Source organism: Paenibacillus gyeongsangnamensis (assembly GCF_027533625.1).
Lineage (GTDB): Bacteria > Bacillota > Bacilli > Paenibacillales > NBRC-103111 > Paenibacillus_G > Paenibacillus_G gyeongsangnamensis.
The window spans coordinates 230089-345431 of the sequence record NZ_JAQAGZ010000003.1 but is presented as its reverse complement, the minus strand read 5'-3'; the positions used below and the strand labels follow the sequence as shown (position 1 = coordinate 345431).

At 53.8% G+C, this 115343-nt stretch carries 118 protein-coding genes, 1 other RNA gene, 2 pseudogenes and 1 riboswitch (2 of these 122 only partly in view); of the genes and pseudogenes, 50 read left to right on the top strand and 71 right to left on the bottom strand.

Annotation, left to right across the window (positions count from 1 at the left end; translation table 11 throughout):
* Positions 1-191, bottom strand: the 5' portion of a protein-coding gene (locus O9H85_RS06535; RefSeq protein ID WP_269880474.1) for a LysR family transcriptional regulator. 697 nt of this gene lie to the left of the window's left edge; the window shows 191 of its 888 coding nt (coding positions 1-191); its start codon is at positions 189-191; its stop codon lies beyond the left edge, outside the window.
* A 108-nt stretch (positions 192-299) separates the two neighbouring features.
* Between O9H85_RS06535 and tpx the strand changes: the two genes are divergently transcribed.
* On the top strand, positions 300-818 hold the full coding sequence (tpx, locus tag O9H85_RS06530) for a thiol peroxidase (RefSeq protein WP_269880473.1): 519 nt from the start codon (positions 300-302) through the stop codon (positions 816-818).
* 185 nt (positions 819-1003) lie between these two features.
* On the opposite strand, the gene O9H85_RS06525 is transcribed toward tpx, so the two are convergent.
* Positions 1004-1393 (bottom strand): DUF1499 domain-containing protein, encoded by a 390-nt coding sequence (locus O9H85_RS06525; protein WP_269880472.1) that lies wholly within the window; start codon positions 1391-1393, stop codon positions 1004-1006.
* Positions 1394-1614: 221 nt separating this feature from the next.
* Here O9H85_RS06525 and O9H85_RS06520 point away from each other — a divergent pair, with 221 nt between their 5' ends.
* Positions 1615-2139, top strand: a complete 525-nt coding sequence (locus O9H85_RS06520; RefSeq protein ID WP_269880471.1) for a GNAT family N-acetyltransferase — start codon at positions 1615-1617, stop codon at positions 2137-2139.
* Here O9H85_RS06520 and O9H85_RS06515 read toward each other — a convergent pair.
* The gene (locus O9H85_RS06515; protein WP_269880470.1) at positions 2099-3292 is read right to left on the bottom strand and encodes an ROK family transcriptional regulator; all 1194 of its coding nucleotides are present in this window, start codon (positions 3290-3292) and stop codon (positions 2099-2101) included. The genes O9H85_RS06520 and O9H85_RS06515 overlap by 41 nt on opposite strands.
* 224 nt (positions 3293-3516) lie before the next feature.
* Here O9H85_RS06515 and xylB point away from each other — a divergent pair, with 224 nt between their 5' ends.
* Complete coding sequence (gene xylB / locus O9H85_RS06510; RefSeq protein ID WP_269880469.1) at positions 3517-5049, top strand: xylulokinase; 1533 nt, start codon at positions 3517-3519, stop codon at positions 5047-5049.
* Positions 5050-5389: 340 nt separating this feature from the next.
* Here xylB and fsa read toward each other — a convergent pair whose 3' ends face one another.
* The 4 genes from fsa to O9H85_RS06490 all read right to left on the bottom strand — a co-directional run bounded on the left by fsa (position 5390) and on the right by O9H85_RS06490 (position 9094).
* Complete coding sequence (gene fsa / locus O9H85_RS06505; RefSeq protein WP_269880468.1) at positions 5390-6046, bottom strand: fructose-6-phosphate aldolase; 657 nt, start codon at positions 6044-6046, stop codon at positions 5390-5392.
* Between the two features lie 35 nt (positions 6047-6081).
* Positions 6082-6262: non-coding RNA, 6S RNA (gene ssrS, locus O9H85_RS06500), on the bottom strand.
* Positions 6263-6372: 110 nt separating this feature from the next.
* Positions 6373-7218, bottom strand: coding sequence for a YesL family protein (locus O9H85_RS06495; RefSeq protein WP_269880467.1), 846 nt, complete (start codon positions 7216-7218; stop codon positions 6373-6375).
* A gap of 271 nt (positions 7219-7489) precedes the next feature.
* Positions 7490-9094 carry a DEAD/DEAH box helicase gene (locus O9H85_RS06490; protein ID WP_269880466.1) on the bottom strand — a complete coding sequence of 535 codons (1605 nt, stop codon included), beginning with the start codon at positions 9092-9094 and terminating at the stop codon, positions 7490-7492.
* A 285-nt stretch (positions 9095-9379) separates the two neighbouring features.
* Between O9H85_RS06490 and O9H85_RS06485 the strand changes: the two genes are divergently transcribed.
* From O9H85_RS06485 to tatA, 5 genes are all read left to right on the top strand, one after another.
* Complete coding sequence (locus tag O9H85_RS06485) at positions 9380-9916, top strand: DUF4178 domain-containing protein (protein WP_269880465.1); 537 nt, start codon at positions 9380-9382, stop codon at positions 9914-9916.
* A gap of 57 nt (positions 9917-9973) precedes the next feature.
* Positions 9974-10702 (top strand): DUF4247 domain-containing protein, encoded by a 729-nt coding sequence (locus O9H85_RS06480; RefSeq protein WP_269880463.1) that lies wholly within the window; start codon positions 9974-9976, stop codon positions 10700-10702.
* Positions 10703-10798: 96 nt separating this feature from the next.
* Positions 10799-11626, top strand: a complete 828-nt coding sequence (locus O9H85_RS06475) for a YitT family protein (RefSeq protein ID WP_269880462.1) — start codon at positions 10799-10801, stop codon at positions 11624-11626.
* A gap of 152 nt (positions 11627-11778) precedes the next feature.
* Entirely contained in the window at positions 11779-11973 is a 195-nt protein-coding gene (locus tag O9H85_RS06470) for a hypothetical protein (protein WP_269880542.1), read from the top strand.
* A 214-nt stretch (positions 11974-12187) separates the two neighbouring features.
* Entirely contained in the window at positions 12188-12436 is a 249-nt protein-coding gene (tatA, locus tag O9H85_RS06465; RefSeq protein ID WP_269880461.1) for a twin-arginine translocase TatA/TatE family subunit, read from the top strand.
* Between the two features lie 18 nt (positions 12437-12454).
* Here the strand turns inward: tatA and O9H85_RS06460 are convergent, their stop codons facing one another.
* Entirely contained in the window at positions 12455-13624 is a 1170-nt protein-coding gene (locus O9H85_RS06460; RefSeq protein WP_269880460.1) for an MFS transporter, read from the bottom strand.
* Between the two features lie 201 nt (positions 13625-13825).
* Here O9H85_RS06460 and O9H85_RS06455 point away from each other — a divergent pair, with 201 nt between their 5' ends.
* Positions 13826-14998 carry a putative glycoside hydrolase gene (locus tag O9H85_RS06455; RefSeq protein WP_269880459.1) on the top strand — a complete coding sequence of 391 codons (1173 nt, stop codon included), beginning with the start codon at positions 13826-13828 and terminating at the stop codon, positions 14996-14998.
* A gap of 174 nt (positions 14999-15172) precedes the next feature.
* Here the strand turns inward: O9H85_RS06455 and O9H85_RS06450 are convergent.
* The 3 genes and pseudogenes from O9H85_RS06450 to O9H85_RS06440 all read right to left on the bottom strand — a co-directional run bounded on the left by O9H85_RS06450 (position 15173) and on the right by O9H85_RS06440 (position 16732).
* A pseudogene (locus O9H85_RS06450) lies at positions 15173-15882 on the bottom strand (uracil-DNA glycosylase).
* A gap of 19 nt (positions 15883-15901) precedes the next feature.
* Positions 15902-16444, bottom strand: a complete 543-nt coding sequence (locus O9H85_RS06445) for an NADPH-dependent FMN reductase (RefSeq protein ID WP_269880458.1) — start codon at positions 16442-16444, stop codon at positions 15902-15904.
* 87 nt (positions 16445-16531) lie between these two features.
* Positions 16532-16732 (bottom strand): DUF3906 family protein, encoded by a 201-nt coding sequence (locus O9H85_RS06440; protein ID WP_269880457.1) that lies wholly within the window; start codon positions 16730-16732, stop codon positions 16532-16534.
* A 309-nt stretch (positions 16733-17041) separates the two neighbouring features.
* On the opposite strand from O9H85_RS06440, the gene O9H85_RS06435 reads away from it, so the two are divergent.
* Positions 17042-17491: a peroxiredoxin gene (locus O9H85_RS06435; RefSeq protein ID WP_269880456.1), complete on the top strand. Its 450-nt coding sequence runs from the start codon at positions 17042-17044 to the stop codon at positions 17489-17491.
* Positions 17492-17596: 105 nt separating this feature from the next.
* Here the strand turns inward: O9H85_RS06435 and pfkA are convergent, their stop codons facing one another.
* The 4 genes from pfkA to O9H85_RS06415 form a co-directional block, all read right to left on the bottom strand.
* Positions 17597-18562, bottom strand: a complete 966-nt coding sequence (gene pfkA / locus O9H85_RS06430) for a 6-phosphofructokinase (RefSeq protein WP_269880455.1) — start codon at positions 18560-18562, stop codon at positions 17597-17599.
* A gap of 53 nt (positions 18563-18615) precedes the next feature.
* On the bottom strand, positions 18616-19641 hold the full coding sequence (locus O9H85_RS06425) for a tetraprenyl-beta-curcumene synthase family protein (RefSeq protein ID WP_269880541.1): 1026 nt from the start codon (positions 19639-19641) through the stop codon (positions 18616-18618).
* A 37-nt stretch (positions 19642-19678) separates the two neighbouring features.
* Positions 19679-20284, bottom strand: coding sequence for a hypothetical protein (locus O9H85_RS06420; protein ID WP_269880454.1), 606 nt, complete (start codon positions 20282-20284; stop codon positions 19679-19681).
* A gap of 75 nt (positions 20285-20359) precedes the next feature.
* The gene (locus tag O9H85_RS06415) at positions 20360-20677 is read right to left on the bottom strand and encodes a hypothetical protein (protein WP_269880452.1); all 318 of its coding nucleotides are present in this window, start codon (positions 20675-20677) and stop codon (positions 20360-20362) included.
* 160 nt (positions 20678-20837) lie between these two features.
* On the opposite strand from O9H85_RS06415, the gene O9H85_RS06410 reads away from it, so the two are divergent.
* The 3 genes and pseudogenes from O9H85_RS06410 (at position 20838) to O9H85_RS06400 (ending at position 24183) form a co-directional block, all read left to right on the top strand.
* The gene (locus O9H85_RS06410) at positions 20838-22205 is read left to right on the top strand and encodes a polysaccharide biosynthesis protein (RefSeq protein WP_269880451.1); all 1368 of its coding nucleotides are present in this window, start codon (positions 20838-20840) and stop codon (positions 22203-22205) included.
* A pseudogene (locus tag O9H85_RS06405) lies at positions 22202-23392 on the top strand (MFS transporter). The gene O9H85_RS06410 and the pseudogene O9H85_RS06405 overlap by 4 nt, the downstream one beginning before the upstream one ends.
* A gap of 125 nt (positions 23393-23517) precedes the next feature.
* Complete coding sequence (locus O9H85_RS06400; RefSeq protein WP_269880450.1) at positions 23518-24183, top strand: nitroreductase family protein; 666 nt, start codon at positions 23518-23520, stop codon at positions 24181-24183.
* Positions 24184-24480: 297 nt separating this feature from the next.
* On the opposite strand, the gene O9H85_RS06395 is transcribed toward O9H85_RS06400, so the two are convergent.
* Positions 24481-24678 (bottom strand): cold shock domain-containing protein, encoded by a 198-nt coding sequence (locus O9H85_RS06395; RefSeq protein WP_269880449.1) that lies wholly within the window; start codon positions 24676-24678, stop codon positions 24481-24483.
* Between the two features lie 97 nt (positions 24679-24775).
* The gene (locus O9H85_RS06390) at positions 24776-25483 is read right to left on the bottom strand and encodes a class I SAM-dependent methyltransferase (protein WP_269880448.1); all 708 of its coding nucleotides are present in this window, start codon (positions 25481-25483) and stop codon (positions 24776-24778) included.
* 239 nt (positions 25484-25722) lie between these two features.
* On the opposite strand from O9H85_RS06390, the gene O9H85_RS06385 reads away from it, so the two are divergent.
* The 7 genes from O9H85_RS06385 to O9H85_RS06355 all read left to right on the top strand — a co-directional run bounded on the left by O9H85_RS06385 (position 25723) and on the right by O9H85_RS06355 (position 33920).
* Entirely contained in the window at positions 25723-25956 is a 234-nt protein-coding gene (locus O9H85_RS06385; RefSeq protein ID WP_269880447.1) for a hypothetical protein, read from the top strand.
* A gap of 272 nt (positions 25957-26228) precedes the next feature.
* A complete protein-coding gene (locus tag O9H85_RS06380; protein WP_269880446.1) occupies positions 26229-27026 on the top strand; it encodes a YjbE family putative metal transport protein in 798 nt (265 codons plus the stop codon).
* A gap of 137 nt (positions 27027-27163) precedes the next feature.
* Complete coding sequence (locus tag O9H85_RS06375; protein WP_269880445.1) at positions 27164-27346, top strand: hypothetical protein; 183 nt, start codon at positions 27164-27166, stop codon at positions 27344-27346.
* A gap of 231 nt (positions 27347-27577) precedes the next feature.
* Entirely contained in the window at positions 27578-29368 is a 1791-nt protein-coding gene (gene pepF / locus O9H85_RS06370) for an oligoendopeptidase F (RefSeq protein WP_269880444.1), read from the top strand.
* A 97-nt stretch (positions 29369-29465) separates the two neighbouring features.
* Positions 29466-29798: a LapA family protein gene (locus O9H85_RS06365; protein ID WP_269880443.1), complete on the top strand. Its 333-nt coding sequence runs from the start codon at positions 29466-29468 to the stop codon at positions 29796-29798.
* A gap of 111 nt (positions 29799-29909) precedes the next feature.
* The gene (locus O9H85_RS06360) at positions 29910-31256 is read left to right on the top strand and encodes a sensor domain-containing diguanylate cyclase (protein ID WP_269880442.1); all 1347 of its coding nucleotides are present in this window, start codon (positions 29910-29912) and stop codon (positions 31254-31256) included.
* Positions 31257-31373: 117 nt separating this feature from the next.
* A complete protein-coding gene (locus O9H85_RS06355; protein WP_269880441.1) occupies positions 31374-33920 on the top strand; it encodes a beta-propeller domain-containing protein in 2547 nt (848 codons plus the stop codon).
* A 197-nt stretch (positions 33921-34117) separates the two neighbouring features.
* Here O9H85_RS06355 and O9H85_RS06350 read toward each other — a convergent pair whose 3' ends face one another.
* Positions 34118-34936: a DUF92 domain-containing protein gene (locus O9H85_RS06350; RefSeq protein ID WP_269880440.1), complete on the bottom strand. Its 819-nt coding sequence runs from the start codon at positions 34934-34936 to the stop codon at positions 34118-34120.
* A gap of 126 nt (positions 34937-35062) precedes the next feature.
* Here O9H85_RS06350 and O9H85_RS06345 point away from each other — a divergent pair, with 126 nt between their 5' ends.
* Positions 35063-36253: an HD domain-containing phosphohydrolase gene (locus tag O9H85_RS06345; RefSeq protein WP_269880439.1), complete on the top strand. Its 1191-nt coding sequence runs from the start codon at positions 35063-35065 to the stop codon at positions 36251-36253.
* Positions 36254-36309: 56 nt separating this feature from the next.
* Here O9H85_RS06345 and O9H85_RS06340 read toward each other — a convergent pair whose 3' ends face one another.
* The 3 genes from O9H85_RS06340 to O9H85_RS06330 form a co-directional block, all read right to left on the bottom strand.
* Complete coding sequence (locus O9H85_RS06340; RefSeq protein WP_269880540.1) at positions 36310-36939, bottom strand: fumarylacetoacetate hydrolase family protein; 630 nt, start codon at positions 36937-36939, stop codon at positions 36310-36312.
* 133 nt (positions 36940-37072) lie between these two features.
* The gene (locus tag O9H85_RS06335) at positions 37073-37219 is read right to left on the bottom strand and encodes a hypothetical protein (protein ID WP_269880438.1); all 147 of its coding nucleotides are present in this window, start codon (positions 37217-37219) and stop codon (positions 37073-37075) included.
* A gap of 111 nt (positions 37220-37330) precedes the next feature.
* Positions 37331-38833: a CapA family protein gene (locus O9H85_RS06330; protein ID WP_269880437.1), complete on the bottom strand. Its 1503-nt coding sequence runs from the start codon at positions 38831-38833 to the stop codon at positions 37331-37333.
* A 284-nt stretch (positions 38834-39117) separates the two neighbouring features.
* On the opposite strand from O9H85_RS06330, the gene O9H85_RS06325 reads away from it, so the two are divergent.
* The 3 genes from O9H85_RS06325 (at position 39118) to O9H85_RS06315 (ending at position 41440) form a co-directional block, all read left to right on the top strand.
* Positions 39118-39867 carry a metallophosphoesterase family protein gene (locus tag O9H85_RS06325; protein ID WP_269880436.1) on the top strand — a complete coding sequence of 250 codons (750 nt, stop codon included), beginning with the start codon at positions 39118-39120 and terminating at the stop codon, positions 39865-39867.
* A gap of 132 nt (positions 39868-39999) precedes the next feature.
* Positions 40000-41223 (top strand): MFS transporter, encoded by a 1224-nt coding sequence (locus O9H85_RS06320; protein WP_269880435.1) that lies wholly within the window; start codon positions 40000-40002, stop codon positions 41221-41223.
* Positions 41224-41254: 31 nt separating this feature from the next.
* Positions 41255-41440: a hypothetical protein gene (locus tag O9H85_RS06315; RefSeq protein ID WP_269880434.1), complete on the top strand. Its 186-nt coding sequence runs from the start codon at positions 41255-41257 to the stop codon at positions 41438-41440.
* 287 nt (positions 41441-41727) lie between these two features.
* On the opposite strand, the gene O9H85_RS06310 is transcribed toward O9H85_RS06315, so the two are convergent.
* Positions 41728-42366 (bottom strand): O-methyltransferase, encoded by a 639-nt coding sequence (locus O9H85_RS06310; protein ID WP_269880433.1) that lies wholly within the window; start codon positions 42364-42366, stop codon positions 41728-41730.
* Positions 42367-42536: 170 nt separating this feature from the next.
* Between O9H85_RS06310 and O9H85_RS06305 the strand changes: the two genes are divergently transcribed.
* Positions 42537-43694 carry a THUMP domain-containing class I SAM-dependent RNA methyltransferase gene (locus tag O9H85_RS06305; protein ID WP_269880432.1) on the top strand — a complete coding sequence of 386 codons (1158 nt, stop codon included), beginning with the start codon at positions 42537-42539 and terminating at the stop codon, positions 43692-43694.
* Positions 43695-44068: 374 nt separating this feature from the next.
* On the opposite strand, the gene O9H85_RS06300 is transcribed toward O9H85_RS06305, so the two are convergent.
* Positions 44069-45001 carry a manganese-dependent inorganic pyrophosphatase gene (locus O9H85_RS06300; protein WP_269880431.1) on the bottom strand — a complete coding sequence of 311 codons (933 nt, stop codon included), beginning with the start codon at positions 44999-45001 and terminating at the stop codon, positions 44069-44071.
* Between the two features lie 232 nt (positions 45002-45233).
* Entirely contained in the window at positions 45234-45569 is a 336-nt protein-coding gene (locus tag O9H85_RS06295) for a hypothetical protein (protein WP_269880430.1), read from the bottom strand.
* Between the two features lie 69 nt (positions 45570-45638).
* Between O9H85_RS06295 and O9H85_RS06290 the strand changes: the two genes are divergently transcribed.
* Positions 45639-47165 (top strand): IS1182 family transposase, encoded by a 1527-nt coding sequence (locus tag O9H85_RS06290; RefSeq protein WP_269880429.1) that lies wholly within the window; start codon positions 45639-45641, stop codon positions 47163-47165.
* A 32-nt stretch (positions 47166-47197) separates the two neighbouring features.
* On the opposite strand, the gene O9H85_RS06285 is transcribed toward O9H85_RS06290, so the two are convergent.
* The 5 genes from O9H85_RS06285 to O9H85_RS06265 form a co-directional block, all read right to left on the bottom strand.
* Positions 47198-47569 carry a PhoPQ-activated protein PqaA family protein gene (locus O9H85_RS06285; RefSeq protein ID WP_269880428.1) on the bottom strand — a complete coding sequence of 124 codons (372 nt, stop codon included), beginning with the start codon at positions 47567-47569 and terminating at the stop codon, positions 47198-47200.
* Positions 47570-47581: 12 nt separating this feature from the next.
* Positions 47582-48127 carry an acetylxylan esterase gene (locus O9H85_RS06280; RefSeq protein ID WP_269880427.1) on the bottom strand — a complete coding sequence of 182 codons (546 nt, stop codon included), beginning with the start codon at positions 48125-48127 and terminating at the stop codon, positions 47582-47584.
* A gap of 97 nt (positions 48128-48224) precedes the next feature.
* Positions 48225-49838 (bottom strand): pectate lyase family protein, encoded by a 1614-nt coding sequence (locus tag O9H85_RS06275; protein WP_269880426.1) that lies wholly within the window; start codon positions 49836-49838, stop codon positions 48225-48227.
* Positions 49839-49976: 138 nt separating this feature from the next.
* A complete protein-coding gene (locus O9H85_RS06270; protein ID WP_269880425.1) occupies positions 49977-50318 on the bottom strand; it encodes a hypothetical protein in 342 nt (113 codons plus the stop codon).
* A 374-nt stretch (positions 50319-50692) separates the two neighbouring features.
* Entirely contained in the window at positions 50693-52462 is a 1770-nt protein-coding gene (locus O9H85_RS06265) for a glycoside hydrolase family 35 protein (protein WP_409348112.1), read from the bottom strand.
* 258 nt (positions 52463-52720) lie between these two features.
* Here O9H85_RS06265 and O9H85_RS06260 point away from each other — a divergent pair, with 258 nt between their 5' ends.
* Positions 52721-53476 (top strand): AraC family ligand binding domain-containing protein, encoded by a 756-nt coding sequence (locus tag O9H85_RS06260; protein ID WP_269880424.1) that lies wholly within the window; start codon positions 52721-52723, stop codon positions 53474-53476.
* A complete protein-coding gene (locus O9H85_RS06255) occupies positions 53477-53632 on the top strand; it encodes an AraC family transcriptional regulator (RefSeq protein ID WP_269880538.1) in 156 nt (51 codons plus the stop codon).
* Between the two features lie 76 nt (positions 53633-53708).
* On the opposite strand, the gene O9H85_RS06250 is transcribed toward O9H85_RS06255, so the two are convergent.
* The 7 genes from O9H85_RS06250 to O9H85_RS06220 form a co-directional block, all read right to left on the bottom strand.
* Entirely contained in the window at positions 53709-54521 is an 813-nt protein-coding gene (locus tag O9H85_RS06250; protein ID WP_269880423.1) for a DUF2935 domain-containing protein, read from the bottom strand.
* A 122-nt stretch (positions 54522-54643) separates the two neighbouring features.
* A complete protein-coding gene (locus tag O9H85_RS06245; protein ID WP_269880422.1) occupies positions 54644-54952 on the bottom strand; it encodes a hypothetical protein in 309 nt (102 codons plus the stop codon).
* A gap of 82 nt (positions 54953-55034) precedes the next feature.
* Positions 55035-55122, bottom strand: a riboswitch (cyclic di-GMP riboswitch).
* 82 nt (positions 55123-55204) lie between these two features.
* A complete protein-coding gene (locus O9H85_RS06240; protein WP_269880421.1) occupies positions 55205-56455 on the bottom strand; it encodes an MDR family MFS transporter in 1251 nt (416 codons plus the stop codon).
* A gap of 184 nt (positions 56456-56639) precedes the next feature.
* Positions 56640-56861, bottom strand: coding sequence for a YuzB family protein (locus O9H85_RS06235; RefSeq protein WP_269880420.1), 222 nt, complete (start codon positions 56859-56861; stop codon positions 56640-56642).
* Between the two features lie 37 nt (positions 56862-56898).
* Positions 56899-57201 (bottom strand): HesB/IscA family protein, encoded by a 303-nt coding sequence (locus O9H85_RS06230; protein WP_269880419.1) that lies wholly within the window; start codon positions 57199-57201, stop codon positions 56899-56901.
* 77 nt (positions 57202-57278) lie between these two features.
* Positions 57279-58061 carry a pyridoxal-phosphate dependent enzyme gene (locus O9H85_RS06225; RefSeq protein WP_269880418.1) on the bottom strand — a complete coding sequence of 261 codons (783 nt, stop codon included), beginning with the start codon at positions 58059-58061 and terminating at the stop codon, positions 57279-57281.
* The gene (locus O9H85_RS06220; RefSeq protein WP_269880417.1) at positions 58018-58533 is read right to left on the bottom strand and encodes a threonine synthase; all 516 of its coding nucleotides are present in this window, start codon (positions 58531-58533) and stop codon (positions 58018-58020) included. The genes O9H85_RS06225 and O9H85_RS06220 overlap by 44 nt, the downstream gene beginning before the upstream one ends.
* 139 nt (positions 58534-58672) lie before the next feature.
* On the opposite strand from O9H85_RS06220, the gene O9H85_RS06215 reads away from it, so the two are divergent.
* The 3 genes from O9H85_RS06215 to O9H85_RS06205 all read left to right on the top strand — a co-directional run bounded on the left by O9H85_RS06215 (position 58673) and on the right by O9H85_RS06205 (position 61222).
* On the top strand, positions 58673-59578 hold the full coding sequence (locus O9H85_RS06215) for a LysR family transcriptional regulator (protein ID WP_269880416.1): 906 nt from the start codon (positions 58673-58675) through the stop codon (positions 59576-59578).
* A gap of 145 nt (positions 59579-59723) precedes the next feature.
* A complete protein-coding gene (locus O9H85_RS06210) occupies positions 59724-60089 on the top strand; it encodes a winged helix-turn-helix transcriptional regulator (RefSeq protein ID WP_269880415.1) in 366 nt (121 codons plus the stop codon).
* Between the two features lie 29 nt (positions 60090-60118).
* Positions 60119-61222, top strand: a complete 1104-nt coding sequence (locus tag O9H85_RS06205) for an AI-2E family transporter (protein ID WP_269880414.1) — start codon at positions 60119-60121, stop codon at positions 61220-61222.
* 121 nt (positions 61223-61343) lie between these two features.
* Here the strand turns inward: O9H85_RS06205 and O9H85_RS06200 are convergent, their stop codons facing one another.
* The 6 genes from O9H85_RS06200 to O9H85_RS06175 all read right to left on the bottom strand — a co-directional run bounded on the left by O9H85_RS06200 (position 61344) and on the right by O9H85_RS06175 (position 67150).
* Positions 61344-61577 carry a YkvA family protein gene (locus tag O9H85_RS06200; protein WP_269880413.1) on the bottom strand — a complete coding sequence of 78 codons (234 nt, stop codon included), beginning with the start codon at positions 61575-61577 and terminating at the stop codon, positions 61344-61346.
* A 153-nt stretch (positions 61578-61730) separates the two neighbouring features.
* Positions 61731-62942, bottom strand: a complete 1212-nt coding sequence (locus O9H85_RS06195; protein ID WP_269880412.1) for a M14 family metallopeptidase — start codon at positions 62940-62942, stop codon at positions 61731-61733.
* A 169-nt stretch (positions 62943-63111) separates the two neighbouring features.
* Complete coding sequence (racE, locus tag O9H85_RS06190) at positions 63112-63921, bottom strand: glutamate racemase (RefSeq protein ID WP_269880411.1); 810 nt, start codon at positions 63919-63921, stop codon at positions 63112-63114.
* Between the two features lie 149 nt (positions 63922-64070).
* Positions 64071-65129 carry a delta-lactam-biosynthetic de-N-acetylase gene (locus O9H85_RS06185; protein WP_269880410.1) on the bottom strand — a complete coding sequence of 353 codons (1059 nt, stop codon included), beginning with the start codon at positions 65127-65129 and terminating at the stop codon, positions 64071-64073.
* Between the two features lie 173 nt (positions 65130-65302).
* The gene (gene melA, locus O9H85_RS06180; RefSeq protein ID WP_269880409.1) at positions 65303-66601 is read right to left on the bottom strand and encodes an alpha-glucosidase/alpha-galactosidase; all 1299 of its coding nucleotides are present in this window, start codon (positions 66599-66601) and stop codon (positions 65303-65305) included.
* Between the two features lie 120 nt (positions 66602-66721).
* A complete protein-coding gene (locus O9H85_RS06175) occupies positions 66722-67150 on the bottom strand; it encodes a disulfide oxidoreductase (RefSeq protein WP_269880408.1) in 429 nt (142 codons plus the stop codon).
* Between the two features lie 80 nt (positions 67151-67230).
* Between O9H85_RS06175 and O9H85_RS06170 the strand changes: the two genes are divergently transcribed.
* Entirely contained in the window at positions 67231-68091 is an 861-nt protein-coding gene (locus tag O9H85_RS06170) for an AraC family transcriptional regulator (protein ID WP_269880407.1), read from the top strand.
* Between the two features lie 68 nt (positions 68092-68159).
* Here O9H85_RS06170 and O9H85_RS06165 read toward each other — a convergent pair whose 3' ends face one another.
* The 3 genes from O9H85_RS06165 to O9H85_RS06155 form a co-directional block, all read right to left on the bottom strand.
* Entirely contained in the window at positions 68160-69359 is a 1200-nt protein-coding gene (locus O9H85_RS06165; protein ID WP_269880406.1) for a glucose 1-dehydrogenase, read from the bottom strand.
* Positions 69356-71395, bottom strand: coding sequence for a glycoside hydrolase family 15 protein (locus O9H85_RS06160; protein WP_269880405.1), 2040 nt, complete (start codon positions 71393-71395; stop codon positions 69356-69358). The genes O9H85_RS06165 and O9H85_RS06160 overlap by 4 nt, the downstream gene beginning before the upstream one ends.
* Before the next feature lie 195 nt (positions 71396-71590).
* Positions 71591-72028: a hypothetical protein gene (locus tag O9H85_RS06155; RefSeq protein ID WP_269880404.1), complete on the bottom strand. Its 438-nt coding sequence runs from the start codon at positions 72026-72028 to the stop codon at positions 71591-71593.
* A gap of 162 nt (positions 72029-72190) precedes the next feature.
* Between O9H85_RS06155 and O9H85_RS06150 the strand changes: the two genes are divergently transcribed.
* The 5 genes from O9H85_RS06150 (at position 72191) to O9H85_RS06130 (ending at position 80082) form a co-directional block, all read left to right on the top strand.
* Positions 72191-72859, top strand: a complete 669-nt coding sequence (locus O9H85_RS06150; protein WP_409348111.1) for a helix-turn-helix domain-containing protein — start codon at positions 72191-72193, stop codon at positions 72857-72859.
* A 3427-nt stretch (positions 72860-76286) separates the two neighbouring features.
* The gene (locus tag O9H85_RS06145; protein WP_269880402.1) at positions 76287-76850 is read left to right on the top strand and encodes an accessory gene regulator B family protein; all 564 of its coding nucleotides are present in this window, start codon (positions 76287-76289) and stop codon (positions 76848-76850) included.
* Positions 76840-76962 (top strand): AgrD family cyclic lactone autoinducer peptide, encoded by a 123-nt coding sequence (locus tag O9H85_RS06140; RefSeq protein WP_269880401.1) that lies wholly within the window; start codon positions 76840-76842, stop codon positions 76960-76962. Before O9H85_RS06145 ends, O9H85_RS06140 begins: the two co-directional genes overlap by 11 nt.
* A gap of 75 nt (positions 76963-77037) precedes the next feature.
* A complete protein-coding gene (locus tag O9H85_RS06135) occupies positions 77038-78846 on the top strand; it encodes a putative bifunctional diguanylate cyclase/phosphodiesterase (protein WP_269880400.1) in 1809 nt (602 codons plus the stop codon).
* Between the two features lie 87 nt (positions 78847-78933).
* Complete coding sequence (locus O9H85_RS06130) at positions 78934-80082, top strand: phosphodiester glycosidase family protein (protein WP_269880399.1); 1149 nt, start codon at positions 78934-78936, stop codon at positions 80080-80082.
* Between the two features lie 174 nt (positions 80083-80256).
* On the opposite strand, the gene O9H85_RS06125 is transcribed toward O9H85_RS06130, so the two are convergent.
* Both O9H85_RS06125 and O9H85_RS06120 read right to left on the bottom strand, forming a co-directional pair.
* Positions 80257-80652 carry a YtxH domain-containing protein gene (locus tag O9H85_RS06125; RefSeq protein ID WP_269880398.1) on the bottom strand — a complete coding sequence of 132 codons (396 nt, stop codon included), beginning with the start codon at positions 80650-80652 and terminating at the stop codon, positions 80257-80259.
* 5 nt (positions 80653-80657) lie between these two features.
* Positions 80658-81143, bottom strand: a complete 486-nt coding sequence (locus tag O9H85_RS06120; protein WP_269880397.1) for a DUF948 domain-containing protein — start codon at positions 81141-81143, stop codon at positions 80658-80660.
* A 218-nt stretch (positions 81144-81361) separates the two neighbouring features.
* Between O9H85_RS06120 and O9H85_RS06115 the strand changes: the two genes are divergently transcribed.
* Positions 81362-82009 (top strand): bifunctional 4-hydroxy-2-oxoglutarate aldolase/2-dehydro-3-deoxy-phosphogluconate aldolase, encoded by a 648-nt coding sequence (locus O9H85_RS06115; RefSeq protein ID WP_269880396.1) that lies wholly within the window; start codon positions 81362-81364, stop codon positions 82007-82009.
* A gap of 75 nt (positions 82010-82084) precedes the next feature.
* On the opposite strand, the gene O9H85_RS06110 is transcribed toward O9H85_RS06115, so the two are convergent.
* Entirely contained in the window at positions 82085-82651 is a 567-nt protein-coding gene (locus tag O9H85_RS06110; protein ID WP_269880395.1) for an FAD-dependent oxidoreductase, read from the bottom strand.
* Positions 82652-82844: 193 nt separating this feature from the next.
* Here O9H85_RS06110 and O9H85_RS06105 point away from each other — a divergent pair, with 193 nt between their 5' ends.
* The gene (locus tag O9H85_RS06105; protein ID WP_269880394.1) at positions 82845-84017 is read left to right on the top strand and encodes an LCP family protein; all 1173 of its coding nucleotides are present in this window, start codon (positions 82845-82847) and stop codon (positions 84015-84017) included.
* A gap of 124 nt (positions 84018-84141) precedes the next feature.
* The gene (locus O9H85_RS06100; RefSeq protein ID WP_269880393.1) at positions 84142-85743 is read left to right on the top strand and encodes a DUF2339 domain-containing protein; all 1602 of its coding nucleotides are present in this window, start codon (positions 84142-84144) and stop codon (positions 85741-85743) included.
* A gap of 77 nt (positions 85744-85820) precedes the next feature.
* On the opposite strand, the gene O9H85_RS06095 is transcribed toward O9H85_RS06100, so the two are convergent.
* The 3 genes from O9H85_RS06095 to thiD all read right to left on the bottom strand — a co-directional run bounded on the left by O9H85_RS06095 (position 85821) and on the right by thiD (position 88000).
* On the bottom strand, positions 85821-86453 hold the full coding sequence (locus tag O9H85_RS06095) for a helix-turn-helix transcriptional regulator (protein ID WP_269880392.1): 633 nt from the start codon (positions 86451-86453) through the stop codon (positions 85821-85823).
* A 170-nt stretch (positions 86454-86623) separates the two neighbouring features.
* Positions 86624-87049 carry a DUF86 domain-containing protein gene (locus O9H85_RS06090; protein WP_269880391.1) on the bottom strand — a complete coding sequence of 142 codons (426 nt, stop codon included), beginning with the start codon at positions 87047-87049 and terminating at the stop codon, positions 86624-86626.
* Positions 87050-87178: 129 nt separating this feature from the next.
* Entirely contained in the window at positions 87179-88000 is an 822-nt protein-coding gene (thiD, locus tag O9H85_RS06085; RefSeq protein ID WP_269880390.1) for a bifunctional hydroxymethylpyrimidine kinase/phosphomethylpyrimidine kinase, read from the bottom strand.
* Positions 88001-88226: 226 nt separating this feature from the next.
* On the opposite strand from thiD, the gene O9H85_RS06080 reads away from it, so the two are divergent.
* Both O9H85_RS06080 and thiO read left to right on the top strand, forming a co-directional pair.
* The gene (locus O9H85_RS06080) at positions 88227-88979 is read left to right on the top strand and encodes a thiamine phosphate synthase (protein WP_269880389.1); all 753 of its coding nucleotides are present in this window, start codon (positions 88227-88229) and stop codon (positions 88977-88979) included.
* Positions 88980-88988: 9 nt separating this feature from the next.
* Positions 88989-90146 (top strand): glycine oxidase ThiO, encoded by a 1158-nt coding sequence (thiO, locus tag O9H85_RS06075; RefSeq protein ID WP_269880388.1) that lies wholly within the window; start codon positions 88989-88991, stop codon positions 90144-90146.
* On the opposite strand, the gene O9H85_RS06070 is transcribed toward thiO, so the two are convergent.
* Entirely contained in the window at positions 90139-90801 is a 663-nt protein-coding gene (locus O9H85_RS06070) for a tetratricopeptide repeat protein (protein WP_269880387.1), read from the bottom strand. The genes thiO and O9H85_RS06070 overlap by 8 nt on opposite strands.
* Before the next feature lie 222 nt (positions 90802-91023).
* Here O9H85_RS06070 and O9H85_RS06065 point away from each other — a divergent pair, with 222 nt between their 5' ends.
* Positions 91024-91284 carry a hypothetical protein gene (locus O9H85_RS06065; RefSeq protein WP_269880386.1) on the top strand — a complete coding sequence of 87 codons (261 nt, stop codon included), beginning with the start codon at positions 91024-91026 and terminating at the stop codon, positions 91282-91284.
* Positions 91285-91493: 209 nt separating this feature from the next.
* Here the strand turns inward: O9H85_RS06065 and O9H85_RS06060 are convergent, their stop codons facing one another.
* A complete protein-coding gene (locus O9H85_RS06060) occupies positions 91494-91865 on the bottom strand; it encodes a hypothetical protein (protein ID WP_269880385.1) in 372 nt (123 codons plus the stop codon).
* A gap of 230 nt (positions 91866-92095) precedes the next feature.
* On the opposite strand from O9H85_RS06060, the gene O9H85_RS06055 reads away from it, so the two are divergent.
* Positions 92096-92722 carry an FMN-dependent NADH-azoreductase gene (locus tag O9H85_RS06055; protein WP_269880537.1) on the top strand — a complete coding sequence of 209 codons (627 nt, stop codon included), beginning with the start codon at positions 92096-92098 and terminating at the stop codon, positions 92720-92722.
* Positions 92723-92917: 195 nt separating this feature from the next.
* Here the strand turns inward: O9H85_RS06055 and O9H85_RS06050 are convergent, their stop codons facing one another.
* From O9H85_RS06050 to O9H85_RS06015, 8 genes are all read right to left on the bottom strand, one after another.
* Positions 92918-93247 carry a hypothetical protein gene (locus O9H85_RS06050; protein ID WP_269880384.1) on the bottom strand — a complete coding sequence of 110 codons (330 nt, stop codon included), beginning with the start codon at positions 93245-93247 and terminating at the stop codon, positions 92918-92920.
* A 239-nt stretch (positions 93248-93486) separates the two neighbouring features.
* A complete protein-coding gene (locus tag O9H85_RS06045) occupies positions 93487-95091 on the bottom strand; it encodes a gamma-glutamyltransferase family protein (protein WP_269880383.1) in 1605 nt (534 codons plus the stop codon).
* Positions 95092-95105: 14 nt separating this feature from the next.
* Positions 95106-95648 carry a chromate transporter gene (locus O9H85_RS06040; RefSeq protein ID WP_269880382.1) on the bottom strand — a complete coding sequence of 181 codons (543 nt, stop codon included), beginning with the start codon at positions 95646-95648 and terminating at the stop codon, positions 95106-95108.
* Positions 95645-96235: a chromate transporter gene (locus O9H85_RS06035; protein WP_269880381.1), complete on the bottom strand. Its 591-nt coding sequence runs from the start codon at positions 96233-96235 to the stop codon at positions 95645-95647. The genes O9H85_RS06040 and O9H85_RS06035 overlap by 4 nt, the downstream gene beginning before the upstream one ends.
* A gap of 24 nt (positions 96236-96259) precedes the next feature.
* On the bottom strand, positions 96260-96748 hold the full coding sequence (locus tag O9H85_RS06030; protein WP_269880380.1) for an Lrp/AsnC family transcriptional regulator: 489 nt from the start codon (positions 96746-96748) through the stop codon (positions 96260-96262).
* A gap of 18 nt (positions 96749-96766) precedes the next feature.
* Complete coding sequence (locus O9H85_RS06025) at positions 96767-97690, bottom strand: ABC transporter permease (RefSeq protein WP_269880379.1); 924 nt, start codon at positions 97688-97690, stop codon at positions 96767-96769.
* Entirely contained in the window at positions 97691-98644 is a 954-nt protein-coding gene (locus O9H85_RS06020) for an ABC transporter permease (RefSeq protein WP_269880378.1), read from the bottom strand.
* 11 nt (positions 98645-98655) lie between these two features.
* Positions 98656-100224, bottom strand: coding sequence for an ABC transporter substrate-binding protein (locus O9H85_RS06015; protein WP_269880377.1), 1569 nt, complete (start codon positions 100222-100224; stop codon positions 98656-98658).
* A 230-nt stretch (positions 100225-100454) separates the two neighbouring features.
* Here O9H85_RS06015 and O9H85_RS06010 point away from each other — a divergent pair, with 230 nt between their 5' ends.
* Together O9H85_RS06010 and O9H85_RS06005 are read left to right on the top strand one after the other, a co-directional pair.
* Positions 100455-101447, top strand: coding sequence for an ABC transporter ATP-binding protein (locus O9H85_RS06010; RefSeq protein WP_269880376.1), 993 nt, complete (start codon positions 100455-100457; stop codon positions 101445-101447).
* A complete protein-coding gene (locus tag O9H85_RS06005) occupies positions 101444-102409 on the top strand; it encodes an ABC transporter ATP-binding protein (RefSeq protein WP_269880375.1) in 966 nt (321 codons plus the stop codon). The genes O9H85_RS06010 and O9H85_RS06005 overlap by 4 nt, the downstream gene beginning before the upstream one ends.
* Before the next feature lie 157 nt (positions 102410-102566).
* Here the strand turns inward: O9H85_RS06005 and O9H85_RS06000 are convergent, their stop codons facing one another.
* Positions 102567-102827 (bottom strand): YciI family protein, encoded by a 261-nt coding sequence (locus tag O9H85_RS06000; protein ID WP_269880374.1) that lies wholly within the window; start codon positions 102825-102827, stop codon positions 102567-102569.
* A 222-nt stretch (positions 102828-103049) separates the two neighbouring features.
* Between O9H85_RS06000 and O9H85_RS05995 the strand changes: the two genes are divergently transcribed.
* Complete coding sequence (locus O9H85_RS05995; RefSeq protein ID WP_269880373.1) at positions 103050-103472, top strand: GNAT family N-acetyltransferase; 423 nt, start codon at positions 103050-103052, stop codon at positions 103470-103472.
* A 65-nt stretch (positions 103473-103537) separates the two neighbouring features.
* On the opposite strand, the gene O9H85_RS05990 is transcribed toward O9H85_RS05995, so the two are convergent.
* Genes O9H85_RS05990 through O9H85_RS05970 form a run of 5 tightly spaced genes read right to left on the bottom strand, consistent with a single transcriptional unit; the run spans position 103538 to position 109378 of the window.
* Positions 103538-105271, bottom strand: a complete 1734-nt coding sequence (locus tag O9H85_RS05990; RefSeq protein WP_269880372.1) for a hypothetical protein — start codon at positions 105269-105271, stop codon at positions 103538-103540.
* Between the two features lie 34 nt (positions 105272-105305).
* On the bottom strand, positions 105306-106544 hold the full coding sequence (locus O9H85_RS05985) for an efflux RND transporter periplasmic adaptor subunit (RefSeq protein WP_269880371.1): 1239 nt from the start codon (positions 106542-106544) through the stop codon (positions 105306-105308).
* 38 nt (positions 106545-106582) lie between these two features.
* Entirely contained in the window at positions 106583-108244 is a 1662-nt protein-coding gene (locus tag O9H85_RS05980; protein ID WP_269880370.1) for a DHA2 family efflux MFS transporter permease subunit, read from the bottom strand.
* A 40-nt stretch (positions 108245-108284) separates the two neighbouring features.
* Complete coding sequence (locus O9H85_RS05975; protein WP_269880369.1) at positions 108285-108938, bottom strand: efflux RND transporter periplasmic adaptor subunit; 654 nt, start codon at positions 108936-108938, stop codon at positions 108285-108287.
* Positions 108938-109378: a MarR family winged helix-turn-helix transcriptional regulator gene (locus O9H85_RS05970; protein WP_269880368.1), complete on the bottom strand. Its 441-nt coding sequence runs from the start codon at positions 109376-109378 to the stop codon at positions 108938-108940. The genes O9H85_RS05975 and O9H85_RS05970 overlap by 1 nt, the downstream gene beginning before the upstream one ends.
* Before the next feature lie 223 nt (positions 109379-109601).
* On the opposite strand from O9H85_RS05970, the gene O9H85_RS05965 reads away from it, so the two are divergent.
* The gene (locus O9H85_RS05965; protein WP_269880367.1) at positions 109602-110084 is read left to right on the top strand and encodes a MarR family winged helix-turn-helix transcriptional regulator; all 483 of its coding nucleotides are present in this window, start codon (positions 109602-109604) and stop codon (positions 110082-110084) included.
* Positions 110085-110242: 158 nt separating this feature from the next.
* Positions 110243-110419, top strand: a complete 177-nt coding sequence (locus O9H85_RS05960) for a hypothetical protein (RefSeq protein WP_269880366.1) — start codon at positions 110243-110245, stop codon at positions 110417-110419.
* A gap of 73 nt (positions 110420-110492) precedes the next feature.
* Here O9H85_RS05960 and O9H85_RS05955 read toward each other — a convergent pair whose 3' ends face one another.
* Positions 110493-111677 carry an MFS transporter gene (locus tag O9H85_RS05955; RefSeq protein ID WP_269880365.1) on the bottom strand — a complete coding sequence of 395 codons (1185 nt, stop codon included), beginning with the start codon at positions 111675-111677 and terminating at the stop codon, positions 110493-110495.
* Positions 111678-111843: 166 nt separating this feature from the next.
* Here O9H85_RS05955 and O9H85_RS05950 point away from each other — a divergent pair, with 166 nt between their 5' ends.
* The gene (locus O9H85_RS05950; protein WP_269880364.1) at positions 111844-111969 is read left to right on the top strand and encodes a DUF6254 family protein; all 126 of its coding nucleotides are present in this window, start codon (positions 111844-111846) and stop codon (positions 111967-111969) included.
* Between the two features lie 155 nt (positions 111970-112124).
* Here O9H85_RS05950 and pflA read toward each other — a convergent pair whose 3' ends face one another.
* The 3 genes in view from pflA to adhE are tightly spaced (at most 31 nt apart) and all read right to left on the bottom strand, a layout consistent with a single transcriptional unit that may run on beyond the window.
* The gene (pflA, locus tag O9H85_RS05945) at positions 112125-112871 is read right to left on the bottom strand and encodes a pyruvate formate-lyase-activating protein (protein WP_269880363.1); all 747 of its coding nucleotides are present in this window, start codon (positions 112869-112871) and stop codon (positions 112125-112127) included.
* Between the two features lie 18 nt (positions 112872-112889).
* Positions 112890-115148, bottom strand: a complete 2259-nt coding sequence (gene pflB, locus O9H85_RS05940) for a formate C-acetyltransferase (protein ID WP_269880362.1) — start codon at positions 115146-115148, stop codon at positions 112890-112892.
* Positions 115149-115179: 31 nt separating this feature from the next.
* Positions 115180-115343, bottom strand: partial view of a bifunctional acetaldehyde-CoA/alcohol dehydrogenase gene (gene adhE, locus O9H85_RS05935; protein WP_269880361.1) — the 3' end only. The gene runs 2449 nt beyond the window's last position; 164 of the gene's 2613 nt are visible here — the last part of the coding sequence; the start codon falls outside the window, past its right edge; its stop codon occupies positions 115180-115182.

Below are 115343 nucleotides of genomic sequence, written 5' to 3'. Positions count from 1 at the left end.
AAGAGCTTTCCTACCGATGTCAGCTGCAGATTGCGCCCTTTTTGCACGAACAGCTGCACGCCAAGCTCTTCCTCCAGCTGATGAATTTGCCGGCTGACGGCCGATTGTGCGACATGCAGCTCCTCAGCCGCTTGCGTCACATGTTGTTTGCGGGCTACCTTTACAAAATACTGCAGCTGTCTGAGTTCCACTTAGGTATTCTCCTTTATTGTATGTCCATTGGACAAGCTCCCTGTAGAAAGTTTATAATATTTAACGGTGGATTACCAATCATCTCAATCATTGAGGAGGCCCTAACCATGGCTCAAGAGCGTACTGGCGCAGTAACATTCAAAGGAAATCCGCTTACCCTGATCGGACCCGAGCTGAAAGCGGGCGACAAGGCACCGAACTTCACGGTTAACAAGAATCTGCTCGAAACGGTTTCTCTAGATGACTATGCCGGCAAAGTCAAGCTAATCAGCGTAGTGCCTTCCCTCGATACCGGCGTATGCGACGCGCAAACCCGCCGTTTCAACGAAGAAGCTGCCAAGCTTGGCGACAAGGTCATCGTACTGACGATCAGCGTAGACCTGCCGTTCGCGCAATCCCGCTGGTGCGGCGCCGCCGGCATCGACAAGGTCGTAACCTTGTCCGACTACAAGAATCACTCCTTCGGCATTGCATACGGCGTACTGCAGAAGGAACTGCACCTGCTGCACAGAGCCATCTTCGTCATCGACTCGAACGACACGATCCAATACGTGGAGTACCTGCCTGAGATGACCGAGCATCCGAACTACGAAGCAGCGATCGAAGCAGTGAAGAAGCTCGTTTAAGCGTTACATACCCCCGGGGTTTTCCCTGCCCAGGATAAACGGTTACGCCGTCCTTGTCTTACAAGGACCAGCGCGTTTACCAAGGTTGATGCGAAGCTATAAGCTACGAAAACTTATAAACTCTTATCAACAAATAAAAACAGCGGGATGCGTTGCGACGCTTCCACGCTGTTTTTTTGTACTCGTTACTGGTTTATTTTATGTGCGGCAAGCCGCTTGTCGATATGGCGGTAAATGTCCAGTATCGTCCTGTAATTGGATCCAAGGTCACCAAGCGAGCCCCGGGAAGCGGAATATACGTCGACCGCGGTCTTGAGCGGATTGATCGAGAACAAGGTCAGCGTAATGTCCTGCGTACGTCCTGTAATCGTTCTCTTCTCCACAACGATTTCTCCGACGTTTCTTACTTCATGAAGCAGCTTGTACCCGCTCAGCTTTTTGAACATATTAATGATTTCGTCCCAAGCCTGATCCATGGAAATTTTATAGTATCGGGTCTTTAGAGCCGGATCCTTCGCTTTCTCTCCTGTCGTTTCATGGCTGCGAATGAGTCCGATTAAGGTGCGCTTCAACAAAGCCTTCCCTCCTATTAAGTCTTGCTTTGGGCATTGATCCGCAAGCAAAGTCAATGAAGTACAACGTGTCCGATTAACACTATGTTCAATCATATCATTGATTGGCGGGAAGAGAAAGAGGAAATGGTCAATTCGTTCATATTTTATCCATAAAACCCGCAGCTTGTCTTCCCCGAACCGATTGCGCTATAGTGGGAGAAACAAAATCCCAGGAGGTTGCCATGATCATTCGTCCCGCAGCAAACCAAACCGAAGCCGATCGGGCTTATACCATTGAGGAAGCATCCTATACGCCGGAGGCCGCCGCTTCCAGGGAAGCATTCCGGCTTAGACAGCAAACGTTCGGCAGCTACTTCCTGATCGCCGAGACGGAGAACGGAGATCTTGTCGGCGTTACCAACGGCGTCAGGCTCTCACATGACCGGATCGACGAGGAAGGCACGAAGCAAATGGAAGGCTTCGACGAGCAGGGACGATACTTCGTTGTGCTAACCGTAGCCGTTTCGTCCGCCTACCGGGGCCGGGGCATCGCCAAAGCGTTGATGCAGGCCGTGAAGGAACAAGCCGTCCGGGATCGTCTGGAAGCCGTGCTGCTCATGTGTGAAGCGCCGCTGATTCCATTCTATGAAGCGCTGGGCTGCCGATACGACAAGCCATCAGCCTCCACCCATGGCGGCATCGCCTGGCACGAAATGCGGCTCCAGCTTACGAATTCGCAGGCTGGAGCCGAAGTCTCTCGCGGATAAGAGAGGTTGCCGCTCCGAGCGCACAGCCATCCTCCCCGAGCTGTGAATAATCCACCTGCACACGGAACGAGGACAGGTAAGAAAATCGCGCCTGCAGCGATTGCTGCAGGCTGTCGTGAAGCCAGGAGGCATACCGGCTCATGGAGCCCCCGATGACAATCATCTGCGGATTGAGCGTATGCATCATGTTCCCGATGCCGATCCCGAGATAGGCTCCGGCCTGCTGAAGAGCGGCCAGCACCTCGGCGTCCTTCTCTTTCATGCGCCGGAGCAGCTCCTCCGTGATGCCGGGGGCATAAGACAGCCCCAGCTCGCCCGCCACCGCCTGCTCGGAAGCGTACCGCTCCCAACAGCCCTTGTTGCCGCAGGAGCAGGGACGGCCATTTGTTTCCAGCGTCGTATGCCCGACTTCTCCGGCGAAGCCGCCGCCCCCGCGGAACAGCTCTCCGTTCAGAATGAGTCCTGCCCCGATCCCGCCCGCTACGCTGAGGTAAAGCATGTTCGTGCAGCCGGGATTCGCGCCCGCCCCGTACTCCCACTCTCCGAGCGCGGCAAGATTCGCCTCATTGTCGATCAGAACCGGTACGCCCAGACGCTCCTCGAGCACCGATTTCCACTGCAGATTCTTCCATCCCGTATGAGGCATGAATGCGATACGTCCGGAAGGATATTCCACAAAGCCGTGAATCCCTACTCCGACGCCGATGAGCCCCAGCGGCGACTCGGGAAGTGCGATTACGGCTTCCTCCAGTACTCCAATGATTTGATTCAGCCGCCGATCGGGTCCGGCAGCGCCGCCCGGATCCGAATCATAAGAGATCACCTGCTTCTTCAGAACCACTCCGCGCATATCCGTGACGAGCATCAGCAGATTCGTAACCCTAAGATCGATACCGATCACGCAGCCTGCCGAGGCATTCAGCTCGAGCATGACCGGCTTGCGGCCGCCGCTCGATTCTCCTGTCCCTGTCTCGACGACGAGATGCTCCTCGATCAATTCTTCCACCAAGGCCGAGACCGTAGCCCTCGTCAGCTTCGTGCGTTTGGCCAGCTCCGCGCGCGAAACCGCCCTTTGGGCCCGCACCATATTCAAGAGCGTCGATTTGTTCATATTTTTCAAAAAAGAGCTGTCGCCCGATGCCGGTTTGTTCAAAAAGCTTCACCATCCTATGAAGTCCAATCAAGCGTCTAGCAGATTTCGACACGGTTTCTTGCATGGTATTCATGATACCGGATGCGGAACGTGAAGACAATATTTAGAGCTGCAGCGGAAACGCAAGCAGGAATTTCATTCCCGGCTGCGAATATAGTATAACATCATTTGTTTATTTATTAAACAAAGTTACTGGAATAAGATAAAACCGATGAGGTGATCAGATGACTTATTATTTGGGGATTGATCTTGGGACTTCGGCAGTAAAGTGTATTCTCGTAGATGCCGGCGGCACGGTAAAAGGCAGCCTCAGCCTGGAGTATCCGCTGCTGCAGCCGCAGCCCGGCTGGGCGGAGCAGCATCCGGAGGATTGGTGGAACGGCACCGCGGCCTGTATACGCCAGCTGCTGGAACGCAGCGGCATTTCCGGAGATGAGGTGTCGGGAATCGGCCTGTCGGGCCAAATGCACGGCTCCGTCTTCCTGGATAAGGAACTGAACGTAGTCCGTCCCGCCCTCCTGTGGTGCGATCAACGCACGGCGGCGGAATGCGCATGGATCGAGGAAACGATTGGCGCCGAAGAACTCGGACGGTTGACGGGGAATAAGGCGTTGACCGGCTTCACCGCTCCGAAGGCGGTATGGCTGCGAAACCATGAGCCCGAGCATTTCCGACGGACAGCCCATTTGATGCTGCCCAAAGATTATGTACGCTTGAAGCTGACGGGAGCGTTCGGCATGGACCTCGCAGACGCAAGCGGCACGCTCCTGCTGGATGTGGCGAACCGCCGCTGGTCCACCGAGGTGCTGGAGAGGCTGGGTATTCCCGCCGAATGGCTGCCTCCACTCTACGAGAGCAACGACATCGCGGGCCACGTGCAGCCGGCGGCTGCGGCACTGACCGGCCTCGCAGCGGGCACGCCTGTCGTAGCCGGCGGCGGAGACCAAGCCTGTGGCGCGGTCGGCGTCGGCGTCGTGCGCGAAGGCATCGCTTCCGTGGCGCTCGGTACGTCCGGTGTCGTGTTCGTCCACGACGACACGTATCAAGCGGATGCGGATTGTCGTCTGCACTCCTTCTGCCACGGCGTGCCGGGCAATTGGCATCGGATGGGAGTTATGCTGGCCGCCGGCGGCTCCTTCCAATGGTGGCGCAACCACTTCGCCTTTGAAGAGCTGCAGCAGGCACAGACGGAAGGCCGCGACGTCTACGAATATTTAACGGCCTTGGCGGAGCAAGCCCCCATCGGCAGCGAGGGCCTGCTCTTCCTGCCGTATTTGACCGGCGAGCGCACCCCGCATCCCGACCCGAAGGCCCGCGGCGGATTCATCGGGCTGAACCTGCGGCATACGAAGGCCCATTTGACCCGTTCGGTGCTAGAAGGCATCACGTTCGGGCTGCGCGATTCCATGGAATTGGTGAAAGCTTCGGGCATTGTGATTCAAGAGCTTCGGGTGAGCGGCGGCGGCGCCCGCAGCCGGTTCTGGCGCCAGATGATCGCCGACATCTTCGGACTGCCGGTCGTCACCGTCAACTCCACGGAAGGCCCGGCTTACGGCGCAGCCGTTATGGCAGCCTCCGGCGTACTTGGCCGCGATATTCCTTCCCTTTGCGAGGATTGGATCCGCATCCAGGAGAGCATTGAGCCGAATCCGGCCGCCCGGAAACGATACGAAGCCTACTATGCCATTTACCGCACGCTGTATGGAACGCTGAAGGATACGTTCCATCAATTGACCGATCTCGTAAACGAAAACTAACCAAACGAAAAGAAAGCGGCAGTCCGCTTACAGGCTGTAGAGAAACCCATGAAATAAAGAAATCTGCCTTGGTACCCGGTGGGGTATCCCCTTCCGGCCGCTGTTGTTACCCGTAAAACTTTCAATTAATACGTTATACAGCGGTAATTTTCCGATAACAAAGGCGGACGCTATCGCTCCTACAGGGGATACCCCACCTACACCTTTGGCATTTTTTTCAGCATATTAGGGTTTCTCGTCAATCTGAAATCGGCAGTCCGCTTATATATTTAGCGCCCCATGATAACAAAACAAGCCTGTAAGCTCCGACGGAGCCTACAGGCTTGTTCACTTGAACAATTTAGAACACGCTTTGCTTGGCGCCTTCCCAATCGGCCAGGAATCGTTCGATTCCGGCGTCGGTCAGCGGATGCTTCACCATTTGCTGAATGACTTTATAAGGAACCGTAGCGATGTCCGCCCCGATCACTGCAGCTTCAATGACATGAGCCGTGTGGCGTACCGATGCGGTAATAATCTCCGAGCTGATGTTATGTACCGCAAAGATATTGGAGATTTCCTTAATCAGGTTCATCCCGATTTGGTTAATATCGTCTAATCGGCCGACGAACGGAGATACATAGGTAGCTCCTGCGCGTGCTGCGAGCAGCGCTTGCGTGGAACTGAAAATGAGCGTGACGTTCGTCTTGATGCCCATCTCCGTAAAGCGTTTGGTGGCCTTCAAACCGTCTTCGGTCATCGGTACCTTCACCACGATGTTTTCGCCAAGACCCGCCAGTTTCTTGCCCTGCTCCACCATTTCATCCGCTTTTAAGCTGATGACTTCCGCACTGATCGGAAGGTTGCCTACGATGGATGCAATCTCCTTGACCGTTGCGAAAAAGTCTCTTCCTTCTTTTGCGATAAGCGACGGATTCGTCGTTACGCCGGCAATTACTCCAAGCTCATGCGCTTTCCGGATCTCGTCCACATTCGCGGTGTCAATGAACAGCTTCATCTCCAACATCCCTTCTCTGATCGAAAATCGGCACAAAAAAACCCGCATATGCCGTCCGATTTTGTGTTTCAAACCCGCTCTCGCAGGTGGGTGTCCGCAGAATCGTTTTTGAAGTCCCTTTTCGAGGGCGTGTCAGCCGCGATTCGATGTTGGTCTCCCTAGAAACAGTCATTGGTTCAAAACAACTTAAAACCGAAACGCACATCGCAGGATTTTGTTGTATTTTTATTATATGTTTTTCCGACACGAAAGTAAACCTCATGACCGCTGAATAGGGATGGATTGTCAGGAAAAGTAAGCCCTATTATGAAACGAACGACGATGGGTTACTCCGGCTTGCCCTGTTTGTCCGGCTTGTCCGAGGATTGACCTTCCGTTAACGGATGGCTCCCGGATTCCCCATAAGCCTTAGGCTCTCCTTCCGGCAACTCCGCTTTGGCCGTTTCTTCCGCCTCGAGAGCTTCCTTCTCGGCCATCTCCTGCTGCTTCTCCTGCAGCTTGCCGAAGATCAAATTGAAGTGCCAGAACGATACGACCGCTATCAAGCTTCCCATGAAGAAGGGAATCAAGAAAGTAAACACCGCTAAGCTGACGTAAATGACGGTTCCGTTCAAAATGATCATCGAAATTGAACGTATCGGGTTGCCGATCGTGATCAAGAGCGCGTTCTTGACGATCTGCAGCAGCTTCATGTGCAGATGCGACATGATCGAGAAGAAATGAAAGAACGAGATAAAAAGAAGTACGCTCAAGGATAATACCAGAAACCGCAGGATGCCGAAGGATCCGCCTTGGGTTCCGTAGAACCGGAAATTCGTGTAAAGAATGACGGCCAGCAGCATATAGATGAAGCCACCCAGCATGCTCTGCACGAAGTTCTCTTTATACCCTCGGAAAAACGTTTTGAACAGCGGAGTATCTTCTTCTCCGGTCAGCCATTTGCGCGCCACCACGAACATCGCAGCGGTAGACGGAAATAAAGTGAATGGCGAAACGACCGCCATGAGGATCAGTGTCTGCAGCACCTGATCCGTTGATTGCGCTTGCAGTAGGATCAGCCCCAAAAGAAAGAAGGGAATCCCGCAAATAATCCAAAGCACGTTGATGACGGACAGGCGCATAATCCATTCGGAAATGCGGTAAAATCCGCCCATAATTCCACGAAATTCCAATCCGATGCCCTCCTTCATAGATATGTATTATTATAGCCTATTTTGCTGCGCGTAGGTAGCCGTCAATACCAAAAGACTCAAGCTCATATCCTATACTCCACGCGATAAATATCAACTCACTTCCATATTCCCCCACTTAAGCGTAACGTCCTCCAGGATAAACGGCTACGCCGTCCTTGTCTTACAAGGACCAGCGCGTTTATCAAGGTTGATGCGAAGCTGTACTGAAAAAAAAGCAAGCGCGAATCGGTTCGCGCTTGCTTCAGCTGGATTATACCAACGTTTCTTCGTTGGAACGGTTGGTCGGACGGGAATATCCGCCGCCGCCACGGTTGTCGCGGCCTTCGCTGCGTCCGCGATAGTCGCGGTTCTCACGGTAGCCGCCACCGCCGCCGCCATCCCGACGGGAACCGCCGCGGTCACGGTTGTAGCCGCCGCCGCGGTTGTCGCGATCGCCGTAAGGACGGTCGCCGTTGCGGCGTGCGCCGCCGGCCGTGCTGTAAGCGCCGGACGGTCTGCGTCCGGAGCCGCGTACATCCGGGCGTCTTTTCTTCGCGCGGATCGGATCCTCCGGCGTCAGCTCGATCTCGACGTTCTTCTTGTCGCCGGTCAGAAGTTTGAGGGCAGCAGCGAGCAGGTGAACAGAATCGTGCTGCTCGAGAAGAGAGATCGCCAGACCTCTGTATTCGTTGTGCTCATCGCCTTGAAGCACTTCAAGCACGCGCTCCGCCGTTACCTTTTGCTTGCCTTCGATGGCTTCGGCAAGGCTAGGAATCGGCTTTTTCGTAATGCGATGACGCGTAATTTTCTCGATGAAGTGAAGATGATCGATCTCGCGCGGCGTGACGAAAGTATAAGCTGCACCTTCCTTGCCCGCACGGCCTGTACGGCCGATCCGGTGAACATAGCTTTCCGGATCCTGCGGCAGGTCAAAGTTGATAACATGCGTTACGCCGGATACATCGAGACCGCGGGCAGCCACGTCCGTTGCCACAAGCACGTCTATGCTGCCGTCGCGGAACTTGCGCATCACGTTATCGCGTTGGTTCTGCGACAGGTCGCCGTGCAATCCTTCGGCGGTATAGCCGCGCTTCTGAAGCGCTTCGGCCAGTTCGTCGACGCGACGCTTCGTACGTCCGAAAATAATGGCGAGATCAGGAGCTTCCATGTCGATCAGACGGCACAGCGCTTCGAATTTCTGACGCTCGTGAAGCTCGATGTAAGCCTGGTCGATGGACGGCGCGCTGACCTGCTTCGGAATGACGGATACGTGCTCCGGATTGCGCAGGAATTGTTGAGCCAGCTTCTGGATATTGATCGGCATCGTTGCGGAGAACAGCATGGTGTTGCGTTCTTCAGGCACGAGGGACAGTATGGATTGGATATCGTCCATGAAGCCCATGTCGAGCATTTCGTCCGCTTCGTCGAGAATAACGGTTTGGACGTCGTCGAGCTTGATCGTCTTGCGGTTGATATGGTCAAGCAGACGTCCCGGCGTACCGATGATGATCTGCGGACGTTTGCGCAGCGCGCGGATTTGCTTCACGATGTCTTGGCCGCCGTAGATCGGCAGGGAACGGATGCCTTTGAATCGTCCGAGCTTCTCGATTTCCTCGGCTACCTGAATCGCGAGTTCCCGGGTCGGGCACATGATTAGGGCGACGATGCGTTCTTCCTTCACGTCGATCTTGTTCACGAGCGGAATGCCGAACGCCGCAGTTTTACCGGTACCGGTCTGGGCTTGGCCGATCAGGTCGCGGCCTTCCATGGCGACGGGAATGGCTTTCTCCTGAATCGGAGTCGATTCTTCAAAGCCCATTTCCGTAATGGCGCGCAGTACCTTTGGCTCTAAGCCGAATTCACTAAATGTTTTCAAATGATTTCAGTCTCCTTTATTTAGGGTTTCTCTAATGGTCTATACCCTTAAGTGCGACTCCTATCTTCTTCTATTTAATCCCTTCTTGAAACACTTCGTCCGAGCGTGTCAAAATGATTCGTCAAGGCCGTACTTAAGAATATCTTTAGTATTATACCACACGCTGAGAGCATATTCCAGAAAACTTCAATTTTGAAACCCACAAATCTTTTACTTCGTATATAATAAGTGTAATCCCCATATGTTATTCGGAACTTTTCAGAAGAAGAAGGAGCGATTGTGCCCATGTCCATATGGAAACGCGTTGGAGCCATTATCAAAAGCAACAAGCAGGATACCGAGCCCCCGAAAGCGGAAATTAATCCTTATGAGGAGACTCAGGTCGGCGACATCATCGAGGTCGACCTGGAGGAATACGTCGTTTCCGGCAAGCTTGTTTACTTCGACCGGGGATTCCCGCCGCACCGCTTTGCTTATTATCTGCAAAACGGAAAACAGATATCATGTCTTCTTGTGGAAAAAGGACGGACCTATGAAGCGTTCATATGCGAATTCGTAGAAGGCTCGCTGGACGACCCGAACGACGTGCCGACGCGGCTCGAGGTCGGCGGCGAAGTGAACTACGAATTGGAGCATCACCGCAGCGACATGGTCCGGGCGGACGGCAACACCGACTTCCGCGGGAACGACGAGGTGCTCGTCTGGCGTTATTTCGGCACCGAAAACCGTTACTTCTTCCTTCAGTGGCAGGACGGCAAATATGTGGCGATGGAGGGAACCCGCACACCCGCCGGCCAAATCAAGTTCATGAAGGGCAAGTAAGCCCGGCGGCATCCGGAAGATAGCCCAACTCTCAGCCGGAGGTGACAAAAACGATCCATGAACAAACCGCTCAAATGGATATGTATCGTACTGGTATTGGCCCTCCTGGCAGGATGCGGCGATGCCGGCAATTATATTAAGCAAAATTATTCCTTGGTCGACGTGACCGGGCAAGGCAAGAGCATGGCTAAAGTTTATCAGGTCGAGGGCAAGGATGTGCCTTCCGTAGCCAAGGAACTGGCAGCCCAGGAAAAACCGAAAGAAACGAGCAAGGAATCGACCGACCGGATGTTTTTGGTGTATGATAATAAAGTGATTAACGTGCAGAAGGACCCGAATCACGAGTCCAGCACGCTCGTTGAGATCGATACGATTCAGTATGCGAAGGAAAATTACGACTCCTCGTTCCTGCAAGGCTATATTACCGCCTCCCTGCTGCAGTCGCTCTTCGGCGGGGGCTGGTTTAACAGCCATAGAGGGGGCGGCTACGATTACCGGGGATATACGTCCAGCCCGCGTTACGATGACTACGGCAAATACCAGACGGCGCCCAAGACCCCCGGAGGATCGACGGCCGCACCGCCCTCCCAGCAGGCTCCGAGCACTTCGGACCGGAGCGGAAGCTTCACAAAGCCGGGCACTTCGACGACGCCTCCTTCCTCGGACAGCAGCGGAAGCATCCGGCGGGGCGACGGCTCCACGCCGACTTACAAGCCGCCTTCCACAAGCGGCGGCAGCTCCAAGCCAAGCACGACTCCGCGCTCCGGTTCGTTCAAACGGAAGTAATTTCGGCTCCCTGACGCTAAGTACGGGGAGCTTTCCCATGTCTGAATCGAACCACTCGCTTCAAGACCATACTAAAATCAGAAGGAGGTGTTTTCATTGTATTTCATTCGTTCTTTATTCGGTTCCTTCCTTATCGTCGTTCTCGGCTCCTTGCTGATTGCCGGCAGCTTCAATTTATTTCTTATCCCCCACCAGCTGATCAGCGGCGGTATCTCCGGGGTTTCCATGCTGGTCGGCTATTTCACGAACTGGAACATCTCGCTTCTCTTTCTGGTCTTCAATTTGCCCGTGCTTGTCTGGGGGCTGCTGTCGGTCGGCAGGAAATTCGTCGTGCTCAGTCTCGTATCCGTTATCATGACAACCTGGTTCATGGAGATCATTCCCGTGAAAGCGGTGAGCGGCGACCTCATCATGTCGTCCGTCACCGGAGGCGTACTTATCGGCATCGGCACCGGCCTATCGCTCCGGGCCGGAGGCTCCACCGGAGGGTTCGATATTATCGGGTCGATCCTTACGCGGAAGCGCGATTTTCCGCTCGGAACCTTGCTGTTCGTTCTCAACGGACTGGTTATATTGGCACTCGGGTATTACAAGAACAACTGGGATTTGGCGCTTTATTCGATGCTCGCCATCTTCGTCACCGGTAAAGTGATGGACACGATCCATATCCGTCATTTGAAGGTGACGGTATTCATCGTAACGAAAAAGAAACAAATTTTGCTTCAGAAGATGAAGAAGCTGCAGCGCGGGGTCACCGTCATCGAAACGCAGGGCGCCCATACGGGAGAGCCCCACCATATGCTGATGACCGTCACGACCCGATATGAGCTGAATGAGATTCAGCAGCTGATCAAACAGTGGGATCCACAGGCTTTTGTCAACATCACGGAAACCGTCGGTGTCATGGGTCTGTTCCGCAGATAACGGGAATTTAGCAACATTTAAGCAATCGATACGATACATAAAATTAAAATCTATGGTATAATGAAATGGTAATTTCATTTCGATACACCGGCTTTACCTGTACGACTCGTTCGCTCTTGATCTCGCAACACTAGATGATGACGGGAAGGGTGATGGTTGTGGAAACAGTAAAGTTGTCTGAGATTGTAATGAGATTAACGCCGGAATTGTATCCTTTCTTGAAGCAGAACGAATTGGAATCCGAAATTGTACTCCGTAACGGCATCGACGCCTTGGAAGCCGAAGATGCGATGGAAATAATCCAATACAGCATTTCCGAACATCAGAAACACGCCTATCTTCATTGAAGATAGGCGTTTTTCGTGATACAGCGTATGGACCACCGAGCCAAAGAACCGTCCGGGCAAGGTAGCCGGTTCCTATATTGGGGGCCGCCAACCGCCAAGCTTTGGTTTGGCAGCTTATCTTCCAAAAATGTTAACGTTTCGTAATAAATCCATGTTATACTGTGCATACAGAGTATGGTATGATAGTCTCGTGAGAGAAATGGAGGTGCCACACATGGGTGCTTTAACCCCTATGCATTTTATCTTAATTGCTCTGGTCGCTCTGCTGCTGTTCGGACCGAGCAAGCTGCCCGAACTCGGCCGCGGCTTCGGCAAGATGTTCCGTGAATTCAAGGATGCGACGACAGGCAACAACAGCAATTCAGACGATCGCCGGGAAGAGCCTAAGAAAGAGCTGACGGCTTCCGCTGCGGAAACGACAACGCATGCAACCGAAGCTTCGCAGCCGAACGCACACAAATAACAACAAACCATCCGCGCGTTAAGCCGGATGGTTTTTTTTGCGGTTATAGGCATGGGTCCCCAGAAGCAGCAGAGCGGCGATAAACGTCATGGCGGCGCCCAAATGATACATGGCCGGCCCGCCCCAATGATCCTTGATCCAGCCTCCGGCAAATCCGCCCGTAATTCCGGCCAGCCCCAGGAACACCATCGACAGCATCGACTGGCCCGTCGACTGAAGCGAGTCCGGCACGAGTCTGACGACAACCTGCACCGATACGATCCAGAACACGGCAAACGTTATGATATGCATCGCTTGCAGCAGCATCAACACGACGGGATCGGTAATCCAGCCGTACAATAACCAGCGAATCGTATAAAGTAGCGCCACAATCCCCAGCAGCGATATCTCATGGAAACGGTGCATGTAGCGGCCGAACAGCGCAAAGGTCGGAATTTCGCTTGCCGCTGCGAATGCCCAGGCGAGACCGACCATCGTATCGGTGCCCCCGGCATCCTTTAAATACAGCACAAATAAAGTATCGTTCATCCTATGCGGCACGATCAGCAGAAAAACAAGGAAGAGAAACCACATGAACGGCTTGTTGCGGAACATGCTTCCGAATGCGCCGAGGGTGACACGGGGCCCCGAGCCTTTCACGTCCTTCAGGAAGATCAGCAGCAGCAGCGGCGGCACCCAGGCCGTCCAGTACAGATAAGGGATATTGTTCATCCCGCCGAGCGCCGTCAGCAGCGTCCCCGACAGCATCGCGAGCAGCGTGAAACCCATCGATCCGAACATCCGAAGCGAGCCGTAGCCGACCCCAGCCTGCTGCGCGGCCTTGAGCGAAATCGTATCGAGCAGCGGTATGGAAGACAGCATGAAGAAATAAAGCAGCAGCATGAAGAGAAAAGCAAGCGGAAATCCCGAGGTGAGGAAAATGCCGATGCTTGACAGCAGCGTCATCATCCACAAACCGAAGATGATGAGCTTGAGCGTATGATAGCGGTCGCTCAGATAGCCCCACAGCGGCTGGGCGAAGATGGTCACGAACGGACCGATCATCATAAGCAGCCCGATCTGGGATGACGAATACCCCTTGCCGGCAAAGTAAATCGGCAAAAAAGGATTCAAAATTCCCGTTGTGGCGTAATAAAATAGATTGAGTCCGCGAAGCGTCCAGACTTGTCGGTTCCCGTTCGTAGGCATTGGAAGGCAATCCTCACATTCTATTGTTGAAACATTCCTAGAATACTATACTAGCCGCATCCGCTTAAATCAATGAATTTATTATCATATCGTTCGTCATGCCTTTCGTTCGTTCGGCAAAATGCTACAATCTTCTCTATCGGACGCCCGACTCTTCCCTTATAATGATAGATATCATACCTCAAGGAGAGACAAACCCAAATGGAATACCTCTTAGCCGCATTCCTGATGGCCTGGGGCGGCGCAGGCGCAGACCATCCCGACATGACGTTCGAGCAGCTCGTACAGGCCTCTCTCGATTCCAAGAACGCCGTAGTGCAGCAAGCGCCTAGCACAAATCCGGAAGACCGGCTGAAGCCGGCCAGCAAGATCGACCCGCAGAAAGACGCACCCAAGGTGAAGGGGGTATACGTGACCGCTCACAGTGCCGGAGGCTCCCGGCTGAACTCCCTGCTGAAGCTTATGGACGAAACGGAACTGAACTCCATGGTCATCGATATTAAAGACGATTGGGGCTATATTACATACGATACCGGCAACCCGGAGCTTACGGCCATGGATACGACCCAGAAGATCATCCCGGACATCGGCAAGCTGATGACCACGCTTCAAGAACATAAGATATATCCGATCGCCCGAATCGTCGTGTTTAAAGATACAGTGCTGGCCAAAAAGCATCCCGAGCTCTCCTACAAGAACCCGGACGGGACGCTGTGGGGCAACAGCAAGAATCCTCCGGACAGCTTTGTCAACCCGTACAAGAAGGAAGTGTGGGATTATAACGTCGCGGTCGCCAAGGAAGCGGCGAAGGCCGGCTTCAAGGAAATTCAATTCGACTACGTGCGCTTCCCCGAAGGGTTCGAGACCCGCGCCGACAAGCTAATTTACGACAAGGACGACCGGACACGCATCGACGCCGTCGCCGAGTTCGTCAAGTATGCGCACGAGCAGCTGTCCCCGCTGGGCGTTCGCGTCTCCGTGGATATCTTCGGCTATGCCGCCTCCGTCCCGGCCGCCGAAGGGATCGGGCAGGATTTTCAGAAAATATCGCAGAACGTTGACGTCATCTCTCCCATGATTTATCCGAGCCACTACTCGACCGGCTGGTTCGGCGCCAAAGTGCCGGATGCGGAGCCTTACGTGACGATCGACGGGGCCAGCAAGGATACACATAAGAAGCTCGATCCGCTCGGGCAGCTGAAGCCGGTCGTCCGGCCTTGGATTCAGGACTTTACGGCCTCCTGGGTACCCGGGCATATCAAATACAGCAAGCAGGAAATCGAGGAGCAGATACGCGCCCTCAAGGATAACGGAGTAGACGAATTTCTGCTGTGGAATGCGGTGAACACCTACACGCCCAATGTCAATTATTAACGCGTTTGGACACCAAGATAAACGGCTACGCCGTCCTTTTCTTACAAAGACCAGCGCGTTTATCAAGGTTGATGCGAAGCTATAAGCCCGCGAAAAACTTATAAATTCTTATCAACCAAAGAAGCCCGAACCCCTGAATACAGGAGTTCGGGCTCTTCTTCGTGCCGTAGGGCTTCAAGCCAAGGCGCTGCCGGTTACGGCCAGCCTTCCCGAATTCGGAAGCTGCCAATCGATCGGCTCCAAGCCGTGCCGCACGAGCAGTTCATTCGCTTTCGAAAAGGGCTTGCTGCCGAAGAAACCGCGGTGAGCCGACAGCGGACTCGGATGAACGGATCGAATGATGCCATGGTGCTTGCCGGTAATCAGCTGCGCCTTCTGCTGGGCGTGACTGCCCCATAGAATGAACACTACCGGCTGCTCCCGCTCATTGAGCAAGGCGATAACGCGGTCCGTGAACGTTTCCCAGCCCTTGCCTTTGTGCGAATGAGCTTGCCCCGCCCTTACGGTCAGCACGGTGTTCAGCAGCAGCACCCCCTGCTCGGCCCAAGGCGCCAGACAGCCGTTGTCCGGTAATCTGCAGCCCATATCGTTATGCAGCTCCTTGAACATGTTCTGGAGCGAAGGCGGCGCGGGAACCCCCGGCTTGACCGAGAAACTGAGCCCGTGCGCCTGGCTGGGACCGTGATAAGGTCCTGTCCCAGGATAACGACCTTCGTATCTGCGAAAGACGTATAATGCAGCGCATTGAATATATCATGCATCTGCGGATAAATCGTTTCGTGCGCATATTCCTGCTTCAGAAACTGGCGGAGCTGCAAGTAATAAGGCTTCAAAAATTCGTCCTTGAGCTGCCCCTCCCAGTCGTTCTTTAGTACGGATGCCATGACCGGCGTCTCCTCCCTGTTAGGATGCGTTACCGCGGAAGGCTGCGATCATGCTCGTAAAATAGTTCAGCGTCCGGAGCACCCGCTCCTTCGTCTTCCCGTCCTTCGGTTCGCCCTCCGGCGTAAATTCGCGCTGGGCGCCGCCGATGGAAATCCACTCCGGGCAATTGATCCCGTGCACGTTGCGGACAATGGTCTGCAGATGCTGCAGCGAGCTGACGCCGACGGCGCCTCCGGCGGAGCTTACCGAGAGCACGATCTTGCCGTCGAATTGATCGAAGCCGGCAAAGTCGAGCGCATTCTTCAATACGCCGGTAATGCTCCCGTGATACTCGGATGTAGCAAGGATGATGCCGTCCGCTTCGGCGAGCGTGCGCAGCAGTGCTCTTACGTTCTCGTCCGCCTGCTCTTCGTCAGGGCAGTAGAAGGGCAGAGGCTTTGCGTACAAATCGAACAGCTTCGTCTGACAGCCCTTCTCTTCCAATTGCTTCACAATATAACGGCACAGCTGCGTGCTGGTGGCGTTTTTTCGGTTGCTTCCCGCAATCACCGCGATGTTCATAGGCCAAGTCTCCTCTGGTATGATTTTACATACATTTTAGTATGAAAAGTATGTAAAGGTCAAGATGCAAAATGACCTCCGCCTCCATTATCCTTCAATAACGTATCCTGCGCCCTTCACAGCCCGTTTTTTCTCGATGATGGAAGCGGAGATCACCTCCGGGTTGTTCACGAAATGCTTGACAAGCTGCTCCTCCAAAAAATCGAAGGCCTGCTCGTCGTTCTCGGCTATCACGATCAGATGGACCTCCTGGTCCTTCAGCTCGACTTCCATTTTATAGATGTACATAAACCCCGTCCTCCCTTGGAAGTCCGGTGAATAAAAGGCAGCTGCGCAAGTGGTTCATCTTCCGAACAAAGTTGTCCCCGGACTCCTGAACTGGATAGCCCCTTGAACGGGTAGAATTTGAAGTCAAAGGCTTGCCCGCTCCTCTGCTTATTCACCGGACGATTAACTTGCGGCTTGTCCGCGCTGTCTCCCATCGTACCGGAAACCTCCGGAAGAAGCAAGACGTCTGACGCCTTGCCTGTGCAGGCTTGACTTGACTATAATGAAGATATTGTGCAGCGCCGGATATGTATTCAAGGAGGGATAAGGATGCTCGCCCCAGGAACGACCGCCCCCGCCTTTCGTGCCGAAAGCACGATGGGCCCGATTGATCTTTCGAACGAGCTTGGCAAACGACCCGTTGTGCTCATCTTCTACCCGAAGGACGAGACGCCGGTTTGCACGAAACAGCTGTGTGCCGTCCGGGATTCAAGGAAGCATTATGAAGCGCATGGGGCCATCGTGCTAGGAATCAATCCCGGTACGCTCGAGGAGCACCGGCGGTTCGCCGCGAAGAACAAGTATGATTTCCCGATTGTCACGGACTCGGATGAAGCCATTCGCAAGCAGTATGAAGTAGGCAAAATCCTTGGACTGTTCGGACAACAGCGCGTCGTATACGTCATCGGCACGAACGGCCGGATCGTGTATGCCGAGAAGGGCAATCGCCCGACCGATGAAATCATGCAGGCGCTGGAGAAAGCGCAGCCGACCGATTAAGCGCCAACCGGACCTCGCTCGATATACGCAAACAAACTCCGCCTTCTTCGCCGGATACCGGCAAGGGAGACGGAGTTTGTCATTCAGGCCATCATCGCCGCGCCTTTACTGGGACAGACGTTTAGCCAGCTCATACAGCTCAAGATTGAATTCCTTCTTCGTGTTGACAACCTTGTCGATATCGGTCAACACCAGCTCGCCCTTGATAATGCCGCAGGACTTGCCGGATTCGCCCTCGATCAGCTTCCGTACCGCAAAGTCCCCGAGCTGCCCGGCCAGAATCCGGTCGTTATGCGTCGGCGTACCGCCGCGCTGGATATGGCCCAGTACCGTGACACGCGGCTCAATGCCGTTGCGGCGGGTAATCTCCTGCGCGATATCCTCGCCCTTGCCGACGCCTTCCGCTACGATGATGATACTGTGGCGCTTGCCCTGCGCGAAGTTGTCGCTCATCCGCTGGGCGATCTCATCGAGATCGTAAGGCACTTCAGGCACGAGAATCGTTTCGGCGCCGCTCGCAAGTCCCGCGTACAGCGCGATATCTCCGCAGTGACGGCCCATAACCTCAACGACCGAGGAGCGCTCATGCGAGCTCATCGTATCGCGCAGCTTGTTGATGGCGTCCACGACGATGCTGACCGCCGTATCGAACCCGATCGTCAGATCGGTGAACGGAATGTCGTTGTCGATCGTTCCCGGCAATCCCATCGTTTTGATCCCGAGCTTGCTGAGCTTGTTTGCGCCTTGATACGACCCGTCTCCGCCGATCACGACCAATCCGTCGATTCCCCGCTTGCGCAAATTGTCGGCGCCGAGCTGTTGGCCTTCCGGCGTCATAAATTCCTTGCAGCGGGCCGTTTGCAGAATCGTTCCGCCGCGCTGGATGATATCGCCGACGCTCCGCAGATCCATCTCCCGGATGTCGTCATTGATCAATCCCGCATAGCCTCGCTGAACCGCAAAAACCTCCAGCCCATGGAACAAACCGCTTCGTACGACGGCGCGTACCGCGGCGTTCATTCCTTGCGAATCGCCTCCACTTGTTAAGACAGCAATCTTTTTTACTGACATGATGGTTTCCTCCTATGGTAGCAGCACTCTGTTTATATATATGAAAAGAAGGGTTACGACGTTTTCCGGATCCAGACGCTGTTAATGAAAAAGAACATGCGCATCAGCGGGCTGTCCTTCATCAGCTGTCTGGAGATTTGCTTGACCTGCCGCTGCTTGCTTACCTTCGGATCGGATAAGTACAGCGCCAGCAGTCCTTCGATGATCATACGGTGAAACTCCGGATGGGCCAGCTGCTCCGAACGGGTCCGCGCTTCCTTCACCACGAACGCGATGCGGGCAACCGTCTCATCGAGGTCGGCATAATAGCTGCAGAAGTTCAGGTCGCCCCCTGCGATGTCTTCCTCCTGGTCGATCAAATAATCGAGCAGGATATGCAGACCGCATAGATAGGGAAAGTATGCTTCCCGAATCGCCTTCACTGTCTCCCCATCTAGCGACGGGTCGGATGCGGACAGGAACAGCATGAAGATGCCGAGCGTGGAGCCCGTGGCGGCGGCGAACTCATTCCAGCCGATCTGCGGGAACGGGTCGCGATGCTTGTCCCACCAATCCAACAAGGCCTTCTCCCGCAGATCCTTCCGGATGTGCTTATACACCTGAAGATCGCAGTAGAGTCCGGTTAGCTCCCGTACAGCGTCCGCTACAGCAGAATAAGAAGGCAGCATGCGCAGGCTTGCCTGGCACGTCTTGACGAGCTCGTTCAAGTATCCGCCGTCATCCTTCTCTACCCGAAATTCGTAATAATCGTGCAGCGGCTCCCCCGGATCCACCGCATCCAGCATCGATTGATGAAGACGGCGGAAATCCTCGGGATCGAGCGAGGTGCTTCGGTCGCACAGGTTATCCAGGTAATCGCTGATCGTTTGAAAAGCTACGATGAGCGGAATCAGCACATGACGCATCGGCAAATTAGCCACGGCATAGACGGAGCCGCCTATGCAGTGGAATTCCTTGGAGGTCATGCTGGCGATGGCTTGAACCCGAAGCTCGGGGTCCGGTATCGCTTCGGCTTTCGTTCGCCAGTTGCGAAGCTGCTCCCGGACGCCGGGCAGCACATATCGGTAAACTCGAAGCATCAATGTCAACGGATGGCGCGGGACGTTCGCGCTGCTTCTACCGCGGTTCAACGAGCAGGCCTCCACCGCCGCTTCGGGCGTAAGCGTATTTCAGCAGCAGCCGCATCTCCAGCCACTGGATATGCAGCAGCAGCTGTTCCGCCGTTTCATCTCTGGCTACCGTCACCTGCTGCTCCACGGCATCGACGAAGGCGAACGCGTCCCACGCTCCTCCGTCTGCAATCTTCTCGAACGTCCGCCTCAGCACACTGTTCCCCACGTTTGCGTGAGTGGACTCTTCCACGAAGGCGGCCGCCTCCCGAGCCAGCTCCTCATAGACCGGATGCCGGCTCACCCGGTGGAACCAATATTTGGCGTTGGAGTAATCCCCCTCCATCCGGTGCATGATCCCGTGCCAATAGCTGCCGGTGGCGTTCTCGATCATCTGGGACAGCTCGTGCGAGGCGTCCAGGCTTTCGTTAAACAAATGCAGACCGGCCTTGACGGCATGCGCATACGGAAGCTGCTCTCCGGTAAATCCGCCGACGGGGAGCTTGCCGATACGGATATCGACCAAATCATCCAGCTCTTCCGTAGGATACAGCGAAGGTTTATGGGTCGTCAGCTGCGATGCCAGTCTGCCCAAGCTTTCCGTCCAACTCAAAACGATACGACCTCCTGTAGGTAACAATGGTTAGCCTTGATCGGCGCAGCGTTCTTACTTCCCGGCTCCACGGCCTTAATGATGGGCCGGTCCGGGAGTGATGTCCTGATTGACGCGGAACCACAAATGCAGTTCGTTGATCGTTCCGGCCAGCTCCGCGATTTCGCTGTTCAGGAGGCACGATCTGACGAAATTGTCCTCCACGTTGAGCTGCTCTTGTTTGGCTATAATGATCCGCTCCAACTGCTTGATCCGATCCGGTATCGTTCCCCGGATCTCTTCCCAACACAGCAGCATCTCGGATTGTTCATGCTCCGTAAATTCGTCGAAGTCTTTGGACAGCCGCGGCAGCGGTATGCCCAGCCGATCGTCCAGCTCGAAAGCGTAATTCATACGGACTCCACCTTTCTAAACCAAATTAAAAGGCGAACGAAGATTATCTATACTAATGTATCACGAACGAACAACGGGTTCCAGTGAAAAAAATGTTTTTTTCATCCGCCGTGCGGATTCCATGGTATAATGTGTGACATGCAAAGCGGGGGAAACCATCATGACGAATATAGAACAAGTCCGGATCACCTATAGACAGCTGCTGAGCTTCTTCATCCCGCTGGGCATCTCGGCGGCCTTAGTTACCATTTCCCATGTCATCATTAACAGCACCTTGGCCCGTTCGGCCCATCCGGAGTTCATCATTGCCAGCTACGCCCTGCCCATGAGCATACTGGGCATTACCGAGAGACCGGCCGTGCTGCTAAGGCAAACCTGCTCGGCCCTGGTCAGAGACCGGGTTTCCTTCCGCGCCATGTCGCTCGTCAGTATGTATGTGCTGGGAGCGATCTTTGTGCTGGGCGGGCTCATCAGCTACACGCCTCTAGGGAGCTGGGTCTTTACCCATTTGTTCGGGGCGTCGCCGGAGATGGTTGCGCCGATGGTTCAAGTATACCGTGTGCTGATGTTCGTAAGTATCTTCTCGGGGATCCGGTGCGTATACCATGGAATCATCATCTTCAATATGCGCACCAAATGGCTTACGATCGGGATGCTTATCCGGCTGATCGGAATGTATGCGCTGTCCGTTTATTTTATCCGTACGGGGGTAACGAGCGGGGCGGTCGGTGCGATCATCTTCTTAAGCGGCATGATCATCGAAGCGGCGGTAAGCTTATGGGAGGGCGGGGGCCTGGTAAGGAAGACGATGCCGGAGAAAAAGCCGGACCATCCGATCGAGCGGCCGGGACAAATCTTTTCGTTTTACAAGCCCTTGCTCTATTCTTCCGTTATCGCCGTCATTGCCGGCCCTTCAATCAATGCCTTTCTCGGAAAAACGGCGGACATTTCCCTCTCGATCGCTTCCTTCGCCATCGCGGCAAGCTTGGCGCAGCTGGTCCAGAGCTTCTTCTCTTATATTCACCAGATCGTGCTCAACTTCTACCGGAAAGATGCGCAGAGGGTCGTCCGGTTCACGATGATGATGTCGCTCGTTCCGAGCTTGCTGATCGCCGTGCTAGCCTACACGCCGGCCGGCCCCTTCTTCATGCAGCACGTGATGGGCGTGAATGACCGCCTGCTCCATGCGAGCTTGCTTACGCTTAGAGTATTCATGCTGATGAATTTCATTTTCCCTTGGCTTGATTTCGGCAACGGACTGCTCATGCTGAGGGGACAGACGAAGGTGATGGTCTGGTCGCAAGCCGGCAACGTTTCCGTAACGCTTGTCACCTTGTCGGTTTGCATTATGCTTGCTCCCGGCTGGAACGCCATGATCGGCGCCTTGGCCCAGTCGCTTGGAATGGGCGCGGAATTGGCCGTCGTCCTGTACACGCTGCGTCAGACCGCCAATGCGGAGGGCCGCCTGTCGACCTTCTCCCCATTCCGCAATTCAAGAAAATCTAACGAATCGAGTGAGTCTTTATGAACAGCCCGGCGACCAGGGCCTCGCAGGAAACGATTCTGCGGGGCTTTACCTTTTCTTTCTTTATGACGGTAGCCGTCATTACGTCCTATTTCCCTTTATACTTCGGCTGGCGCGGATATTCAACGATCCAGATCGGGTTATTGTATTCCGTCGGTCCGATGATCAGCATCATCTCCAATTTATTCTGGGGGTACATGAGCGACCGCTTCCGCACTGTGAAGAAGATTCTAATCCTCATCCTGGCCTGTCAGCTGGCGATGGCGCTGCTCGTCTTCCGTACCGAATCGTTCGGTCTCCTCATGGTGCTGATGGCCATCTTCTTCTTCTTCCAGTCCCCTACCACATCGCTTAACGACAGTCTGACCCTGCTGACGGCTTCCCGCAGCGGCAAGAGCTACGCCACTTATCGGGTTTGGGGCTCCATCGGCTTCGCGGTAGCGGCGCTCATCTTCGGTCAGCTGATGAGGGGGTACGGAACAGGGCTTACTCCCCTGCTCGGCATCCTTACGATCGCCCTGTCGCTGGCGCTCTCACTCATCTTGACGGATGCCAGGGAAGCGAATTACAAGAAGCCGGATTTCTCCGGACTCCTGCCGATTATCGGTTCGCGGTCGTTCCTTGCCTTTCTGTTCATCCTGCTTACGACGTCGATCGCGCACCGGATGAACGACGGCTTCCTCGCGTTGTTCAAGCAGCGGCTGGGAGCTGACCCTTCGCTCGTCGCCCTGTCCTAGATGGTATCGGCGGTAAGCGAGATCCCGGTCTTTTTCCTGCTCAGCAAATACGGCCATCGGTTCAAGGAGCTGCCGCTTCTCGCCATATGCTGCCTTGTCTATACGCTGAGGTTTTTTCTCATGAGCCTTGTACAGAACCCGATGTGGGGCGTAGCCATTCAGCTCTTGCATTCGGTCTCGTTCGGCATTTTCTTGTTCACCGCCATCCGGTACATTCAGAGAGTTGTGCCGGACCAGTTCCGCGCAACGGGGCAAGCGGTGTTCGCCGTAACGTGGTCGGGTCTCGCGGGCCTGCTCAGCGGCCTGCTCGGCGGCTGGATCTTTAACCGCTGGGGCCCCCATGCCGTCTACCGCGTAGGCTCTGCACTCGCTTTCGTCTCCGCCTTCGGCTTCCTGGTGCTCCACACGCGGCTGAAGTCGGAGATCGGCGGCGAACTGGAAGGCCGTTCCTGAGAGACCGCCATCCTTCAATAGGTTGTTATTCCTCCGAAAGCCCGTTATAATGAAGGAATGATTTTTAGTACCAAGTACTAAACCAAACCATGAAAACTAACGAAAAGCTCTGGAGGATGAAATACATGACTCAGCCATTGACCCTCGCCTACGACGAATTCAAGACGATCCTGCTGGACCGGCGCAGCATTCGCAAATATACCGAGCAGCCGGTATCCGTGGAAGATATCCGCGAAATTATCGACTGCGCGCGTTATGCGCCGAGCGATACGAACTCGCAGACGTGGGAATTTATCGCGGTCATGAACCGGGATAAGATCAAGGACATCGAAGCCATCACCTGGGAGCAGCTGCACCGCCGGGCCGCCGAAGCGGAGCAGCGCGGGCTGTCCAAGGAAGCCCGGCTCCTGACCAAATCGTTCGGACCTTATGCGACGGCCTTCTCCGACGCGCCGGTGCTGATCGTCTGTCTCGCCACGCCTTACAACTCTAAGTTCCGCGAACGTATCTTCGATCCGGTGGAGCTGGTGGACGACGCCGTCTGGGCCGAGGAAGGCATCAAGAGCTCCTGCCTCGCTTCGCAAAACCTGATGCTGGCCGCTCACGCCCGCGGACTGGCCACCTGCCCGATGACGGGACCGGTGCTGCTGGCGCAGGACCGGCTGCGCGAATATTTGAATATTTGTCCGGATTGCCAGATCAACATGGTGATCGCCTTGGGCCACCCGGCGGAACGTCCGGCGCGTCTTGCCCGCAAGGAAATCGACGACATCCTGACGATCGTCGACTAATCCGTTTCCGACGCAAAAAAGAATAGAAGGATGCTCTCCGGCGCACGCGCCTCGGGGGCATCCCTCTTTCGTTAGATTCGCAAGCCTAATCTTCGTCCATCTCGAAGTTCGAGTACACGTCCTGCACATCATCCAGATACGTCTATCCTCCGCCGACGAATACATGCCTAAACGTAAAAAGACGGCTCCCGGAACGATAAACGCTCCAAAAACCGCCCTGCCTGCTAGGACACTAATGTATAAGAAAACCCTTTATCGATGTAAACCCGATGGCCGGGCATCGTAGTTAGTTTAAACTTATAACTTAATGACGTTAGCTGCTTGTGGTCCACGGTTACCTTGAACGATGTCAAATTCAACCGCTTGACCTTCTTCCAAAGTTTTGAAGCCATCGCCTTGAATTGCGGAGAAGTGAACGAATACGTCGTCGCCGCCTTCTACTTGAAGGAATCCGTAGCCTTTTTCTGCGTTAAACCATTTAACTGTACCTTTCAATGAAAACAACCTCCTAGATGTATCGCCATCTTGGGCGAATGTTACAATTATATCACCACTATAAGGATAAATCAACAGAACGCATTTTATACATAGCCTATTTTCGGAGGCATAAAAACTCTGTCGAGCCGGGAATAAACGGCAGCTCGGACGCCTCTAGCCGCGCTTCGATCCCCTGCCGGGACAAGTCCTCCAGAAGCCTCTCCAGCATCGGATACCGCTCCCAGCGAAACGTAAACAACGGATAAATCCGAACCTGTCCCCCGGGTCTGCAAACCCTCGTCAGCTCCAGCACGCTGCGAAGATGAAAGTCGTAATCGAACTGCTCGTGATATAAAAACAGGAAATGTGAAATCAGCACGTCGCCAAACGTCCCTTCGTCAAAAGGCAGCTCCGGCAGCCGGGCCGGCACGTATCTTCCTTGCTTCGCATGGCTGCGGAAATCTTCAACGAACGCCTGAAGCGACTTTTCACGCCGCTCCCGATGCTCCTCCGGGCTTCCATAGAAGCTCCAGTCGTATACATGGCGTATCTTGCCCAGCTTTTCGGTGGACACCGCAATCTCACGGGTGCCATGAGCGCCGATCTCTTCAGGGGATAGCCCATACATCGGGTCCGCCGCGTAAACGGGAATGCCCCGACGTCCGGCCTCCGCCGTGAAAGAAGAAGCTCCTGCCGCCACGTCCAGAACCGGACCTCCCGACAAGGGAATCCGGTCAAACGCAAACATCCGCTCGTACTCCGCGTACGAACGGCAAGTCATTGCTACACCGATTTGTTCATAACATGGCAATGTTCCGCTCATTGTACTCATCTCTCCTCATCTCGTCTAAGCTCTTGATCTTTCCTTAACGCCTCCACCCGCCCTCCGGCAAATGCTGAAACGTTTACGAAATTGTAGCACGAGTGGAATGATTTGGCAAGCAGGTCAGATCCGGCATCCTGTCTTTACACGACCGACAATCTCCTGCCGAGCTTGATTTTCATCCCGGGTTGCGGTATGATGTCGCGCATAGACCAACGAATGAAACGGGGCAAGCCGCCATGATCAAAAAACATACGATTTATAAGAAGGACAAATGGAATATGCTCACCGTCGAGGTGAACGGCAAGCAGCTGATCCTGCGCGAAATATCCGATCAATGGGGAGAAGAATGCCACACGTTCCTGAGCCGTCCCGAGATGATGCACTGGGTTAGCGAACGCTTCAAGAAGGAAACGTTCGACGGCAGCGAGGACGAGTACGAAGCGATGCTCGAGGCCTTCCGCCAAGTATAAGCCGGGCGGATAAATCTTGACAATCCGCTTGTCCTTTCGTTATAATCAGGACAATTACATAAGGATGTCCTCCAAAGGGGAGTAGCTGTCACAGTAAAGTCGTCAGTTCGGGTGCTTCGATCAGACCCCGGCTTTATTGGCAACGGAAATCGTTGTTAGCAAGACCTTTGCCTATTACGGTAAAGGTCTTTTTTGCTTCTCAAACGACCTTTACCCGAGCGGTAGAGGTCGTTTTTGTGTAAGTAAACAATCCCGGAAAAGGAGTGACGGACATGGAATGGTTTTCACCGGAATTTTTCACCGCCCTGCTCAGCATCATCATCATCGATTTGGTACTGGCAGGAGACAATGCGATCGTCATCGGACTCGCGGCCCGCAATCTCGCCAAGGAGCATCAGAAGAAAGCGATTCTTTGGGGAACGGCTGGGGCCGTCGCGATTCGTGCCGTCGCTACCCTGCTGGTCGTATGGCTGCTGAAGATTCCTGCGCTGCTGATCGTCGGCGGGATCGTGCTCATTTGGATCGCCTACAAGCTGCTCACGGACAAGAAAGAGCATGACATCAAGGCCCAGAGCAAGCTGTTGCCTGCGATTCAAACCATCATCGTCGCGGATGCCGTCATGGGCTTCGACAACGTGATGGCGGTAGCCGGGGCTTCACACGGCAGCTTCGGGCTCGTCCTTGCCGGACTGCTCATCAGCGTGCCGATTGTGGTCTGGGGCAGCACCGTATTCATCCGCTGGGTTGAACGGTTCCCGCGGATCATCTACCTCGGGGCCGGCGTACTCGCCTACACGGCGGGCAAAATGCTGACCGGCGATTTGCTCGTCAAATCGTGGTTTGCAGCCCACGGAGCGGCCAAATGGGCGCTCATCCTCGCGGTGGTGGCCGGCGTGCTCGCGGCGGGCTTGTGGAAGAAGGCGTTCGGCTTTCTCGTCTCGGTCAACGACCGCGGACAGCTTACCATCCCGAAGGAGCTGATGCAGGAAGCGAACATTCAGCCGGACGACAGCTTCCGGGTCAGCAAGGACGAGAAAGGCCGGTTCGTGCTCGTCAAGCTCGAAGGCTGAGAGCATTTCAACAAGGAGACGGACTTCGCGGACGCCCGCTGAGCGGACGCGGAGTCTTTTTTTTGAGCGAAGCTCCTGCCGGTTACAGGATTTTGCCCCCGCCTTGGCGAAATGGTAGCTCGGGAGGTGATCCACTGTTGAGCAATGCCGCTTCCATCGTTACATTCATCATTCTGTCGTTCTCGCTTTCCCTTATCCTGATTATGAAACGCGACTCGCTGCCCCCAGGGGTGAAGAGGCCGCTGGCCATCCTGGCGCTGGTCATGATCTCGTTCTCCTTCGGGCTGATCGTCTACAGCTTTTTGGCCAATCCGAAGTAGCGCCCCGCGATAGACTTATTTCCATGAATTTCATATACTAATATTTAAGCTGCGCTCCGGTCATACTATGTATTGCTTTTCTGACCAATAGATTCCAGGCATGGAGCGTGAGCGCAAATGCGTTTGATTCCCGTTTTATTGACCGGTGTGCTGCTGACCGGCGCCGTAACCTCATCGTCCGTGCAGGCGGACGGTATGAGGAAACCATCCCAACCCACTAGGAGGGCTCCCATGAACCAAGTATTGAAACGAAGCGACGTTCCGGCCGAGCACCGTTGGAAGCTGGAAGACCTGTTTGCCAATCAGCAGGCTTGGGAACAAGAGTATCAAACCGTCAAGAAGCAGCTGGCCGAGATCGGCCGGTTCGAGGGCAAGCTGAAGGACGCCAAGGCGATCAAAGAGTGCTTCGAGCTCGAAGACCAAATCTCCTTACATACCGAACGGCTCTACGTATACGCCAACATGAAGAACCACGAGGACATGGCGGACCCTACATACCAGGCCTTATCCGATAAATCGAAAAAGCTGAGCGTCGATACGAGCGAGGCGATGTCGTTCATCTCCCCTGAAATCCTCAGCCTTACGGACGAGCAGCTGCACAAGCTGGTGAACGATCCGGCGCTCGCCTTTTACAAGCGTACGCTGGAAGAGATGATCCGCGAGAAGCAGCATGTGCTGAGCCGATCCGAGGAAGCGCTGATGGCGCAGGTAGGCAACCTGTCGCAGGCGCCAAGCACCATCTTCGGCATGCTTAACAACGCGGACTTGAAGTTTCCGAAGATCAAGAACGAGAAAGGCGAAGAAGTCGAGCTTACTCACGGACGATACATTCAATTCCTCGAGAGCCGCGACCGGGACGTCCGGAAGCGCGCCTTCGAAGCCGTCTACGAGACGTATGCGAAGCAAAAGAATACAATCGCCGCGACGCTGGCCGCCAACGTGAACAAAAATTTATTTTATGCGAAGGTCCGCAAGTATCCTTCCGCTCTGGAGATGTCCCTGTTCGGCGACAACATCAAGAAGGAAGTGTACACGAACCTGATCGACGCCGTACACGAGGCGCTTCCGCTGATGCACCGCTACATGGCGCTTCGCAAGAAGCTGATGAAGCTGGATGAGCTTCACATGTACGATCTGTTCGCGCCGCTCGTCGAGGAATATAAAATGGACATCACCTACGAGGAAGCGCAGAAAACCGTGCTCGAGAGCCTGAAGCCTCTGGGGCCGGATTACCTCAAAGTGCTGGAGGCGGGCTTTGACGGCAGCTGGATCGACATTTACGAGAACGAAGGCAAACGCAACGGCGCGTACAGCTGGGGCGCTTACGGCACGCATCCTTACGTGCTGCTCAACCATAAGGACAACCTGAACAGCATGTTTACGCTGACGCACGAGATGGGTCACGCGCTCCATTCTTACCTGTCGGATGCGAACCAGCCGTACCGCTACGCGCAGTATACGATCTTCCTGGCGGAGGTCGCCTCAACCCTGAACGAAGCGTTGCTGATGGACTACATGCTGAAGAAATCGACCGATCCGAAGGAAAAAATGTACCTGCTCACCTACTACATGGATCAGTTCCGCACGACGGTGTTCCGCCAGACGATGTTCGCCGAATTCGAGAAAATCATCCACGAGAAGGCCGAAGCGGGCGAATCGTTGACGCCTCAGCTGCTGAGCGAAGTATATTACGACTTAAACAAGCAGTATTACGGCAACGATATGGCCGTCGACAAGGATATCGAGATGGAGTGGGCCCGCATCCCTCATTTCTACAACAGCTTCTACGTATATAAATATGCTACCGGTTTTTCCGCGGCGACGAGCTTCTCGAAGCAAATTCTCGAGGAAGGCCAGCCGGCTGTGGAACGCTACCTGGGCTTCCTGAAGAGCGGCGGCAGCGACTATTCCATCAACATCCTGCAGAAGGCAGGCGTGGATATGTCGACGCCGGAGCCGATCAAGCAGGCGATGAGCGTATTCAAAGGCTTGCTGGAGCAAATGGAAGCACTGGCCAAATAAGCAAGCTATGCCGGAAGGCTGAGGTGCGGGGCGATAGCTCCCTCCTCGGCCTTTTGGACTAATCGGGTAACTAGAACGGTCGGGAGGCGTCTGATCCTTGAGAGCACAATGGATCTTTATTTTCTCGCTCGTATTCGCTTTGATGACTGCGGTATTCGCCGTAATCAACGTCGAGCCGGTACGGGTGAACTTCTTGTTTACGGAAACGCAAATTCCGCTCATCCTCGTCATTCTGGGCTCCACGCTGCTCGGAGGACTTAGCGTCGGGTTATTCGGCATGTTTAGGCAATTCCAATTGACCCGCAAACTGAAGCAGCTGGAGAAAGCGCTTGGCGAGCGGCAGGGTGAAGCCCAAGCGGAGCATCAAGTGCAAGCTTCGCCTTCCTCCTCCCCCGCCGAACCAACCGAGCGGAGAGCGAATGAAATCTAAAATTGTTTTTATAATTGATAATTTCGTTGTACATCCACCTTTCAACCTATAGAATAAATAGGTATATTCACCTAGATGTTTGACATGGGTTCGGGAAGGAAGCCGATGCGAATGATCAACCTATCGACCATTGACGCTGAGAACGAATTGTTCAAACATGTATTTCACTATTCCGATACCGGGATGGCTTTGTTGACTGCAGAAGGCGCTCTTGTCAAAGCGAATCCCGTGCTGTGCAAATGGCTCGGCTGCGCGGAAAGCTCCCTTGCCGGCGAATTCATCACCAAATGGGTGCCCCACGATGACTGGAGCACGGTTTATTCTGTATTCAAGAAAGTCGTTCGGGAGCGGAAACCGGCGGCCCCGGTTGAATTCCGGTATGTGAAGCCCAGCGGTGAACCGGCTTGGCTCGAGGTCCGGCTGTCCTGGGTAGGCCTTCCTCTTCCCCATCCCGGGCTCATATTCGCTCAAGTGCAGGACATGACCGATATGCAGGACTACCGCAAAATCAAGAATGAGTTTCTTAATCATAAGCAAGACTTGTACCGGCTCATCGCAGATGAAAGCAACGATATGATTTCCAAAATCGACTCAAGCGGAAGGTACACCTATGTGTCGCCGGCTTGTCTGACGCTGCTCGGGTATAAGCCCGAGGAACTGCTCGGAAGGTTCGCCTCCGAGCTCGTGCACGAGGACGATCGGGACGGACTGCTGCAGCAGTATGAAGCCGTACGAATGGCAGACGGGCAGCATCTGCACAGCTACCGGGTAAGACGGCGGGACGATACGGTCATTTGGTTTGAAACCGCCTTCCGTCCGCTGTCCAGGCGGAAGAACAGCGTACAGGAAACACTTTGCATCTCTCGCGATATTACCGCCCGCAAGGCAGCGGAGCAGCAATTGCTTCAGACGAATGAGCTGCTTCAGCGCATTTCTTCGATCGACGCACTGACCGGCGTGTCCAACCGGCGGGCGTTCGAAGAGAAGTATGCCAAGGAGTGGAAGCACTGCAGCAAGCTCCAGTCCCCGCTCTCCGTCATCCTTCTGGACATCGACTTTTTCAAGCGGTACAACGATACGTACGGGCATACCGAAGGCGACATTTGCCTTCAGCGCGTATCCGCCGCGATCAATCGGGCGGTCAAACGTCCAGGGGATTTCGTCGCGCGCTACGGAGGAGAGGAATTCGTGATCGTACTGCCGATGACCGAAGCGTACGGCTCGTCCGTGGTAGCCGAGCAGCTGCGTTCGGAGGTGGAGTCCCTCCTTATTCCTCATGGGTATTCGGACGTGTCCCCTTACGTCACCTTAAGCATGGGAGCCGCAACGATGGTGCCTTCCAGGGATATACTTCCCCGAGAGCTGCTGATCCGGGCGGACCAGGCCCTTTACCGGGCCAAGCAATTGGGGCGAAACCGGGTTGAATTGTATGATTCATCGTACGGAAAAGAGCGGTAATTCGTGGTTTTACCACGCGTTGCCGCTTTTTTTCTTCAGGCGAAACATATCCGCCGCTCCGAGCGTCTGAAGGAATGAAAGAAGGTTTGGTAAACTTTACCCAAGGGGGGAATTCAAGTGAACAAAAGGACGCTTCTTACCGGGGTTCTGGCGCTGACGCTTATTGTCGCCGTCTCGCCCGCTCTGATCACGCAAGCGGATTCGTCGTCCGGGATAGCCGTTCAATTGAACGGGAGCCCGATCCGTCTGTCCGTCTCGCCTCAGCTTATCGGCAGCACCCTGATGGTGCCGTTCCGCGAGCTTTCAGAGGCGCTCGGGGCCGAGGTTGAATGGAATGAAGGGGAGCAATCGGTTACGGCAACCAAGGGGGACCGTACGCTGCATCTCGCCGTAGGCAGCAAGGATGCGGACAAGAACGGGCAGTCCGTCCGCCTGGACGAGGCTCCGCTGAAGACCGAAGGACGAGTGCTTGTGCCGCTTCGTTTCTTCTCGGAGGCGTTCGATTTCAACGTCTACTGGGACGGCCTGAATCAGACCGTATCCATCGCCGATGCCGACAAGAGCCTGCCGACCGTCGGCTCCCGGGAACATCTCGAGTCCTTGCTGAAGGACTCGGCGGAGATGAACGCCGGGTACGGCGGAGACATGCGCGTAATGCTCATGGCGGACGCCGTGAAGGAAGCCGCTCCTGCAGCCGGGGCAGCTGGTGCAGCCGGGGCGGCCAAGTCCATGTCCATGTCCGCTGCTACCGCGCCGGCCTCCACAGCTGTGCCGCAAGCCTCCGGGATCAATGCCGACCACTCCGCCACGAACGTACAGGTGCAGGGCGTCGATGAAGCCGACGTCATCAAGACCGACGGCAGCTACATCTACCAGGTCAACCGGAACCGGGTCCTCGTAATCAAGGCGCAGCCCGCAGAGCAAATGAGCGTGATCGGCACCGTCTATTTCGAGGACAAAAACTTCAATCCCCGCGAAATCTACGTGGACGACAAGCATTTGATCGTGATAGGCGGCACATATGCTACCGAGCCCGGTTCCCTTCCGAAGCCGGTCCCGCTGAATTCAGGGCCGGCGGGAACGCCGGACGCTGCGGCCGGCAGCTCCGCGGCTGTGCAAGCCATACCGCAGGCCGAGCTTCAGGCCCGCTCCATCGCCATTTGGCACGGACCGGTCCGGAGCTCGACCAAGACCCTCGTCTATGATCTTACGGACCGCAGCCATCTGAAGCTGATCCGCGATACGGAGCTCGAGGGCAATTATGTCTCTTCCCGTAAGGTGGATTCCTCGCTCTATGTGGTGACGAACAAGAACATGAACCGTTTCCCTCTGCTGCGCGGCAACGCCTCGCCGGAAGTGAAGCAAACGGCAGACGACCTGCCTGCCTATCGCGATTCGGCTGCCGGGGACGGCTTCATTCAGATCGGCTACGAGGATATCCGCTACTTCCCGAAATCCGTTGTACCGCAGTATTTGCTGATCGGCGCACTGCCGCTCGATCAGCCGGAGAAGAAGATGCAGGTGACCAGCTACCTCGGATCGGGCAATCAAGTGTACGCCTCCGTACAAAATCTTTACGTGACTGCGAATGAACTGGAGCCGGCGGCGCCGAAGACGGAAACCGCCGCTCCGGGGGGAGACGCAGCCGCGCCTGCCGCGAAGCCCGTACGTCCAGTTCCCAGAGAAATGAGCAGCGTCATCTACAAATTCGGCATGGAGGATGGAACGGTCAGTTATAAAGGCCGCGGCAAAGTGCCGGGAACCGCACTAAACCAATACGCCATGGACGAACAGGACGGGTATTTCCGCATCGCCACGACCAAGGGCGACACCTGGCGCAACGACGAATACACGTCCAAGAACAATGTATACGTATTGAACGAGTCCATGGCCACCGTCGGCAAAATCGAGGATATTGCGCCAGGCGAGCGGATTTACTCCGTCCGCTTCATGGGCTCGCGCGCTTATATGGTGACTTTCAAACAGACGGATCCGCTGTTCGTGCTGGATCTGAAGGATCCGGCAGCGCCGAAAATATTGGGACAGCTCAAAATTCCGGGATACAGCGACTATTTGCACCCTTATGATGAGAACCACCTGATCGGTTTCGGGAAGGATGCCGTAGAGGTGCCCGCCAAGAACGGATCGGGCGGAGCCGATCGGACGGTCGCCTATCATCAAGGCATGAAGCTCGCCCTCTTCGACGTCACGGATGTGGAGCATCCGGTAGAGATGTTCAAGCAAACGATCGGCGACCGCGGCACCGACTCCGAGCTGCTGCACAACCCGAAGGCCCTCCTCTTCTCGAAGGAGAAGAATGTGCTTGCGTTCCCTATCTCGGTTGCCGAGGTAAAAAATAAAGCCGCTTCCGGTCCGGAAGCCGCCGCAGCCTATGGCAATTTTGTATTCCAGGGGGCCTATGTGTACTCGCTCGATCTGACGCAAGGCTTCCGGCTTCGCGGAACGGTGACACACTTAACGGCCGACGATGTACAGAAAGCCGGCCGCGCATGGTACGGCAGCGAACGCAATATCAACCGGCTGCTCTACATCGGCGATACGCTTTATTCCGCCTCCATGAGCGAAGTGAAAGCGAACGACTTGGCTACGCTGAAGGAAACCGGTTCGGTGCAGCTTCCGCCTTGGAAGCCGAATAAGCCGTAATCCGAAGCTTGAGCCCCGAACAACTGCTGCAGGGGCTTGGCTTTTGCTTTGACATCGGCTACAATGGCTTCAAGATAGAAAAACTTGGAGGCATCTTGTATGGTTACTACAATTATCGTGCTTGCCGTCATCGTTGCATTGGCTATCTCATGGGCGACCATTTATGTTACGAACAAAGCCTATAAGCGCAAGGATGATTAAGCAAAGGCCAGCGCGAGGAGCAGACTGACCGCTCCTCCGGCAGCCGAGCTGATCAGATTGACCGCATCGTTGGTCATCCAGGCAACCCCCCGATTCCGAACCGCCGCTGCCCCGCAGTGGCGGTTTTTTTCGATTTCTTTGCCGCAGACAGGGCAGCGGTACATCACCTGGCATACCGCGCCGAGCCAAGAATCCGCCAGCGATCCGGCGACTCCCCCTGCCAGTCCCAGCAGGACGAGGACAGTGAAGCTCATTCCGGCCGGCCGGAATTCAGCCGATAAAGCGGACAATCCCCAGATCACCATTCCAATGAACAACCCGCCGGCCGCCGTAGCGGCAAGCCCCAGCACCGTCACGCCGCCCGACGTCCCCGGTTCAACCCTTTGTCCCGTAACAATGGAGCGCGGGGCGGCCGGGCTCAGGCCCCCGACTTCGGTAGCCCAGGTATCGGCCGTTACCGTCGCCATGACGCCGATATAGGCCGCCCACCAGAGCGGATGCGGCGCTAGCGCATTACCGATGCACAGCAGCAGACCGAGCCCTCCGTTCGCGAGCACCTGACCGGCATCGCGCCGGCCCGATTTGGCGTAGCCGCTCTCCGCGGCCTCCTTCCTGCCCCTCTTCCATTTGGAAAGCGCCGATGAGGTAATGAAGAAGGCGATCAGCGTGCCGAACCAGGCCAGGCTTCCTAGCACATACATCAGTGTTCCCAGTACAACGGCCGCGGCGAAGCCCGATGCCGAGAGCGACCTTTTCCAATAGGCCGCGCCTGCAATAAGCAAACTTCCGCCTAGTCCGATAATCCCATCCGTCACGGAAGAACCCCCTTCTCTATGACTACATTTTCAGGAAAAATTCGACAAAACTTTATTTACAGACTACTGCCATTATAATATGATTTCAATAGAGTTTGAAACGGATGATTCCGGGGGAGGAATATCGTGTACGAATCCCATGAAATCCAAGAGGTAAAGGTGAAGCAGGACCTCGACCCGCAGGAGATGCTGCGCGTCATCTTCGACTATGCGGCCAAGATCGCCAACGAACGCCGGCTGGATAATCTGCTGATGCTTATGGCCGACATGGGCCGCGAGATGATCGTCTCGGACCGCTGTACGGTATGGCTGCTCGACCGGCATAAGAAGGAGCTGTATTCCACCGTAGCTCATGGCGTTCCGCCGCTTCGCCTGCCCAGCACGGCCGGACTCGTGGGACATGCCGTAATGACGGGCGAGCCGATTTTCATCGATGATGCCTACACGAATGTGCCGTTCAGAGATGTGCTTCAGAGCGGCGCCATCGCCACCGACCGGAAGACAGGATACCGGACGAAGTCCTTGATGGTCATCCCGTTCCGCAACAACGAAGGCGAGATCATGGGAGCGTACCAAGCGATCAATAAGCTGACGGAGACCGGACAGTTCTCGCAGAAGGACCTCGATCATTTGACGCTTGCCGCCTCCTACGCGGGCAAATCGCTGGAATCCGCGCTCTTGACGAGCGAGATTGAAGAGACGCAGAAGGAAATTATTTTTACCATGGGCGAAATCGGCGAGAGCCGTTCCAAGGAAACCGGCAACCACGTGAAGCGGGTGGCCGAATACTCCTACATCCTAGCCCTTGGACTCGGAATGAGCAAGGAGGAGGCGGAGCTGCTGAAGATCGCCTCTCCGATGCACGATATCGGCAAGGTCGCGATTCCCGACGACGTGCTGAAGAAGCCGGGCAAGCTGACTGACGAAGAGTTCGATATCATGAAGTCCCACACGATGATCGGGTACAATCTGCTGAAAAATTCTAAGCGCCGCATTCTCCAAACGGCCGCTATCGTAGCCTACGAGCATCATGAGAAATGGAACGGACGAGGCTATCCGAGAGGCTTGCAGGGGGAAGAGATCCATATCTACGGCAGAATCACGGCCATTGCAGACGTATTCGACGCGCTCGGCAGCGAACGGGTCTACAAGCCGGCGTGGGACCTGGAGCGAATTCTTAACCTGTTCAAGGAAGAACGAGGCCAGCATTTTGATCCTAACGTCGTGGATGCGTTTATGGAGCAGCTGACTGCGATATTCAAAGTAAGAGACGAATACTCCGACCTTGCGCTTGAGGAAGCGAAAGCGGATAAGTAACTTCAAGAGGCGTGCATCGGATTCTTCCGGTACACGCCTCTCCTGTTCCTCATCGTTTATACGAGCTTCGCGGTGAAAGCGCCGAACGCCTCTTCGCCCCACAGCAGCTCGTAACGGTCGCCGTCCTTCACGGCCGCTACGCCGGCAGGAGTTCCGGTATAGATGATATCGCCTTCCCCCAAGCCGTAGCGGTCCGCAATATAATCGACGATTACCTGAAGATTGAAGATCATATCGTTCAGGTTGCCCCGCTGCACTTCTTCCCCGTTCTTCACCAGCGTGTACTCCACCTGCTTCAGCCGATCGAAGCCCGGAAACGCATGCCAAGGTCCGAGCGCAGCCGAGTTCTTGAAGCCTTTGGCCGGCAGCCAAGGGGTTCCCTTCTTCTTAATGGCGGACTGAACGTCGCGAAGGGTAAAATCAATACCGAGCGCCATCCGGTCCACCAGTTCGTCCACCGACAAGCCTTGCTTATAGTCACGCCCGATGTGAATCACTAGCTCCGCTTCGTAATGAAGCTCCCCGCTTCCTCCCGGCAGCGCGATCTCGCCTCCGTCCGCCTTCGTGAGCGCATGGGTCGGCTTCGTGAAAATCATCGGCTCCTCCGGCACTTCGTTGCCAAGCTCCGCCGCATGAAGACCATAGTTCCGGCCTACGCAGTAAATATTGCGAATCATCGTATCGATCATAGCGCATTTCGTTCCTTTACGTTGAACTCGGCCGTACGTCTGCCTGAGCCTCATTATACGCCGGGACCAGCGTATACTCAACACGAAAAACCGGCTGGGAACGATTCGTCCCAGCCGGGAAAATTAACGGTTATTGCTCGTTTGATTCGTCTGGTTCCTGCTCCACCGAATATTTCATTCCGCCGCTATGTCCGTCATGATCGAGGACCAGCGTCACTTCCTTCGTTTCCCCGGTTTCCGGATCGACCGAGGACACCTTTTCCTTTTGCTCATCCATGACTCGAATCACCTCCGCCTATATCCTGCGCGATTTCATGAAAATCCATCCGCGCCGAATCGGCGGCAGTTCATTTCATGAAACCTTGCCGGGCACCGGGCAGAGGCTGCATTAAGGCGCTTCTCCGTTCTTCTTCGCCGGATCTGCGGTCTTCTCGTGCGTCTTGGAGCCCGCCGAAGTCTCGCTCTTCTTCGCGCCATCGGCAGGAGGCTTGGCCGACCCGTTCCCGCTCGCCGGAGTCTTCTCCTTGCCGGACGCTTCGCCGGTTTTCTTATCCTTCGCCGCGTCTGTACCGTTCTTATCTTTTGCCGGGCTCGTCCCCGTCCCTTTGCCGCCGGGGGAAGCTGTGATGCCGCTGGCCGGTTTCTTATCCGTCACCGGAGGGACCGCCTTCAGCGGTTCCTGGGCGTCCTGCTGGAACGGCCGCTCCGGACCGACCGTCACCTTGCCGTCTTTGTCCACATCGGCGTTGTAAGAGATGCGGCTCAGCTTTGAGAACAGCTTCGGCGCGTCCTCATCCGGCATCCGCACAGGCTGCGCGCCCTTGGTCACGATCGGAACGACGCTCAGATCGCACGCTTTTTGCTTCGTACAGGAAGCCTGCAAGATCATGCTCTCCCACGTAGCCGGAATATCGTTCGTCGTAAAGATGAAATTGCCGAGGCTGTATGCAATCCATTTGCCCTTATACTGCTCGAACCCTTGCAGCACGTGCGGATGGCTGGCAACGACCAAATCCGCGCCCTCGTCGATATAGAGGTGCGCGAGCCGCGTCTGCTCCCGGCCCGGCACATCCTTGCGCTCTTCCCCCCAATGGGCAATGACGACCACCATATCAGCATCCGCTTTCGCTTTGTCGATCGCCTCAAGCGGCAGCTTCGTGCTGTACGTCTCTGCGAGTCCCGGTTTGGATTTGCCCGAATACCAGCTCGTATCCGGAATCACACGGGAGAAGCCGAGGAACGCGATCTTGAAGCCGTTCTTCTCCACAAGGGCATATTTATAAGCTTCTTCCGTATTGCGGCCGGCGCCGACGCGGAGAATCCCTTGGGCATCCAGGTTGTCCATCGTATCCAGCAGCCCTTCTTCCCCAAAGTCCATGCTGTGATTGTTCGCCAAATTGACGAGGCCCACGCCCGCCTTCTTCAGCTTGGGGAGCGCCGCTGGGGAAGATCGGTAGGTGTACTCCTTCACTTGTGCCGTGCCGCGGGCCGTAATGGGGGTCTCGAGATTGGCAACGGCGAAATCCGCCTTTTCCAGATAGGGCTTTACGAATTTATAAGGGTAATCATAGCCGTTCTGCTTCAGGATGCCTTCAACGTTATCCGAAAACATGACATCGCCGACAAAAGCCAGATTGACACGGTCGGCGTTCGCTGCTGCGGCATTCGGGACCGCATTCGGGGATGCCGGCTCCTTCTGCTTGTCTGCGCCGTCCGTAGACAGCAGCTCGACTCCTTTGACCGGCGCCTTGCCGGCCTGTTGATTATTCTCTCCCGCGCTCCCGGCGTTCGAAGGCTCGAGCGATTGAAGCAAATAGGCAAACGAGCCTACCGTAACGAGCGTGAGCACGCCGATTTTGACCCATAGCGTCTTTTGGAACTTGTTTTCCATTTGTTCTTTATGTTTGTCGGACCGCGATTGAATCGTAACCTACTCCTTTACGCTTATTGGCCTATATTATACCAAAAGCTTCCGTTCCGGTCATGAGTCCGTCCGTACCCGTCACAAATCCGAAATAATTCGGCCATCCGCGCTCTTACCGTTCCTTCCTTCTTCCCCATTCCTTCCTTAAAGATCCGTTTAGATAAGAGCCGGACCGCCCGGTTGTGCTATAATATGTCGTACATTGAACGCTGAAGCGCAAGCTGAAGGTACGAACAGGAGGCCGTTACGCCATGGGAGACCAAATCGCAGTCATATCAGATATTCACGGCAACCTGCCCGCTCTGGAAGCGGTGCTTAGAGACATCCGCAGTCGCCGCATCAGGCGCATCGTATGTCTGGGAGATATCGTCGGCAAAGGCCCGCAGCCCGGTGAGGCGGTCGATCGGATCCGTGAGACGTGCGAGGTGACGGTACAAGGAAATTGGGATCACGGGATTGCCCTGCCGCAAGTCAAGGAGGCCGGGCTCTGGCAGCAGGAACGGATCGGAAGCGAAAGAATGGACTACCTGCAGAAGCTTCCCTTCTCCTTCGACATCACGATGAGCGGCAGGCGCATCCGGCTCGTCCATGCTTCCCCCGAGAGCGTTTATACCCGGGTGCTGTTCAAGGCGGACAAGCGGGCCAAGCTATCGATGTTTGCCAACACGCCGGCCACCGGCACGTTTCCGGACGGCGGAGAGCCGGATGTCGTAGGTTATGGAGATATCCACGCAGCCTATCTCCAGACGCTGAAATCGAAGAAACGCAGCGGACTCACCCTGTTCAATACCGGCAGCGTGGGAGCACCCTATGACGGCATTCCCGAAGCCAACTATGCGATTCTTGAAGGGAAGGCGGACAGCCCGAAGCCGGCGCCTCTGGCGATCCAGCTCGTTCGGGTACCGTACGATACGGAGGCGGCCGTACGCATCGCCGAAGCCGTCGGGCTTCCCAATCTGGAACGTTACCGGTATGAGATCCTGACCGGTCTTGAGCAATAATTGCCTGCTCCGCCGCAGAAAAGAAGTGTAGTCTCGGGTAAATTATGGTACGATTAGGCGTGATACACGGTGGCGGCAAATATTCAGAAACGAAACATCGGCTATGCTGCCGTTGGAAAGAAGGAACCCTTATTGGCACGCTGGAGAATTAATTTAATTGTTTTATGGTTTGGAAATTTCCTCGTCATGGGCGGCATGACCATGATCGTCCCCTTCCTGCCGCTGTACATCCAAGAGATGGGGATTCACGACCCGAAGCAGGTAGCTACCTGGGCAGGCGTCATTTTTGCCGGGAATTTCGTGACCTCCTTCTTGTTCCAACCGATATGGGGAGGTCTCGCCGACCGGTACGGCCGGAAAGTGATGCTGCTTCGCTCGGGCTTCGGCATGGCGATCGTCATGACCTTGATGGGACTCGCGTTTACGCCATGGCATTTGTTTCTGCTCCGGATGCTGAACGGGGTCATTTCGGGCTTCGTGCCTGCAGCCGTGGCGCTCATGTCGGCCAGCACGCCGAAGGACAGGATGGGTGTCGCCATGGGTACGCTGCAATCCGGCGGCGTTGCAGGCTCTATCCTGGGACCGCTCTTCGGCGGGGTGCTGGCGGAATGGATCGGCTTCCGCCCGATCTTCTATATTACAGGCGGGCTGCTGTTCGTCGCTTCCCTGCTTGCCGCTTTTCTGGTGAAAGATACATTCGATGCGGCACGGGCCCAGAAGCAGCCATCCAAGTCGATCCTCAGCAGCTTCAAGGAGCTTAGCCAAATTAAGCAACTGCCTTCCCTGTACTCGGTAACTTTCGTCATCCAGTTCGCCATTCTGAGCTCCATGCCGCTGATTCCTCTGTTTGTGCAGGAGCTGCACGGCAGCGGGGAGCTGCTCGCCTTTTATGCCGGCTTGGTCGGATCGGTCACCGGGTTCTCGAACATGATCGCCTCACCGCTACTCGGACGGCTGGGCGATAAACTGGGCTCGCAGCGGGTGCTGGCCATCTCGCTCATCGGCGCCGCGCTTGCGTTCATCCCCCAGGCGATGGTTCACAACATATGGCAGCTGTTCGCATCCCGCTTCCTGCTGGGGGTATTCATGGGAGGACTTCTGCCTTCCGTTCAGACACTCATTCGCAAATTTACACCGGACGGCATGGAGAGCCGCTCTTACAGCTTCAACTCCAGCGCGCTAAGCTTGGGCAATATGATGGGACCGGTCATCGGCGGAGCGGTATCCGGGTGGATCGGCATCCGCGGCATCTTTATCGTCGCTTCCGTCCTGCTGATCTTGAACGCGCTGTGGGTGAGAAGATCACTCTACGGCGGACAACGCAGCTCCCCGGGAGACCGGAAAGCCTTATCCTGACACGACTCCTCGTGTGTGGAGGTGCAGTTTGTTGATCAAAATCAACATACGCAAAGTGCTGTTCATTCTGGTGTGCGCCGAGCTCCTGATCGTTTACTACGGCCAGCTTGAGGTCCGGGAATCCCGGCGGCAAGTGGTGTATCAGGACCATTCGCGGCAGCAGCAATCCGACACAACTCCTTCAGGCTCCAAGAAAGAATGGAAGAAGGCTTCTTGACCAGGATAAACGGCTACGCCGTCCTTGTCTTACAAGGACCAGCGCGTTTATCAAGGTTGATGCGAAGCTATAAGTTTCGAAAAACTTATAAATTCTTATCAACCCACAAAACCTTAGCCCTTCGGCTAAGGTTTTTTACTGTGTACGTTCACTGCTGCGTTACGCGGGCCGGGCCGGGCCGGGCTTGATCGCGGCCAGCGTCAGCAGTACGGCGATGACGCATACGGCGGAAATCGGGAAAAACAATAAAAAGCCCTGCGGCAGCACCGCAAGGCTGATGGACCTGTTTATTTCACGCGTGCTAGCGCCAGTCCGTCATAGGCGGGCAACAGCACGCTTTCGAGGCGCGGATCCGATGCGATCCGCTCGTTAAACTCTCGCATCTTCGTCACGGCATTCCCCCGCTCGGAAGCGTTCAGCGTCTTGCCGCGCATCAGCAGGTTATCCCCAACAATCAGCGCGCCCGGATTCGCCAGCCGGATGGCCCATTCGAGGTAGTTCGGATAATTACCTTTGTCCGCATCGATAAAGTAATAGTCAAACCTGCGGCCTTCGCGCTCCAACTGCTCCAGGCTGTGCAGCGCTTCGCCGACGCGGTATTCGACCCGGTCTCCGAGCCCCGCCTCCCGCAGATGCCGATGCGCGAGGTCGGCGTACTCCTGCTTCAGCTCCAGAGAGAAGAGTCTGCCTTCTTCCCCGAGTCCCCGCGCCAAGCAGATGCCGCTGTACCCGCCCAGCGCTCCGATCTCCAGCAGCTGCCGGGCCCCGGTCATCTTGACCAGCAGCGTCAGCAGGCGGCCGTAGCCCGGCGCAATCGAAATTTGCGGCATGTCCTGTGCTCGGATGCCCTCCAATACCCGGCTCAGCTGTTCGTCCTCCGGATACAAGCCCTCCATATATTGTTCGGCTGATTGTCCTGCTTCCATTGACCTTCATCCTCTCCTTTACCTGAATGCGACCTTGATTGTATAATCGCTTGGAATCGCCTATACTAATTTATTGTATGGCTTTTCCAAGGAATGTACAACCGGGCGCAAGGCCCTTCGATTTCTTGATAATCATGCTTAGCACCGATGATATGGAGTGGAACCGGATAATGAATTTAACCCCTATTGAACTGATCGCAACCGCCCCCATGGGCTTGGAAGCCATTGTCGCACGGGAAGTGCGGGAGCTTGGGTATGAACAGGTCACCGTGGAGAACGGGCGCGTCTCGTTTATCGGCGATGCGCTGGCGATATGCCGGGCAAACCTGTGGCTCCGAACGACGGACCGCATTCTTGTAAAAATGGGCTCGTTCCCCGCGCGGACGTTCGACGAGCTCTTTGAAGGCGTGAAGGCTCTGCCATGGCCGGACTGGATTCCGGAGGACGGCGAATTTCCGGTGGAAGGCCGCTCTCATAAATCCCAGCTGTCCAGCGTGCCCGCTTGCCAAGGTATCGTAAAAAAAGCGGTCGTCGAAAAGATGAAGCAGCAGTACGGAGCGGAATGGTTCCGTGAGACCGGCGGCCGCTATGTGATCGAGGTGTCGCTGCTGAACGACATCGCCACCATCACGCTGGATACTACCGGTCCCGGTCTTCACAAACGGGGTTACCGGAAGCTTGTGACCGAGGCGCCGCTGAAGGAAACGATGGCGGCCGCGATGGTACTGCTCAGCCGGTGGCGGCCGGAGCGGCCGCTCTATGACCCGTTCTGCGGATCGGGCACCATTCCGATCGAAGCCGCGATGATCGGATGGAATCTTGCGCCCGGCCTGCGGCGAAGCTTCAACTCCGAGACGTGGCCGCTCGTGCCGCAGGAGCTCTGGAAGCAGGCGCGCGAGGAAGCCTATGATCTTGTCAAAGACGATGTCCCTCTCGAAATCAGCGGGTCGGATATTGATAAAGAAGCGATCGAAGTTGCAATGGCGGCCCTTAAGGCGGCGGGGCTGTCCAAGGAAATTAACCTCCAGGTGCTTCCCGTAGCCAAAATCCGCCCCCGCGGCGATTACGGCTGCATCATCACGAATCCGCCCTACGGCGAGCGGCTGGGCGAACGGGATGAAGTCGAGCGCGTCATCCGGCAGCTCGGTTCGATCTACAGCCAGCTTCCATCCTGGTCCGCATTCATCCTCAGCCCCAGCAGACAGCTAGAGCATTACATGGGCCGCAAATCGGACAAAAACCGAAAGCTGTTTAATGGCCGGATCGAATGTCATTTGTTTCAGTATTTGGGACCTCTCCCTCCCCGGAACCGGACAAGCGAGGAGTAGACTTGGGGCTGGTGCCGCCAATACAACGAAGCGAGCTCGGCCTTGTGCCCGAGCTCGCTTATCCAGGATAAACGGCTACGCCATCCTTGTCTTACAAGGACCAGCGCGTTTATCAAGGTTGATGCGAAGCTATAAGTTGCGAAAAACTTATAAATTCTTATCAACTAAATAAGATCCTTTACCTTGCAGCCAAGGTAAAGGATCTTTGTACTATTTCTTCGAGTTATTCGATCCGGGCACTTCCGAATCTCGGTTATTCCCCGGCTGAGACCTCTTGCCGTTATTGTTCGCGTTATTGCGGGACATGCTGACCCTCCCTTCCGGAATTTGACCACTTTAGAAGTGTTTCCCGGGGGAGCTGCCGCTATGCGGGACTATTGCTTGTTAAAAATGTCCGTCAGCACAGGCACGATTTGCGATTTGCGCGATACGACGCCTTTCAGCACGGCCTTGTTGTTCTCAAGGGTAACGTTGTACGCCTTCTCAACCGCATCCGCCGCTTTCCCGAGGGCAAGAGCAACGGAATCGTTGTTCAAGATGTCGGTTACGACGAAGACGAACAGATCGAGTCCTTTCTCGTCGATAATCGCTTGAAGAGCCGCTTCCAGCTCGCCTTGTTTGGACAGAATGTCGTTAGGATCCACCGCGTTTACTTGCGCGATTTCCACTTTGGCGCTGCCCATGGAGAATTCCTTCGCGTCAAGAGAAATGAGCTGTGCGATCGTTTTGTCGCTCAGGTCGGCTCCGGCTTTGAGCATGTCCAATCCGTAGCTCTCCAGATTCACGCCGGCGATCTCGGCGAGCTCGCGGGCCGCGGCCACGTCCTGCTCCGTGCACGTAGGCGATTTCAGCAGCAGCGTGTCGGAGATGATGGCGGACAGCATCAGACCGGCAATGCTCGGCTCGATGGCTACGCCGTTTTCTTTGTACATTTTATTTAAAATCGTCGCTGTGCAGCCTACCGGCTCGGCGCGGTAATACAGCGGGTGGCTGGTTTCGAAATTCGCGATCCGGTGATGGTCGATAACTTCCATCACGCGCACTTTATCGATGTCGTTCGCGCTTTGCTGGCGCTCGTTGTGGTCGACCAGAATGACCTCGGTCGCTTCATCGGCTACATTCTCCACAAGCCGCGGCGCCGCCGCCTTGAAGCGATCCAATGCGAATTGCGTTTCTCCGCTTACGGCGCCGAGGCGGACAGCTTCAACCTCGAAGCCCAGCTTACTCTTCAGATCGGCGTAAGCGACGGCAGAACAGATCGTGTCCGTGTCCGGGTTTTTATGCCCGAAAATAAGTGTTTTAGTCATTCTGATTACTCCTTGTCATTTTCTTGAGAGTGAAAGTTTTTCTTGGAATGATAATTCCCTGCCCTCTATTATATCGTTAAATCCTCCTTATTCCAATGCCTTTAAAGCGAAATCCTTGGAACCCGCGCGGATGGCCGCTTCGGCCGGTATTGGTTAGTTAATATATGTTCCATAATCGGGAATACAGTTCCTCCGTTAAAAAGACGGTGAAGCCGCCGTGTTTTATCCGATTTTACGATCGCGGCCTGCTGGTCAACGGACTGTAAATGGAGGCTCCTACCGACGTAACAACGCAGCCCTGATCGTCGATCAGATTAAGAAAGCAAGCAGCCGCTTCGGAAGGAAGCTCTACCGATGCCCTCCGCTCCTCCCGGCTTACTTCGGCAGGCTCCATCCGCCAGCCGGCCGTCAGGCCGGACCGTCCGTTGGTCCACCACAGCTCCGCCCGCTCCACCTCTCGGACTCCTTCCCATCTGCAGCTGACCGACGAGCCTGCATACACAAGCTCCCCGGCTTGCAGCAGCGGTACTCCTCCTTGGAGACCTCCGAAAAAACACCCCAAAAACATAAGTGTATTTCAACAAATTAACGTGGTAATGTGGTAAAATATAGATACACTATTAAAGGGGAGATGGGGATGCTTCGTAAAGACATTTCCAAGCAAATATCTGGATTTGACCAATATTACTACGAGAAGACCGTACCCCAAGATCATCTACTCCGAAAGATTGCTAATACTGTCGACCTCTCATTTATCCGACCCATGCTTGCAGATCGGTATTCATCGGAACGAGGACGCCCCGCAGAAGAGCCGGAGTTCATGTTTAAAATTTGCCTTCTGGAATATCTTTACGAGTTGTCAGATGTGCAGGTCATTGAACATATTCGAGTTAATTTAGCATACCGTTGGTTTTTAGGGCTGAACATCGATGATGAGGTGCCGGACGATTCGACCATTAGTTATTTTCGAGTGAATCGTGTAGGTCTGGATAAATTCAAAGAGATTTTTCAACGCTTAATTGATCAATGTCTTGAATACGGCTTGATCGAATCGAAACCGATAAGAGCCATTATCGATTCAACCCACATCATTGCGGATGTAGCTATTCCTACTTGGCTATCGCTTGTTCGTCAAGCTTTTGAAAGAGTAGTTCGGGAGTTGCAAATTAAAGACCCTACGAAAGCAGAGCAATTTCAACTAAAGATGGAGAAGCTATGGGTTGAGCTCCGAGGAAAAACAAGGGATGAAAAACTTCCGTTTGTGTTAGAGTTGTCCAACGAACTCGTCACTGAAGCAAAACAAATACTCTCTGTAGATCAATCTAACGAATCGGCTTTGGCTATGTTGGAAAAAGTCATTGCCGATCGCCACGAGGATGCGAAGGATCGTCTTATTAGTGTCGTCGATCCAGAGGCCAGAACAGGTCATAAATCGGACATGCGTAAAATTCAAGGTTACAAAGACCACATCATGATGGACGAGAAAAGCGAAATTATTACAGCCGTTAAAGTCACACCAGCCAATGCCGAGGATGGAGATCAGCTTATGAATCTCGTCAATCAATTCAAAGAGAATCATGGTATCAAACCTGCTGAAGTATCGGCAGACAAAGGCTATTGGTTTGGAAAAAATCTGCGTTTTCTAAATGAAAATCAAATCACTGGCAACATTAGTGTAATGAAAAGTTCCAACCCACAAGGTCTATTCGGCCCGGAGAAATTTCAGTTTGATAAAGAGAGTATGGTTGTTACCTGTCCTGCCGGTAAGATTTCTACCCGATATAAGGAAAAACAAGGCCGCCCTGGTTATGATTTTGCCTTCACGAAATCCCAATGTATAGATTGTCCTCTTCGAAGTCAATGTACGACTAGTAAGACATTAAGATATGTTTACATCAGCGAATACTTTCATGAGCTTGAAAAAGGACGTGAGCACTACCGAACAGAAGCTTACAAAGAAGCCAGCAAAAATCGTTGGCTTATTGAAAGACGACATGCGGATAAGGTGAGAAATCATGGACTTCGACGCAGTAGGTATCGTGGTTTGGAACGTACATGGATCCACTCACTTCTCAGTACAATGGCAGCAAATATAAAACGAATGAGTAAGCTAATCACTAAAAAACGACAACGGGATAAGTCTGCCCTCGTGACCATTTTCTGAGAAAAAAACAATAAATCTCTAGGAATTGGACCCTAGTTTTGGGAATCTAGACGTAGAAATACCATTAATTGGTGATTTCCGAGAACTGGACCCCACTTTTTCGGAGGTCTCCCTTGAGCGATACTGTCTGCAAACGTATAAATCTCCCGCGGAGCCCAGCCGTGCGCATGGGAATGCCGCATGCCGGGATGAATGCACAGTGCGGCAGCCCCTGCCGTGCTCCGGTACGATTTGGTGAAGATGTTGAGGTCAAAATGAGCGTCCTCCGTCGAATTCACCCACAAAATAGGCACCTCAGCCTTGGGTAAATGGCTCGATGGTTCCCAGTTCGCGCGAATGCGTTCCGCGTCCTCCGGTCCCATACGCTTGAAAGCATCGCCGTACTGATTTGCAGCCTCGAACAAATAACCGCAGCCTTACACAGGCACGGCAAAGGCGAACCGGTCATCCGTTCCGGATACGATTCCGGTGACAATGCCTCCCCAGGAAATGCCGTGAAGTCCAATCCGTGATGGGTCGACCCGCTCAATCGATCGGAGGAACGAATTCGCCAGCATCACGGCCGAGACGGCGTGGTACATCCACTGTTCCTTGAGCGGCAGCCCGTAATCGGCGAACTCCCCTTTCCGCTGCGGTCCGGCCCAATCGTGCCTCGGCCTGCCCTGTTCCGTTTTGGGAAGCGGCAGTTGTCCTTCCAGATCGACGGCGATCGCCGCATATCCGCGCGCAGACCAGATGCGGACCCATTCGGCAAACGCCGTCCCCCCGCCCCCGTGCACCAGCACGATTCCGGGGACTCGCTCATCCCCGTCCACTTTCGACACGGCATAATAGGCATAGATTTTCGTCGGTTTCCCCCGGTATGAGGGTCCTTCCAAATAAACCGCTTCCACATTAGCTTCTCCGTAGGTTTCCGCAGGCGTCGTCTGCGGCGTCCGGTATAAAACATTTCGATCCCACATTGGGTAGCACACAGCCCCTCTCCTTGCCTAAAAGATACAATGATATTTATATATCATAGAGCGGTCCGAATCGGATCTGAGGCTATGGCTTAGCCTGTCAACTGTCGCTGCCGTCATCTCCGCTCATGATGTCTTGTGCACTATCATCCAAAACATCGTGGAATGTGTACGATCCCATCGCTTCCAGCGCCTTGAGGCCAAGCCGATCCTCAAGCTGCTTCAGGTACAAGCTTCTCGGCTCCACATGCTTGCCGAAGGAAGCAAAGAACGCGGGATCCCTTGGTTCGAAGGCCCCTTTGCTCCGGGTACCGACATGACCTATGACCCAGGTAGACGCCGTAGGCGGCTTCTGAGCGATGACCTGTCCGCTCGTATTCCACAGCACATAATTCGCGCCCGCCCAGCCGTGTCCGGTACCGTAATGCTGCCGGTCCTGAACGGCGATCGGCGCGCTCACGTTGTCGAACAGGCCTCCGACGGACCAACGGTGATGCGGCTCGCTCGTGGCATGGTTTTGAACGGAGACGTCCTGCAGGAACACGTTCGGCCCTTTTACCTGCGATCCTAAAACGAAGGCGTGCCGGGCGGTCTCGGAATATACGCGCTGGACCAGGTTGAGCTCTCCTTCCACGTTAAATGGATATCTCAAGCCTCCGGTCAGCACGCTGATCATGTCGAGATTTCTGGAATCCTGAACCGTATTCCATTTCGCGCCTTTGCCGATGCTGACGGCGTATATCGCGAAGTGTACCGCCGTAATGTCTTTAACCCAGGAATTCTTCACATTGTTCAACGTGATGAAATGACTCGCATGATTCTCGTCGGCAAGATACGGCTTCCCCTTACCGGTTTTCTTAACGTTCGGGTTATACTTCGTATCTCCGCGAAGGTTTTCGATCCCGACCTTTTCGATTCTCCCCGCATCCGATGATTTAATAACGGTCCCGCCGCCCCAATGGGTGTCGATCGCATCCGTCAGCGGGGCATCGACCGTGATTTCATTGCCTTCAATCTTGGTAATGACCCGGTCAAAATCGAGATTGAACGGCTCCCACATTTTCGTTTCGCTCGGTTTGTCCGGCCTTGGGGTGATCCGGTCCATTTTAATAAAGGAGATAAAGTCCTTGTTGCTGATTTTTCGAACAAGCACTGTGTCCCCTTCCTTCAGCCCCTGAACCGATTGCACATGAAAGCTTCGGGCTCCCACCGGCATGTACGCATCCGTTATCGTTCTAGGGGAGTCGGAGGCTTGCTGCTTGGCGCCCGAGCTCCCAGCTACCTGAACAAGCGCCCTCTTGGACGTTCCGGTGGCGATCAGCACCGTACCGTCTTCGCCTTGCCCTTCCCCGCGCAGTACGACGCCGCTGCTGCTGATCTTAATCGAGCCGGCAATTCGGTAGACACCCGCTTTCAAAAGCACGGCTCCCCGAAGGCCGACTTGATCCGCGTTCAGCTTAGAGACTTGATCGATGGCGGCTTGAATCCGGGCCGTATCATCGCCTTCTCCCGGCTCCACGGTCACCTTCACCTGTACTTCCGGAAGCTTGACGCCCCCGCCCATATAGCCCGCATTGGAGAAATCCGGAATGGTGTTGCCCCGGTAGTCCGGAACATACCTCAGCATGCCTTTGTCATCGAGATAGACGGCCTGCGCCGGATTCTTGCTCATCTGCTCCGGTGTCATAACCGTAAATGCAATATGGTCCGTCATCTCCGCATAGCCCGGTACGGCTAGGGTTAGCCGGATGTCAAATCGCCCCGGCTTCTGCGGCTTTCCGGGGAATTCCAGCGATACTTCCTCAGCGGAAGCTGCTTTTTTGGCCGAATTTTCGCTGCCGTACTGCCGTCTTCATAGAGAACAGCTCCCGAAACCATGCCCTTCAGCCTTCGGTTTAAGCTTGATCCTCGGGTAATCGTCTCCCGGCGACAGGATAGCGGGTTCTCCAATAACCGCTTTCATTTTCGGGTGCTCGACCGTCAAGGACAGGACGTCTCCGCTCAGCGGCTTAAGCGGCGTCCCGCTGCCGCCGGCACCCGCCGAGGATGGCGTTGCCGCAGCCGGTTTGGCTGCAACCTCCTTCTCCTTCCTCCCGTCCGGCCCCGACTCACAGCTGGTGATCAAGGCAAGCGCCAGGATCAACGCCAAGGATAAATAAAGATACTTTCCATAAACGTTTCGTTTCCGTTTCATAGCTCCTCCTTGACGGATTGCCTGTCCGGCATCCTTAAACTCGGCACAAATAGGAACCCACACCCCCGTACACGACTGAAACCGATTTCACAATTCCTCATTCTCTCGCTTGTCTAATTTTCATTGTAATCAGGTTACCTGACATTTCCAACAGAAATATTGCGGGCAGTTGGATATTGGTCTCGACATCGCTATACATACCAAGATAAACGGCTACGCCGTCCTTGTCTTACAAGGACCAGCGCGTTTATCAAGGTTGATGCGAAGCTATAAGCCTTCGAAAACTTATAAAGTCTTATCAACTGACAAAAAACCTTAGGTCGAATTCAACATTCGAGCCTAAGGCTTTGCCGATAAACGATGCGGTTCTCAAATCAGCCCAAATCCGACGTATCTGTAAGTTCGATTACCGCCTTCTCCGTATGATGCAATTCGAGCACAATGATTTCATTGCTGCCTTCGCGAAGTAAAGGAGCCGGCAAATACAACGTTCGCTGCGGTCCTTTTTCCCAGTAACGGCCTAAGTTGAAGCCGTTGATCCAGACCACGCCCTTCGACCAGCCGTCCAATCGGACGAACGTATCGCCTTTCTCTTTCACTGTAAATTCACCTCTATAGAAAGCAGGGCGGTCATTAACTTCATTTCCATCATTTTCTTTAGGAGCGGAACCAAACGGAATCGATGCCGTGTTATCCAACGGGAGCGGATATATCGTCCAATCAAACAAGAACTGATTATTCAGTCTTACCCCCTCTGTAATGCCTTTATAATCCTTCAGTTTCGGGCCGTAGTTGACACGTCCCATATTCTCCACCAGAATGTCCAGCTTGGCGCCTCCGGCTGGAATGTCCAGCGGAAGCGGCCGCGAATCCCAACGTTCTACCGTGCCTTGATAGACGCCGTCAAGGAAAACTTGCGCCCGGTCGTGCACTTCTTGAAGCTGGAGCTTTTCACCGGTGCGCGGTCCGGAGACGTGCGTCGAATAGACGATGAAGCCGTAATCTTGACCGAGTTTCTCCATAGGCTCCGGAGCAACGCGCTTTACAGGCTCGGACAGAAGCGGCAAGCGTTCGAGCAAATCCGCCTTTTCCGTTAAGGCAATGCGGCCGTACCTTTTCTTTGCGATGGGTGCCGGCCATTCAGGGAAGTCTTCGACTAGGATCCCAAAATAATCGGCAATGACGCTGCGAACGGCTTTATATTTCTCCGTTATGTCCCCGCATTCGGACAACGGCGAATCGTAGTCATAGCTGGTGATCGTCGCTTCATACCTCTCTTGAAAATTCGCGCCGTTATAGAAGCCGAAGTTGGTTCCGCCATGGAACATATAGAAATTGACCGAAGCTCCCGCGCGCAGCATGCGATCGAACACATCGGCGACATCGCCCGCATCTCGCGTATGGTGAGGCTTCAACCAATGATCGAACCATCCGTTCCAGTATTCCATACAGACCAGCGGTTCTTCGGAACGATACTGGCGAAACTTATCAAAAGCTTCCTCCGGCTTAGATCCGAAGTTAACGGTGGCAAGTGTTCCGGGGAGGGTTCCGCCTTGCAGCATGCCGTCTTCCGGGCCATCGGAAGTAAACAACAATACGTCTACGCCGCGCCTCACAAGTCCATCGCGCAAATACGTTAAGTAAGCGGTGTCGTTGCCGTAGCTGCCGTACTCGTTTTCAATTTGCATCGCAAGGATCGGTCCCCCGTTTGTGCTTAACAGAGGAGTCAGGCGCGGGATCAGCGTATCGTAATAACGGTCGACCTTCGTTAAAAAAGCCGGATCCATGCAGCGAAGCCGCATCTCGGGATATTGCAACAGCCATGCCGGTAGCCCGCCAAATTCCCATTCCGCGCAAATGTACGGGCTCGGCCTCACGATGACATACAGACCCAAATCTCCGGCAATCCGGATAAAACGTTCCACATCGGCAAATCCGTCAAAATGAAAAACGTTTTCCCGGGGCTCGTGCAAATTCCAAGGAATATACGTTTCCACCGTATTAAATCCGCAAGCTTTAAGCTTGAGCAAACGATCCTCCCAGTATTCGGGTACGATACGAAAATAATGAATAGCTCCGGAAATGATTTGCAAGCCATTCCCATCCAATAGAAATTGTTTGTCTTTCGCTTCTAAAATAGCCACGATGACCCCTCCGGTACATGGATTTGTTCACTACAGCCATCATCGCTGAAAATATACCTATTGCTCAATCCCCAAAATGAGCATTTTCTATACCAAATGTGCCGATTCGGTGATATGATGAAGATCCAATCACCGAACCAGGATAAACGGCTACGCCGTCCTTGTCTTACAAGGACCAGCGCGTTTATCAAGGTTGATGCGAAGCTATAAGCCCACGAAAAACTTATAAATTCTTATCAACGAACAAAGGAGCAGCCTATGGATGATTTGTATCGTTACCCCAACGTTGTGAACACGCTGCAGGTCGTCGGCTGCCATTTCGGTTTACAGCCCCCGGGGTGGCATTATCCGAGACATCATCACCATCTGTTTGAACTGCTATACTGCTCGGAAGGCGAAGTCGTGCAAGAAATGAACCGCGAATCGATGACGATTCGCGAAGGCGACTGGCTTTTGATCAAAGCCGGCGTGCGGCACCAGTCCTCGAATGTTGCCGGCATGCATTACGGTTACTTTAACGTGCATTTCGATCTGGACGACGCCGAAATTCGCAGTTTGCTTTCCGCTGCTCCTTATCGACACATCCTACGTCAGGAAGCGGAACAAAGCAAGCTGCGTTTCTATGTCGGCGAGCTCGAAGCGATTATGCAGCGCAACCGGACGGAGGAAGGGTCCGCTCTATCGGAGCAGCCCCTTCTGCGCTTCGAGGATAAGCTGCTGCTGCAGTCATATACGCTGCTCATCGTGCACGACGTGCTCGAGCTGCTGCGCAACGACGCGGCGCCAAGCCCAACAACGCCGCCGCCCGGCAAAGAAGCCTCGCTTTTCGCCGCCGATGTCGCCCACGCCATTGAAGAGAAGCTGTCAATGGATCTATGCGAGGAAGCCTCCGTTGCCAGCGTCGCCAAAGAACTGAACCTGAGCCGCAGCCAATGCAGCAAGCTCTTTTCCAAAGTGTACGGACTTTCTCCGAGGCAGTATGTCAGCCGGCAAAAGCTGAACCTGGCCAAATAGCTGCTCGTCACGACAAACTTGCCGATGGCGGATATTGCGGAGAAGCTCGGCTTTCATTCCGCGAGCCATTTCTCCCGGCAGTTCCGGCGTTGGACTGGCCAGTCGCCGACCGAATTCAAACCGAAGCACCATCCGGTTCAAAAATTTCCTCAATAAATACAAAAAACTTAGGATAGAATTTATCATTCTAACCTAAGTTTTTTACATTAGACTTTATTTGAATTTAATAACTTTATTCTTTCCGTTCCCGGGCAGGATCGCAGCTCGGCGCAGCGAGCTTCGATACATGGGACAGCTTTGTTAAATAATAGCACTCTTCCCGGGCCATATGGTCGGCCATGAGAGGGGACAGCGTTCCGAGCGTTTCCTTCGTCATCCGATGCTCCCCCAGCTCCCGCAAGAACTGTTGAAAAAGCACCATCTCAAGCTCCACTTCTTTATTGAACCGTTCCAGGGCGGAGAAGTCCTTCAAATGCGTTCGAAGATAGCCCGCAAGCTCCACGGCCTTCACGAAGAAATCGCGAAAATGCAGGTCGAACGTCTGGCCCAGCTCCATCAATCGTTTCTCCGACATGTCCAGCTCCGCGATAATGGAGCTGGCGTGCCCGTAAGCATCCTGAAGCCACACGACATGATGATGCACGGCATCGTACGCCGGCGCCGGCTGCCCCGTCCGCAGGCTTCCAAGCACTCTCAAATATTCTTCCAGCTCATTGACCATATGGCTAAGAAACGACGGAGGCAGCCGCAGGCCGACTCCCTCTGTCAAATGGCGTCGCAGCAAATGCAGCTTAAAGGAACGAAGCTCCAGCGTCCGTTCATAAGCCTCCTGTGACAATCGGATCAGCTCGGGGTCGGACATGGAGGTTCTCGCCCGCCCCAGAAGTGAATCCATTCGCTCGACGAAGCCCATCGCGCGCGCCGTCTCCTCCCGCTCCTGCACGTGCAATGCATCGCGGATAAAGCGGGCGTGGTCGCCCAGCACCTGCAGCCAAAATGTATGCTCGAATGTAGCCGACGCCGAGAACGAAACCGAATTCGTCATGCTCTCCTCCCGCTTGCCCACGGATACAAGAATTCAGGGCATTCACCTAACTACAGCATATGCCTTGAGAACTTGACCGATGACCGCAGGTGCCGCCGTCGTTCGCAATAACGACCGCCTACTCAAGCCAAATGAGCCTGGTTCGCGCCGGAGCGGCAGCTCAAATAATCGTATAAAGGCATGAAGACGTCATGCGAGGCATCGCACCTAACGGAAAGCTTGACCTCGCCTTTCCAATAGAAATTGACAATGTGATTTTGCCGGCCCATCACCATTTCGACATCCCAGCAAGAAGACTGAAGCTCATACACATCGCGATTGATGAACAGCTTCGGCCCTTCCGCCGACAAATAAACGCCTACGAAATCTTTCCCGACTTTCGTATAAAACCCTTTTCTTATCATCAGGCTCCATCCCTCTCCGGATTTCAACCGAGGCTCCTCCTTTAAAACCCAAAAAGACTCCCTTTCAACGGTCCGGGAGTCCGCATATTGGTCAGCGCATCACCGTACCTTCGACGAACTGGCTGGCATGACGCTCCCGCGTCTTAGCCCCTTTAGCTTTGCGTCACAAACTTTCGCTTGTTTTGCCCTTATCGAGTGCGATCGAAAAATGTCTTTTTGTGTAATTGGTATATGTTCAGAATAAAAGATTAGTCCCACCTAAGGAATGATACGAAACGATCATTTTTCACTATTTTTATGGGTCTTGTGGACTATTTTTGTCATTTCTTGGCCTTTCCAGTAAAAATAAGTACCGGAAAGCGTGACCGCAGCCATCAAAGAGAACAGCGTCTCGCCACTCCAACGGGCCAACATGTAACCTCCGATGAGCGGCCCGGCGAAATGTCCTATGCTGGAAAACGACTGCGCCCCGAAATAGGTGCCCCGCATCCCTTCCGGAGCCAAACGATCGATCAGCACATTGCCGGCGGGATAAGTTAAGATCTCGCCGATGGTGAAGAGGAACATCGAGATCATAAACGAGGTCCAGCCGCTCGACAGCGCGTACCCTACATCCCCCGCGGCAAACATGCAGCTTCCGACAGCAATCGCCGTCATCGGACCAAATTTCTCGAACAGCCGAGACAAAGGCACCTGCAAAATTACGACGGTTACGGCATTCAGACTCATAAGAAGAGCAAACAGCGCTGCGCCTTCCGTCACGCTTTTCTCCACATATTGCGATAGAGAAACGGTCATTTGCGAATAGCCTACGGCGCCGACGATCGCGCCTGCCGTGTAGAAACGGAATACTTTGTCCTTCACGATGACGCCACAAGCCGCCCGGACGGTGATGCCGCTGCGCTGCTCGCCTTCAATTCGGCGAATTCCGAACCACTGAAGCAGTACATAAAGCACAATCATATAGAACAAATAGATGCCCGACGTAATCATAAAAGGAAGCGAAGCCTGCATCGTGCCGAAGTAGGCCCCGACGAGCGGGCCGACCGCCACGCCTACGTTAATGGCGATATAGCGCAGCGAGAATACTTTCAGCCGCTTTGACTTCTCCGTCACGTCGGCCATCAGCGCCTGGGATACCGGCTCATAAAGCGAGCGGCATAAGCCGTTCAGCATATTGAGCAGCATGAATAGTATCGGGGCTTTAGCGATGGCAAATCCGCCGAAGACGACAACCCAGCCAAACAGCGCGATCAGCAAGATGCGCTTTCGGCCCAGCCGGTCGGACAAGGCGCCTCCGACAAAACCGCCTGCCGTGCCCGCAAGCGAGCCCAGTCCGACGATCGCACCGATGAGCAGAGGACTTAGCGCCGGGTCGCGTGACAAGTAAATCGCCAGGAAAGGCATGCTCATGGAGGATGCCGCGCGGGCGAGCACCGTGCCGATCAACAGAACGTGCACGATAGGGTGATATTCCTGTACGAACCGGGAGAGCCGGGCCGTACCGTTCTCTTTTATAGCTGCAAACAAGGGGCATACTCCTTTATTAACCTCTGGTAAATAGATACGTAGTTTTACAGTATACCGCATAATACGCGCTTTGAATAGAAGAAATAGCCAAAAAACGACAAAAAAGCTCTTTCGCCAGTGCGGAGCTTTGAACGAAAAGAACCCGAACGGCTCATCGTCCGTCGGGCTCTTTCCGGCAATTTCATTATTTAATATATTTGCTCGCTTTCTGGATCGCTTCGTCTTCCGTCACCCCGGTCACGTATCGGCCGTTCACATAGATGAAAGCGAACCTGGAGCAGGGACCGCAGTACGATTTGCAGCCTACCTTGATCTCCGCATCCGGAGCCAGCTTCTGGAGCTTGGGCAGCGCCGTCTTCATTCTCATATACTTGCATTTGTCGCAAATGCGAATATCGTTAGGCATTTCGGGTCTTTCCTTTCTAAAAGCGGAGGCGGCGGGTTTAGTGGTCGCCGTGATTGCCTTTGCTCGGATTCGTGACCGCGAAGCCCTCTTCCGGTACGTAGAAATAGTCGATACGAATGCCGTCCAAGAGAGGCTCGTCCTTCTGAAGAATGACGTCGATGCCGTTATCGGTGGAAACGACTTCGTCGTTCTCGGTAGGCGTATCCAGGTTCATGCCGTAGTGAGCGTGATCCCCGTGCTTATGCGTGACGAACACGCGGAGCTTGAGTTCTTTGTTTTCTTCCTGTTCCATCTCGGCCAAAATGACTTTCGCCGCATTGCGCGAAATTTTGCACTTCATTGATGACATCTCCCATTATGAGGTTTTCTCCATTGTATAGAAACCCCGCAAGGAAAGCAACTGATCTTGCCATTTCATCAGGCCAAGGCGCGGCAGACCGCATCCAGGGTAAGCGGAAGCGGCCCCCGGCGAAGCTCCTTTCCGTACAGCGCTTCGAGCATATCGGAATCCTTCAGAAGATGCCCGGTCAGCACACAAACCGCGGTGTCGCTGCGGCCTGCAAGCCCCCGGCTTGCCAGCTGCTTCAAACCGGCGAGACCGGCCGCCGACGCCGGCTCGCACCCGACGCCCGCCCGGTCGATCGTCCGTTTGGCCTCCATGATTTCCTCATCGGTCACCTGCAGCACGACGCCTCCGGTTCCCTGAACGGCATAGCTCAGCGCCTTGCGCCAGCTCGGCGGATTCCCGATATTCAGCGCCGTAGCCTTCGTGTCCGGTTTCGGCTCCGGGACAAGACGATCCTGCGAATTCGATACCATTCGGTAGAAGGGTGCCGCTCCCTCCGCTTGGACGACGGCAATGCGTGGCTTCGTCCCGATCAAGCCAATCGCGTGCAGCTCATGAACGGCTTTGCCAATGGCTGTTGCATGACTCAGCGCCCCGCCCGGCACCACGATCCAATCCGGAAGCTGCCAATTCAGCGAATGGGCCAGCTCGAAGAGAATGCTCTTCTGACCCTCGATACGGAACGGATTGATCGAATTGCAGACGAAGAGGCCGAGCGCTTCCGCATGCTCCTCACTGAAACGGACGCCGTCGTCGTAGGTTCCTTTGATGGGATGAACGATCCCGCCGTACGCAAGCGTCTGCAGTACCTTATTCGGCGCTACCGAACGACCGGGCAAAAAAACGTGCGCCACGCCGCCGGCTGCCGCCGCATACATCGCCAGGGAGGATGCCGTATTGCCGGTGGAAGCAGGTAAACCTCGTATACCCCATCGCCTTGCCGTACGATACCGCGGCCGTCATCCCGTTGTCCTTGAACGATCCGCTCGGATTGCCGCTCTGCGCCTTGAACCAGAGCTTCCGTACCCCGACCGATTGCTCCAGCCCAGAAGCCGCCCGGAATAATGCCGTATTGCCCTCGAATCGGGTCACCAGCGCCTCCAGCGGCAGTTCCGGAGCGATCAGCTCCTTATAGCGCCATACCCCGCTGGCGTACGGCGTTATCCGCTCGCTGAGCCGGGCTTGGAACAGCTCCCTTAGCCGCTCCCCGTCCAGCGCCTCAAGATCCTGCATTACATCCAGAAGTCCGCCGCACCGGCAGAGGAACGGATTGACAATCTCCTTTTCTGTCCACTTGGTCCCGCAATCCACACACCTGAATTTCATTTTTGTCTCCCGCCCTTCTTGTATTCCAATGCCTGATGAATATAGAATAGGAGGAAATCGTCCATAAATCTAATATATTATATATTCTATATCATAAATTTTATTGATGATTCATCTATTTGAACGGAGGGGGAGCTTTATGAATTTGCATGCGTTAAGGCTGTTTTATACTGTCGCGCAGGCCGGCAGCGTCACGCGCGCCGCAGAGGAGCTGCTGATCAGCCAGCCGGCTGTGACGGCCCAAATCCGCAATCTGGAGAAAGAGCTCGGACTTCCCCTATTCGAGACGCAGGGACGCGGGATCCGCTTGAGCGCCGCCGGAGACGTGCTGCAGGCTTATGCGGAGCGTTTGTTCTCATTGGAAGCCCGGATGGAGCAGGCCATGGCGGATTACCGTACGGGGACGGCCGGACGCTTGCGGCTTACGGCCACCTCCCTCCCCGCCGGACGGCTGCTCCCCCGCTGGATGGCCGAATTCAAGACGCGGCATCCGGCGCTGGAGCTTGTCCTGGATACGGCGGGGTCCGCCGAAGCCGTCGAACGGCTCCTCCGCCATGAAGCGGACATCGCCTTCATCGGCGGCGGATCGCCGCTGCCTTCGGAGATCGCGCAGGAGGTGCTGTTCGAGGACCCGTTCCTCTTCATCGTCCCCGCCGGCCATCCCTTCGCGGGCGCTACGGTCACGATGGACCGGATGCTTACCATCCCTTTTGTCATGAGGGAGCAGGGCAGCTCCGCCCGGGAAATGCTGTTTGCGTACTGCCGCACGAAAGGGATGGCGCCTCCCCGGGTCGGACTGGAATTCAACGGCATGAATGAAACGATCCGTGCCGTCGCGGCGGGCTATGGCGCAGCCCTGATGTCCACTCTCGAGGCGGTGGACTATTTGATGCGCGGCGAAGTGGCCCGGGTGGATGTGGCAGATGTGAGGTTCTCCCATCCGATCCGCATTTGCACGCTGGCTGAAGGACCGCTCGGGCCCGCTGCAGCGCCGTTTCTTTCGTTCGTCAGGGAACAGAAGCCGCTTCTCGGGGCGAACGGATGAGCTATCGGGAGACGAAGGCAGGGGTTCGCTACTTTTTTTGATATTATGCTAAAAATTATATATACTTACCTAGAAGTAACTTTCTTCTTGGCAAGACTCCGTTTCTTGCCCTATCCCAATATTGCATACGAAAGGATGACCGGTTATGTCTATGCTGGAAAGCGAACAAACGAAACTGCAGGAAACGAACAATTACGTACCCAAACAGCCAAGCCACATCGAGTGCTCCATTGAGAAAGCGCTGGACGTCATCGGCGGCAAATGGTCTTTTCTTGTGATTCGCGAGCTGTTCAACGGAACCAAACGGTTCGGTGAGCTGCAGCGCACCATCTCCAGCGTCAGTCCCAAATCGTTGACCGATACGCTTCGCCACCTGGAGGAGAACGGCGTGCTTGAGCGCACCGCATACCCTACGGTGCCGGTTACCGTAGAGTACAAGCTGACCCCCAAAGGCGATGATTTGCACCAAATGATCAAAGCAATGAAGCTGTGGGCCGCCAAATGGTATTAACCCGCTAAACCCGTCACTCGAGGTGAGATATGCTTTCTTTTTACCGCAAGTATTACAAGACGGTCTTCGATATCGCCCTGCTCGTGCTGACCGTTTACTTGTTCATGCTGCTCTTCAGCTATTTATACCGGATCGCCACGCCGATCTTTCTCGCATTCATCATCTACATGCTGCTGGAGCCGCTGGCCCGATTCTTTCACCGCAGAGGCATGAAGAAATCGATTGCTTCCGCACTGGCAACCCTTTTGTTCATTCTCTTGATCCTGGGGGCAATTACGGGCATCAGTGTCGTCTTCACGTCACAGATCCTCAGCCTGAAGGACAAGCTGCCCGATTATGCGGTTATCCTTGAACGGGAGATTCTAAAACATACGGACCAGCTGCAGAATCATCTGCCTGTCGATATATTGGACCAGGCGAAGCAGTACACGACGGAGATCGCCACCAAAGCGACACAGATCATGCGCAGCTTCTTGACGTCCACCTTCGCGGCCATTACCTCCGTCTCCACCTTCGTCGTCAATTTCGTGATCGGACTGATCCTTGCCTACTTCTTAAGCATCGAAATTGAATCGTGGAAGAAAATCGCGGAGACGAAAACGCCGAAGACGTTCAAGAAAGCGTTCCAATTTCTCCGGGAGAACGTGCTCAAGGGCATCGTCATGTACATCAAAGCACAGGCAAAGCTCATTAGCTTAACCTTTGCCGTGATCTTCCTGTCGCTGCTGATCCTGAATGTGAAGAACGCCTTCTCCATCGCCCTGCTGTCCGCGGCGTTCGACGTGCTTCCGCTTCTCGGCGTATCGACGCTCTTCATCCCATGGATCATATACTTGCTTGTGGTCGGACAGACCACGCTGGGCATCTGGCTGTCCGTCGTGTTGGTCGTCGTCATCGGCGTCAGACAGATCATGGAGCCCAAGATTACCGGCGATTCGCTGGGCGTCTCAGCCTTCACGATGCTGTCCTTCATGATCATCTCTCTCTCGATCTTCGGGGTAGCAGGACTGATCTTGTCCCCGGTGCTCATCATTCTGATCAAAGCGCTCTACGAGCAGGGGTATTTGCAAAAATGGATCCGTATGCCCGCCGAAGAATATGATCAGGAGCATTCCGATCCGCTGCAGCCGTAAAATAAACCGTCCGTTTTGTCCATTTAGCCTTTCTTAATAAAAACAGCCAAGAGCACCTTTCCTTAGGAAGGCGCTCTTGGTTTATTCCATTTATGTTAATCGCGATCCGCCGACCGCCCGGTTATACGCCGAATTTCCGCTCCGCTCTTGCCGTAAACCAGTTCATCAGCAGCAGCGTGACGGCGATGTCGTCGATGGGTATGAACGGCATGACATCCGGTATCACCCAGTAGACGAGCGCGGGGATCGCGAACAGCAGCTTCTCGTGCAGCGGTACCCGCGGAGAGCGCAGTAAAGGGATGATCCGGCGGAATACATGCCCCCAGCGGCGAAGCGACAGCCATTTAGTCCACATGGAAAGTCTCTCCTTCCGTCTTTGGCTCCAGGATCGGAGCCTTCCTTCCTTTCAGTATACACGATTTATTAACCGATTCCGAACGGGGATAAAAACAAAAAACGGCTTATTCGGACGCCATGCCTCCGAATAAGCCGTTCCTTTCTTCACGGGTCAAGTACAAGCCGCTTGCAGCCCCTCCAGCAGCAGGACGGATACGTCCTCGTACATGGACCGGAATTGGTCCAGCGGCAGCGGATTGACCCCGAAGCCCGCCTCGATGGTGAAGCCCGGCCGGCGGAACGTCTCGATGAACCAATCCTTGTACCCCGCGTCGCTGTCCGTCAGCTCGACTGCACGATAGCCGCTGACCTTCGCCAATTGCCCTGCGATAATTTCAGACTCCTCCGGCTCGAAGCCGCGGTAATTCCAATACACCTCGCGTCCCTGCGTATGAAGCGCCATAACGAGGCGGAAGTCCCGGCTGCGCGTAAATGCGGCCATCGCCGCCGACTCCGGCTCCGACAACGGGTGCGTACCTCCGTAGTCCCGCGGACCGGGACCTTTCACCGCCCGCCGGGCCCGCTCCAGCTCCCAACCGGCCGGGAACTGATCATTCAAGTCTACGCCGCGAGCATTCGCCTTCCAGCTGGAAAAATCAAAGGAACCGTGATTCCATTCGAGCAAACTCGCATACAGCGGATGTGCGGGACTGATGCCCTGCTGGACAAGCTCCACACCGTCCGGATTCACCATGGGGACAATCCATAGGGAGCAAGCTTCCAGCAGCGGCCTCACCGGTCTCTCCCTCATCTCTCCTCCGGAAGCGAATGTGCCGGCGAGCTCCTCCAGGAACTTCATCAACAGCAGGCTTGTAATCCATTCGTTAGCATGAAAAGAAGCATTATAATGAACCTCCCGCACTCCAGTACCCAGTCGAACAACCGGAATCACTCGTCCTTGCACGCTCTCTCCGATGGAATCCGTTTCGAGGAAAGGATACGTCCGTCCGAGGGAAGCCAGGTCCTCCTGAAGCTCCTCGTATCCGTAAGGACGAAGCGGACTCCCGATGGAAAGACCGCGGCTGATCGGCAGTACAACAGGTTGTCCGATCCGGAGCCGGCGCGGATCCGCTTCCGGATTGGCTGCCTGTAAATCCATAGGGTCGATGTTGAAGCGGCGGGCCAACTCGGCGAACGTATCTCCGGCTTGAATGAAATAACGGTTTACCGGCAGAACGGGCAAAAAGATCTGCTGACCGGGGTATACGTAGCCCGGCTCCTGCAGCTGCGGATTGGCGCTGTAAATGGCCTTTACGTTCATGCCATATCGCCGCGCAATCCGGTGCAGCGTATCGCCGGGCTGTACCATGTAGGTAAACGTCATGCCGCACTCCTCCTAGACATCACAGCTCTGACCAGGATAAACGCGCTGGTCCTTGTCTTACAAGGACCAGCGCGTTTATCAAGGTTGATGTGAAGCTATAAGCCTTCGAAAACTTATAAATTCTTATCAACCGAAGAAAGTCAGGTTCGCTAATGTCTATGCCGGGCGGCTATATTATATTCGGCACCTGCCAAACGACAGGCGTTACCTTGATCTGCTCGCCCAGCCACGATTGCGCGATCTGCTTGAACATCCAAGGATCTCCGCTGCAAAAAAATTGGTGCACCGGATAGTTCGAGCTCGTTGCGAGCATGCCTTTATGATATAGAATCGTGCTGATTTCCCGCGCCGTCTCATCCGCGGAGCTGATCAAGGTGACCCCCGGCCCCATGACATCTCCGATAATATCGGATAAGTAAGGATAATGCGTGCAGCCCAGAATCAGGCAATCCATCGGCACCTGCCGCAGCGGCTCAAGCGACGACGCCACCACATGCCGGGTATGATCCGACCGGAACATGCCCCTCTCCACCAGCGGCACGAAACGGGGGCAAGCCAGGCTCATCACTTGAATTTGCGGCGAGATTTGCCGGAGCGCGACTTCGTAGGCCCGGCTGTAAATGGTGCCTTCCGTACCGATGACGCCGACAACGTGGTTGCGGGTCGTTTTGATGGCAGCGCGCGCGCCGGGATGTATGACGCCGACGACCGGCACGGATAATCGGGACCGTATTTCCTCCATCGCAACAGCCGTAGCGGTATTGCAGGCGATGACGATCATCTTGGGCTGGAATTGGAGAAGATAATCTACGATCTGATGTGTGAACCGGATGACTTCCTCGGCCGACCGCGGTCCGTAAGGCGTCCGCGCCGTATCGCCGAAATAAATGATCTTCTCCTGCGGCAGCTGCCGCATGACTTCTTTGGCGACCGTCAGTCCTCCGACCCCGGAATCCAGTATGGCTATCGCTTGCTGCACGTTCTATTCGCTTCCTTTATCTTTGGTATGGTTGAAACGATCGGTGCTACCTATAATTTATGAATGCAGTAGAAAAAAGGGAACAGTGGAACTCCGCCGTTTACGCATCATTTCATCTTAACAGATCGTTCGGCGATTGCAAGCCTGTCTTATTTCGGCGGCTCGATATCGCTTAGCAATGCAAACTCATATCCGGCCTTCTTGACCGCTTTGATGATCCTGTCGAGCGCCTCGATATTTTCCGGCGAGCCCTGGTGCATCAGAATGATATTGCCGTCATGCAGATTATTCATAATATCGTTATACGGATCCTCTGCGCCGTTCTTGCGCGGCTCCCAGTCTCTCATCGCCGTCGACCAGAAGACGGAGGTATAACCCATATCGGATACCAGCTTCAAGATATGAGTATTGTAGCGGCCGTACGGAAAGCGGAAATAAGGCTGCATCTCTTGACCTGTTACATCCTTATACAGCTTCGCGTAATCCTCGATCTCCCCCCGGATTTGCTCGTCCGTTTGGAGGTTCATGTCGGTATGCGTCATCGTATGATTGGCGACCAAATGTCCGTCGGCGACCAGCTGCCTCACGAAATCGGGATCTTTCTTGACATTGTAGCCCGCGATGAAGAAATTCGCTTTCACACCGTTGTCCTTCAGCGATTTGATCAGCGTCTTCGTATCACCGAGCGGACCTCCCGTATCGATGGTCAGATATACCTTCTTGCCCGTGCCGACCCAGAGCGCCTTCATATCGGGAGTGAATTTTTTCGTTTCCGGCGGGAAGTTCGGAACCTTCCCCTTCGACTGCTTCATGTAGTACCAAGACAGCTCTTTGCGGTCACCCTGGCCCTGCGCCGGCGGCGGAGCCGCTTTCGTCACGGCGGAGCCGGCCGGATTCTTGGGAGCGACGGCGGCTTGTCCGTTCGCCTCCGGCTGACCCTGGCTGTAGACCGTTGCCGCTGCCGATTCGGACGGGGCCTTCGGCTTCTCTTTCGCCGCTTTCGGAGGAGCGGCCGGCGGCTCGGGTGCGCTCACCGCTGCAGCCGGCGGCTGCTCGGACGGAGCGGGAGACGGAGCCGTAACCGATGCCGCAGGCGCAGGCGCGGAAGCTTGTCCGGACTGCATGGGCTGCTGCTCTTTGGAGCAGGCGGACAGAGATAGCAGAGCCATAGCGGCGGCGACGATGACGGCTGAGGTATTCTTCTTCATGGCAACTCTCCTTCGGTATGAGCAAGCCGGAAGCGCGCAAGCGAATTGATGTTCGTGTATATTTTACCAAGCGCCACATGATCTGGCAATGACGGAAGGCTGATGATCCGCTTATCAGAGTATCGGCACATAAAACGAAAAAACGGCCTCGAAAGGCCGTTTCATCAGATGTTTTAATTGAATTTCGGCAGCCAGTCGCCGTGCGCCTCGATCAAGTCGTCGCAGAGCGCGACAATATCGTCGATCGACAGCTCGGCGGATGTGTGCGGGTCCAGCAGCGCCGCGTGGTAAATGTGCTCCTTCTTCCGGGTAATCGCCGCTTCCAGCGTCAGCAGCTGCGTGTTGATGTTCGTGCGGTTCAGCGCGGCGAGCTGCGGAGGCAGGTCGCCTACATAAGTCGGCGTTACGCCGCTTGCGTCCACCAGGCACGGCACCTCCACGCAGGCTTCCTTCGGAAGGTTCGTGATCAGGCCGGTGTTCATGACATTGCCGCCGATCTTGAACGGCTTGTTCGTCTCCATTGCCTCGAAGATGAACGAGGCATACTCGCTGCTTCGCTTGTGCTCCAGGCTCTTGTTGTTAACAAGCTCCTCGCGCATCGTTTTCCATTTCTCGATTTGGCGAATGCAGCGTCTTGGATATTCGTCGAGCGGAATGTTGAACCGTTCGATCAGCTCTGGATAATTGCGCTTGATGAAATAGGGCAAATATTCCGCATTATGCTCCGAGGACTCCGTCACGTAATAGCCGAAACGGAACATCATTTCATAACGGACCATATCCTTGTGGATTTCCTTCTGCTTCTCCTTCGCCCGGCGCTTGATCTCCGGATAAAGGTCCTCGCCGTCCTTGGTCACTTCCAGCAGCCACGCCATGTGGTTAATGCCCGCGATTTTTGTCTGAACTCCGGCCGTCTCCATGCCGAGGGATTTGAACAGATGCGGCATGCACCCCTGCACGCTGTGGCACAGACCCACCGTCTTGACGCCGCCGTAGGTGATCATCGCATTGGTCAATACCGCCATCGGGTTCGTATAGTTCAGGAACCAGGCATCCGGACACACCTCTTGAATATCGTTCGCGAAATCGAGCATCACCGGAATCGTGCGGAGGTTCCGGAAAATGCCCCCGATGCCGAGCGTATCGGCAATCGTTTGCCGCAAGCCGTACTTTTTCGGAATTTCAAAGTCCGTGATCGTACAAGGATCATAACCGCCCACCTGAATCGCATTCACCACGAATTTGGCGCCGCGAAGCGCTTCCTTGCGGTCCGTATACGCTTTCACTTTACAGCCGCTGCCCAGCGACGCCTTCAGGTTGTTCAGCATGTTCTCGGAGTCCTTCAGCCGCTCCAGGTCGATATCGAACAAAGCGAGCTCGAACTCCTGCAGCGCCGGCGTCATCATCGTATCGCCAAGCACGTTCTTCGCAAACACGGTACTTCCTGCACCCAGAAAAGTAATTTTAGACATGAATCCACAGCCTCCCAGCGGTTAGGATATGTAATGGCTTTCCTTGTCTTGAATATACTCCTAACGGCTGGAAATGCATATGGATACAACCCATTTGTATATGGACGAATGTAGTTTCTTTTATTTCCGATCCGCCGCCCAGCAGAAGGCTTGCAGCACTGTAATCACGACGAATGCCGTCAGCGCGAGGAAAGGAATCGTAATAAAACCGAGCCAATTGATATAGTCCACATCGCACGGAACGGGTCCGCAGGCGGCCCCTGCGCTTTTGAACAGGTCGGTCTTCTCCATCAAATAGTGATAAAGCGAGATGCCCGCTCCCCATATGCTCATTGGCAGGACGTAATGGTAGATTTGACGTTCCTTGCGAATGGCGGCGATGGCCAGTATAATCACGAGTGGGTACATCAGGATGCGCTGATACCAGCACAGCTTGCAGGGCAAGTAATGCAGAATTTCCGAGAAATACAGACTGCCCAGTGTAGCGATGAGCGCCACTGCCCAGGACATTTGCACGCCGTTCTCGCGGATAAACGGTTTCCAAGACATAGGAGACTTCCCTTCCCTAATAAGATACTTACAAAATCATAGCTAGTACCATCATATCAGAACCTTCGGAGGTACACCATATGTCTCAAGCGGTCCATTCCGTCGCCTTCAACCCAATTCCGGGCCGGGGGGAGCTTGCCGTACTGTTCAGCGGACACGCGCAAACAAAACCCCTGCACAAAGTGGGGCCGCAGGTGCTCGACTATCATTTGATTCACTATGTGACGTCCGGAAAAGGGTCGTTCCGCTGCATGGCCAAGGACTATCGGCTGGGGCCCGGCAACAGCTTCGTCATTTTCCCCGGCGAGCTCGTCAGCTACGCTTCCGACGAAAAGTCTCCCTGGGCTTACCGCTGGATCGGGTTCAAGGGCGCGCGGGCGGACGAGTACTTGAGCGCCCTCGGGTTATCGCCGAACCATCCGGTGACCGATTCCAAGCATCCGCGCAGGCTGCGCACCTTGTTCCATCTCGCCGAGCGTTCCCTTCAGACGGGCGGCGCGGGCTCCGATTTGGAATCGGAGAGCTACCTGCGTCTTATTTTCGCGGAATATGCCAAGGACCGGTTCGTCGAAGCCCTCCCCCAAGAGGACGCTTCCGTGATCCAGCAGCAGGTGGAGCAGGCGATCCGCTGGCTGACGCTCCAATACTATCAGCCGATCTCCATCGAACAGATGGCCCAGAGCCTCGGCTACCACCGTACCCATTTATCCAAAATGTTCAAGCAGCACACCGGCATGTCGCCGATGCATTTTTTGCTCAAAATCCGCATGGAGCGCGCCAAGCTCCTCCTTCAGGAACCGCTCACGATCGAGCAGGTCGCCTCGTCCGTCGGCTTCGCCGATCCGCTCTACTTCTCGAAGCAGTTCAAAAAATGGTTCGGCCGCTCCCCGTCGGATTACCGCCAAGACCAACAGGCGAACCCTTACGATTGCCAGGCGTAAGCCGATCGGCAGGCCGTAATATAGAAAACAAACAGGCTCTCATCCGAAGAGAGAGCCTGCTCTTTTTTCTATACCGAAAAGCTGTAAGATACATCCCCGCTGCCAGGCGCTGCAGCCGCTTCCCACTCCGTTAGGGGAACGACATCGACCACCGCCTTAATCGCGATCTTTCCGAAATCCAGCTTCGTTACCTCTTCCATCGTAAACCGTTCCGTAACAAGCCGGCCGAGCAGCCCCGGGAACTGCTTCTCCATCTGCTGCAGCCGGTACAGTCCCGTCTCGAAATCCCGCCGCGATGCATTAACCGAGCCGAGCACGCACTTATTTTCCAGCACGAGCTCCTGGTTGATCATGTCCGAGGATACCTTGATGCTCCGGTTGCCGGGTGTTACGCCCAGCAGCGCCAGCACGCCGTTCGGCCCCAAGGCCGTCATCGCTTCGAAAGCCAGCGGGCTGTAGCCCGTGCACTCGAAGATGAGATCGGCCCGCTTGCCGCTTCGCTCCAAAAATGCGCCGAGCGTCTCCGGCTTCCCCCCGTCGCCGGCAACGGTATCCGCCTGCCGGTACGAGGCTCCGCAGGCTGAAACCAGCTCCGCCGCGAGCGATTCCGCCGGCGACTTGGACCATACCACGGTGTCCAGGCCGAGACACCGGCAGGTGAAGGCCGCCAGCAGCCCTAGCGGCCCGGAGCCGAGCACCACGGCTGTCTTCGGCTGCCAGATCAGCCGCTGCTGGACGCGCTGCACCTCATCCCAAACCTTCTCGACGATGCTCTGCGGCTCGGCCAGCATGCCGAACTGCAGACTCGCCGAGGGCACCTTGATGAGGTACCGCGCCTCCTCCACATAGTACTCTGACAAGTAACCGTTCGCACCTTTGATGCCGCGCTCGGTAAACTGTCCGGTCTCGCAAAAATCCTGCTGTCCGTTCCGGCAACCCGTGCAGCCCGGCTCGCTGCACGGCCTCCGGACCAGCGCAGTGACGAGATCGCCCGGCGCAAGCCCTGTCGCCGGGTCGGCCTCCTCCACCACGCCGAGCGACTCGTGCCCTATCGTAATCGCGTCCTCGCCTTCCGGCGGCATGCCGTACGCGCCGCTCATAATCTCGCGGTCCGTTCCGTCAAGCCCGATGCAGAGCACGCGGACGAGCACGTCGTGCGACCCATGACGCTTCGGCTTGTCCACCTCCGCCAGTTCCAGCTTCTTGGCTTTCGCCTGCACCCCGGGACCGCCGCCTGCGGCCAAACCCGTTACACGCACCGCCTTCACACCGGTTCACCCGCCTTTTTCAGCAAAACGGTATCGCTGACATCTTCCTTGCTCTTCTCTTTATGCCGGAACAACTTCAGCTTCGTAATATATTCCTGCGCCACCTTCAGGTAAGTGGCATGGGACCACGTCAGGGGCGACACCGACATCGGCTCCCCGCTGAACGGGTGCACCTGCTCCGCCAATACTCCGGATGGCAGAGCATGCCGTGCCGTCCAGCGCAGCAAGTCAGCCGCTTCCTTCAAATCCTCTTCCTGCTTGGCCATCTCAATGACCCATTCCGCATACCATAGCGTGCAGATGAACCAAGGATTGCCGGGCACCCGGCCTACTTCCTGCGTCACCTGGTGGTAATAGTCGTTCGTATATCGCGCCAGGCCGCCGATCTCAGTCTGCACCCACAACCTCTCCCGAATCGCCTTCATCGTATTTACGACCCGTGGGTCGTCCGCCGGAAACAGACCGAAGTCAAAGACCGCATACATGCTGGCATCCAGCGTCCAATCGGGTTCATATGTATTTTTGTCGCGGTTCCAGTACAAGGACCGGATGAAACGCTGCTCCCGCTCCGAATACATCGACTGCTCCACCGCGAGCTTCACCCGGGCGGCCTTGTCCCGGTACAGCTCTTTCCGCAGTTTGTCGCCAAAATGCTCCGCAAACCCCGCGGCGGCCATCAAGCCTGCATATACGCTGGATACCGTGAACAAATGAACGCCGTATCTTTCTTCCCACAAGTCGTAAGACGGCAGCGGCAATCCGGAAGCATCGAGATAACGTGACATGAAATCCGCAGCAGGAACGACAAACCGGTCGTAATCCTCCCTCGCTTCCTCCAAAGTATGACCGAGCTGGTGATGATGCCATAACGCGTAGACGACGAGAGCCGTTTCGTCCTCTTGAATGGCCAGCTGCTTCTCGCCCTGGGCACCCACCCAAGGATGCCAGCTTGAGCCAACGGAGCCGTCGGGATTGTATTTGTGCAGCAAATACCCGTCCTCGGTAAGCGCCTTTTTGCAGAATTGAAAAAACTTCCCGGTGAGCGTATAATACCCCGACCGGTCCATGGCGTGCATGATCAACGCTCCGTCTCGCGGCCACATGTACGAATACGTATCTCTGGCAAACTTCATAATATCGGAATCGTTGGCCGCGATGACGGCACCCCGGTTATCCATATTGGTGCGTACGATAAGCAGGCTCCGTTTATAAAAGGAGGCCAGCTCCTCCTCCAGCAGTCCCAGCTCATGGCGGTCCTGCGCAAGCCACTGCCGCCAGTAGTCGAAAGTGCGCTGGAGCAAGGCATTCGGGCCGGCACTGCGGACCGTTCGCTCCAGCTTCCCGATACTTTGGCGGTCACGGCCGAAGCAGATCCAGAAAAAGGCCGTCTTGCTTCCGCGAGCCGGAACCTTCAGTTCCAATTCGATCGTACCGTCCACCGATCCCTGTGCGATGGGGTTGCCTCCAAGCTGTCCGTCTTCCGCATCGCGCCACGTTCCCTCCAGCCGGTTCATTTCCTTCTGCCCGGTAGCGTAACCCGACGGATAAGGCTTCTTACGGTCCTCGGCAAAGCACGTCAGCGACATATACCGGTGCCCCTTGTAGAATACCAGCGAGCTCAGATCCGGATCGTAATACACTGTGTCTCCTACGCCGTTGCCGTACAAATGCAGATCCAAATGAAAATACAGCTTTACCGTCCGTTCGCGGTCAAACGTATTCTCGATCGTCACTTTGCGCAGAAAAACATCCTCGTGCGCATCCACCCCATCCCTAAGCTGCAGCTTGAGCCCCAGGCGCTCGTGCGTACAATCGACATTCGTCACCATCGAGTCGTTCAAATACCCCGACTTCTTCTTCAACTCCGGATGATCGATCCAAAAGAAATCCTCGGCCGTCCATACCCCAAAATGCGATAAGTGATCCAGCGCCTGATTCTCCTGTCCTACATACGGATAGTAAATATCCCTCACATTATACTCGGAATCGAAATTGATCAGCACATTGCCGTTGCCGATCGGCAAATCTCTCGCCATGCTTCACCACCCCTTTCACTACCTACTTTCCCCAGCGATGGAATAAAAATATGCATGAACGAAAAAACGTTCGCCACGATTGGAATTTTATGGTACAATAAAAGAGCTGCTCCGATCCTTTTTCTTAAAGCACAAAAAGACTGACCGAAGGGCCAGCCTCTCGTATTACATTTCTTTGCAGGTCGAAATTGATGATTATTTCCGTTTCCTGCCGTGCTTCACCAGCGTCATGCGGCGCGAGTGCCGAAGCCAGGAATAATAAGCTTTCAGGTCGCGAAGCTGAATGTCTTCCGATACCCTGCCAAGGAAGGTGACGATGATCATTTTATGAAGAGGATTGCCCGCAATGTCGACCTCTTCCTTCAATTCGAGAAATTCCGCAACCATGACCAGGTCGTCATCTATTAAATAAACGTCCTTCTCGTTTGCGTAATAAGGCTGGATCTTATTGGATTTCAGCTTCTCCCATAGAAAGGAGCAAATGTGCTCGATTCCTCCCTGATCGCTAGTTACCCGTTCGTCCCAGCGGCTTAACGCATGACTGGTGATCACGATGTCGGCGACTTTATACCCGTTGAACTCAATATAAAAAGGTTCATAGGTACTCCATCGATTCATAATTTTATCCTTCATCATTTCTCCCCCTCATGCGGCCGGTATAGGATGCTACTTCTAATGTAGTATTGATACTACATAGAGTCAATAGCTACATTTGGAATATTAATGTTTTTTTATAAAATGTATTTTCTTTCATCGTTTTGTCATTTACAATAGCAATAGAAAGGAGTGAACGGCTTGGCTCAACCTATTTCGAATTTCGGCAAATTTCTCGAAAGTCTCCGCGGATCGATGTCCCTGCGAGAGGCAGCCAGAAAGAGCGGCTTATCTCACGCTTACATACGAGACCTGGAGCTTGAACGGAACCGCTCCACCAATGACAAGATTACGCCATCTCCGGACACGTTAAAGAAGTTGTCCGCCGCTTATGGCTACCCTTATACCGAATTAATGATCAAGGCAGGGCACTTAATGAGCGGGGATATCGTCCCTGCGGCTTCCTTCACGGACGTGAGCATTGAACTTACCAACGTTTATTTTATCGAAATCGGTGCGAAGGAAATCACTTATCACCTCGAGGGAAACAAGCTTCTGCGAAGCATCGATTCCCTGATTGATTTCAGCACCTTTCTGGACAAGCTGGAGGAAAACGAATTTAAGAAAATGGACACGGACCTTTATGTCAATTTCAATCAGGTCCGCAGATATGATGACAAGCGAGGCCGCTTGTATTTCGACGAGATGGGTAAAGGCGTTAGCGTTACGATCTCGGCCATCCGTCAACGCAAATATCACGACCTGCTGATTCGCAAAGCGGCGGTCAATACGAACAAAAGTCTGGAGTTCAGCTTCGGCCGTTCGACAGGGGCCTCATCCGCTTTATCCGGACCGGAGAATAATCTTTAGCCGTAACATATCCGGCAGCTAGAATATTACAGAATGATAGATGGGGATTAGTTATGGAGATGATCTTGTTTTATGGGACAGCGTATGTATTGATTTGGGCGTCTATATTAACGCTTGGTTTGTCGTTATTCCGCTTCCCAATAATAAAATATGCAGGGGCCACCATCATTTCAACCCTCTTGCTAACCTTCGCGTCTACTTTCATTCAGTCCTTAAAAAACGTATATTTAATTATAACCGTTCAGCCTGTATGTGTGATTCTTTGCTACGGGCTTATTTTCCGTTTTCAATGGAAGCACAGCATCTTTATTACAGTCCTATCCTACTCCATCAATATCCTAAATGAGTTTTTGATGAACTTGATTGTATCTTCCTTTAATTTGGAACAAGTGCTCATCTGGATGAACGGCGATGATCAAATGTCCGTAGCACTTATGATAAGTCTGTTCGATTTTTTGCTATGCTTCGTATTGGTAAATTATCGGATCGGTTTTTCATTCATTTCTGCAACCAAGAGAGCCCGCTTCGAATTTGACAAAATACATAAACACACAGGCCTGCTATTGCTTCTGCTCTTATTATTTTGGGTTGTATCTGTTTATTTCATGTTTAACATTCAGAGAACTTATGTTTGGATCATGCTTATCATTTCGGCCCTGCTCGCTATGTTGATGTACTTGTCTTATCGGAAGGAAATATCGGAGTAATAGAGGGGTGTGATTAGAGCTTCGTTTCCTAGTTCTTCATGTCATGCTTCTCATATTTCAGGCGGGTAGCCTTCCCGGGTTCTAGCATATTCCGAATGGTTACTGCAAATAAAGTTTTTGCATGAAATCTTGCGCATATTCAAGCTATTTTACATACTAGATGATCACAAGGGACAGGATGAAGTTGGATTATTTTTTAATTTTTTTAAGTGCTTTCTTAGGCATGTGGCCTTCGATGTTTATTTTATCTCTAATCAGTTTTCGTAAAAAATAAATGGGAATATCACTACGATCGTAACTTCTTCGTTTGTGATGTCCTTAGTGAGTTTACTTCTGCAAACTTTACCTATTCAATATGCCATTACAATCTTACAGCCTATTTTTTTTTACTTTATGTTTGTTTCTTTTATTTAGGTTCGGTTTCTTTTATTCTTTATTAACTTCAGTATTTATATATATATTCGCCATATTGGTTGAAGTAGTAGTTACATTAATTATTAGTAAATTAGTAATTTTAGCTTGAACAAGTTTATTGTGATTTCACAGAATGAATTTGTATCGCCGGCATTAATCATAGCAACAGTAAACTATCTGCTTTCCTTTGTTTTGTACAAATATCGCTTAGGTTTTTCATTCATTCCGGCTCACTCAAAAAAGGGAATCCAAGCGCCATTCACTAAACATTGGATTTATTTAATAATATTTGGTTATATGCTTGTCTTCGGGTCTTGCCTAGCATTATTTCACTGGAGTCAGTTGATGATTATCATTCTGGCTCTTATAGGCATTTTGTTTGTTTTTCTAGTCCATATTTTTATTACTAAAGATCTAGAAGCTGTGTAGCTCCGTTGCTTTGAGAACTATCACAGAATACTTTACTGACTCAAGTCATCAGCTCAAATTATTAAAATTCGAGTTATACAGAGGTGAAAGAATTACAAGAAATAACGTAGATCACAGTAAATCATATAGGAGGAATAATGAAATATTTTTATATTTTTATAACCTTATTATTCATATTTTGGCCATCTTATTTTCTTTTCACATTATCATTATTTCGTCAAAAAAAAGGGGCTAATACACGAAACATAATTATGAGCTCCATTGTGATGGCACATGTTTCATTAGCTATTCAATTCTTTTCCATACAATACATGATTAGTTTAGTTCAATTATTTGCTATCGTGTTATGCATGTGTTTAATTTATAAATTTAGGTTATCTCATTCCATCCTCATTTCTGTAATTGTCTACACTTTTCAATTTATCCTTGAGATTAGCTATACATTCCTTCTTACAAGATTTCAAATTGATCAGTTCTTGAAATCAATTCAAGAGAATGTGATTTTACCTGCAATTTCTATGGCTGGAATTAATTTATTAATCTGCTTACTTCTACATAATTTTAGATTAGGTTTTACTTTTATACCTGTTTACAGATCAGTCCGAAAGAAAAGTTCAAATGTTCAACTAAATTTATTTGTTGTTTTTGCAGTGTTTTTAAATATTATCAGTTGTTTGAACTTGAATATTTATCAGAAGTATGTGATTGAAAATGCTGCAATCATGTCCATTCTTCTTCTTTTTATTTTTTATTTTCTCTCAAAGAAAGAATTAATGGACACCTAGAACAAAGATGATTCTCTTGCCAAATTTTAAACAAAAAACAATGACTCTCTATTTATGTTTTAATGTAAGCAATTAAAAGGTGAAAATAACGTTATACTTTCTTTGATAAAATCATCGTTAATATATAAGCCGAAGAAAAGTGGTATTAATTGTCAACTATCGACTTCAACATATTAACTAATCTAAATCCCAATAGTACAGTCTCGATTAGATTTATTGCATAATTCAAAATTCGACATTTTTTTCTTGTGCCCGTAACCAAAGTATATTAAGATAAAAATGAACTTAGGCTATAATTAATATTATTAACATCAGGAAAAAGTAAACTTGTTTTTATATGCCACTTTAATACTATATACATAGACCTATAGTAATAATAATATTATAATGAATTAGGTGATTATATGCTTATGGCATTTGTAATCAAGGTATTCTTTTCCTCTATTGAATTATCCACAATGATAATCCTTTCCTTAACGATGTTCAGATTTCAATTTTCCTATAACTACCACAAAATTTATAGTATCGCTTTATTGATGTCTCTCGTTTCCTTTACATTCAGAGACATTATTAATTTGACAGATTTTTTGATAATCCCTGTCCTTTCTATAGAAATAATACTGATTATGTTGGTATATAAATTACCTTTTTTTTATTCTTTGCTGATATGTATCACGGGATATGTAGCAAGTGGCGTCATTGAATTAGCCATATTTTGGATAGGGAAAGAACTACATATTATAAAAGCAAATCAGGACACAAGCTCCTTAACATTCATTACTTGTATTCAGATTTCTACAACTCTGCTCACTTGTCTATTGATATATTTGCTTCAAAGAAGAAAAATAGGGTTTCTTTTTAAATCCAAAAACCTTGCTAACAGTACAGCTTTAAAAGGATATAATTTTTTATTATCAGCTATTCTGGTAGTGAGTGTTATCTTACTTGAATTGATACTTATGTCTCTAAACCAGAAATCTGTTAGTTTTGTATTTACAATTCTTATTACTATTATATTTTTGCTAGGTATCTACATCGCATACAAACATAATCGAAAAATTATTAATGACACTTATGTGAGGCCGGTAAAGGATGAACTTGATCGATCATTACGCAATGAAAACAGCAAAAGCAATACGAAAACATTATCCTGAAGCTGCATCAGAGAAAATATTATTCTATGCTTTAAGTCTGAGTTTTAATACGTTGCTTGCATTTTTCACTGCTTTATTTGTTTGTTACCTTACGGATCACTTATTCTATGGCATAATATCAATTGTTTGTTTTGTGGGTCTCCGTTATCTTAGTGGAGGCGTACATCTTCATTCTTCATTAGCTTGTTGTATTTTCACAATTATCTTAATAATTAGTTCATCTCACATAACCTTCAATTATCATGTTTACGGTATTTTCATGGATATGTTTAGCCTCATTATCATGATTTTAAAGTCACCTCAAGGGCTTCAAAATGTAAGTAGAATAAATACTAAATATTATCCTTTACTTAAAATTAGTTGTGTGGCTTTTGTAAGTATTAATTTCTTTGCTCAATCCCCTATGCTATCGACAATATTTCTTACTCAATCCATTACACTAACCAATACTGCCTATAAATTGGTACATATTTTTGAAAGGAGGTGGCTAAATGAAAATTAATTTTTTTAAATTCCTAAATACTTCTTTAATGGTAATTGCTTCTGTTTTTGTGTTTACTAATTCAGTAATTTTTAACCGCCCTGAAACTCCTGCTGAGCTTCTTAAAAAGTAATACATATCCAAACACTGGCTGCCGAGCCATGGCTCCGGCAGCCATATCTCTTTTCATGTGGAGTTGAAAACGGTTATGCAGAAAATTCCCGTAACTAGAGACGGAAAGAGAGGCTCGGAAGTGCTTGTGATTGATGCCAGCGATGTCGTCAAGATCGACCGCATTCGAAACCGTGAAGTCTTGATTCATACTCAAAATGAGCAATTCTACTTGGACTTTTCATTCGACAATTTGGAAGAATGGTTATTTGAGGACGGGTTTCGCCTGCTTGACAGCGCCAATATCGTAAATATGAATCATGTGCAGGAGTATGATGCCAAGAAAGGTCTGATCTATCTCTCCTCCGATCACCGGAAGCATGCGAAGACGGCTTCAGCCGCCCTGCTGCACCGGGAGCATGTAGAGAATGCGATTCAATTGATCAAGGCGGCCGACCGTTCCTCCAGCGAACATAATCCTCAGCTCCATGATGAGCTGTTTAATAAAATCATTAACGAAACGAACGATTACCAGCTCCTGCGTTCTTATGCTACGATTCGCGCGATGAACGAACGCAGGCGGGCGGAAGAGCAAATCGTACATATGGCTTACCACGATTCGCTAACGAATTTGCCTAACCGTCTATTGTTCGACGAGAAGCTGAAGCTTTGTTTTGAGCAGGCGGAACGTACGGGGGGCATGCTAGCCATCCTGTTCTTCGACCTGGACCGGTTCAAGGTCATAAACGACACGCTCGGCCATCATATCGGGGATCAGCTCCTTCAGAATTTAGCGCAGAAGCTGAGGGTGTATGTCAAAGACAAAGATGTTGTCGCCCGCTTCGGCGGCGATGAATTTATTATTTTGCTTACCGATCTTGCGCACATTGACGAGGCGGCACAATTCGCCAAAGGCATTCCTGAATTGCTCAAGGACCCGTTCTTGATCGAAGACCAGGAGCTGTTCGTCACGGCGAGCATCGGAATCAGCGTGTACCCGAACGATGGTCTGGTGCCGGATATATTGCTGAAGAATGCGGACATTGCGATGTATCGATCTAAAGAAAAAGGTGGGAATTCATATCATTACTATCATCCGGAAATGAACAAGCGGTCTCTGCATCGTCTCAATCTGGAGATACATTTACGCAAAGCGTTAGAGCGCAATGAGTTCGTCATTTACTACCAGCCTATCGTTGATTTGCGCCAAGGAACTGTGTTCGGGATGGAAGCGCTGGTGCGCTGGCAGCATCCGGAATGGGGCTTAGTATCGCCTGGGGAATTTATTCCTCTCGCCGAAGAGACGGGATTGATTGTGCCTATTGGAAACTGGGTGCTTAAAGAAGCCTGCATTCAGACGAAAGCCTGGCAGAAGAAAGGCTACCCTTCCCTCGTCGTATCCGTGAATATCTCGGCGATTCAATTCCACCAAATCCATTTCGTCCAAATCGTAATGAATGCGCTCGAGGAATCCGGATTGTCCCCCGATCAGTTATGTCTTGAAATCACGGAGAACGTTGCGATGAACAATGTGCCTTATATCATTGAAACAATGCAGAGAATCAAGGCGCTCGGCGTGCGGATCTCAATCGACGACTTCGGAACGGGCTATTCCTCTCTAAGCTACTTGAAGCGATTCCGGGTGAATACGCTGAAGATCGATCAATCCTTTATCCGGGACCTCACCTGTGACGAGGACAATGCGGCCATCGTCACGGCCTTGATCGCTATGTCGCACCGGCTGAAGATCAAATCGCTGGCCGAGGGCGTAGAAACGAAGGAGCAGCTGGATTTCCTCATGTCCCAGGGCTGCGACAAAATTCAAGGCTTCGTATTCAGCAAGCCGATACCTGCGGCCGATTTTGAGCTGATGATTCAAAAGAATAAACAGCTATATTTGGTTTAATTTAGAAAAAAGTCTGCCAAAGTGCAACTTTTTTCTTTTTTTTTCGTTAATAGATTGATAAAGATCACTTTGAAGGGATTGAATCGATTGTCTGCGAATTTATCAAGCCGTCCTCAGGTTCAAACCGCTTCGAAGCCGAAACGCAAGCCGGCGGCCAAGAGCAAAAAGCGCCGTTCCTCCTTCGGGGTAACCCTATTCTTCTATACGGTGTTCGTGCTGCTCATATTCGGCACGTTCTTCAGCGGGTGGTTTTTCCTGACTGAATCCGGCTCCAACCTGCGGTTTATGCTGGCCGATACGTTAATCGCAACGCAGCATCGGGATTGGGCCAAATATTTGATCGGCAGCGACGAGCTCGAGAAGCGTGTCAACAGCTATTGGGCGCAGTTCGATCGTTACGCGGAGGTTAAGGATAAGCCGATTGTGCATGTCGAAAGCAAACCCGTCGTAGCTCAGCCTGAAGTAAGGAAGCCTCCGGTTGAGGTCGAGCCGATCTCCGGCAACAATTTTAAAGGATATCTCCTATCCGTGCATGATCCGAAGATGCTCCGCATCGCCGTACCCGGTAAGGTCGGCAAGGGTGAGAAGGTCAGCTCTATGGTGCAACGTCTCGGCGCCGTCGCAGGCGTGAACGCCGGCGGCTTCGTCGATCCGGAATGGATGGGCAACGGCTTTCAGCCGACCGGACTCGTAATGTCGGGCGGCAAGCTGTTTTACAATGACGGCGGCATGAATACGCCGAACCATATGGTCGGGATCGATAAGGACGGCCGAATGGTGGCAGGGAAGTATACGCCAAATGAATTAATTAAGATGGGTGTTCAGGATGCGGTCACGTTTGCGCCGAAATTTATCGTGAACGGCGTCGGGATGATCAAGAATCAAGCCGACGGCTGGGGCATCGCTCCACGGACATGCATGGCCCAGAAGGAAGACGGCACGATCATGTTCGCCATCATTGACGGCCGGCAGCCGGGGTACAGCATCGGCGCTACCTTGTACGATATTCAGAAAATTTTCCTGGAGCATGGAGCCGTGACGGCGGCCAATCTGGACGGAGGCTCGTCCACCGTGCTTGTGAAGGATAACAAGATCGTCAACAAGCCCTCCAGCGAATATGGCGAACGCTATTTGCCTACGGCTTGGCTCGTATTTGACGATCCGAAGAAGGCCGATCAGATCAAGAACATCTGGGAAGGACTCGATCCCAGCAAAATCGATCCATCCAAGTGGTAATCACGAAACTCGCCCGCACCAGGATAAACGCGCTAGTCCTTGTCTTACATTGACTAGCGCGTTTATCAAGTTTGATGCGAAGCTATAAGCCCACGAAAACTTATAAATTTTTATCAAATGCAAAAAACCATCGGAACGCGGATTCGATCCGTCACGATGGTTTTAATTTATAATTTATTCCTTATCCGCCGTCGTTGCCGCGACCGATGCTTCTGCAGACTTAACCTCCTCAGTCCCGGCATCCCCTTTCTCTTTGCCCCAGCTCTTGACTTCCTGACTTACGGAAAGGACGGCATCCTTCGCTTTGCCGGCCCATTCGGAGGTTTGCTTCCCGATGGTTTGAGCGGCGGCTTGCGTTTTTTCGCTGACATTGGATACGAGCTGCTTCGATTTTTCCGCCACATCACCTGCTACACGCTGGGTTGTTTCGCTTACGCGGCTGGCGCCGTCAGCGATATCCGCGCGCAGCTCCTTACCGGATTTCGGCGCGAAGAGCAGCGCCGTCGCCGCTCCGAGCAAACTGCCGATCAGTGCCCCTACGAAGAGATCCTTGCTTTTGTTGTTTGCCATGCTGTTCATTCCTCCTTGAAATGTTTAGAAACCGGCGGTGCCGTAAGTTCCGTCTTGGTCTGTCTCGAAGCCTGCCATCGGTGCCATAGATGGATACCGGCTGTGGTAAGCTCCATCAGCTCGTTCACCGTGCTCTGGCTGCTATGTACCGACCGTTTTGCCTCCAGAACCGTATCCTCCACCGCTCTTGACAAGGTTTGTACTGATCGGGACATCCGATCCGCCGCCTCCCCTGTAGACTGAGCTGCAATAAACCAGCTGTCCACCGCTCGAAGCTTGCCCTGCATATCCTTCAGCACCTCCGACGATAACCCGATAAGCCTCTGCGACTCCTCATTCGTGGCGCGCAGCTCTGCCAGGATCCGCTCCAGCGTACCTTCGGTATGGATTAAGGTAATCTGCGCTGCCCGCAGCATGCGGACGGCAAAATACGTGATCACCGCCGCGCATGCGCTCAGAACAAGCAGCAGCGTGACAATCGCCCATCCCACGATGCAGCCACCTCCTCCGCTCACCCCGGCGCCTCTAGACGAATGCCTATGGGATAATACAGTATAGGTAGATGACCTCCATTTTGACACAACAAATTTCAAAAAAATCGCCCGGATCCCCATTTCCCCGGAAATAAGAAAATAACCCGAGCCTATCTCATTGCCACAAAAAGGTTGTATAATAAACGGGAGACTAAGAGAAAAGCGGAGGAAAAAACATGTCATTACAGCGAGAAGAAGGATTGAAGCTCCTCGAGCAAGCGCGCATCGTAGCGATCGTTAGAGGCGTGGAACGGCAGCATATTTCAGGCGTGGCGGAAGCGCTGCTGGCAGGAGGGATTCCCGTCATGGAGGTGACCCTCAATACACCCGGCGCACTGGACATGATCGCGGAGCTGCAGAAGGCTTACGGGGACCGGATGTACATTGGAGCCGGCACCGTACTGGACGTCGAAGACGCGAAGAAGGCGCTCGACGGCGGCGCTTCATATCTGGTGACGCCGAATACGGATGAAGAGGTCATCCGCTACGCTGCGGAACGGAAAGTTCCGATCTTCCCCGGCGCGATGACGCCTACGGAGGTCGTCAAGGCATGGAAGGCGGGCGCGACTGCGATCAAAATTTTTCCCGGCGCCAGCCTCGGCATCGGATATATCAAAGAATTGATGGCCCCGCTTAGCAGCATTCCGATGATGGCGGTCGGCGGCGTAACCCAAGACAATATAGGGGAATTTATGAAGATCGGCTGTTACGGCGTCGGAATCGGGGGCTCTCTCATTAATTTGAAAGAAATCGGCGAAGCCCATTACGATTGGGTCCGCGCAAAGGCCGAGCGCTTGGTTGCCGCCTCCAAAGCGCAAGCGTAGTCAAATCTTCAAGAAAAAAAAGCACCCGGTTCGCCTCAGGCTTGTCCTGAGAATCGAATCGGGTGCTGTTGTTCGTTAAGCTTTCATTACATCGTGATCCACATAGCGTTCGCCGTTCAATTCGCTGATGACATTGATGGCAACCTTCGCGCCGTCTCCGGCTGTAATAATGGTATGCATGCTGACCCCGGCGGCCGTCCCCGCTGCCCATATGCCGGCTACGTTGGTTTTGCCGTTCGCGTCGACATCGAATACGGTCTTGATCCGCGGCTCGGTTCCCGGCTTCGTCGCCAGCCCTGCCGACTCTGCCAGATCGACCGAAAGTCCGGTCGCCAGAATGACATGCTGTGCGTCAAAGCTGCCGTTCTCGGTTGTCAATTGGAAGACGGCCCCGCTCTTCGCAATCGCAGTCACTTTACCTTGCACCAGCTCGGCTCCGAACTTCTGCGCTTGCTTTTTCCCCAAATCCACCAGGTCCGGCCCCGTTATCCCGTCAACACCGTAATGGTTCTCCAACCAGGCCCGTTTCGTGACGCTCTGGTCGTTATCGACTACCAGTGTCTTCTTTCCTGCCTTGGCGGCGAAGAGCGCCGCGCTTGCGCCTGCCGGGCCGGCTCCGATAATGGCAATATCGTAAGACATTTCAAATCACTGCTCCTTCCGGTGATTTCTTGGGAGCCGCTAACGGATCGTTAGCAGCTATCCATATTATGCTCAAAGTGTGATGCGCTTGTCAAACCTCAATAAATTATTCATATTTTTGAACCTTCCCTGCCGCTCCATCGTCTATTTTATTGTGAGTTCATTCGACAAACCAATCTGGAGGTTTCATCCCATGCTCAAAGCCATCGGTAAAATGCCGCGTTGGAAGAAGGTGATGCTGGCGAGCGCGGCGTTTCTGCTTATTGCAGGCACGGGTGCAAGCGTATATGCCGGCTATTTATATCATAAAGCGCAGGACGCAATAAAGAACATCTCGGCAGGCGTCCCGGCCGGGACGGCACCCGCTCCGGCAAAAGACTCCTCTACTGCAGTGGAAAAGCCTTTGACGGTGCTGCTTACGGCCATAGACAACCGGGAAGGCAGCGACGGATCGATGAACACGGACGTGATGATGCTGGTCAGCCTTAATCCGTCCACGCATGCCGCCACGATCGTTTCCATCCCGCGGGATTTGGAAATTAAGCCGCCGAAGAAGTACAACTTAAGCGATCACAAAGCGAATTACTATTATGCGTATTATTACGGCAAAGATAAAGAAACTGCGATCCCCCGCACCAAAGAGCTGTTTAGCGATCTGTTCCAAATTCCAATCGATTATATGGCCGTCATTAATTTCGAAGGCTTCCGTCAATTGGTGGATGAACTGGATGGCGTAGAAGTGAATGTGGATATGGATATGCGGTACACCGACACTTCGGACGGAACGGATATTAATCTAAAGAAGGGGCTTCAAACCTTAAGCGGCAAGCAAACGCTTGATTTCCTGCGTTACCGCAAATCGAACGGCGGCACTGACGAATCCTCGGATACGGCGAGAAACGAGCGCCAGCAAATGGTGCTCAGCAAGCTCGTCGAGAAGCTGACCTCCTTCAGCGGCATAACGCAGTGGGGCGGTGTCATGGAAATTGCCGGCCGTAACCTGAAGACGGATATTCCGGAAAATAAGCTGCGGGATTGGGTGCTCTCCTTCCGCTCCATGAAGCCGGACACATATGAATTCATTCCGCTTAACGCCGAATGGGAAAGCCCCTATATGGTCGTGAAGGAGAAGGATATGATCGACGCGATGAACGCGCTTGAGACGCGGCTGCTGGAGCCCGGAGAAGCTCCGGGCCCGGCCGTCGAACGCAGATATGCGGATACCATGGGGGTTTCCAGCGATACTACAGCCAAAGACAATCGCGAGTCGGCTGCGGCCGCCGGCAGCTCAAACGATCAGAAGGATAGCGGGAAAAGCGTTGGCTCCGCCACCGTGCAGCAGTCGACTTATAAGAAAAGCAAATAAAAGAAAAATCCGCTTTTGTCCTCGGTGCAGCAAGCGGTACTAGAACAAGTTAGTACTTATGGAAAAATCTCCAGCAGTTTACAATTGGATCAATACGATAACACACCGCTGGAGGTTGATCCCGATGAACGAGATGCTGCGCAGATCCTGGATTCATTTGCTGGGCACGCTGTTCATGGTTTGTGCTTTCATTTATTTGTTGAAGTATACCTGGAGCCAGAGCTGGGTATCGGAGCCGCTTAAGATCGGTCTCGGGCTGCTCGTCGGAGCTGCCGGTCTGATCGCGAGCTTTAAGCTGCTCGAGCGGCGTCGGCTCGCCGGGGAGCTGTCCGCAGGGCTCGGCGTCGCCGTACTGTATACGACGTTTGCTTTTGCCGGAATCTATTTTGCCCTTTGGGATTCCCTCACCGTATTCCTCTGCATGCTTGCGCTGACTCTGGGGATGAGCTTCCTATCCTACAAGCTTCAGCTTCGGCTGTTGATGAACCTGGGTCTGCTCGGCGGTCTCGCCGCTCCGATGATTCTTAGGCCGGAGACGGATCAGGTATTTACCCTGTTCCTGTATCTTCTTGTATTGAACACCGCTTATTTCTTGATCAGTATCCGAAAGCAATGGACGGAGCTGCGGCTTACCGCCTTCATCGGCACCTGGCTGCTCTACGCCATCTACTATGTTCAATTTCATCCGGTGTCCGCGGGTTATTGGAGCCTGCCGTTCCGGTATGCCTTGTCCGCTTTTGCCTTCTACGTGCTCGCGCTGCTTCTCTCCTCATGGGCCTGCGCGAAAAAGTTTGACGGCCTGAACCTGTACCTCGGCATCGTGAACGCCGTCATTTTCGGCTTATGGGCCTCGGCCATTCTGGATCCGTCCGTTTCGTTCGCTTACCCGCTCGGACTGATGGGCTTGCTCTATGTGCTGCTTGCTTTGATCGTGCATCGTCTGGAAGGCGCTTTTACCGTACCGGTGCTGACGAAGCTGTTCGGCGGGCTCTTGCTTCTGCTGATTGCCTCGGTGCAGTTCGGCAAGGGTTGGGACATCAAGCCGCTGGTCAACGTGCTGCTCTGGCTCGCTGTGGCCTCCGGCCTGCTGATCGCCGGGAAGCTTCGCCGGTTGGATACGCTCCGCGCGGCGGCGGCCGTCATTTGGCTGGCGGTAGGGTGCTATTGGTTCGCAACGACTTGGGATACACCCTGGGGGATCTGGTTCGGCGTCTATCTGCCGTTCCTGAATTGGGCGGCATTCGCATGGGAGCTGCTCGCCGCTATGGGCTTTTATTTATCACTGCATACGGATTTCGCCCGGCTGCGGGAGGATGACAGGCGCATCCTGTCCATTGCCCTGTCTCTGCTGAGCCATCTGGTGGTCGGAGGGCTCCTCACGCTGCAGATGCTGAATCTGATCGAATATTACCGGCTCGGCCGCTGGCTGGATGCCAACCTGACCCTTTCCCTCTCCTGGGGCGTTTACGCACTGCTCTTGTTCCTATGGGGCGCCTACAGCCGGCAGCAGGTCTACCGGGCATTCGGCTCCATCGTGCTTCTCTGCGTTGCGGTCAAAACGCTCTTGTTCGACCTTTACGGCTCCGAAACGATCTATAAAATTATCGTGCTGTTCGCCTTGGGCCTGCTGTCCTACGGTATCGCCTATATTAACAGCCGTTGGCAAAGAAAGCGCGCCCCTGAGCCGTTAACTGGATCCGAGGCGAACGAGATGTCGCAGGAATAAAAAAACTCCTTATCGGAGTCTTTCAGAGAAACCAGACAAAAAAACCATCTTCGAGCGGCCGAGCTGCCCGAGGATGGTTATTTGTTTCCGTGAATAATATAGGTGCACCGGGCTCCGCCTTTGGCCAAGCATTCCGTGCGCTCGACTTCCGCATCGAGCAGCTTCCGGAACATCGCAAGCTCACAGCTGCAGGCATGCTGGTACTGCTGGGCAACCTGGGCTATTGGGCAATTATGCTCGCGGAAAACAAACATACCCTCTTCCGGCTGCTCCCACTCCACCATGTACCCGTTCGCGTTCTGAATGTCGGCTAAAGCCTGTATTCGCTCAGGCAACGGCTTCCCTTCGGTTTGATCCGTATATCGCTCAATGAGCCGATCCTTCCTCCGGTCGAACAATTGATCGACCTGCTCCTCTCCTGCAACCGCCGCGAGCTCCCCCAGCAAATCCAGCGTAAGATGCTGGTACTTCTTGGGAAAGAGATCGTCGGACGCGGCAGTGAGCAAATACGTATGCGACGGCCTCCCCATCGCTTGGCGAACCAGCTTCGTCTCGAGCAAGCCGTCCTTTTCCAGCGTGTTCAAATGGCGGCGTACCGCCATCTCGGTAATGCCCAGCTGCTTGGACATGTCATTGACCGTCATGGGTCCTTGGGTTTTCAGCATGGTCAATAAGACTTTGCGGGTGGATGCATCGTGCTCCTGATTCATTAAGCCTCACCGCCTCACAATCAACTGGCTTCTTCCGCAGCACAAGCTCCGCGTATCCGATCGGATATTGATATTGTAATCGATATCCGACAATAAGTAAATTAACAGACTAATAAGTATGTTAATTCCTATCGAGGAAGAGCCTTCCTCGCTCTCCGGGCTCATCCCGGCTAGAGCGATTCCCGGCTGATGAAGGCAGGTACCGCTTCGGCAAACTCGGCCAGGACGGAAGGCAAAGTCTTAATGAGCGGATGCATCGCTTCTCTTGGCAGAAGCGGATAATCCTGCGTCAAGAGGCGCCTCAGCTGAACCAGCTCCTTGAGCACGGCCGCCGTACCCTGCCCGAACACCTTTTCCCCCTCCAAAATCTCGACAATATCCTCATAGCTGCTCGCGTCCCGCATCATGAACGCGTCGATGAGCAAGCTGCCGATGTCCGTAACCGTCTCGATGGCGAGGTGCAAGGTGCGTTCCTGTGCAAAATGAAGCAGAAGCGATCCCGGCTTCCACTGCCGCTCAAGCTCCAGGCAAGCTTCGATCAGTTGGGGGATAACATCCAAACGCAGACGAAACTGCTCATGATTAATATAGTACATCTTTTATTTCCGTCTCCTTTTTCTCCATTTGGACCAGAGGATCATCACGGGAAAAAACAGAATCAGCAGAAAGATCAGCAGAACGGCCTGCATCAAATATTCGTAGCTCATGAATTCGTTGCTCCTTCTTCAGCTAGTCCTGGGATCTCGCGCTTCCCGTGAGCGCCAGTAGGCCCAATGATTGGTCGGCCCATGGCCTCCGCCCAGCCCCAGCTCCTGCTCGATCGCCAGCGTAATAAATCGCTTGGCGGTATGGACCGCCTCCAGCATCGTCCGGCCTTTGGCCAGCTCTGCGGTCACCGCCGCAGAGAAGGTGCAGCCGGTTCCGTGCGTATGCCGGGTTTGGGTCCGCGGAGCGGTCAGCAGATGGATCGACTCTCCGTCGTACAGCACGTCCGTCGGCTCGCCCTCCAGGTGCCCGCCCTTCACGACGGCCGCACCGGCGCCGAATTCGTTAACGAGCCGCAGCGCCGCATCCTTCATCTGGTCCAGCGTCTCGATCTTCCGCCCCGTAATGACTTCGGCTTCGGGCAAATTCGGCGTAACCAAGGCGGCCACAGGAAGCAATTGATCACGCAGGGCGTTCTGGGCGCTTGCCGCGAGCAGACTGGCTCCTCCCTTGGCGATCATGACCGGATCGACGACGAGCCGTTTCAGGCCGTAATGCCGGATTTTTCCCGCTACAAGGGTGATCACCTCCGGCTGGGAAAGCATGCCGGTCTTGGCCGCATCCACTCCGAGATCGGTGAAGACGGCATCAATCTGGCGTTCGATGCCTTCCAGCGGAATATCGTAAATGCCGTGGACGCCGAGCGTGTTCTGCGCCGTCACAGCCGTAATCGCGGACATGCCGAACACCTCCAGCATCTGGAACGTTTTCAAATCCGCTTGAATTCCGGCCCCTCCCCCGCTGTCGGAGCCTGCAATCGTAAGCGCTTTGCTTATGGTCACGTCTGTCACTTCCTTAGGTCGAATTGTTGAAATGTATTTGATAGAAAACCCAGGCATCCGAATATGCCTGATTCCTTAGCAAACGATGTCGAATCGGGCTTCTCCTTAGTGTATAATTCCCATTCCCCAGCGTCAAGGCGGAGAAACCGCCGGTTGCCGCATGGATCGTGATATTTTTATGACAACTTCGTCAATAGCTTTGACGGTACCCGGGATGGAGAGTATGATGGGAGTAATCGAAACGGTACGACGCCAGAAAAGCACGCGAATGGAAACGGTTCATGCGTTCCCCGGAAACCGGAGAGGCGCAGAACAAGATGAAGGTGGTACGAAGGTGAGAAGCGAGCAGGAGCTTCATGTCATAACGACGGGGCGCCAAGAGCTGGACGAGGTGGCGTCGATACTGGAGAGCTGCTCCACTGCGCTCATCCACACGCTGCACGTGAGGGAGAAGCATCGCAGCGCGTGGGAGCTGGTACAGTGGCACGCTAGGCTGAAGCCGTTGCTGCCGCAGACCGCGGTCGTGGTGAACGACCGGGTCGATGCGGCAATGGCGGCGGGAGCGGACGGCGTGCAGCTCGCCTGGAGCAGCTTGACGCCGGCGCAGGCAAGGCACATCGTGCCCGGTGGGATGCGGATCGGCTGCTCGGTGCATTCCGCGGCCGAGGCGTCCGAGGCCGCCCGGCAGGGGGCCGACTACGTCCTGTTCGGCCATGTGTTTGCCTCGGGCTCGAAGCCCGGTCTCGAGCCCCGCGGCCTTGCGGCGCTGACGGAGACCGTGCAGGCGTCGCCCGTGCCGGTTATCGCGATCGGGGGCATCGTGCCGGAGAACGCGGAGGACGTGCTGGCAACCGGCTGCGCCGGCTTTGCCGTGCTCTCCTCCTTCTTCCTGAGCCCCGATCCACAGGGGCAGCTGGCGGCGTTTCAAGAAGCGATCACCCGGTTCAATCGGAACCGTGATGCATTATCAAGGAGATGAATGAAGGTCATGAGTACGAATAGCAATACGCATGCAAACGGTAACGCATCGTCCAAGGCGTTGATTATCGGAGGAGGCGTCATCGGCTGCTCCATTGCCTACGAGCTCGGGAAAGCCGGTTTTCATTGTACAATATTGGATAAAGGCGCACTTCTCCAGGAAGCTTCCACGGCGGCGGCCGGTATGCTCGGCGCCCAAGTGGAGACCCACCATCCCGGCTCGTTCTACGAGCTCTGCCGGGCCAGCCAAGCGCTTTACCCGGAATGGGTCGAAGAACTGGAGCAAGCGAGCTGTTTGTCCGTTCAATATATAAGGGAAGGCGTTCTTCGCGCGGCGCTGACGCAGGAGGACGAGAAGGAGCTGCGCAGCAGACTGCCTTGGATTCGTCAAGCCGAATGGCTGGAGACTGAGGCGATGCTGCAGCTCGAGCCGGAGCTCTCCCCCTTCATCCGCGGCGGGCTGCATCTCCCGGCGGATCATCAGGTCCATCCGGTGTGGCTTGCCAGAGCACTTCGTGCTTCGATCGTACGGCAAGGCTGCCGCATCCTAGAATGGACGCCGGCATTCAGCCTCGTCTCCGCACCGAACGGCCGCGTCACCGGCGTGCGAACCTCGGAAGGAACGCTCGAGTCGGATCTCGTCATTCTCAGCGCCGGCGCCTGGTCCCCGGCCTTGACGGCTCCGCTTGGTCTTCAGCTTCCCATGTTCCCCGTCAAAGGCCAATGTATCTCCGTGAAGACGGAAGCGCCGCTGATTCGTTCCACGGTATTCACCAAGGGCTGTTACGTCGTTCCGAAGCTGGACGGCAGCTATATTATAGGAGCTACTCAGGTGGAGGCGGGGTTCGACAAGCGGGCTACGACCGGAGTGATCGCCGATTTGCATGATCGCGCCTCCGCTCTGCTTCCAAGAATAGCCGACTCCGAATTTCTCGGTACGTGGGCGGGCCTGCGTCCCGGAACGCAGGACGGCCTTCCTTTCCTCGGCGCGTGGGAGGAAGCACCCGGACTGATCTTCGCGACCGGGCATTACCGCAACGGTATTTTGTTAGCTCCGGTGACGGGACGTATCATCCGCCAGGTCGTACTGGCCGAGAAGCCGGAGCTCGACCTGTCGCTGTTCGAACCTAGCCGCGCGCGGATCGAGGCTGCTCCCGCTTTTACTTGAAGCGGGCCAGCAGCGCATAACGGCGTTCTTGACGCCGTTTATACTTCGGCAGGCTCCGATACAATTGAGTGGTCTCCCGGAAAGCCCGGGAGGCTTCTTCTTGTTGTCCGAGCCGCTTATATAGACCGCCAAGCCGGTAGTACGCTTCACAGGAGGAGGAATTGACCTCGCCGAAACGCCGGAGGTAGGCCACCGCTTTGGCAGGGTCCTTCTCCGCATAGGCTTCACCGAGCCGTAAAAAAGGCTCTCCGTACTTCACCCTCGGGTTCCGGTGGGCCGCCTCCAGTATATGCCGCTCCCCCTCGTCCAAACGGCCGAGCTTCAGCTCGCATATGCCCAGCTCCGCCAATACTTCAGCCGAATCCTCCATCACCTCTGCCGTTTGCCGGAGCAGTTTTTCCGCCTCAGCGTATTTCTTTCGCTCCATCTCGAGTCTTGCCATCTCCAGCTTTACCGAGGTATGATGCGGATTGAGCCGCAGCTCCTCCCGCAGCCGCGACAAGCGGCGCATCCGCTGCAGCGGCTTCAAGACGTTCGGGGTCAAGCCGATAAACCTCCGGTCCAGAAAATATAAGACGATGACGACAACAAGCAGCGCAAGCAGCGGATTTCCCGTCAAACGCCAGAGCAGCGCAAAAATCAATAGTTTCCCCATTGGTTGTAAGCTCCTTCCAAGTCTTCCATTCCATCAGCCCTGATTGTACCACACATTTCCAAGTTTTTTACAGCTATTGAGAATTGCTGTTGATCCGGGACCGGGCAAACTAAAATAGTTTGTGAACGTTCTCTGAACAAGAAGGAGACGGCGGAACGCTTCACGAAATAAGCAGAGTTACGAGTCAACCTATTCATGCAATACCGGGGGGTTATTACCGAAATGAGCGGAATGAACGAGGCGCAAGCAGCCAAATGGAGCCGCCGGAGACAGATGGGCAAGGCCAAATATGTCATGTACCTCGGCGTCGCAGCCTGGGGCTTTATCCTTACCGGACTTACCACCTTGTCGGAGTGGCTGACCATGGGAACGTATACGCCCAATTGGTTTTTCGCACGATTGGTCGTCTTTTCGTTCATCGGCTTCTTCGTGATGAATTTGCGGTGGGAAAACCAGGAACGAAAGTTTAAAGAACGCAAATAAGCGGCTTTAAGCCGCTGCAGATTGACGAGAAACCCGGATATGCAGAAAAATGCTAAAGGCGGCAAGCGGGGTATCCCCTGCAGAGCGATAGCGTCCGCCTCTGTTATCGGAAAATGACTACTGGGTTTCTCTACAGCCTGAAGCGGCGCTAGGCCGCCGGAAGCACATGAGCCGGGGCCCGGCGCAGGCCGGTATGTGCTTTTTTTTTATCACGCTTCAGCCTTCGGCCGGACCGCATTCTCCAGCGACCGGTGAATGTGCTCCCGCACGCTGCCGAAACTGAGAATCTGTTCTTTGAAGGACTCTCTCGGACCCCAATGCGTCTGTCCTTCACGATCGGCGAAGAGCTCCACCGTGATGTCCTCGTAAGCGGCATGAAGATCGTTGTCATACCAGTCGATCGACGTCTCCGCATCCTTGCGTAGCACCATGACCATGTCGAGATCGTTATCCTCGGACTCCTCGAACAAGACTACAAGCTTGCCCCCGTCACCCTCCAGTTCCACCTCCACATCGGCGCACAGCCGGCCGTTCCGTTCCAGCACCCGCTTGAATTCCGCTTGCTTCACCTGATTCGTCATGCGCGGCTCACATCCAATCTTGATTATTCAGTCGAAGCTTCTTCAAGTTCATTGCCAATCCTTAGCTTTTCTTCCTAGGCCGACATTATACGTGCTCCAAGCATTGAAACGACATTTGAAACGAAATTTACTTGACAATAGTAAGCGAGTTGTTTTATGATACCAATGTACTTACTTAATGTAAGAAGTTAAACAAATATTCATAATTTACTTTCTAGGAGGAAATCATGATTTCCAACGTACTTTTCGTGAAAGCCAACTCCCGCCCAGCGGACCAAGCGGTCAGCGTACAACTGTATGATACGTTCCTTCGCAACTACAAGGAGAATCATCCGAACGACACGATCACTGAGCTCGATTTGTTCGCCAATGCGCTTCCTTACTACGATACCATCCACATGACGGCGATGTTCAAGCTGGCCAAAGGCTTCGAGCTGACAGAGGAAGAGCAAGAAGCATCGAAGCTGGTAAACTCTTACGTAGACGGCTTTCTTGCCGCCGATAAAGTAGTTTTCGCCTTCCCGCTGTGGAACTTCTCCGTTCCTGCTCAGCTGATCACTTACCTGCACTACCTGACGCAAGCCGGCAAAACGTTCCGCTACACCGCACAAGGTCCGGAGGGCCTCGCAGGCAACAAGAAAGTCGCGCTGCTTAACGCTCGCGGCGGCGTCTATTCCGAAGGTCCGATGGCTTCGCTCGAAATGTCCCTGAACTATGTAAAAACGATCATGACCTTCTTCGGCGTAACCGATCTTCATACGGTTGTAGTTGAAGGCCACAACCAGTTCCCAGACCGTTCCGAAGCGATCGTGCAAGTAGGCTTGAAGCAAGCGGCCGAGCTGGCTTCCAAATTCTAAGCTTCCCCCGGGCAACTCCCGTTCTTGCAGCAGCTTCCATTGCTGTAAGGAACGGGAGTTTTTTTACGCAAAAAAATAACCTGCCATCACGTCGGATTGCAGGCCGTCAAGGGATTTATATATTAAAAAAGGGGGGTCGATATTTATTATAGCCCCCGAGCATTAACTCACGATGAAAATCAGATTACAGTTCTGTTACAAATCGTCCGGGTTATCCGGCTTGTACTTAAAGCCGCTGACTTTCCGCTTCATGATCAATTGGGCAAAGATCAGCAGCACCTCGTTATTCACCCAGCAAACCCCGAATCCGAATAAACCGAACAGTCTTGAAAAGCTCATCTCGCTGCCTGCGAATACGCCGCTCCACCAGGTCCATCCCGCACCGATGACCAGCAAATTGACCAGCGAGCCCGCCGTAAATGAAATAAGCAGCTTCCCAGTCTTCTTCATCGCCAGCACGCCGACAATGCCCGTCAGCACGAACGAGGCGCCCAGGATCAGCCAATAGATCGTATCGTAAGTCAACAACCGTCACTCCTTCAGGTAGATCTACCCTTCAATTTACCACGAATGCGGCGGAGCGTACAGGCTCCCTGGCGCTCTGCCTCAAAACGTTCACCAATACGGGGCAGCAGAGTGCGTCAGGGCAGGGTTTCCCCCGACTAAGTGCGGTAATAAAAAAAAGCCGCGCAGCGCGCGGATCGTTTATCCATGTATTGTCTTGTCCTCTGAAGAATTTCATTCTAGACCTTATCTCTATACCTCTACCATGCGGCTATTTGACCATCGGTACGAGGCTCCGTCCCCCCGACAAGCACACCGTTTTCCTCGTCTCTCCATATGATTTGGCCCCGGCCAAACGGAACGGATCCCAATGTCCATTTGGCGATATGTCCCTTCCGCGCTAACGCCTCTACGATATGTGCCTGCGTGGCGTGCTCGAATTCCACAGTGTTGCCTTCCATCCACTGCCATCTTGGGGCATCCAGAGCAGCCTGCGGATTAAGGTGGAAATCCAACGTATTCATGACCATTTGCACATGTCCTTGGGGCTGCATAAATCCGCCCATGACACCGAAAGGACCTACTGCCTTGTCATCCTTCGTCATGAAGCCGGGGATAATCGTGTGGTAAGGCTTCTTCCCGGGCTCCAGGCAGTTGTCGTGCGTGGGATCCAATGTAAAATTATGTCCGCGGTTATGCAGCGCAATGCCGGTTCCAGGCACGACTAAACCGGATCCGAAGCCCATGTAGTTGCTCTGTATAAAAGAAACCATGTTCCCTTCTCCATCCGCCGTACACAAATAGACGGTACCTCCCCGCGGGGGTTGACCCGGCTCCGGCAGAAGGGCTTCCTTGCCGATAAGCCGTCGGCGCTCTTCGGCGTAAGCGGAGGAAAGCAAATCTTTAACGCTCACCGACATTTTGGTAGGATCGGCGATATACTTCTTACCGTCGGCAAACGCCAGCTTGATCACTTCAATCTGTTTGTGATACGTTTCCACAATGTCACGTTCGCTGAAATCAAAGCCCTTCAACATATTTAAAGCCATCAAAGCAACCAAGCCGTGCCCATTCGGAGGAATTTCCCAAACGTCATAGCCTCGGTAATTGACACTGATCGGATCAACCCACTCCGGCTCAAAGGCCGATAGATCTTCTTTGCGGATATATCCTCCGTATTGTTTAGAGAATCGGTCGATTTTCTCGGCCAATTCCCCTCGGTAGAACGATTCGGCGTTCGTTTCGGCGATTTCCTGCAGCGTCGCAGCGTGATCCGGCAGACGCCATAGTTGACCGATGCGGGGAGCTCGGCGCTCCGGCGCAAATACGCGGAACCATTCTTCGAATTGTTCGCCCTTCAGTTGGGAATTAAATATGTTAACGGCTTTATTCCAGTAGATTCCCGCCGAGATCGGAAAGCCGTTAGCTGCATATTCAATTGCCGGAGAAAGAACCTCTTTGAGCGACAGCTTGCCGAACCGCCGGGAAAGCTCAGCCCAGCTGGCCGGCGCCCCGGGTACGGTAACAGGGATAAAGCCGTATTTCGGGATTTCTTGGACCCCGGCTTTGCTTAAAGCTTCGGTGGACAAGCTCTGCGGAGCAGCGCCGCTGGAATTAAGTCCGTGCAGTTTGCCCTGAGTCCAGACCAGCGCAAATGCGTCGCCTCCGATCCCGTTGGCGCTAGGCTCCACTACCGTAAGAGCGGCAGCGGTTGCAATGGCCGCATCGATAGCGTTGCCTCCCTTTCGGAGAATCATAAGTCCGGCTTGGGCCGCAAGAGGCTGCGAGGTGGCAACCATCCCGTTGTTCGCATAAACCGGCGATCTCCTGGAGGAATAAGGATGGTACAGCGGATCAAAGTTCATCAGACATCTTCCTTTCAAATAGTTAGTCCGGATAAAAAGAGGCTGCCGTATACAAAAGCGGCAATAATCACGAAAGCCGGATGAATGCGCCCCTTAGTAAAGGCCCAAAGGGATACAGCGCTTATGCCCAGCGAATGCCAGATGCCGATGGACAAATAGGAAAGATGTCCCAGCTCCCATGTTAGGGTGATCATCATGACGGCGATCACCGGCTGCACAAGTAATGTCATCCCCTTAACGGATGAGGATTTTCGAAATCGGTCCAATATTTTGAGCAAGACAATCAATCCTATGGCCGAAGGGGCTATCGTGGCCAAGGAAGTGACGATAAGTCCTGCCCACCCTGCCTGCTGGTAGCCGACAAAAGCAGCAATTTTGGTGGCGATGGGACCTGGAAGCGCATTGCTCACTGCAAGTACATCTGCAAATTGGGCATTGGTCAACCAACCATATTGATTGACCACTTCCTCTTGAATCAACGGTATAGAAGAAGGCCCGCCGCCGTATCCGAGGACGTTTGCCAAGAAAAAGCCCCAGAAAAGCTTCAGCAAATTCATGAGGAAGCCCCTTTCCGCGCGGCTGCATCCTTGTTACCCGCCGGTCTTAGCTTAAAATGAAAAACTCCATATAATAAGAAAATAGCAACAACGATGCCAGGGTGCAGATTTACCACGGAGAGGAGTATAAAAGCAATCGCACCAAAAATAATCGCACCGAGCTTCCCGAGGCCTTTGACCGACTTCGCAGCAAATTCATACGCCATTTGACCGAGCATAACAGCGATCACAGGCCGTACCGCGGAAATCATCCCTGTAACGACAGGGGAATGCTGCAATTTGTAAAGAAACCCTAGAAGAGCAATCATGGCAAGGCTGGTCGGCAAAATATGCGCGAGCACCGCAACGGCAGCTCCCGCTGATTTATTCAGCCGGTACCCGAGATAGGCCGCCATTTTGGGAGCGATCGGACCCGGCAGTGTATTGGCGATCGCCAAAATTTCACCAAACTCGGCATCATCCAGCCACTGGTACTTTGTAACCGCTTCGTAGCGAATAAGAGGGATAACGGAAGGCCCGCCGCCAAAGCCCAAGATTCCCGTGCGCATCATGGCAATCAAGAGCTCCTTATAAGATCTTGTACTCAAACAGTTAACCCCCTGCCAAGCTCATTACAGCTTTAGCCCCATCCGACTTTTATAACGCCGCAGCAGCAGCTGGCTGTCTACACGTACAATGCCGGGCATTGCGTAAAGTGTTTTGAGCAAAAAATTTTCCATCTCATGCATATTTTTAAATACGCCATGCATATGAAGTGTGCTTGGGCCCGACATATGGTACAGACTTGTAACCGGAGGCTCTTTGGACAATTTCTCAGCGACCTCGTCCAAAAATTGCGGTTCGATATCAACGTTGAAAAACGCCGAGACCTGTATTCCGACTTTCGCCGGATTAATGACCACCGTGAACCGTTCAATCACCTCCGCCTCAATCAGACTGGCAATCCGCTGCTGCACGGCGATCCGGGAAAGCCCGATCCTTTTGGCCAGATCCGTATATGAGATTCGGCTGTTCTCGTGCAGCGACTCCAAAATTTGTTGGTCCACTTCATCCAGCTCTAAGGGAGGCATTACATTTTCTTCGGAATAGACATATACCATCTTTTTACCTCCTTTTGACTATCGTTTAAGCTTCGGATCCAGCACCTCACGAATACCGTCTCCAAGGAAATTAAAGCCGAGCACGACAAGAAAGATGGACATTCCCGGCCAAAATGCCAACAGGGGCTCAATATTCAAATATCCCTGTGCAATATGCAGCATCGAACCCCAACTCGGCTCTTCCGGCTTAGCCCCAAGACCCAGATAGGAAAGGCCCGCTTCGGCAATGATGGCGGCGGCCATCGAAAGGGTAATTTGGACCATAAGCGGAGCCATGGAGTTAGGCAGCACGTGCAGAAACATGATCCTCCAATTTCGGGCGCCGATCGCTTTGGCCGCCTGAATGTACTCCAGATTACGCACGGTCAGCACCTGCGCTCTCGTAATGCGGACGAACGCCGGCGTGAAGCCGATACCGATCGCGATCATCGCATTATAAAAGCCCCCGCCCAGAGCTGCAGCCATCGCAAGCGCCAAAATCAGCGATGGAAATGCCTGCATGGCATCTACGATGCGCATGACTACCCATTCATCCCAGAAGCCCCGGAAATAACCGGTAACCAGTCCGATCGGTACACCGATCAGCACGGCGATTCCTACGGAAACCAGCGCGGCCTGGATCGAAAGCCTAGCCCCATAAAGGAGGCGGGAATAAGTGTCCCGACCCAAATCATCGGTTCCCAGGAAATGGCCGTTGCCTGGTTTCTGCAAAATATTGGAATAGTCTTGACTAAATATAGGGTCATGTGTCGCAAGCAGCGGCGCAAAAATGGCTGCAACCATTAGCATTCCAATAATGAATGCACCGCATACCGCCAATCGATTACGAAGAAACCTGCGAAGCAGGAGAAGAAACCGGCTTTTTACTTTTTCCGGAGCCTCATTCGATTGGGGGTTGCTTAATCCTTGTCGGGAAAGGTCGGCATTTGCTTGAAAGCTCATTTATTCAGCCCCCTTTCCCATCTTGATTCTAGGATCAATGAATGCATACAGAATATCGACAATCAAATTAACAACGACAACCATTAAGGCAGAAACGAGAATGGCTCCTTGCACCGTAACATAATCACGTCTGAAGATGGATTCCACAATAAGTCGCCCGAATCCGGGGATTGAAAATATGGATTCCGTAATGACAAGCCCCCCGAGAAGTCCGGCTACAATCAAGCCGCTTGTTGTAACGACGGGAACCAATGCATTTTTTAGCGCATGTCCGAGAACTACTGCACGTTCCTTAAGCCCCTTGGAATAGGCAGTTCGGATATAATCCGCATGCATGACATCGAGCAGGCTGCTTCGAAGCATTCGCATTAGAACGGCCGACTCGCGAAGCCCCGTTGCCACAATAGGCAAAATCATCGCGGAAATATTGCCGAGAGGATCCTCGCTAAAAGGAACATAGCCCGAAGCTGGCAGCCATCCCAATTGAACCGAGAAAAATACGATCAACATCATGCCCAGCCAAAAATGGGGAATCGACATGCCCCCTAGCGCCATAATCGTACTGAAATAGTCGATCCATTTGCCTTGGCGGGTGGCTGAAACGATTCCAGCCGGGATCGCTATGAGCAAAGACACGATAAATGTACCGATCGTCAGCTCTAATGTAGCCGGAAATCGGGATGCAATTAATTCGGACACGGGAGATCGATCTACGAGCGAGCGCCCCAGGTTTCCCTGAAGCACCCCTCCCATCCAATCGAAGTACTGGACGACGATAGGCTTGTTCAAGCCAAGCTCGTCGCGCAATGCAGCTACAGCATCCGGCGTAGCTTCTTGGCCTAGAATGACCGTTGCAGGATCGCCGGGAAGCATATGCAGCAAGGAAAAGACCATGATCGTTACAAGAACAATGACCGGCACGGCCAGAAGCAGACGCCTTACTAAAAACGTCATAAGGATTCTCCTTACTTACTGATTGTTGCCGTACGGATCAGACCGTCCGGAATATACTTGAAGCCTTGTACCGCTTTGGAAATGCCAAAGACGTTATTGGAATGCCACAAGTAGACGTATTCGTCATCATCGTTCAATATTTTCATCAAATCGTTATAAATGGCTTTACGCTTCGTCTCGTTTCCTTCGTCACGCCCTGCTTTCAATAGCCTATCAACCTCGGGGTTGCTATACTGCGAATAGTTGTTGGAAGCGCCCGTGTAAGCAAATTCATAAATGTTTTGATCCGGATCCGGTCTTCCGCTCCATCCAACTTGCACGGATTCATGGTTTCCGCTCTTTGCTTGTTCAAGCAGGGTTCCGAACTCCACTTTCTCAAGGTTAACGGTGATGCCTGCAGGTTTCAGCATATTTTGAATCATCTCTCCCACCTGTTGATTCGTCGGGGTCGTTCCGATCTTCAAAGTGAAGGCGAAGCCATCCGGTTTGCCTGCTTTTTTCAAAAGCTCCTTAGCCTTTTCCAAGTTAGGTTTATCGTATTTATCCGAATCGCCGTAAGCGAATTGGGAAGGCGCGAACGGGGAGTGAGCCGGCGTTGCGGCGCCGCTCAGAGCAACCTTTACCAGCGCATCGCGATCAATCATGAGATCGACAGCTTGACGCAGCTCTTTTTTACTAAACGGCGCTTTGGACGTATTTAGATGAATCCCCTGGTATCCTTGACCTGCTTGGTTTATCACTTTAATATTCGGGTCGTTTGCCATGTTGTTTATCTCTTTAAAAGGGAAATTCGTCGTAATATCGACTTGTCCGCTCTTTTGGTTGGTCAAAGCAACGTTCGAATCCGTAAATACTTTGTAAACCACCTTATCCAGATAAGGCATTCCCTTCTGCCAGTAGTTCGGGTTTTTCTCGAGCGTCACGGAAGTGCCCTTCACACGGTCCTTATAAATAAACGGCCCTGTTCCTACCGGATGATTGATGAAATCGTCTCCATATTTTTTCACCGCTTCAGGAGATACGATCATCCCCGCACGATCGGTTAAAATCGAAAGGAACGGAGCAAACGGCTTCTTAAGCTGAACCGCAACCGTATAAGGATCGCTTACAGTCACTTTCTCCACTTCCAGAATTTCATTGCGGCGGACGGAGTTCTTTTCCATGTTCCGTTCGAAAGTGAATTTAACCGCTTCCGCATTAAAGTCTGTACCGTCATGAAACTTTACGCCTTGACGCAACTTGAACGTATAAACTTTCTGGTCGTCGGACACTTCCCATTTCTCAGCAAGCATCGGAACGATTTTACCGCTCGCGTCCGTATCTACCAATTTATCAAAAATACTTTGAAATACTTGTCGGTCTACCAGAGCAGTAGAGAAGGATGGATCAAGCTTCGGCGGATCGGCGTTGATTTCAACACTTAGAGTCCCCCCGGCCTTAGGTGCCGTACTTACTGTTTTGCTGTCACCTGCCATGGTATTTGTTTTCTGGTCAGATGCGGATTTGCCCCCGTTGCAACCGGTTACAAAAATGGTTAGAGCAAGAACGACGCTTAACCCCCAGCTAAACGATTTCTTCATTTGCTTCTTCCTCCTTAGTAACAACAATATGAAAGTTTATCTCATTGATAACTTTCGTTTTGTATACTATACGATGAAAAATTTCCAAATTCAACAAGAAAATTTGTCATTGACTAAACAAAAGGTTTCTGCGAAATTTAATAATAAACAAGTTTAGAAAACGCTTTCTTAAGTTCGGGGATTATGTTGCGCATGCTTACGACATTGAAAAGGAGAAATGAGGGGGATCGATGTCTAATTTACTGGAGATTCGTCAGCTTAAAAATCACTTTATTAGCGAGGGACGCGTCATTCCCGCCGTCAACGGCGTTAACCTGGCGCTGCAAAAGGGGGAAACCTTAGGCATTGTCGGCGAGTCCGGTTGCGGAAAAAGCGTAACGTCATTATCCATTTTGGGACTGCTTCCAAAAAGCGCAAACCGGGTAACGGAAGGCGAAATCCTTTATAAGGGACGCAACTTGTTAAATGTCCCGGAAGAAGAAATGCGGCATATCCGGGGGAACGAAATCGCAATGATTTTTCAGGAACCAATGACGTCCTTAAACCCTGTTTATCCGATTGGCAAACAACTGAGCGAGATGGTGATGCTGCATCGGGGATATTCCAAGACGCAAGCCCGCGAGCATGCGATTCAAATGCTTAAAAAGGTTCACATTCCGAGAGCGGAAACCATTATTAACGAATATCCTCATCAGTTGTCGGGCGGTATGCGCCAGCGTATCATGATTGCGATGGCTATGTCTTGCGACCCGGAGCTGCTGATCGCCGATGAGCCGACAACAGCTCTTGACGTGACCATCCAAGCGCAGATATTGGACTTGATGCGGGAACTGCGGAATAAGCAGGGAACCTCCATCTTGCTGATCACGCATGATCTTGGAGTTGTCGCGGAAATGTGTCAACGTGTTGTCGTCATGTATGCCGGACAAGTCGTCGAACAAGCCGATGTGCTCTCCCTCTTCGAGACCCCTTCACATCCCTATACCCGAGGACTATTGGAATCGATGCCGAAACTGGGAGAAAACAACAAGTGGCTGAAATCCATTCCCGGAAACGTTCCGCTTCCGGGAAGCGTGAAGCAAGGATGCCAATTCGCGTCGCGTTGTCCGTATGTCGAATCCAAGTGCCTGCAGGAAGCCCCTCCTTTATTTCAATTGGAGAGCGGTCAGCTAAGCCGCTGCTGGATACATGAAAATACCGCAAAGGAGGTAGCTGTCGGTTGAATACACTATTAGAAATAAAGGGCCTAAAAAAATATTTCCCCATCCGTTCCGGGGTCTTCGGCAAGACGCAAAATTATGTAAAAGCCGTAGACGATGTATCCTTTGATGTGATGGAAGGAGAAACGCTGGGCATCGTCGGTGAATCCGGCTGCGGCAAATCTACTACCGGCCGCTCCATCATTCGCTTGATCGAACCGTCTGAGGGCACCATTCTTTTTCAGGGAGAGGATCTGTCTTCCCTGAAAGGTGACGTGCTGCGAAAAAAACGGAGGGACATGCAGATTATTTTCCAAGACCCTTATGCCTCCTTGAACCCGCGTATGACGATTGGATCCATCTTGGAGGAGCCTCTTATTATTCACGGACATGTCTCCCGAGCGGAACGCAAGAAGCGTGTCCTGGAAATATTGGAAATCGTAGGGCTGACGCCGCATCATTACAATCGTTACCCGCACGAATTTTCCGGCGGCCAGCGCCAGCGGATCGGAATTGCCCGCGCATTGATTACGAGACCAAGGCTGATCGTAGCGGACGAACCGGTATCTGCCTTAGATGTTTCCATACAATCTCAGATTTTAAATCTCATGAAGGAATTGCAAGAGCAGTTTAAACTTACATATATCTTCATCTCTCACGATTTGTCGGTAGTACGCCATATCAGCGACAGGGTTGGCGTTATGTATCTGGGGCGACTTGTAGAGCTGGCGGACAAGGATGAGTTATACAACAACCCTCTGCATCCCTATACGCAAGCCTTATTATCGGCGGTTCCGCAGCCGAATCCCCGCGCCCGGCAGGTGCGGATCATTTTATCGGGAGACGTGCCGAGTCCGGCAAACCCGCCTACCGGGTGTGCATTTCACACACGTTGTTCCGCTTCCATGGACATTTGCAAAACAGCTCGTCCTCAAATGAAGACGACACAGGCTGGACATGCTGTAGCATGCCATTTGTATACCTGATCCGTCCCCTATCGCGCAATATCAAAAGGAAAACCGTCCGGAATCACAACACCGGACGGTCCTTTTGTGTGCAAACCCATACGTTTGTGCGTTTGGTCTGCTTTAACCTCATGGCCTGTCGTACTCGGAACAATTCCATATCCGAAACCGGACGTTTCTAACGTACCATGTCCCACTCGTGGATTTCGTAGCTCCTGGCTCCATGGATCACATAAGGGTCGTTCTCGGCCCAAGCCGCCACTTCTTCCTGGGATTCCGCTTGGTAGATAACCATGCCGCCCCATCCGTCTGTGAACCTCCCGTTGGCAAAGATGCGTCCTTGCCCGCGCTGCTGCTGCAAGTAGGCCAGATGCTCGGGACGGAATACACGGCTCTTCTCCTCATCCAGCATCGGTAACCATACGACGAAATATTTCATATGCTATCGCCTCTCTCATTCAACAGTTTTTTCCGCTCCAGTTCATTATATAAAAATAATGCTTCCGTGTCCTCTCCGAATAACGGATTGACGTGGTATGATAGGTAAAATAAGTTTCTCAACTCAAGGAACCTGCTTGGCAATTCCCATTTCCCCATGTTCTTTGAGGTCGTTGTCGGTCCGGAAATTTCCGTCGTTTAATATATGAGAGGGAGAAAATACATGAAAATTACGGCCATTCCCCCCGAGCTTACATGGGACATCCGTCACCGCGTCATGTGGCCTCATAAAAGCATCGACTACGTCAAGCTCCCGGAAGACGATAGCGGGCTTCATTACGGACTATGGGACGAGGAGCTTCTTCTCTCAATCGTTTCGCTCTTCCCCGAAGGGGACGATGCCCAGTTCCGAAAGTTCGCCACGCTCCATGAAGCGCAGGGCCAAGGCTATGGCAGCAAGCTCCTGGAGCACCTGTTCACTGAGGCGGTGAAGCAGGGAGTTCGGCGTATCTGGTGCAATGCCAGAGCAAGCAAAGCGGGCTTTTACCGGAAATTCGGCATGACCGAAACGGAAGTCCGCTTCGAGAAGGACGGCGAACGCTACGTCATGATGGAGAAGTGGCTCCAGCCGCCTCAAACCGAATAAGGCTATCCCGCGGGCAAGCTCGTGCTTCCCCCGGGATAGCCTTTTCCATGTGCAAAACGAATGGTTTAATTCTGGATCAACGATCCGACGAGCTGACGGGCCTGACCTGCAGGAGTATCGATCGTTTCGTAAATGTTCAGGGTAATCGGATATTCATACTGATCGGTCGGCGTATCGGTGAAATAGACGGTATGCTCGCCGTTCGTCACTCCGCCGTCTCCATTGACGGAGAGCGTTTGGGATGCGATTTTGCGGCCGTCCTTCGTATAAAGCTCCAGCAGCAGCTTCGATGCGCTGCTGTCGGTTATCACTTGATCCGCGCTCTTCACATCGAGATCCCATTTCAGCTTATATTTGTAATTATATTGGGATCCGCCCGCATTCGTGACCATGTACGTCAGCGACCAAGAATGCAGGTCAATCTGGAAAGGATAGAACAAGAACTGGCTCGAACCTGCCTCCGCCTTCTGCGCGTTCAGCTTCACCTGCGCGACGGTCGACTTGTAAGGCGCTGCCGTCTTGTCGTCGCTCAGCTTGAAGGTATAGCCCTCGCCCTTATCTCCCAGCGGGAGCACGAACGAATAATTCACCACATACGACGTGCCCGGCACGATGACCTGCGCTGCCGCGGCTTGACGGCTTCCTGCATAGGTGAAGCCCGTGCCGCTTACGAGATCGGCCGCCACCTGCGGAACCGGCACCGGCTTATCGCCCTTGTTCGTCAGCTTCAGCTTGACGATCCCGGTCTGATAGCCCATCCCCTTGTTCTCGTACAAGCGGAAATCGGCGACGGCGACGGCCAAGTCGGGACTCACGATCTTGTTCACCGGATCGAAGGTCAGCGGCGCATTCCATATGTAAGTGGAATCAGCCGCCTGCTCCTCCTTCGCATTCGCGCCCGGCGTTTGCAAGGCCAGTCGGCCGATGGCGTAATTGACGGCGCCGCCGCCCTGCGCCTTGAAGGATTCCGTCGTCGAAACAGTAAAGCCGGTGAGTTCCGTGTCCGGATCAGTCTGGAACGAATAGTAGATGTATTTGTCTTCATTCGGGTCTACCGTTATGGACGATTGATCCGCACGGGCACCCTTGAAAAGCTGCGAGCCGGCTTTGCCGTCGATATTGAAAGCAGGCACCGTCTCGCTCTGGCTTCCCGGATTATGGACGAGCAGCTTCAGCAGCCGGACGGCATTTTGCCCCTTGTAATCCTTCGTCAGATCTACGGCCTTATAAACGAGCGGAGATTCCAGCGAAGGAATGGTGAAGCTGTCGCCCCAAGCTTTCGTGAACTCCGGAGCCGTTACCGTGGCGCTGTCGCCTTTCCAAACCAGGCTGCTGACAGGCAGATCCAGCTTCACCGTCTCGACTTTGGGATAAACATCCTTATTCACGTCAACCCATACAAGATCGGCAACGCTCAAGCTGTCGGCTTTATCGATTTGCACCATATAGCTGAGCTCAACCGACGACATCCCTTGTACCGAGACAGCATTGTCGGCGCTGGGCTTCAGCGTGTAGCTCGAACCGGAGGCGGTGGTCACCCGCAGCTCGTAATCGGGTACGCGTGCGGTGCTCTCCCATACGTTATAAAGCTTAACCACGACGCCGATGCGCGTGCCGCTGAGCGTATGCTCGCTCAGCACACTCTTCACCTTAACCTGCAACGCCCCTTCCAGCACCACAGGGTACCGGATGTCGACAGCCGAAGCCGGCGCGCTGTCCGCGAGCGCCGCGGGCAGCCCGGCCGTCAACGCGAGAGAGCTGATAAGTACGGCGGATACCGCTTTTTTCCAGAGATTCATATCGGGTCCTCCATTATATATTGAATTGAACGCATTACTTGCTGACGGATGCTTTATCCTTATCCTTCAGCTCCTGCTGGCCGGAAACGACGACCTGCTCGCCTTCCTTGACACCGCTTAGCGCCTCACGGTTCGTTCCGCTGACGCGGCCGAGCGTCACCTTGCGCTTCTCTACGGCATCCCCTACAAGGACAAACACATAGTTATCGTTGCCTTCCTTGACGATGCTGGAGATCGGAACAGAGATCCCCTCCTGCTTGCCGTCGCCTCCAAGCTGCAGCTTCACGCGCATCCCCGGCTTCAGCTTCAGATCGGCGTTCGGAGCGCTCAGCTCCAGCACATATGTTTTGCTGCCCGAGCTCATAACGTCAGCGAGATAAGAAATCGTACCGGTGCCCTTATCTCCGGTTTCCTGTACGGCGAACGGAATATCCTTCTTGCCGCGCACGAGCTTGGCGGTCGTCTCCGTCACGTCGGCGTGAATCTTGATCGGATTCAGCTGCTGGATGACGCCGGCCACATACCCCGGCGCAATCGTAATGCCTTGATCGGGGTTGAAATCCGTCAGCACGCCGCTGATCGGCGCTTTCACTTCAAAGTCGCTTAGCGACTTCTCGATGTCCTGCGCGGACAAATCCGTCGACTCGATCTGAATGCGCAGCGATGCGAGCGGATCTGTCGATTCCAGATTGGCCAGCTGCTTCTGCGCCGTATCGAGGTCCAGACGCGCCGTCTTCAGCTGCGTCTCGGCCTTGTCAAGCTGGGCTTTGGCAGCCAGACCGGTATCGTAATCATTGCGCACGTTGTTGTATGCCTTCTCCAAATCCGCGATTTGCAGCTGCAGCTTCTCGATCGTATTTTTCAGCACGCCTTTGTTTGTGACAATATCCTGTGCGGTCTTATCGAGCTGGGACTGCAAATTGTCTTTGGACAGGCGGTTTTTGTCCCGGTTGCGCTGGGCATCGGTCGAATCGAGGCGCAGCAGCACGTCGCCCTGCGCGACCGTATCGCCCCGTTTCTTCAGCAGCTCCGCGACATCTCCCCCCGTCTTGGCGATGACGTTCACTTGAGAGGAAGGAATCAGGTCCGCATCCTGCTCCAGCTTGTCGTCGAACTTGACCTTGACGGCCGAGGCGACCTGTACGGGCTTCGCGCCGCCTTGGCTCGCGGAGGTGGAGGAGCATCCTGCCGCCGAGGCTGCCGTCAGCAGCACGGCCAGCCCGGTCAGCGCCGCCCTTTTCCAGCCACTGAGGCTTGTATTGAAACGCATCATCGTATACCGCTCCTTTTTCGCAATTATGAAACCTTGGATTATTCGCCCATCACGTGCACCTGCCCGCCCGGTTCACCGGAGCGCTTGTTGCTCTTGATGAACAAGGATACGACGGCGGCCAGCAGCGACACTCCGGCGGTGACATAGAATACGTCATCCAGTGCAATGATCGTAGCATGAATTTGCACCTGCCCTGACAGGAATGCGAGGGCGCTGGCCTTGGCTTGGGCCGTCGATTGGCCCATACCGGCGAATTGAGCCTGAATCCGGTTCATATTCTCCACGACGGTCGTATTGAACATACTCATCTGGTCCGCCAGCCCCGCGGCATGAAAATCTTTGCGCGTAGAGAACAACAGCGACAGCCAAGCGATGCCGAAGGCGCCGCTGACCTGGCGGATCGTGTTGGAGAGCGCCGTCCCCTGCCCCATCTTGACCATCGGCACCGTACTCATGCCCGCCGTCTGCAGCGGCATCATCATAAGCCCCATGCCTACCGCTCGAAGAGTGAGCCAGAAAATGATCGTGGAGAACGACGTATCCATCGTCAGCTTCGAGGTAAGGTACAAACCGTATGACGTAATGAGCAGGCCGATTATCGCCAATGCGCGGGCTCCGAACTTGTCGTAGAGAGCCCCCGCGATCGGCATCATGATCCCCGAAGCGATCGCCTGGGGCAGCAGAATCAAGCCGGTCTGCACAGCCGATAGGCCGGCGATATTTTGCAGAAAGATCGGAATCAGGAACAGCATCCCCATCATAATGACGGTCGTTAAGCTGGAGATCACGAGCGTCAATGTGAACATCCCGTTCTTCAGCAGACTGAGGTCAAGCAAGGGCTCGGAAATGCTAAGCTCCAAGATGACGAACGCAATCAACGCTGCCGAAGCGATGCCGATAAACGTCAGCACTTCGGTGTCGCTCCAGCCCTTCTCCGCAACCATTCCCACCCCGTACAGCAGGCAGGCTAATCCCCCGCTCGACAGTATAAAGCCCCAAATATCGAAGCTTCGCTGCACCGGCGATTTAAATTCCTTCAAAGCCGCCGAAGCGATAAAAAAGTCCACGATGCCGATCGGAACGTTCAGCGTGAAAATCAGCCGCCAATCGAGATACTCGACGATATAACCGCTCAGCGTCGGTCCCGTCGCCGGAGCGAACATGATCGCGATCCCGAACAGGCCCATCGCCATCCCGCGCTTCTCGGCAGGGAACAGACGGAAAATCATGGCCATACTGATCGGCATCATCGCGCCTCCGCCCAGCGCCTGGATAATGCGGAACATGATCATGCTATCGTTGCTCCACGCCATCCCGCAAAGGCCGGAGCCGACCGTAAAGATAACAAGCGCGATAATATAAATGCGTTTATACCCGAAGCGGTCGCCCAGAAATCCCGTCGCGGGCACGAGCGCGCCGCTGACGAGCGAATAGGCGGTTACGATCCACTCGATCTGCGATTGGTTGACACCGAAGACGTTCATCATCTTGGGAATCGCGACGTTAACGATACTCGTATCGAGAATCGCCATGAACACGCCGAGGATCAGCGCCAGCATCGCTAGGCCCGTCTTCTGTTTCGCCTCCGGCACCGGCCCGCCGGGGCCGCCTAAAGCCGCTGCAGGGGCGCCGGGGCCGGCCGATGCGGCAGCCGTCTCGTTGTCCGCCGATGCGGACGGTCCTTGCTCTTCCTTCTTCATTGCCGGTCGTCCCCCTTCCCTATCCATTCAGGGCGCTCCATCATTTCTCGATCTTGACGGTGGCGTTGTAGCCGGGAATCAGCCGCTTGCCTTGATAATCGTCCAGTACGATTTTGACCTGAACCTTCTGAATGACCTTCGTATAATTGCCGCTTGCATTCGTGATGGAGACTAGAGAAAAGGATGAATTCGTGCCGAGCCCGATTTTATCCACATGGCCCGTAAAGGTTGCGTCCTTGAATGCGTCGATCTTCACGGTCGCCTTGCTCCCGACATGAATCGATGCAATATCCGTCTCCGCGAGGTTGGTGACGATGTACAGCTGGCTGAGGTCCGTACTCATGGCGAGCGCAGCACCCGGGGCTACGGTTTGGTCCTGGACCGCATTGGTTTGAATGATCGTGCCCTTATCGGCGGCAAGAATCTCGACGGTCGATGCCGGAGTCGTCCCCCGGGCCGGCGCGGTCTCCACGATACCCAGCACGTCTCCCTTGTCGAACGAATCTCCTTCCTTGTACCGCCATTCGATCAGCTTGCCTGCGCTGAGTGATCCGATGGCCCGCAGATCGCCCTGCACCTTCGCGTCTTCCGTGCTTATGTATTTGCTTACCTCGTTGTAATAGTACGCTCCGGCGCTTCCGCCCCCTACTAGCACAAGCAGGAGAACGGCAATCAGTATGATTTTCTTCTTCATCAGGTGGTGCTCCTTTCTTCCTGAGAACCCTTGGTAAAACCATTCGTCATTTTCTCGAACAGCTCGAACAGCCGGTCGGTTTCCTCATCGGTCAGCCGGCTGAGCATGCCGAGCAGCAGTTCGTCCCGCTCCGCCTTGAATTTCAGCATCTTCCGCTTCCCGTCTTCGGTCAGCTGCAGCCAGACGAGCCGCCGGTCCGATTCGTCCCGGGTGCGTTCAATCAATCCGAGATTGGCCAGACGGGACACCGCGATGGTCGTGGCGCTGGGCGATAAGCTCAGCTGCTCCGCGAGCTCGCCGACGGTGGCCCTGCTCCGGTCCAATAAGGTTTTCAACAAAAACAATTGCTGTTTGGACAGCTCCATATCCGAAGGCCACCGGCGCGCAGCAAGGAGCATCCGTTGAATGAAACGATCCATTGCCGCTAGCCTACGCTCCATGTCCGCCAATTCCCATCCCCTCTCTTAACCAGAGACACTTTGATCTTAAAAACATTTGGCACTAAAATATTTCAGTACTAAATTATCATGCGGAATAGGAAAAAATCAACAACAATTTTTCCAGTAATTGTGACAAATGTATGAACCCCATTCGCCTTGGCCCGGGCTTTCATGGTACAATAGATATTACATAGAAAGTCATGTTCGGAGGGTGCCAAAACTTATGTCCAATCGATCGGATCTCATAGAGCTGGAGGAATCGTTCCGCCAAGTGTTCCGCCGGGCCAAGGCCTGCTGGAGCGCCTTTGAAACGGAAGGCTTGAGCGCCTCTCAGGCGCTGATCCTGAACAAGCTGGAGGAGGAAGGTCCGCTTAAGGTATCGCAGCTGGCGGAAGCGCTTTATATCACGGCAGGCGCCGTCACTTCCTTCTCGGATAAATTGATACAGGGCGGCTTTGCGAAGAGGAACCGTTCCGACGAGGACCGGCGCGTCGTTTACATGGAGATTACCGACAAAGGTCGTGCGGTAGTCGATAGCATCTGTGCTCACCGCAGGGCGGTCACGCAGAAATTTTTCGGAAAAATTCCGGAGGAGGATGTGCAGCATCTGATTCGCATCTTCGGAAACATTGTGAAGAATACGGAGCTTTCGGAGAATGAATGCAAGATGGACCGATCCGAGCTTAAGAATGAGAAGCAAGGATAACCAAGAGATCGGCCTATTCAGGCTCCCCGGTTTCCAGAACAGGAAATCGGGGAGTTTTTTTGTATTTTTTTTCGTCCTATTGATCATGACCCCGCCTGAAGACTCATAGAATACTAGCGTCAACCGATGCCGCATCTCTGATTAAAGGGGGAATCGTCTTGGCCCAGGTCGTGGAATTTTTCATGTGGCTTCTTCTGTTCGGCTCCATCACGGTCAGCTTCTGCTCGCTGCTGCTGCAATTTATTGTGAACGATACGACGGATTACGACATGGAATTTTTATGGAATTATCGGTTTACGCTGGAAGAGCTGCATTTGGACGAACGAGGCGATTAGGCAAGCGAACAAGCAAACAGGAGGGGCTGCCCCTCCTGTTGTTTATTTCCGGATATTCATCGCTCTCAAGTTCTCATGCCGCCGTAGTGCGGGGCTGCGGCCGGTCACGCAGTCTTGCGGCGGCGGCGATGAGCAAGTACATAAACCCGGCCAGCCCTACCAATACCCACAGCGCTTCCCGGGCCGAGAACCAATCCATGCACCAGCCTGTCAGCAGCGGAAGCGCGGCGCCGCCGATGCCTCCGGAAGCGATCATGATGCTGGCCGTCCTCTCCTCCGCGCCCCGGAAGAAGGAGGTGACGTAAACGAGGGAGATCGCGAACATGCCGGAGAATACGAGGCCGAGCAGTGCAATCAGCACAAATCCAACGCCTGCATTCGGGGAAAGGGCCAGCCCCGCCAGCATCAGCGTGCCGAATCCGGCGCTGCCGAGCAAATAGCGGACGTATCCCGCCTTCTCCGACAGAGCCGCCGCGAACAGCCGGCCGACCGACATGGCTCCCCAGAAGCAGGTCACGGAGAGGGCTCCGACCTCCGGCTTCACCTGCCAGTTCTCCAGCATCATGGAAGGAAGGAAATTCGCGACGCTCATTTCCGTACCGACATAGACCAGGAAGATCGAGATGAAGAGCATCCAGCGCAGCAGCGAGCCCTTCAGCACGGACGTCGCACCCACGCCGGCAGCTTCCGAAGGGCGATCCGTCAGTCCCTTGAGGACGCCGTTCGGAAGCAGCAGCCACAGCGCCAGCATGCCCCAAGCGAAGAGGGATAAGATCAGGAAGGCGCCCCGCCACAAGCCCCACGAAATGCAAAGCGAGGACAGCAGCGGCATCGCCAAGGCGCCCACGCCGAAGAAAACTTCAAGGCGCGACATGACGGCCGTTTTTTTCCCGGTCTCCACGGATTGAAGCACCATCGCGCCGATCAACGTCTCGATCATGCCGAAGCCGAAGCCCGCCGCAGGGGCCGTTACGAGCACGACCGGCCAGGCGGGCAGCGTAAAGAACGTCAGCTCCGTCGTGCCGAGACACGCCAGACAGAGCAGGAGCGCCCCTTTTTTCCCCAGACGCTTGGACCACCAGGGACCTGATAGTACCCCAACAAGAAATCCGAGAAACTGCAGCGAAATCAAATGACCGCCCGCACTGTAGTCCAGCCCGTAATGCACCAGCAGCTCCGGCAGCAGCGAGCCCATAATGACATGAGCCAAACCGATTAATAAGTAGGATAAGCAGCCAGCCCAAATAAAAGCTTTCACTCTTCCAGATCCTCCGATCCTGCCGCCGTATCTCTCCGCGGCTTTGTCTCTCTCACTTTAGTAGATTTCCTCACGTCAAGCAAGCCCGCACCTAGCATAAAATTCGGCTTTCTCCGAGAAGCTAAGACGGCTACACCTAATGAAAACGGTAAAGGAGAGAATCCGAGTGAGTCAATCGAAGCGGCGTCAGGAAAACGAATGGAAAATCCGCAAGCAGACCCAGCAGCCCCACGGCAAAATCAAATCGCTAGGAGAGTTGTCCGACGAAGCCGATGCCCGGCAAGAGAAGTAGCGGTTCGGAGCCTCACTCCATCGAGTGAGCAGGAACCCGAGACAAGGATAGACCAGCCGCGGATAAACGGTTCAAGCCGCGGCGGCACGTCTTAAATGCAAGAGCCGGCTTCGTACGGAAGGCTCCGTCCAAGCCGGCTCTTTGTTTCCGGAAGCCTAAGGCTGCGGCCTGTCGACCGAACCCTTCCTTCCCCGTTCGATAAAGTCTTGCGCCCGTCGGACTTCGGATTCTCCCGGCTGAGGAACCCCCTCGAGCGGATAGGCCAGACCGAGCTGCTGCCATTTGTACACGCCCATCCGGTGGTAAGGGATGACCTCGATCTCCTCCACGCTGTTCAGCGTCCCGATGAACGCGCCAAGCGCCATGAGGTCCCCCGCACTATCGTTGATGCCCGGTAAGAGTACGTGCCGGATCCACATGCGCTGCCTCCGGTCCGACAGCCGCCGGGCAAACCGCAGAATCCGGTCATTGGGCTGTCCCGTCAGCTCGATGTGCTTCTCCCTCCGAATATGCTTCAGATCGAGAAGCACGAGGTCCGTCGCCTCCAGCAGCTCCTCGGCATGGTCCGGATCGCAGAAGCCGGATGTATCCAGCGCCGTCGTCAGTCCAAAACGCCGCTTGCATTCGCGGAACAGCTGCGCGACGAACGAAGCCTGCAGCGTCGGCTCCCCGCCCGTGACGGTAATGCCTCCGCCGGAGGAGCGGTAGTAAGGCAGGTACAGCTCCAGCTCCTCCAGAATCTCCTCCACATCCGCAGACCGGCCCTTCTCCGGATCCCATGTATCCGGATTGTGGCAGAACTGGCACGCCAGCGCGCATCCTTGAAGGAATAATACGAAACGAATGCCCGGGCCGTCCACGGTACCGAAGGTGTCTATCGAATGAATGCGTGCGGTTGTCATAAATGCCGGCTCCCTTGCTCAGATCGTTCCGTGGAATGTTCGGTTCAGCACATCGAGCTGCTGCTCCCGGGTCAGTTTAATGAAATTGACGGCATAGCCGGAGACGCGAATCGTGAGCTGCGGATATTGCTCCGGATGCTCCATAGCGTCCAGCAGTTGTTCCCGATTGAACACATTCACATTGAGATGGTGACCCCCGCTCTGCGCATAGCCATCCAGCAGCGCCACGAGATTGCGCGTCCGGTCCGCTTCGTCCCGGCCAAGCGCCTTGGGCACGATCGAGAATGTATTGGAGATGCCGTCCAGGCTGTGCTCATACGGGAGCTTGGCTACCGAAGCGAGGGAAGCCAGCGCTCCCTTGCGGTCGCGGCCGTGCATCGGGTTCGCTCCCGGGGCAAACGGCTCGCCGCCCTGGCGTCCGTCCGGCGTGCTGCCGGTTTTCTTGCCGTAAACGACGTTCGACGTGATCGTAAGCACGGACATCGTCGGCAGCGCGCCGCGGTAAGCCCGATGCTTGCGCAGCTTGTTCATGAACGTCTCCGCCAGCTGTACGGCAATGCGGTCGACCCGGTCGTCGTTGTTGCCGTACTGCGGATACTCGCCGCGGATCTCGAAGTCGACGGCGATCCCCCGCTCATTGCGGATCGGCCGGACCTCGGCGTAGCGAATGGCGCTCAGGCTATCGGCTACGACCGACAAGCCGGCGATGCCGCAAGCCATCGTCCGCAGGATTTCACGGTCGTGCAGGGCCATCTCCAGACGCTCGTAGCAATATTTGTCATGCATGTAGTGGATGACGTTGAGCGTATTCATGTACAGCCGCGCGAGCCATTCCAGCACCGTGTCGTATTTCTTCATCACTTCATCGTAATCGAGCACATCGGAGCGGATCGGCCCCAGGGCAGGGCCAACCTGAATGCCGAGCTTTTCGTCCAGCCCGCCGTTGATCGCATACAGCAGCGCCTTGGCGAGATTCGCCCGTGCCCCGAAGAATTGCATCTGCTTGCCGATCCGCATGGCGGATACGCAGCAGGCGATGCCGTAGTCGTCGCCGAAATGCGGCCGCATGAGATCGTCGCTCTCATACTGGATGGAGGACGTTTCGATCGATACCTTGGCGCAGTAGTTCTTGAAATGCTCCGGCAGACGCTCCGACCAGAGCACCGTTAAATTCGGTTCCGGCGCGGGGCCGAGGTTATAGAGCGTGTGCAGAAACCGGAAGGAGCTCTTGGTGACGCGAGTCTCCCCGCTCAGCGCCATTCCGCCTATCGATTCCGTCACCCACGTCGGATCGCCGCTGAACAGCTCGTTATAGTCCGGCGTCCTAAGGAATTTGACGAGCCGCAGCTTCATGACGAAATGATCGATCAGCTCCTGGGCTTCCTCTTCGGCAAGCGTACCGTTCTGCAGATCGCGCTCGATGTAGATGTCCAGGAAGCTGGAAACCCGCCCGAGGCTCATGGCCGCCCCGTTCTGCTCCTTGATCGCGCCTAGATAGGCGAAGTAAACCCACTGCACGGCTTCCCTCGCGTCCGCCGCCGGCCTCGAGATATCGAAGCCGTAGCTTCGGGCCATCCGTTTCAGCTCTTCCAGGCTGCGGATCTGCTCGGACAGTTCCTCTCTAGCCCTGATGATCTCTTCGATCATGGCGTCGACCTCGAGCTGTCGCAGATCGCTCTTCTTCTCTTCGATGAGCGCGTCCACCCCGTACAAAGCGACGCGGCGGTAATCGCCTATAATGCGGCCGCGGCCATACGCGTCAGGCAAACCGGTGATGATGCCGGCCTTCCGGGCCGTTCGCATCTCGGTCGTGTAAGCGTCGAATACGCCTTGGTTGTGCGTCTTACGTAGGTCGGTGAACAGAGTCTCCAGCTCGCTTGGGAGCTTGTAGCCGTAAGCCTCGCAAGCGTCGGCGACCATCCGGATGCCGCCGAATGGCTGGATGGACCGCTTCAGCGGAGCATCCGTCTGCAGTCCGACGATCCGCTCCAGCTCCCGGTCAATGTAGCCCGGGGCGTGCGAGGTGATCGTCGATACGGTCTTCGTGTCCACATCCAGTACGCCGCCGTTCTCCCGCTCCTGCCGCAGAAGTTCGCTGACCTGCTGCCATAATTCGATCGTAGCCGCCGTCGGCCCCGCGAGAAAATCCCCGTTGCCGAAGTAAGGCGTCAGATTGCGGTCCAAGAAATCCTTCACGTCGATCCTTTCCTGCCATTTGCCCGGGCGGAACCCCCGCCAAGGGTTCCCCGCACGTACATTCTCTTCTTTCATCAGCATGGTAATGCGCCTCCTCCATAAGGTAAACGATTCAAGCTTGGAACCTGCCGTAGAACGCCCGGCGGTACACATCTGCGAGCTCCGTGACAAGCGGCATCCTCGGATTCGCGGTGGTGCATTGATCCTCGAACGCCCGATTCGCCAGCTCGTCGACCTTGGCCTCGAATACGTCCGGATCAAACCCGAGATCCTGGA

Coding starts and splice junctions, on each gene's coding strand:
- tpx (WP_269880473.1), top strand. CDS start 300: ATGGCTCAAGAGCGTACTGGCGCAGTAACATTCAAAGGAAATCCGCTT.
- O9H85_RS06520 (WP_269880471.1), top strand. CDS start 1,615: ATGATCATTCGTCCCGCAGCAAACCAAACCGAAGCCGATCGGGCTTAT.
- xylB (WP_269880469.1), top strand. CDS start 3,517: ATGACTTATTATTTGGGGATTGATCTTGGGACTTCGGCAGTAAAGTGT.
- fsa (WP_269880468.1), bottom strand. CDS start 6,046: ATGAAGCTGTTCATTGACACCGCGAATGTGGACGAGATCCGGAAAGCG.
- O9H85_RS06485 (WP_269880465.1), top strand. CDS start 9,380: ATGTCCATATGGAAACGCGTTGGAGCCATTATCAAAAGCAACAAGCAG.
- O9H85_RS06480 (WP_269880463.1), top strand. CDS start 9,974: ATGAACAAACCGCTCAAATGGATATGTATCGTACTGGTATTGGCCCTC.
- O9H85_RS06470 (WP_269880542.1), top strand. CDS start 11,779: ATGGTTGTGGAAACAGTAAAGTTGTCTGAGATTGTAATGAGATTAACG.
- tatA (WP_269880461.1), top strand. CDS start 12,188: ATGGGTGCTTTAACCCCTATGCATTTTATCTTAATTGCTCTGGTCGCT.
- O9H85_RS06460 (WP_269880460.1), bottom strand. CDS start 13,624: ATGCCTACGAACGGGAACCGACAAGTCTGGACGCTTCGCGGACTCAAT.
- O9H85_RS06455 (WP_269880459.1), top strand. CDS start 13,826: ATGGAATACCTCTTAGCCGCATTCCTGATGGCCTGGGGCGGCGCAGGC.
- O9H85_RS06445 (WP_269880458.1), bottom strand. CDS start 16,444: ATGAACATCGCGGTGATTGCGGGAAGCAACCGAAAAAACGCCACCAGC.
- O9H85_RS06440 (WP_269880457.1), bottom strand. CDS start 16,732: ATGTACATCTATAAAATGGAAGTCGAGCTGAAGGACCAGGAGGTCCAT.
- O9H85_RS06435 (WP_269880456.1), top strand. CDS start 17,042: ATGCTCGCCCCAGGAACGACCGCCCCCGCCTTTCGTGCCGAAAGCACG.
- pfkA (WP_269880455.1), bottom strand. CDS start 18,562: ATGTCAGTAAAAAAGATTGCTGTCTTAACAAGTGGAGGCGATTCGCAA.
- O9H85_RS06425 (WP_269880541.1), bottom strand. CDS start 19,641: ATGCTTCGAGTTTACCGATATGTGCTGCCCGGCGTCCGGGAGCAGCTT.
- O9H85_RS06415 (WP_269880452.1), bottom strand. CDS start 20,677: ATGAATTACGCTTTCGAGCTGGACGATCGGCTGGGCATACCGCTGCCG.
- O9H85_RS06410 (WP_269880451.1), top strand. CDS start 20,838: ATGACGAATATAGAACAAGTCCGGATCACCTATAGACAGCTGCTGAGC.
- O9H85_RS06400 (WP_269880450.1), top strand. CDS start 23,518: ATGACTCAGCCATTGACCCTCGCCTACGACGAATTCAAGACGATCCTG.
- O9H85_RS06390 (WP_269880448.1), bottom strand. CDS start 25,483: ATGAGCGGAACATTGCCATGTTATGAACAAATCGGTGTAGCAATGACT.
- O9H85_RS06385 (WP_269880447.1), top strand. CDS start 25,723: ATGATCAAAAAACATACGATTTATAAGAAGGACAAATGGAATATGCTC.
- O9H85_RS06380 (WP_269880446.1), top strand. CDS start 26,229: ATGGAATGGTTTTCACCGGAATTTTTCACCGCCCTGCTCAGCATCATC.
- pepF (WP_269880444.1), top strand. CDS start 27,578: ATGAACCAAGTATTGAAACGAAGCGACGTTCCGGCCGAGCACCGTTGG.
- O9H85_RS06360 (WP_269880442.1), top strand. CDS start 29,910: ATGATCAACCTATCGACCATTGACGCTGAGAACGAATTGTTCAAACAT.
- O9H85_RS06335 (WP_269880438.1), bottom strand. CDS start 37,219: ATGGATGAGCAAAAGGAAAAGGTGTCCTCGGTCGATCCGGAAACCGGG.
- O9H85_RS06330 (WP_269880437.1), bottom strand. CDS start 38,833: ATGGAAAACAAGTTCCAAAAGACGCTATGGGTCAAAATCGGCGTGCTC.
- O9H85_RS06325 (WP_269880436.1), top strand. CDS start 39,118: ATGGGAGACCAAATCGCAGTCATATCAGATATTCACGGCAACCTGCCC.
- O9H85_RS06310 (WP_269880433.1), bottom strand. CDS start 42,366: ATGGAAGCAGGACAATCAGCCGAACAATATATGGAGGGCTTGTATCCG.
- O9H85_RS06305 (WP_269880432.1), top strand. CDS start 42,537: ATGAATTTAACCCCTATTGAACTGATCGCAACCGCCCCCATGGGCTTG.
- O9H85_RS06300 (WP_269880431.1), bottom strand. CDS start 45,001: ATGACTAAAACACTTATTTTCGGGCATAAAAACCCGGACACGGACACG.
- O9H85_RS06295 (WP_269880430.1), bottom strand. CDS start 45,569: ATGTTTTTGGGGTGTTTTTTCGGAGGTCTCCAAGGAGGAGTACCGCTG.
- O9H85_RS06290 (WP_269880429.1), top strand. CDS start 45,639: ATGCTTCGTAAAGACATTTCCAAGCAAATATCTGGATTTGACCAATAT.
- O9H85_RS06280 (WP_269880427.1), bottom strand. CDS start 48,127: ATGTGGGATCGAAATGTTTTATACCGGACGCCGCAGACGACGCCTGCG.
- O9H85_RS06275 (WP_269880426.1), bottom strand. CDS start 49,838: ATGACGGACCATATTGCATTTACGGTTATGACACCGGAGCAGATGAGC.
- O9H85_RS06270 (WP_269880425.1), bottom strand. CDS start 50,318: ATGAAACGGAAACGAAACGTTTATGGAAAGTATCTTTATTTATCCTTG.
- O9H85_RS06260 (WP_269880424.1), top strand. CDS start 52,721: ATGGATGATTTGTATCGTTACCCCAACGTTGTGAACACGCTGCAGGTC.
- O9H85_RS06250 (WP_269880423.1), bottom strand. CDS start 54,521: ATGACGAATTCGGTTTCGTTCTCGGCGTCGGCTACATTCGAGCATACA.
- O9H85_RS06235 (WP_269880420.1), bottom strand. CDS start 56,861: ATGCCTAACGATATTCGCATTTGCGACAAATGCAAGTATATGAGAATG.
- O9H85_RS06230 (WP_269880419.1), bottom strand. CDS start 57,201: ATGAAGTGCAAAATTTCGCGCAATGCGGCGAAAGTCATTTTGGCCGAG.
- O9H85_RS06220 (WP_269880417.1), bottom strand. CDS start 58,533: ATGAAATTCAGGTGTGTGGATTGCGGGACCAAGTGGACAGAAAAGGAG.
- O9H85_RS06215 (WP_269880416.1), top strand. CDS start 58,673: ATGAATTTGCATGCGTTAAGGCTGTTTTATACTGTCGCGCAGGCCGGC.
- O9H85_RS06210 (WP_269880415.1), top strand. CDS start 59,724: ATGTCTATGCTGGAAAGCGAACAAACGAAACTGCAGGAAACGAACAAT.
- O9H85_RS06205 (WP_269880414.1), top strand. CDS start 60,119: ATGCTTTCTTTTTACCGCAAGTATTACAAGACGGTCTTCGATATCGCC.
- O9H85_RS06200 (WP_269880413.1), bottom strand. CDS start 61,577: ATGTGGACTAAATGGCTGTCGCTTCGCCGCTGGGGGCATGTATTCCGC.
- O9H85_RS06195 (WP_269880412.1), bottom strand. CDS start 62,942: ATGACGTTTACCTACATGGTACAGCCCGGCGATACGCTGCACCGGATT.
- O9H85_RS06185 (WP_269880410.1), bottom strand. CDS start 65,129: ATGAAGAAGAATACCTCAGCCGTCATCGTCGCCGCCGCTATGGCTCTG.
- melA (WP_269880409.1), bottom strand. CDS start 66,601: ATGTCTAAAATTACTTTTCTGGGTGCAGGAAGTACCGTGTTTGCGAAG.
- O9H85_RS06175 (WP_269880408.1), bottom strand. CDS start 67,150: ATGTCTTGGAAACCGTTTATCCGCGAGAACGGCGTGCAAATGTCCTGG.
- O9H85_RS06170 (WP_269880407.1), top strand. CDS start 67,231: ATGTCTCAAGCGGTCCATTCCGTCGCCTTCAACCCAATTCCGGGCCGG.
- O9H85_RS06160 (WP_269880405.1), bottom strand. CDS start 71,395: ATGGCGAGAGATTTGCCGATCGGCAACGGCAATGTGCTGATCAATTTC.
- O9H85_RS06155 (WP_269880404.1), bottom strand. CDS start 72,028: ATGAAGGATAAAATTATGAATCGATGGAGTACCTATGAACCTTTTTAT.
- O9H85_RS06145 (WP_269880402.1), top strand. CDS start 76,287: ATGAACTTGATCGATCATTACGCAATGAAAACAGCAAAAGCAATACGA.
- O9H85_RS06140 (WP_269880401.1), top strand. CDS start 76,840: ATGAAAATTAATTTTTTTAAATTCCTAAATACTTCTTTAATGGTAATT.
- O9H85_RS06135 (WP_269880400.1), top strand. CDS start 77,038: ATGCAGAAAATTCCCGTAACTAGAGACGGAAAGAGAGGCTCGGAAGTG.
- O9H85_RS06125 (WP_269880398.1), bottom strand. CDS start 80,652: ATGGCAAACAACAAAAGCAAGGATCTCTTCGTAGGGGCACTGATCGGC.
- O9H85_RS06115 (WP_269880396.1), top strand. CDS start 81,362: ATGTCATTACAGCGAGAAGAAGGATTGAAGCTCCTCGAGCAAGCGCGC.
- O9H85_RS06110 (WP_269880395.1), bottom strand. CDS start 82,651: ATGTCTTACGATATTGCCATTATCGGAGCCGGCCCGGCAGGCGCAAGC.
- O9H85_RS06105 (WP_269880394.1), top strand. CDS start 82,845: ATGCTCAAAGCCATCGGTAAAATGCCGCGTTGGAAGAAGGTGATGCTG.
- O9H85_RS06100 (WP_269880393.1), top strand. CDS start 84,142: ATGAACGAGATGCTGCGCAGATCCTGGATTCATTTGCTGGGCACGCTG.
- O9H85_RS06095 (WP_269880392.1), bottom strand. CDS start 86,453: ATGAATCAGGAGCACGATGCATCCACCCGCAAAGTCTTATTGACCATG.
- O9H85_RS06090 (WP_269880391.1), bottom strand. CDS start 87,049: ATGTACTATATTAATCATGAGCAGTTTCGTCTGCGTTTGGATGTTATC.
- O9H85_RS06080 (WP_269880389.1), top strand. CDS start 88,227: ATGGGAGTAATCGAAACGGTACGACGCCAGAAAAGCACGCGAATGGAA.
- thiO (WP_269880388.1), top strand. CDS start 88,989: ATGAGTACGAATAGCAATACGCATGCAAACGGTAACGCATCGTCCAAG.
- O9H85_RS06070 (WP_269880387.1), bottom strand. CDS start 90,801: ATGGGGAAACTATTGATTTTTGCGCTGCTCTGGCGTTTGACGGGAAAT.
- O9H85_RS06065 (WP_269880386.1), top strand. CDS start 91,024: ATGAGCGGAATGAACGAGGCGCAAGCAGCCAAATGGAGCCGCCGGAGA.
- O9H85_RS06060 (WP_269880385.1), bottom strand. CDS start 91,865: ATGACGAATCAGGTGAAGCAAGCGGAATTCAAGCGGGTGCTGGAACGG.
- O9H85_RS06045 (WP_269880383.1), bottom strand. CDS start 95,091: ATGAACTTTGATCCGCTGTACCATCCTTATTCCTCCAGGAGATCGCCG.
- O9H85_RS06040 (WP_269880382.1), bottom strand. CDS start 95,648: ATGAATTTGCTGAAGCTTTTCTGGGGCTTTTTCTTGGCAAACGTCCTC.
- O9H85_RS06030 (WP_269880380.1), bottom strand. CDS start 96,748: ATGGTATATGTCTATTCCGAAGAAAATGTAATGCCTCCCTTAGAGCTG.
- O9H85_RS06025 (WP_269880379.1), bottom strand. CDS start 97,690: ATGAGCTTTCAAGCAAATGCCGACCTTTCCCGACAAGGATTAAGCAAC.
- O9H85_RS06020 (WP_269880378.1), bottom strand. CDS start 98,644: ATGACGTTTTTAGTAAGGCGTCTGCTTCTGGCCGTGCCGGTCATTGTT.
- O9H85_RS06015 (WP_269880377.1), bottom strand. CDS start 100,224: ATGAAGAAATCGTTTAGCTGGGGGTTAAGCGTCGTTCTTGCTCTAACC.
- O9H85_RS06010 (WP_269880376.1), top strand. CDS start 100,455: ATGTCTAATTTACTGGAGATTCGTCAGCTTAAAAATCACTTTATTAGC.
- O9H85_RS06000 (WP_269880374.1), bottom strand. CDS start 102,827: ATGAAATATTTCGTCGTATGGTTACCGATGCTGGATGAGGAGAAGAGC.
- O9H85_RS05995 (WP_269880373.1), top strand. CDS start 103,050: ATGAAAATTACGGCCATTCCCCCCGAGCTTACATGGGACATCCGTCAC.
- O9H85_RS05990 (WP_269880372.1), bottom strand. CDS start 105,271: ATGAATCTCTGGAAAAAAGCGGTATCCGCCGTACTTATCAGCTCTCTC.
- O9H85_RS05985 (WP_269880371.1), bottom strand. CDS start 106,544: ATGATGCGTTTCAATACAAGCCTCAGTGGCTGGAAAAGGGCGGCGCTG.
- O9H85_RS05980 (WP_269880370.1), bottom strand. CDS start 108,244: ATGAAGAAGGAAGAGCAAGGACCGTCCGCATCGGCGGACAACGAGACG.
- O9H85_RS05975 (WP_269880369.1), bottom strand. CDS start 108,938: ATGAAGAAGAAAATCATACTGATTGCCGTTCTCCTGCTTGTGCTAGTA.
- O9H85_RS05970 (WP_269880368.1), bottom strand. CDS start 109,378: ATGGAGCGTAGGCTAGCGGCAATGGATCGTTTCATTCAACGGATGCTC.
- O9H85_RS05965 (WP_269880367.1), top strand. CDS start 109,602: ATGTCCAATCGATCGGATCTCATAGAGCTGGAGGAATCGTTCCGCCAA.
- pflA (WP_269880363.1), bottom strand. CDS start 112,871: ATGACAACCGCACGCATTCATTCGATAGACACCTTCGGTACCGTGGAC.
- pflB (WP_269880362.1), bottom strand. CDS start 115,148: ATGCTGATGAAAGAAGAGAATGTACGTGCGGGGAACCCTTGGCGGGGG.